This is a genomic window from Salinisphaera shabanensis E1L3A (genome assembly GCF_000215955.2).
Classification (GTDB): Bacteria; Pseudomonadota; Gammaproteobacteria; order Nevskiales; family Salinisphaeraceae; genus Salinisphaera; species Salinisphaera shabanensis.
The window spans coordinates 1-104,632 of record NZ_AFNV02000016.1 but is presented as its reverse complement, the minus strand read 5'-3'; the positions used below and the strand labels follow the sequence as shown (position 1 = coordinate 104,632).

Genomic DNA, 104,632 nt, shown 5'->3' with positions numbered 1-104,632 from the left:
CTGGTGGGTTTACACACCTAGCGGCTGGTCATTGCCGGTGGCGTAACCAAGCAGCGCGCGGCGGGATCTTCAGCATCGCGATCGGCAGGAATTTCATCGAAATAACCGACCGGCCCGGCAGCGACATCCGGAATTCGCATACTTGGATCCGGCTGCGGGGCATCCAGTCCGGCCGGACTCTTCAGGGGCGGGAATGACTGCGCGCTCATATAAGGCTGCGTCTTCAGACAGGCCGGCGTGGTACTGCACGCAGCAAGCCCGAGCAGGCTCGAAGCGAAGACGGGAAGAATCAATTTTTTCACGGACACTCCACTGAATCGATCGCTGCACATGCGCCCGGAAGCGCATTCAGCTGGCCGCATCCTACCATTCGCCAAGCTCTTGAGCATGCCGACGCAAGCTTGGCGGGAAAATTAGCGCTGGACGTCTTCGTAGCTTTCCCAATAGCCGTCGATGGAGCGCATATCCGTCAGACCGTAAAGCGAGTAGCGACGAGCCAGTTGCGCCCCGCCATCGCGGGTGAGCGGTTGCCACCCGACCGACGCGTAGTTACGCGACGACTTATTGAAGAACAGATCGAGCGGCATGCTCAGATAAATGCCTTTGTCGAAGCCACCTTCGCCGTAATCGTCGCCTGCGTCCGTAAAGGTTGCGAACGCACCCAGACGAACGCCCGAATCGAAACGCCGCGAGAAATCGAGCGTCGTGCCGATGTCCTTGGCCAGATAACGTCCAACGCTGACCTTCGCCAGCACATCCTTGAACCCGGTATCGATATACGCGGTCGCGTTGCCAACCCAGGTTTCATAGTCGCGCAGACCGAACTGGGTATCGAAATCACGTTGACGAACCCAGTTCGCATCGACGCCGAAGGCAACGTTACTGTTGAACGGACGGTACATCACCTCACCACCCGCACCGGCATACATCTGCTCAAGGTAACCGGCATAGGCCATGCCGAACCAATTGTCAGACAACCGTGCAGTGCGCGTGTACTGAAGGTTGTAGATACCAAGCTCGGTTTCGTCGAGATAGCGCGCAACGAACGTCCGTACACGCGGCAGATCAGAGTCCGCGATGTAGTCGAAATTATCGAAGTTATCGAGCAGCGTGTAACCGAGGGTGCCGGAGAACCAGCCGTGATCGTCTGTCTTGAGTTGCGTGTCGAGCTTGGCCAGCACCTGGTAAAGATAGCCGTCCGGGCCACCGTAGTTCTGTCTCAAGCCCGGCGACAGGCGCCAGCTGAACACATCGCCGAAATCGTCGTATAGCGGTTGTTCGCTATCCCGGCGCGAGCGCTTGGCCGATGCAGCCACCGCGGCAACGCCGTAACGATAATCCTGCTCGCTAAATACACTACCGGGCTCAACGATGAACGTATCGGCAGGCAGCGGCTCGCGCGGCAAACTGTCCTCGCGCGCAACGAGGCCTCGCTCGACCCAGCGATAGCGGAACTGTTCGATATCGGCGTCCGCAAAATTATGAAGAATACGATTCGCACGCAACTCGGCTTCCGGCATAGACCGATACTTGGTTGGCGACCCTTCGACCACGAGCGAATTACCGTCCCGTGAAATGCGACGCGTTGCGATGCCTGCATTCGTCGATAACTGTTTCGCGGCGTCGTCCCAGCTCTCTCCCTGCTCGGTGCGCGCGGCAGCCGGCTCACCTACCGCTACCGGCGAAGGGTCGTTCTTCGTCTGCGTGAGCGTGGCCAAACCGACGCTCAACGTGGCGCCGAGCATTGCGGTATTACCCCGCTCCCACGCCGCGGAAAGCGTCAGGTTGTCATTGACCTGGAATCGAGCGCCGATATTGAGAGGCGAGTCCTGGTCTTGCGGGTTGTCTAGCGGTTCGCTTTCGTAGTCATTCCCTTCATATTCGACTTGCAACGTCAGGGGTTCGAACGGCGTGTGGTACTGAATACCGCCGAAGACGCTCGGCCGCCCGGAGAAAAGCTGCTTGAGATTGAAGTCGCCGCCCTGGCCTGTGTCCTCGTCGATGCGTTCCTTGTAGCGCTCGCCTAAAACGCCGAACGGGTTACTGAAATCGCCGCGTGAACCGAGATAGCCCCAGCCCACCCCGAGACTGAAATCGAAGTCGTACCAACGCTTGTTGGCGACCAGGTATTCGCTGCCGAAAAGCCCGGTACCGCCAAAGTCGCGGAACCCGACCGCGAGCTCGGGCACGTAGGCTCGCTCGTCGACCAACGACAGTTTCAGATCGACGCCTTTATCCAGATAGTCACGATCGCCCGCGATCGCCCGCCCATACAACCGATTTTCGATCTGGGTGTAGCGAAACCCGGCCTCCATCCATTCGAACGGCTGAAAGCTGAATGCGTAGTTCGTATAAGGCTCGACTTCACTGTACGTGAATGAAAAGGTGCCGAGCGGTGCCATCCGGGCTGTCGGCGTTTCCATCAGCCCAACGCCACCGTAATCTGCCTGGAATACTGGCGGAACCTCACCTTCCGACGTCTCGGCTTCCTGTGCGCACACATGGGCAGCCGGCAGCCAAATCAACAATGTTCCGCAGAGCGCACAGACGCGTCGCCGAAAGCGGTACACGCCTGTCAGTTCGGCGCTCATTGCGACGCTCCCATATCGGCAAATCTCATTTCTTTACAGTTCTCGCCCGCCGGTGCGTGCGCAAGTAGTTGCGCTGTCGTGTCACGGATCCACGCAAAGGCTTCGCCGCCCAGCGGCAGCGGCAGAACTACGCGGGCGCCCGGTAGCAACTCACTGTCGGAATAGTTGAAAGCGGCCTGACCCAAGCGCTGCACCTCGCCTGTGGGTGAAACGACGCTCACGATACTGATGCCATCCAAATCGATCACGTCGTTCTTTGTGAGCTGCGAGAGCGTCATGCCCGTATGCCAAGGCGTGCGTATCACGCCTTGGCCAGACCAGACTTCGACCCAGTTGGGCACGTCGCATGCGCCGATCGCCGCCACATGGCTGATCGGCGGGTTGCGGTGGGGATGTGTCATAAGCCAAGCCGGACTCCAATCACCCGGCTCCCGGGAAACACCGGATGCGGCCAGAGTTGATTTCCACTGATCCACGGCCTGTACAAAGGTCTCGTAACCACGACCGTCCAGACGCCAGCGCAAATCATCGAGCTCGCGAATCAAATCCTGGCGCTTTGCTTCGACGTTATCGGCGGTGCGGGTGGCACGAAGATACGTGTACGGCGTACTACTTTGCGCAAGGCCCGGAAATCCCAGCCACGCCTCAAGCACCGTACTGAAACCCGCCGATTGCGATGCATCACTGGCGGCCGAGTCATCGACACCGGCGGCACCCGCATGGGCAGCGGCGAGCAAACAGGCTGCAAATACGCTACTTACGAGCACCCCACGCGCCCGCCAATAGCGTCCAGCGTTCTTGACGCGGCTTTGCATGCCCTGCTTCTCCCCAAAAATTATGCGCTTTGCGCGCCTAATGTCTTCGCGTTACCACCAAGGTCGCGCAACGTCCCAGGTGACCCGCAACCCGCCCGGCCAAGCCGCAACGTCGCCGGCCCAAATACGGTAAGTTGCCGGATCGCGCCAGACCACCGATCGCGTCTGCCCCCCGCTCACCCAGTCAACCGTTTCCACACAGCGCGTCAATTCGATCGTGGTGAGCGGCAAGTCTCTGCTTTCCGGTTGCCCCGCACATGCAAAACTGGCCTGGCCCGCAGCCGCGTGCGTCACCCCTTTCGCATCGCGCCAACCACGCTCGACACGGTAATTTAGCGCCGACGCACCATCGCCCGGTGCCGCTTCCCAGGGCACAAGCGATTCGTCGCCGGCATCGCCCATTCGGCTATAGAGCAAATCCGCATAGAGCCCGCTCGTTGATTCGAGATAGCCCTTGCGAAAGACAATCGTTTCACGAGTGCTCGACTGCCAGAACGTCAGGTCATCCGTCAGTTCGGCCAGGATAAGCAGACCACCGGCGCGCCCGATCGACAAATCGACCGACGCATAAGGGATCGCTGCTGCTTGCTTTCCAACATCGCCACCGCCACCCGGAAGGAACGTTGCAAACGTGGAAACAAACGGGCTGTTACGGCGCGCGTCAGCGCATCCGATCATCAACGCGGAAACGAACAACAAGAGCAGACATAGAAAAGCCGCCCTCAGGCGGCCTTTCAAGAACAGCCTTTTTAGGCAATCCATTTCAACGCTTTAAGGCGTCGTGCCTGTGGTACCCGTCGGCACGGTGATGTTTTCGTCATCATCACTGCTGCTGTTCGAAGCAGCAACAACAACACCGACAACCGCAGCCGTACCAACGATGGCCAGAGTCGTGGCGCCAATCACGCCAGCGCCGCCAGCGCCGGCAGCACCGCCGGTTGCAACACCTGAACTGGCCGAACCACTACTCGTAGAGCCACTACCCGACTGAGCGAATGCCATCGGCGATGCCACAAACATCGCAATCGCAGTCGCTGCAAGAATATTTTTCATCATTATCACTCCCGTGAACGGCCGAATTAATAGCCTTGGACACAATCTATCTCTTCGCGTATGCAAACGCAAGCAAATAAACAGGCTATTCACCCACTAGTTCGTGCCCGCGGCGCCGGTAGTACCGGTAGTACCGGTGGTTACGTTCTCGTCATCGTCGTCTCCGCCGCCGCTGTTGGACAGTGCGAGCGCGCCGCCCACAACGGCCGCAGCGCCCACACCGGCAAGTACGGCCGAACTGGTCACTGCAGCACCGGTGCCGGCAGCGCCACCGCCGGAAACCGCGCCACTAGTGGAAGAGCCCGCGCCGCTAGTGCTGGAGCCTTCCGACGTGCCGGATGACTGAGCAAGCACCACGCCCGGGGTCGAAAAAGCGATCAATGCAATTGCGATCAAAAACTTACGCATAATAGCTCTTCAAGAACCTCTTGAGGTTCAAATGGTTTCGTACTGCCTCACCTTAAGGGAGGTCCAGCACTATGACAAATCGCGAAGAAAACACCGCGCGACTTACTGAATAAGCTCCAGCGCTTTTAACGCATCACGCACCGGCTCGTGAAAGTGATCCGCGAGCGGCGTCATCGGCAAACGAATCCCAGGCCCGATATAGCCCATCTGGTACAGCGCCCATTTGACCGCAATCGGATTGGGCTCAAGGAATAGAGCGCTGTGCAACGGGTATAGCTGTGCATCGAGCTTTTCGGCCTTCTCGCGATCGCCTGCAACCGCCGCCGCACACATTTCGTGCATGAGTCGAGGCGCCACATTGGCGGTGACCGAAATATCGCCCTTGCCACCGACCAGCATCGATTCCATGGCGGTACCGTCGTCGCCCGAGAAGATATCGATGCCGTCGCCGACTTCCTCGATCAGCGCATGAATTCGCTCGATCGAGCCCTTCGCTTCCTTGAGCGCGACGATATTGTCGATAGGCGCCAAGCGGGCGACCGTCTCGGGCAGCATATCGACGCCCGTACGACTGGGCACGTTATAAAGCACCTGCGGGATATCCACTGCCATCGCGATCGCGTGGAAATGGCGGTACAGGCCTTCCTGAGTCGGCTTGTTGTAGTAGGGACAGACGAGCAGGCAGGCATCGGCCCCCGCACGCTTGGCGTGGCGAGTCAGGCGGATCGCTTCATCGGTGGCATTGCCGCCGGTACCGGCAATGACGGGTACGCGCTTGTCGACCAGCTCGACCGTGCGTTCGATGACTTCATCATGTTCGGAAAAGCCGAGCGTGGCTGATTCGCCCGTGGTGCCGACCGCTACGATGCCATCGGTGCCCTCGGCGATATGCCAGTCGATGAGCTTCTCGAAGCTGTCCCAGTCGACACTGCCGTCGGCATGCATGGGTGTGACGATCGCCACCATGCTGCCACCCAGTTGTGCGTTTGCCTGAGCCACTGTTCTCTCCTACAGCGATTGGGCGCGCATTGTAACCACGTGAACAGATAACGTGTAGTGCTACCATAGCCGGCTTTTACGACCGCTCATCGGCTGTAGGACAACGTCAGGCTCATGCCGGAAATAAAGAAACATCTGTCGATCGTGGCGCTGGGCCGCAATCGCGACAAGCTCGCGCGCGACCTGGTGGGCGCTATCGCCCGACGTGGCTGCGAAATCAGCGAATGCCGCATCACCCCGCTGGGCGACCAGTTTTCTGCGTCGATGCTGCTGCGTGGCAACTGGAGCGCGATGGGCAAGATGGAAAGTGCGTTGCCCGGCCTGGCCGAGCATCTCGGCCTGGCGGTTCAGTTCCAGCATTCACGACCGGCAGAAGCACAGCCCGATTTTCGCCCCTATGCCGCCGAAGTGGTCGCCCCGCAACAGCCCGGCCTTCTGGGTGAGTTGCTCGATTTCTTTACCGACCAGGGCACGCAGGTCATCGAAATCAGCGCCCAGTCCTACGAGTCCGGCCTGACCGGTGCGTTCATGTGCACCCTGCATCTCGCGGTCAATGTGCCGACCGCGCATCACCCACAGACGCTGCGTGATGCATTCATGGATGTCTGCGATGATCTGCACGCCGACGGCCTGCTCGACCCGATCAAGACATAGCGATCGCGATCGCATCGGTTAAACGGAGTTCATTACGACCATGACCCCCCAGCCCCAGGAACATGCGCCGGCTTTCTCAGCACCGGCCACGGGCGACAAGAAACTCTCGCTATCGGACTTTGCCGGTCGCACCCTTGTCCTCTACTTCTATCCGCGCGACAACACGCCGGGTTGCACGCAGGAAGGCGAAGCCTTTCGCGATCTGTATGACGAGTTCAAGGCGGCCGGCGCCGACATCGTCGGCGTGTCGCGAGATTCGTTGCGCAAGCACGACAATTTCCGCGCCAAGTACGATTTCCCGTTCGATCTGATCAGCGACGCCGATGAAAAGCTGTGTAACGCTTTCGGCGTGCTCAAGGAAAAGAACATGTACGGGCGCACGCATATCGGCATCGAGCGCAGCACGTTCGTGATCGATGGTGACGGCGTCGTTCGGCATGTCTGGCGCGGCGTCAAAGTCGCCGATCATGCCGATGAAGTGCTGGCGGCCGTACGCGCGATCGACTGACCGTACGGCCATTCGCGCAACCTAACTTCAGGGGATCCCTATGTCCCGACGCGTGTTCGTTCTCGACACCAACGTGCTCATGCACGATCCGACCGCCCTATTCCGGTTTCAGGAACACGACATCTTCATTCCGATGGTCGTGCTCGAAGAACTGGACGCCGGCAAGAAAGGCGTATCCGAAGTCGCCCGCAACGTTCGTCAGGTCAGTCGCTTTCTCGACGAACTCATGGCGCACAAAACGCATGAACAAATCGATGCTGGTCTGGCATTGAATACGGGTATCGAATTCCACGATCACCGTAAGGATGACGCCCCACGGGCCAGCGGGCGACTGTATTTCGAGACACGACCGGCCGAAGGCGCCCTGCCGACGATGCTGCCGGGCAACAAGGCCGACAACTCGATCCTGCTGAGCGCCTTGTCGCTGCGTCACCTGTTCGGGGAGTCGGAAGTCGTGCTGGTGTCCAAGGACATCAACCTGCGCATCAAGGCATCGGTCATCGGCATCGAGGCCGAGGACTATATCAACGACAAGGTGCTCGAAGACCTCGATCTGCTCTATACCGGCCATGCCACCCTGCCCGACGATTTCTGGGATTCGCATGGTCAGACCATGGAATCATGGCAGGAGGCAGGCAACGCGTTCTATCGTCTGCGCGGCCCGCAGGTCGCCGACTGGCACCTCAACGAGCTGCTGCATTTCGACCACGATAACGATATCGAACTGATCACGCGCGAGTTCGACGGCGACAGTGCCATACTCGAACTCGCCCAGGATTATCGCGTGGGCAAACAGGCGGTCTGGGGCGTGCACGCGCGCAATCGCGAGCAGAACTTCGCCCTGAATCTGCTCATGGACCCGGATATCGATTTCGTCACCCTCCTGGGGGCTGCCGGCACCGGCAAGACTCTGCTCACCCTGGCCGCTGGTCTGGCCCAGACGCTCGATGAGTCGCGCTACCGCGAAATCATCATGACCCGCGTGACCGTACCGGTGGGCGACGACATCGGCTTTTTGCCCGGCACCGAAGAAGAGAAGATGACGCCCTGGATGGGCGCGCTCATGGACAACCTCGAAGTGCTTACCGGCACCGGCGGCGGCTCCGACTGGGAACGTGCCGCCACTAACGAACTGCTCGCCAAGCGCATCAAGATTCGCTCGGTGAATTTCATGCGCGGGCGTACATTTCTCGAGCGCTTCGTCATCCTCGACGAGGCCCAGAACCTCACGCCCAAGCAGATGAAGACCTTGATCACGCGTGCCGGGCCCGGCACCAAGTTCGTCTGCCTGGGGAATCTGGCCCAGATCGATACGCCCTATCTGACGGAAACGACGTCGGGTTTGACCAATGTCGTCGATCGTTTCCGCAACTGGCGCCATGCCGGCCACGTAACTCTTGCAAGAGGCGAACGCTCGCGTCTGGCGCATTACGCCTCTGATAAACTTTGATGCCGATGCTTTAGCGACGCCGTGGCTGCTCGGCCACGCCCGTCGCCCTCTTTTTTTCGGAGATCGCCCATGGCCGATACCGCTAGCGCGGACGCCGCGGAACAGGTGCTTGCCTCGCGCCCTGATAAGGCGCAGCTAATCGAAAAGCTTGTCGCCAAGCTGCCCGAGCATGTCATATTGCATGCCGAAGAGGATCTACGCCCCTTCGAGTGTGACGGCCTGTCTGCGTATCGCGTATTGCCGATGATCGTCGTCCTGCCGGAAACGATCGAACAGGTTCAAATCGCCATGCAGGTTTGCTACGCCAACGATGTGGCCGTGGTCGCGCGCGGCGCGGGTACTGGCCTGTCGGGCGGCGCATTGCCTATGGAGAACGGGGTGCTGCTTTCGCTGGCCAAGTTCAAGCAGATTCTGGATATCGATACCGCCAACCGGCGCGCGACGGTTCAGCCAGGCGTGCGCAATCTCGCGATTTCAGAAGCCGTGTCGCATCTCGGCCTGTATTACGCGCCCGATCCATCGTCGCAGATCGCCTGCTCGATCGGCGGCAATGTCGCGGAAAACTCGGGCGGCGTGCACTGCCTGAAGTACGGGCTGACCACCCACAACATCGTCGAGCTCGAAATCGTAACCGTCGAAGGCGAACGCATGACGATCGGCAGCGAGGCGCTGGATACGCCCGGCTACGATCTGCTGGCTTTGATGACCGGTTCCGAAGGACTACTTGGTGTGATCGTGCAGGTCGTGGTCAAGCTCTTGCCCAAGCCGGAACGTGCCCAGGTCGTGCTCGCCGCGTTCGACGATGTGCGCAAGGCCGGCGAGGCCGTAGCCGCGATTATTCAGGCTGGCATCATCCCGGCCGGGCTGGAGATGCTGGACAATCCGGCAATCGTGGCCACCGAAGAATTCGTACACGCCGACTACCCGACCGAGGCAGCCGCGATCCTGCTGTGTGAAGTCGACGGCACCCACGCCGAGGTAGATGAACATATCGCCGACGTGCGGGAAGTGGTCGAACGCGAAGGCGCGACCGAAGTCCGCGTTTCCCGCGACGACGCCGAACGCGCCATTTTCTGGGCCGGTCGCAAGGCGGCCTTCCCGGCCATGGGCCGTATTTCGCCGGACTACTACTGCATGGACGGCACGATCCCGCGCAAGGCGCTCGCCGATGTGCTTATCGGCATCGGCGAGCTGTCCGAGAAGTATGGCCAGCGTGTGGCCAACGTCTTTCACGCCGGCGACGGCAATCTGCACCCGCTGATTCTCTATGATGCGAACATCGAGGGCGAGCTGGAGCGCACCGAGGAATTCGGCGGCGCGATCTGCGAGTTGTGTCTCGAACACGGCGGCACGATCACCGGCGAGCACGGCGTGGGCGTGGAAAAGATCGATCAGATGTGCGTGCAGTTCCCGCCCGACGAGCTGACCCAGTTTCATGCCGTCAAGCAGGCCTTCGACAGCAAGGGCCTGCTCAACCCGGGCAAGGCGGTGCCCACCCTGCACCGCTGTGCCGAGTTTGGCGCCATGCATGTCCACAACGGCGAACTGCCCTTTCCCGAACTGGAGCGACTGTGAAGACGTCTGCCGATCAGAGCGAACATCTCAGGGAACGCGTCGCCGAGGCGTTCGCCAAAGCGACGCCCTTGCACATACGCGGCAGCGGCAGCAAGGATTTCCTCGGCGAAACCGTACACGCCGATACGCTCGATGTAACTGGCCACACCGGTGTCGTGAATTACGAACCGGGCGAACTGGTTATGACCGCGCGTGCCGGCACGCCGCTGGCCGAAATCGAAACCGTACTCGACGAAGCCCATCAGATGCTCGCTTTCGAGCCACCGCATTTCGGCGAGAACGCGACGCTGGGCGGCACCATCGCAAGCGGTCTGTCCGGGCCGGCGCGACCATTCACAGGCGCAGCCCGCGATTTCGTGCTGGGCTGTCGTATCGTCAACGGTCAGGGCCAAATTTTGCGCTTTGGCGGCGAGGTCATGAAAAACGTCGCCGGTTACGATCTGTCCCGACTGATGGCCGGCTCCTACGGCACGCTGGGCGTGTTGCTTGATGTCAGCCTGAAGGTATTGCCGGTACCACGTACCCAGGTCACCCAGGTATTCGAGCATACGGCCGCCCAGGCGCTAGAGCAGATCAGCGACTGGCAGCTCAAACCCTGGCCCATCACCGGCGCTTACTGGGAAGACGGCAAGACCTATCTGCGTCTGGCCGGCGCGACGTCGTCGGTCGAATCGGCCTGCGAAAAGCTTGGCGGCGACGCACTCGATGACGACAGGGCCTTCTGGCATGCGGTACGCGAACACCAGCGCCCGTTCTTTACCACGACCGACCGTCCTTTATGGCGTGTCTCACTGCCGCCTGCGGCGCCCATGCTGGATATCGACGGCGACTGCGTGATTGACTGGGGCGGCGCCCAGCGTTGGTTGCAATCGGATATGGACGCGGTGGCCCTACGGCGTATCGTGAAGGAAGCCGGTGGCCATGCGAGCGTCTATCGCGGCGACGCGCTGCCACGCTTTCATCCGATCGGTGAATCGATCATGGCGCTGCAGAAGCGCCTGAAAAAATCCATGGATCCGGCCGGCATTCTCAATCCCGGGCGTATCTACCCCGAACTCTAGAAGAAACGCTTACCATGCAGACGTCCATCATCCCGCAACTGCGCAATACGCCCGACGGCGAAGAAGCCGATCGTATTCTGCGCGCCTGTACCCACTGCGGCTTTTGTACGGCCACCTGCCCGACCTATCAGCTGCTAGGCGACGAGCGCGACAGCCCGCGTGGTCGTATCTATCTGATCAAGCAGGTTCTCGAAGGTGAAACGCCGACGCAGAAAACGCAGACGCATCTGGACCGCTGTCTGACGTGTCGCGCCTGTGAAACGACCTGCCCGTCCGGCGTGGAGTACGCCAAGCTCGCGGATATCGGTCGCGATCTGGTCGAGCAGCAGGTAGAGCGGCCCATGCACGAACGCGTGATTCGCTGGTTGTTGCGCCATATCGTGGCCTATCGCAACCGCTTCGCCTTCTTCTTCGCGCTCGGTCATATCTTCAAGCCGCTGCTGGTTGGTCCGCTGGCGCCGCTCAAGCAAAAGATGCCGCCACGGCGCAAGGCGCTGGCCTGGCCGAGTGCCGAAAACGCCCAGCGTACGATGATCGTGCTCGATGGCTGTGTGCAGCCGGTTGCCGCGCCCAATACCAACGCACATGCCGCGCGTATCTTCTCCGAACTGGGCGTGCGCCTGATCGCGCCCAAGGCCAGCGGCTGCTGTGGCGCGCTTTCGCAGCATCTGGCGCATCGAGAAGAAGCCGACGACTTCGCGCGCCGCAATATCGATGCCTGGTGGCCTTATATCGAAGACGGGGCCGAGGCCATCGTGCTGACAGCCAGCGGCTGCGGCGCATCCGTGGTCGAGTACGGGCACATGCTGCGCAACGACCCGGCCTATGCCGAGAAAGCCGCGCGCGTATCCGAACTGGCACGCGACCTGAGCGATGTACTGGCCGACGAAGACCTGAGCCAACTCGGCGACCTTGGCCATGGCCGTCAGGTCGCCTACCATCCGCCGTGCACGCTACAAAACGCACCGCAGCTGCATGACAACGTGGCCGAGATCCTTACGCAGGCCGGCTACCAGCTGACCCATGTACGCGATCCGCATCTATGCTGCGGCTCGGCCGGCACCTACTCGATCCTGCAACCGACCATGGCCAACCAGCTACGTGAAAACAAGCTTGCGTCGCTGCAGGCCGGCGACCCGGATGTGATCGTTACCGCCAATATCGGTTGCCAACTGCACCTGGAATCAGCAGCCGGCGTGCCGGTACGTCACTGGATCGAACTGCTCGAGCCTGCAGCCGCAGCGTAATCAGTCCGCCCAGGCAAGCATCGGCGCAACGCGCCGATGCTTGCCGTGCGCGACCCTTAGTCCGCGGCGCGACGTTCGTCCGCCGAATCCAGCTCGGGCAGTACCGCCGCCTTACGCGGCCATGCCTTGATTACGGCATGGACGACCGTAGCCAGGGGTATGGCAAAAAAGACGCCCCAGAAGCCCCATATCCCGCCAAAGAACAGCACGGCGGTGATGATCGCGACCGGATGCAGATCCACGGCTTCCGAGAACAATACGGGGACCAGCAGATTACCGTCGAGCATCTGCAGGATGCCGTAAGCGATCAGTACATAAAACGTCTGCGCTTCGACGCCCCACTGTGCATAGGCCACCAGCATGACCGGCACTGTCATTCCGAACGCGCCGATATACGGTACGAGAACCGAGAAACCGACCAGCGCCGAAAGTAGCATCGCGTACTTCAGCCCCAAGAGCGAAAAAACGATATAGGCGACGATCCATACGATCACGATCTCGACCGCCTTGCCGCGCACGTAGTTGCCGAGCTGTGCGTTCACATCGGCCCAGACATTACGCACCAGGCGTCCGTTACGCGGGCCGAATTTCGAAAACCAGGTCAGAATCTGTGCCTTGTCACGCAGCATGAAAAAGACCATCAGCGGCACGAGCAGCAGATAAACCGACAGATACAATAGGCTCATACCGACGACCAGTGACCGGCTGACAACCGTCTGGCGCAGCGAACCCACGTCGAACGTCATACTGTTGATCATCGCCGTGATCTGGTCGTCGGTAATCAGCGCCGGATAGCGGTGCGGCAGCGCGGCGATCCATTCCTGTGCACGGCTGATCAGGCTCGGCACCTCGGTCAGAACCTGGCCGGCCTGCCGGGTGAGCAGCGGCAATAGCGCAAAGCTCACCCACACAACGCCGATCAGCAACGCGGTCGATACGATCGCGGCACCCACCCACCGCGGCACGTGTACACGCTCAAGCCAGAGGACCGGCGAATCCAGCAGGTAAGCAACGACGACAGCCGCCAGCACCGGCGTAAGCAGCGCGCCGAACACCATGACCAGCACCAGCGCGCTGATGAGAATCAGCGCGAGCGCGACAACCTGCGGGTCCGAGAAATGGCGGCTGAACCATTCACGCACGACGTTCATCGCGGGCTCCTCCCGGCAGGCAACGCCATGCGTGACGTCAAGACAACTCGACCGGACAAACTCTTCGGCACATCGGCTCCCGTGCGCTGAGCGATAGCGGCTCGCAAACCAGCGCGTTGAATAACATATCCTTATCTGACTGCAGTTTAATTGAATGAACGAAACACGCTAATCTGCGGTCACAGCATAGCTATTCTCGCGCTTCAAACATGCAGCCCTCGTGATCTTTTCCCATCCTCGATCGCCGCGCTTTCTGGTCATGCTCATGGCCGCCTTGCTGACCGTCAGCATAGGGGCGAGCGCGCGCGATTATCAGCTGCCCAGCATTGGCCAGCCGGCGGACAACTACATGTCGCCGGCCGAAGAAGAAAAGATCGGGCGCCAGGTCGTCGCACAGTTGCTCGACCGGCATCTGATTCTCGAAGACGTCCAGCTGCGCGAATACCTCACCCGCGTCGGCACCCGGCTGGCCGCGCATACCGATACCGACGCGAGCGCATTTCGGTTTTACCCGATCGACAGTAGCCAGATCAACGCTTTTGCGCTGCCTGGCGGGTATATCGGTATCAATGCCGGCCTGCTCACCGAAACCGACAATGAAAGCGAGCTGGCGGGCGTCATGGGCCACGAAATGGCCCATGTCACCCAGCGCCATATCGCGCGCCAGATCGAAGCGACCTCCGGTATGGGCTGGGCCACGGCGGCAGCGATCCTCGTTGCGGCGATCGCCGGCGGCGGCGATCCGGACGCCCTCACGGCGGCCGTCACCGCCGGTGTCTCGAATCTCAGCCAGCAACAAACCAATTTTACCCGCGCCCACGAGTTCGAAGCCGACCGCATCGGCATTCGCACCATGGCCGAAGCCGACTACAATCCGGATTCCATGGCGAGCTTCTTCGAAAAGCTGCAGCGGCGCTCACGCCTGTATGGCAACCAATTACCGGAAATTCTCTTGTCGCACCCGGTGAGCAATACGCGTATGGCCGAGGCTGAGACCCGCGCCCGCGACTATGCCGATACCCGGGTCGAAGAAAGCGACGCCTACCCGCTCATGAAAGAGCGCGCGCGAGTTCTCATGAGCAAGCAGTATGGTGACCTGCTGCGCTACTACGAGCAGCGCCGCAAGGACGAGGGCGAACGGCCCGCACTCGATTACGGTTATGCCTTGACCCTGCTCCAGCTCGGGCGCACAAGCGATGCTATCGGCCTGCTCGAGCCACTGTTAGAGAAAGCGCCGCAAACCCAGGCTTATGTACTCGCAATGGCGAACGCGCGCGCACAAGCAGGCCAGAGCGAACAGGCCCGCGCCCTGCTTGAGCGTGCGCGTACCGCGTTCCCCAACAGTGTCGCGGTCAAGTTGGACTACGCCCAGCTGCTCGTGGACGGCAATCAACCGGAAGCCACACGGGCCTTTCTGATGCAGGATCGCGATCTGCTTGCACAGTCTTCACAAGCCCAGCAGATGCTTGCACGCGTTGCCGGAGACCAAGGCAACCTCGGCGAAGCCTATTACCGACAGGCCAAGTACTACGAACTGCGCGGCAACTACGGCCCGGCGATCAATCAGCTGCGCACCGCGCTACAGACCGCTGATCTCAATGCGTTCGACAAGGCGCGTTTGCGTGCCCTGCTCGATCAGATGGTCAAGGCCTGCCATACCGCATGGTCCGAGCGTGAATGTCGCGAACAGGTGACCGCCGACGCGCGTTATTGATGCGCTCTGAGCCACGCCGAAGCCCGTGGAGCCGGCCCGGTTGCGCCCCGATAAGCACGCCATGCGAGCCGCGTATCGCTCGCGGCTGTACCGCAGCGCCTTGACGGCAGCTTGCCGAGGCACAAGTACGCGCCCCAGGTCGACGCCGTCGCAGAGATTGCCTACTAAGCATTGCGCGCTGATCGTGTCGGCGCGGACTCCACCGGACGAACGTCCCGTACCGGCACGATCGTATTCCACTGCCGGCAACTCGGGCATTGCCAATGCAGATAACGGCCGGAAAAGCCGCACTGGCCACAGTGATAGGTCGACTGACGTTCGATGATCTGCCCCAGAGATTGACGCAGGCTGTCGAGCGGACCGGTTAGCGTACTGCGGGTCTGTGACCAGGTCAGATCGAGCAGATGATAAAAGCCGATCCAATTCGGCTCGGCCTGCAGATACTGGGAAATATGCGCGATCGCCTCATCGGTCTTGTGCTGCCGGTGCAGGAATCGCGCATAGGCGACATGCGGATGCGCGCCGTCGTAGAGCGGCATGACCTCGCACAAAAACTGTGCGTAGCCGGGCGTGTCGTCGAGCGCGTCGAAACAGCGGCGCATCGGCTCGATGATCTCGCTGATGAAATCCACATCCTGTCGCATGACATGGCGATAGACGCGTATCGCGCCGCGGAAGTCTTTTGCGTATTCGGCCATGAGCCCGCCAATCAGGCTCGCGCGTGCACAATCGCGAAAAGACTGGCGGGCCGATTTCAGATGATTGCGCGCTTCGTCGACGTGCCCCGAGCTACGGGCCTGTTCCGCCAATTCGCAGAAATACTGCGCGATAACCGGTCGCAACGACGTACCCCGTACAGTCTCCAGCCGGCGCGTCGTCGCAATCGCCTGATCCCAGTCGCGCTCTTGTTCGTAGATCGCGATCAGGCCCGACAGCGAGCGCTCGAGGAACAGGTTCTGGTCGGCCAGCTCGCGAAACAGGCCCTCGGCACGATCAAGCACGCCCGCCCGCAGATAGTCCTGTGCAAGCTCATAGCGCGCCTGATTGCGATGAATGGCTTTGAGATTCGGCCGAGCGACCAGGTTCTGGTGCATGCGCAACGCGCGATCCACCTCGCCCTGGCGCCGAAACAGATTGCCGAGCGCCAGATGCGTCTCAGCCGTATCGTTATCCACTTCGAGCACGCGCACGAACGTGGCGATCGCCTGGTCGGCGTCTTCGTTGACGAGTTGGCTGATGCCGCGTAGATAATCGGCATTGACCGGCGGTGCAGGTTCGTCGCTACGCTCGGCGCGCCCGCGCACGTACCAGCCGGATGCGGCCGCTAGCGGTAGCAGCGCCAGCAGGACCCACCAGATGCCGTCAAGCATCGTGAATGGGCATGCTCCGCAGGTTGGAGATTTCGGTCTGGGCGTCCTTGAGACGGCGGCGCGTGCTCGAAAGCTGACCACGCAAACGCGCGATCTTGGTTACGCATACCAGTGCCGCGATCGCCAGACCGAGAACAAATGCAACCACGAGGAGAACCACCAACGGTGCCTCGGTCGTCGTCCATAACAGGTCGATCGACACGAGATCGTAGTTGAAGAAACCGAACGCTACGCCCAGAACGAGCCCCACAACCACGATCAGATTACGAATCAGGCGTAGCATTTAATTCCCGTTACTTTTTGCGGGCACGCCCGCCTTTAGACACAGGCGGTTTCGGCCAGCTATGAATGGTTCGTGTTCACCCGTTCGCGCAGTTCCTTGCCCGGTTTGAAATGCGGCACATACTTGCGCGGGATATCCACGGATTCGCCGGTTTTCGGGTTACGACCACGTCGCGCTGGACGGTGGTGAACCGAAAAACTACCAAATCCCCGAATTTCCACTCGCCCGCCTTCAGCCAGTTCGGCAATTACGTCGTCGAGTAAAAGTTTGACAGCCAGTTCCACGTCACGGTGCGACATATGCGCCTGACGCTGGACCAGCCGTTCGATCAGCTCCGATTTAGTCATCCAGCGTCCTCTCCCTGGAAACGCCGCCCCCGATACATGCCGTTTGGCACGCCCCTTTATGAAAAGGTAGTTAAAACGCGGGGCGCGCGCAAGCGCCCCGCGTTATTTCCGACCGCGATATTTTTAGTTGTTGCGGTCGCTTGCGTCGATCTGCTCCTTGAGCAGCTCGCCGAGGCTCGTCGTACCCGTCGATGCATCGGTATCCGCGTAGTCGCGCATCGCTTGCTGCTCGTCCTTTTCGTCCTTGGCACGAATGGACAGGCTGATGGTGCGATTGCGACGATCGACGCCCACGAAGCGGGCTTCGACCGCGTCGCCTTCGGACAGCGCCGTACGCGCGTCTTCAACACGATCGCGCGAAATGTCCGATGCACGGATATAGCCGACGACATCGTTGCCGAGATCGACCGTCGCGCCGCGCGCATCGACGCTGTCGATCGTGCCGGAGACGACACTGCCCTTCGGGTTATCCGCAACGAAGGAACCGATCGGATCCTGTGCCAGCTGCTTGATACCCAGCGAAATGCGCTCACGATCGGCGTCTATCGACAGCACCACGGCTTCGACTTCGTCGCCCTTCGAGTATTCGCGTACCACTTCTTCGCCGGCGTCGTTCCAGGACAGGTCGGACAGATGCACGAGACCGTCGATGTTGCCCGGCAGACCCACGAAGATACCGAAATCGGTGATCGACTTGATCTGGCCGCGCACGGTGTCGTTGCGCTGGTGGTTGGCGGCAAAGTCTTCCCACGGGTTGGACTTGCACTGCTTCATGCCCAGCGAGATACGACGACGCTCTTCGTCGATCTCGAGCACCATGACCTCGACCTCGTCGCCGACATCGACGATCTGGCCCGGATTGACGTTCTTGTTGGTCCAATCCATTTCGGAGACGTGCACCAGACCTTCCACGCCTTCTTCGATCTCGACGAAGGCACCGTAGTCGGTGATGTTGGTGACGTTGCCGAACAGACGGGTGCTTTCCGGGTAACGACGCGCGATATCGACCCACGGATCGTCGCCCAGCTGCTTCAGGCCCAGCGAGACACGGGTGCGCTCACGATCGAACTTGAGCACCTTGACCTCGATCTCTTCACCCACGTTGACGACATCGGTCGGGTCCTTGATGCGCTTCCACGACATGTCGGTGATATGCAACAGGCCGTCGATGCCGCCCAGGTCCACGAACGCGCCGTAGTCGACCAGGTTCTTGACGATGCCCTTGAGCACGATGCCTTCCTGGAGCGTGTCGAGCAGCTGCTTGCGCTCTTCGCTGTACTCTTCCTTGAGCACATCGCGACGCGAGACCACCACGTTGTTACGCAGACGGTCGAGCTTGATGACACGGAATTCGAGCGGCTTGCCTTCGAGATAGGTGGTATCGCGAACCGGACGCACGTCGACCAGCGAACCCGGCAGGAACGCACGGATGTTGCCGACATCGACGGTGTAGCCGCCCTTGACCTTGCCACTGATATGGCCGACCACGGACTCGCTGTTTTCGTATGCGTCGGTAAGGAAGTCCCAGGTACGGATGCGCTGGGCTTTTTCCTTCGACAGGCGCGTGGCGCCGAAGCCGTCTTCCACGGCTTCCAGTGCGACTTCGACCTTGTCCCCTTCCGCAACGGAGATTTCGCCGTTATCGTCGTAGAACTCGTCGATCGGGATCACGCCTTCCGACTTGAGGCCGGCATCGACGATGATCACGTCGGATTTGATTTCCAGCACCTCGGCGTTAATGAGGGAACCGGGCTGCATGGTACGACCTTGCAGGCTTTGCTCGAATAGTTCGGCGAAACTTTCAGACATGAGGGGAAAAAATCCTACGGCGCTTGAGAAAAGCGAGCGCCATCCGTGGTTGATAAAACACTCCGATCAACGACCTTGCGCCGTGACCGGTCCAATTAACACAGCCGGATTCAGCTTAAATCCAGCCTTTTTCGCGTACAAGGCCGCGCACTTTCGCAAGCGACGCGGCCACGCTTTCGCCGGTTGTGTCGATGACGTGGGCATCGTCAGCCGGCTTCAGAGGCGCGACTTCGCGTGAAGCATCACGCGCATCCCGCTCCAATATCTCTCGATATATCCGGTCAAGATTAGCATCAACGTTCTGGCCCGACAACTGCGCGAAACGCCGTCTGGCGCGTTCTTCAGGCGATGCGGTGATATAGAGCTTCAGATCGGCTTCGGGGAATATCACCGTTCCCATATCGCGCCCGTCTGCGATCAGGCCGGGCGCCGTGGCGAAGTCCCGCTGGCGTTCGAGCAGCGCGGCGCGGATCGCCGGCTGTACGGCCCACTTGGATGCGGCATCCGATACTTCGTCCGTACGGATTACATCGGTCACGTCTTCACCCGCCAGTCGTACACGCTGACCGGCACCGCGGTCCGGCTCGAATACGATATCGAGCCCACGCGATGCATCCACGGCTACGGCACAATCCGCCGCTGTCTGCGCATCCAGACCGGCGCGAAGCGCGACCAGCCCGACCAACCGATAAAGCGCGCCGCTGTCGAGCAACCACCAGCCCAGCTCGCGCGCCAGCGCGGACGCGAGCGTGCCCTTGCCGGCACCGCCCGGCCCGTCGAGCGTCATCACCGGCGCGCCGTTCATTCCGATACCTCGCTGGCGCGGATCTGCAGTCCTGCTTCGGCGGCGAGCGCCACGAACCCGGGGAACGAGGTATCCACGAAGTCGCAGTCGTCGATCTCGATCGGCGCACTGGCGCGCAGCGCCGCCATGGCAAACGCCATCGCAATGCGGTGGTCGTCGTGACTTTCGATGCGCGCGCCGCCGAATGCCGGGCCCGTGGCATTGCCGACAATGGTCAAACCGTCGTCAGCCACGTTTACATCAACGCCGAGCCGGCTCAGGCCGTCGGCCATCACAGCAATACGATCGGATTCCTTAACCCGCAACTCCGCCGCGCCGGTTAGCCGCGTCGTGCCTTCGGCGCAGGCGGCGGCAATGAATATCGCCGGAAACTCGTCGATCGCGAGTTCGACTTCGTCACCGCCGATATCCACGCCCTTGAGCGATGCGCTGCGCACCTCGATATCCGCCACGGGTTCGCCCGCCTGGATACGCTCATCGTGCAGGCGGATATCCGCACCCATGCGCTTGAGAATATCCAGCACCCCGCGCCGCGTCGGGTTGATACCCACGCCCGGCAGCACGATGGCGCTGGATTCGGCGATCGTCGCACCGACGATGAAGAATGCCGCCGACGACAGATCGGCCGGTACAGCGACGTCCGCCGCCTGCAACGCCTGACCGCCGACAATCGACAACGTGCGCGCTTCGCGCTCGATAATCACGCCAAACGCCGAGAGCATGCGTTCCGTATGATCGCGACTAACGCCAGGCTCGGTCACGCGTGTGACGCCGTCGGCATACAGCCCGGCCAACAATACGCAGGACTTGATCTGGGCGCTGGCGACCGGTGGCGTGTAGTCGATGCCCTTGAGCGGTTGACCACCCTGAATAATGAGCGGCGCACGCCCGCCCTCCTGGCCTTCGATACGCGCGCCCATCCGGGTTAGCGGTTCGATGACCCGCGCCATCGGACGTCGCGAAAGACTGGCATCGCCGACTAGACGGCTGTCGAAGCGCTGCCCCGCCATCAATCCCGACATCAGCCGCATCGACGTACCGGAATTGCCCAGGTCCAGCGGCCCGTCTGGCGCGTGCAAACCGTCGCGGCCTACGCCGTCGACCTCCAAAGCCTCGCCGTCGCGGACAAAGGTGACGCCCATCGCCTCGAAGGCATGCAAGGTCGCAAGACAGTCCGCGCTTTCGAGGAAACCGGTGATTCGCGAACGCCCGCTCGCGATCGCCGACAGCATGATCGCGCGATGCGAAACCGACTTGTCACCGGGCACAGACACACGCCCACGCAGCGCAGCGCCCGGCTGGAGATGAAAACGACGCATATCAGGCCTTTCCTGCGGCGAAACCGTCGCGGGCCGTTTTGGCACGCGTAAAAGTCGTGGTGAGCGTGTCGCGATCACCATCCGCGATGGCAGCGCGCACGGCCTCCAGGTCACCGATGTAGCGATCGAGCACCGGCAGTATGGCGTCGTGGTTCGCAGTCACGATATCGCCCCACAGCGACGGGCTGCTCGACGCAATACGGGTGAAGTCGGCAAAGCCACCGGCCGCGTATTCGAAAATTTCGGTGCGCTCGGCCATACGGGCGAGCGTATCCACCAACGTATACGCGAGCAGATGCGGAAGATGGCTTGTCGCGGCCAGCACTTCGTCGTGATGCGCGCCGTCCATTTCGCTCACCTGCGCGCCCACCGCACGCCAGAGCGCTACCACACGCGACAATGCGTCGCGATCGGTCTCGGGCGTGGGCGTCAGAATCACGCGACGGCGCTCGAACAATTCTGCAAATCCGGCATCAAGGCCGCTGCGCTCGGTACCCGAAATCGGGTGCCCAGGGACAAAGCGTCCGATACGATCTCCGAAATGCGTCTGTGCTTCACGGATCACGCTCAGCTTGGTGCTTCCCGTGTCGGTCACCACGGCGTCCGCAGGCAGCGCGTCCGCCATACTCGCAAAGACGCTGGCCATCGATCCAATCGGCACGGCAACGACCACGAGCGTCGCTTTTGCGACAGCCTCTGCGATATCGGTGAACGGTTCGTCTACCAGGCGCAGTTCACGCGCCTGTCGCGCCTCATCATCGTCGGCCACCACCGCGTCGATGGTGCCGCGAAAACCTTTCGAGCGCAGCGCACGGACAATCGAGCCGCCGATCAAACCGAGCCCGACGACACAAACGCGCTCCGGCTCCGGACATGCTTCAGCCGCGGTCATTCACGTTCCAGCACAGCGTCCAGCGCGGCGAGAAAAACACGATTATCTTCCTCGCTACCGACAGTTACGCGTAAGTGTTCAGGCATCTCGTAGCTTTCCAAAGGCCGTACGATCACGCCCTCGTGCAGCATCGCCTGGTACAGCGGCGTAGAGGCGCGGCCGCAATCGAAGGTGATGAAATTCGCCTGCGACGGCAGACAGATCAGACCCCGCGCTTCGAGCTCGCCTGCAAGAGATGCACGCTGTACGGCGTTTGTTTGTGTCGAGTAGGTAACGAAGTCTTCATCCGTTAGCGCAGCTTCGGCACAGTAGAGCGCAACCGTATTGACGTTGAATGGCTGACGTATGCGGTTGATCCAGTCGGCGACTTCGGTCGACGTGAGCGCATAACCTACGCGCAGCCCGGCCATCCCATAAATTTTCGAAAAAGTTCTCGTAACTATCAGATTTGGGTACCGTTCCAGCCACTGTCGACTATCGGGACGTTCGCTATCTGCCTGGTATTCGAGATAGGCCTCATCAAGCACCACGACCACGCCCGGAGGGACCGCGTCCAAGAACGCCTCGATCGCCTGGGGCGCCAGCCAGGTACCCGTCGGATTATTGGGGCTGGCGATGAAAACCACGCCGGTATCTTCGTCGATATGATCGAGAAATGCGTCGAGATCGTGCCCGTACGGCATATCGGCGCCGGCCCCCAGCGCAGGCACCATACGTGTTTCGGCGTTCACGGCACGCGCCACGATCGGATATACCGCAAAGGCGTACTGGGAAAAGACCGCGTTCTTGCCAGGCCCAAGAAACACTCGCGCCGTGAGTTCGAGCACATCGTTCGAGCCATTGCCGAGCGTCACGCGCTCTGCCTCGATATCGTGGCGGGCCGCGATCTTCTGCTTGAGCGCATAGCCCCCGCCATCCGGGTAGCGATGCAGATCATGCGCGCCGTTTCCCACAAACTGGGCGAAGGCCTGTTTGACCGCCGGCGCAACGCCAAACGGGTTTTCGTTCGAAGCGAGCTTGATGATCGATGTCAGCCCCAATTCACGCTTGAGGTCGTCAATCGGCTTTCCAGGCACATAGGCATGTAAGCCATGGATGCCGGAATGCGCTTGCTCGTTAAGACTTTTAGCCATTTTTTCAATCGGTTAACGATTTAATTGAACCCACATCATCAAGTCGATGAGGTATCGACCGCGCGGGGATATGCGCCCAGAACCTTGAGCATCGCCGCCTGGGATTCGATGGCGTCGAGCACCTGTCGGACCCGCGGCTCATCGATATGGCCTTCCAGATCGATGAAGAAATTATAGTCCCACGCCTGGCGCCGTGATGGCCGCGATTCGATACGGGTGAGATCCACGCCCGCTTCGGCGCCCGGTGTAAGCAGACGATGAAGCATGCCGGGTTGATTGCGAATGGCCACCAGGATCGACGTCATATCGTCGCCTGTTGCTGGCACTTTCTGTTTGCCGAGCACGAGAAAACGCGTCGTATTGTTGGGCTCGTCCTCGATATTCGAGGCGAGCATCGGCAGTTCGTAGAACTCGGACGCGGCGCGCCCGGCGATCGCCGCCGCCTGGTTTTCGCCGGCCACGCGTCGTGCGGCCTCGCCATTACTGGACACGGCTTCACGTACCACGCCCGGCAACCGACGATCGAGCCATTTACGGCACTGCGCCAGCGACTGCGCATGCGCGACGACACGCTTGACCCCCGTCAGGTCGACCGACTTCGACAACAAATGATGGTGAACCGCCAGCGCCACCTCGCCACAAATCTGTAGCGAACTGCCCACCAGCTGATCCAGCGTATGACTGACCACGCCTTCGGTGGAGTTCTCCACCGGCACGACGCCGAAATCGGCGTTGCCGGCCTCGACTTCGCGAAAGATTTCATCGATCGCCGGCAGCGGCATCGCCCGTACCGAATGGCCAAAGTGCTTGTAGACCGCGGCCTGCGTATACGTGCCTTCAGGCCCCAGATACGCCACCTTCAACGGCGATTCCAACGCAAGACACGCCGACATCACTTCACGCATCAAACGCGTGATCGTGGCGTCGTCGAGCGGCCCCTCATTACGTTCGGCCACCCGACGCAATACGTCCGCCTCGCGCTCGGGTCGATAGAAGTCGGTTCGCTGGCGCGCGGTCTTGATACGCGCGACATCCAGCGCCACGCCCGCACGCTCGGCGATCAAGGCCTGAATCTGCGCATCGAGCGTATCGATACGCTCGCGCGCGCCCGCCAGTGCCTCGTCGTCGGACTTGTCTTGGCGCGAACTCATCGCTTAGCCCGCGTCGCTACCCACCGCGCCGAGATAACGCACACACAGTACGCCCTCGATCGCACCCAGTTCGGCGATCGCCTCATCGGCCACCGGCGAATCGACATCCACCAGGGTGTATGCCACTTCGCCCTTCGACTTGTTAAGCAGATCGGCAATATTGTGCTCGTGGCGCGCGAGCGTCGACGAAATCTGCCCGACCATATTCGGCACGTTGTGGTTAACCACCGCGAGCCTGTGTGCACTGGCCGTCGGCGGCATGATCGCTTCGGGGAAGTTCACCGAGTTACGAATATTGCCGACTTCCAGAAAGTCGCGCAGCTGGTCGGCGATCATCATCGCGCTGTTGTCTTCGGCTTCGTCGGTCGACGCGCCGAGATGCGGCAGCGTGATCACGCGATCGTGGGCGCGCAGTTTCTCGGACGGAAAATCGCAGACGTAGTAGCTCAGGCGACCGGCCTCGAGCGCAGCCAGCACATCGTCTTCCTCGACGATTTCGGCACGCGAGAAGTTGAGCAGCACCGCGCCCTTGCGCATGAGCTTGAGGCGTTTGGCATCGACCAAGCCACGGGTGTCGTCTACGAGCGGTACATGTAGCGACACGTAGTCGGAACGCGATAGCAGTTCGTCGATCGACAATGCCTGTGACACGTTGGCCGCCAGACGCCAGGCGTTATTGACCGTAATGCCCGGATCGAAGCCCTGTACGCTCATGCCCAGTGCCTGTGCCGCATTGGCGACATTCACGCCAATCGCGCCGAGACCGGCCACACCCAGGGTACGCCCAGGCAGCTCGACGCCTTTGAAGCGCTTCTTGCCGGCTTCGACTTCCTTCTTGAGGTCTTCGCCGGTCGAAGTCAGTTCTTCGACATAGCGCCAAGCGCTCATGAGGTTGCGCGAGGAAAGCAGCATGCCCGCGAGCACCAGCTCCTTAACCGCGTTGGCATTGGCGCCGGGTGCGTTAAACACCGGCACGCCGCGCTTGCTCATGTCGGCCACGGGAATATTGTTCACGCCCGCGCCAGCACGGCCGATCGCACGCACAGAGTCGGCAATCGCCATATCGTGCATGTTGTGCGAACGCAGGATAATGGCGTCCGGCTTGGACATCTCGGAGGCGATCTCGTACAGATCGCGCGGCAGGCGATCGAGGCCCTTGGCCGAAATATTGTTCAGCGTCTGGATCTTGAATGTCATGGAAAAACCTTTGTCCGCGAATTCTCGTAAAACGTCATTCGCAGGTTTCGCGGATTACACGGGTCCAGGACACTGCCCGAAATACGGGCTTCGGTCTTGACCGTCTGCGTAACCGGCGTCCTCTGCGATCGATTCCTGACCTAACCGTTGGCCTTCTCGAAGCCGCGCATGAAATCGATCAGCGCGTCGACGCCTTCTTCCGGCATCGCGTTGTAGATCGAGGCACGCATACCGCCAACCGAACGGTGCCCCTTGAGCGTGCATAGCCCGGCTTCATCAGCCTGGGCCAGGAACGTCTTGTTAAGTTCATCGTTGGCCAGCAGGAACGGCACATTCATGCGCGAGCGCGCCTGCGGCGCCACCGGGTTGCTATAGAAATCCGAACTGTCGATGAAGCCGTAGAGCTTGTCGGCCTTGCGCTGGTTGCGTTCGGCCATGCCTTCCAGACCGCCGTTGGCCAGAATCCATTCGAAGGTCAGACCGGCCATGTACCAGGCGAAACACGGCGGGGTGTTGAGCATGGAATCCGCATCGGCCTGCTTCTTGTAATCCAGCACCATCGGCACCCCGGACTGCGGGTTGCCCATGAGATCGTCACGCACGATCACCATGGTGACCCCGGCCGGGCCGGCGTTCTTCTGCGCGCCGGCATAGATCACGCCGTATTTGGACACGTCGATCGGCTTGGACAGAAACGCCGACGACCAGTCGCCGACCAGCGGCACGTTACCCGTATCGGGCACGTCCGGGTATTCAATGCCCTCGATCGTTTCGTTGGGCGTGTAGTGCACATAGGCCGCATCGTCGCGCAGCTGCCAGTCGGCACGCGCGGGCACGTCCGTAAAGGCACCGTCGACGGCCGAGTTGGCCGCGACCTGGGCATCACCGTACTTGCCGGCTTCCTTGACCGCTTTCTTACCCCAGCTGCCGTTGATGATGTAGTCGGCTTTCTGCGAGCTGCCCATGAGATTGAGCGGTACGCCGGCGAACTGACCGGCGGCCCCGCCCTGCAGGAACAGCACGCTATAGCCCTCGGGCACATTCAGCAGCTTGCGCAGATCCTGCGTGGCTTTTTCCGCGATGGAAACGAACGCGTCACCGCGATGGCTCATCTCCATGACGGACATGCCCGTACCCTGCCAATCGAGCAGATCGGCCTGGGCTTTTTCGAGCACTTCGACCGGCAGCGTAGCCGGACCTGCACTGAAGTTGTAAACGCGTGCCATAGAACAAATCTCCTTTAAAAATCGACGGTACCGCGCGAACGCTAGTTCGCGGCGGGATCCGAATCGTTGTCGTCATCGGCCGGCGCGTCATCTGCGCTGCTGTCATCGGCGTTCGAGTCGGCGGCGTCGCTGTCTTGCGCGACCGCGCCCTCGATATCGCTGGCGCCATCATCGTCCTCTTCCTCGTCAGTGATGATGCGATCGACGCCGACCAGGTGCTGATCGTCGGCCACGCGAATAATGCGTACGCCTTGCGTGTTACGTCCGAGCACCGAAATTTCGGCCACCGCGGTGCGAATCAGCGTACCCATATTGGATATCAGCATGATTTCATCGTCTTCGAGCACCTGAGTGGCACCCACGACCGCGCCACTCTTGTCCGACTGCTTGAGCGACAACACGCCCTGGCCGCCGCGGCCGCGCAACGGGTAATCGCCCACTGGCGTGCGTTTGCCGTAGCCCTGCTCGGTGACGGTGAGAATATCGCCGTCGCGGATCACGATGAGCGCGATCACGGCCGCATCGGCCTCGTCCTCGGGCAGCCGAATACCGCGTACGCCCGCAGCGTTGCGGCCCATCTCGCGGACATCCCGTTCGGCAAAACGAATCACCTTGCCGCCGGAAGAGAACAGCATCAGCTCGTCGTCGCCCCCGGTCAGGTCCACGCCCACTAGCGCGTCGTCGTCGCGCAGATCGATGGCAATGATGCCGTTCGAACGCGGGCGCGAGAACTGTTCAAGCGCGGTCTTTTTGACCGTGCCGTTACGCGTAGCGAAGAACACGTTCTGACTGGTGCTGAAGTCCTTGATCGGCAACACCTGGGAGATACGCTCGTCGGCCTCCAGCGGCAACAGATTGACGATGGGCTTGCCGCGTGCGCCGCGACCGGCGCTGGGCAGCTCGTAGACCTTGAGCCAGTACGCTTTGCCGGCCGACGAGAAGCACAGCAGCGTGTCGTGCGTATGTGCCACCCAGAGCTTATCGATGAAATCGGCGTCCTTGGTCTGGGTTGCCGACTTGCCGCGCCCACCGCGACGCTGAGCGCGATAGGCATCCAGCGGCTGAGACTTCACATAGCCTTCATGGGTAAGCGTCACAACCACGTCTTCCGGCGCAATCAGGTCGGCCGTGGTCAGATCCAGATGGCTGTCGAGAATCTCGGTCTTGCGTTCGTCGCCGTAGTCGCGCCGAATCGCCTCCAGCTCTTCGCGGATGACTTCGAACAGCCGCGCCATATTGGACAGGATCTCGATGTAATCGGCGATCTTGTCGAGTAGCTGTTCGAATTCCTCGATGATCTTGCTCTGCTCGAGGCCGGTGAGCCGATGCAGACGCAGGTCGAGAATCGCCTGGGCCTGGGTCTCGGTCAGGCGATAACTGCCGTTTTCCTGCAGTCCGTACGCCTTGGACAGATCGGCCGGGCGCGACGATTCCGCGCCCGCGCGGTCGAGCATGTCCACGACCTGACCCGGCGGCCACTCGCGATTGATCAGCGCTTCGCGCGCTTCGGCCGGCCCGCTGGAGGCCTTGATGAGCGCGATCACTTCATCGATGTTCGCCAGCGCGATGGTCAACCCTTCCAGCACATGGGCGCGCGCACGCGCCTTGGCCAGTTCGTACTGGGTGCGCCGGGTGACCACCTCGCGCCGATGCCGAATGAAGGCTTCGAGCAGCTGCTTGAGATTGAGCGTGCGCGGCTGGCCGTCGCCGAGCGCGACCATGTTGATGCCGAACACGGTCTGCATCTGCGAATGGCGATACAGATTGTTGAGCACGACCTCGGGCGTTTCGCCGCGGCGCAGCTCGACGACCATGCGCATACCGTCCTTGTCGGACTCATCGCGCAACTCGGTAATGCCCTCGATGCGCTTGTCCTTGACCAGCTCGGCAATCTTTTCCAGCAGCCGCGCCTTGTTGACCTGATACGGCAGCTCGGTGACCACGATCGACTGCTTGCCGCGCTCGTCGACGTCCTCGAAGTGCGCGCGGGCCCGCATATAGATACGCCCGCGGCCGGTTTCGTAGGCCTCGCGAATACCGTCGGCGCCGTTGATCATTGCAGCGGTGGGAAAATCCGGGCCCGGCACGTGTTCCATCAGACCCGCGATGCTGATCTGCGGGTCGTCCATGACCGCGAGCACCGCATTCACGACTTCCGTGAGGTTATGCGGCGGGATGTTGGTCGCCATACCGACCGCGATACCGGTACCGCCGTTGACCAGCAGGTTCGGCAGACGCGTGGGCAGAACCGCGGGCTCGGACTCGGATTCGTCGTAGTTCGGAATGAAATCGACCGTATCCTTTTCGATATCGGCCAGAATTTCGTGCGCGAGCCGGGCCATGCGCACTTCGGTATAACGCATCGCCGCCGGCGCGTCGCCGTCGATGGAGCCGAAGTTGCCCTGGCCATCGACCAGCACATAACGCATGGAGAAATCCTGCGCCATGCGTACGATCGTGTCGTAGACGGCCGAATCGCCATGCGGGTGGTATTTACCGATCACGTCGCCGACCACGCGGGCCGACTTCTTGTAGGGCTTGTTCCAGTCGTTGCCGAGCTCGCGCATGGCGTAGAGCACGCGCCGATGCACCGGCTTGAGCCCGTCGCGCACATCGGGCAGTGCACGCCCGACGATCACGCTCATGGCGTAGTCGAGATACGACTGGCGCATCTCGTCTTCTAGATTGATCGAAAGAATCTCTTTTGCGACGTCGGCCATAGACTTGTTTTCGTTCGAGCAGCCCGCAGTAGCAGGCCGCGTTCGGTGCGTATCCACGGGCTGGGAGTCGGCACTATCCGGCGGCGTTCGCCGGTCGTCCAACGCGGTTCAGCGCCGTCGCGTAAAGCCGGTCATGTTAGCACAGCACGTGTGCCAAAACCGCTTGATTGCGCTAGAGTGGCGGGCGTTCGCGCTCCCCACTGATCGCCCGTTTTCATGCGCCAGATCGATACCCTTATTCATGCCCGCTGGGTCGCCCCGATTAGCGGCGGTTCACGGCTGCTGGAAAACCATGCCGTGGCCATTCATCACGGCATGATCGAAGCGGTTCTGCCCAGCGAAGAAGCCTGCACGCGCTTTGATGCCAGTGAAGTCATCGATCGCGACACGCACCTGCTCATTCCCGGGCTGATCAATACCCACACCCATGCCGCGATGAACCTCATGCGCGGCATTGCCGACGATCTGCCGCTCATGCCGTGGCTGACGGAATATATCTGGCCGGTGGAAAGCGAATTCATGTCGCCCGAATTCGTGGCCGACGGCACCGATCTGGCCATGGCCGAAATGCTGCGTGGCGGCACGACCTGCTTCAACGATATGTATTTCTTCGCGGATGTGGTCGCCGAGCGCGTGGAAGCCGCCGGCATGCGTGCAACCGTGGGCATGATCGTGATCGACTTCCCCACCGTCTGGGCCGCCAACGCCGACGAGTATCTGGAAAAAGGCCTGGCACTGCGCGATGCCTGGCGCGGGCATGATCGGATTTCGACCGTGTTTGCACCGCATGCGCCCTATACCGTCTCCGATGCGCCACTGAAAAAGATTCGGACCTATGCCGACGAAATGGATCTGCGTGTGCACATGCACGTGCACGAGACCGCTTTCGAAGTCGCCGATGCCCAGGAAAAGCACGGCCAGCGCCCGCTCGCACGCCTCGACGACCTGGGTCTGCTGACACCGAACTTTCTCGCGGTCCACATGACCCGGCTCACCGACGACGAGATCACGCTGTGCGCACGTAACGGCGTACACGTGCTGCATTCGCCCGAATCCAATCTCAAGCTGGCCAGCGGACTGTGTCCGGTACAGCGGCTCATCGATGCCGGTATCAATGTCGCGCTCGGCACCGACGGCGCGGCCTCGAACAACGATCTCGACATGATCGGCGAGATGCGTACCGCCGCCTTCATCGGCAAGGTCGCCGCCGACGACGCGGGCGCGGTCAGCGCCGATACGGTGCTGCGCATGGCCACCCTGGGCGGCGCCGAAGCGCTCGGCATTGCCGATACCACTGGCTCGATCGAGCCCGGCAAGATGGCCGACCTGTGCGCCATCGATCTCGACGCGCTCGAAACCCAGCCCGTCTTCGATCCGATTGCCGCGCTCGTCTACAACGTGATCCGCGAACAGGTTAGCGATACCTGGGTCGCCGGCCAGCGCCTGCTCGCCGACCGCCAGCTCACCACAATCGACGAAGCGGATATCAAGGCTCGTGCTATCGCCTGGCAACACAAGCTCGCTGCCCATTCAAAGGACGCCTCATGACAAGCGATCAGAACGCCGAACTGGCGAAATTCGGCCGTCTCGCCGAACACTGGTGGGACGCCTCGGGCGAAATGCGCCCGCTGCACGATATCAACCCGCTGCGCACGGATTTCATCGACCGACGCGCGTCGCTGGCCGGCAAGCGCGTGCTCGACGTGGGCTGTGGCGCCGGTATTCTCTCGGAAGCGCTGGCCCGCCGCGGTGCCAAGGTGACCGGACTGGATCTGGCGCCCGAACTCATCGAAGCCGCCAAGGCGCATGCCGAACAAAGTGAGCTGGATATCGACTATCGCTGTGTCTCCAGCCGCGACCTGATGCGCGAATTGCCCGGCGCCTTCGACATCGTCGTCTGCTACGAAATGCTCGAACATGTCGATACGCCGGCCTATGTGGTCGACGACTGCGCCATGCTCACCGCCCCCGGCGGCGATCTATTCTTCTCCACCATCAACCGCAGCGCCAAGGCTTGGCTGCTGGCGATCGGCGGCGCCGAGTACGTGCTCGGGCTGCTGCCGCGTGGCACCCACGAATACAACAAGCTGATTCGTCCGTCGGAGCTGGGCGCCTGGTGTCGGCGCTCGCAGCTGGAAATCGCCGAGATTGCCGGTATGCACTACAACCCGCTCACCCGTCGCGCCTCGCTCACGCAGCGCCCGGATGTGAACTACTTCCTGCACGCACGCAAACCCGCCGCGAGCCACGCATGAAGTTACAGGCCTTCGATGCGGTGCTGTTCGATCTCGACGGCACCCTGCTCGATACCGCACCGGATCTGGCCGGCGCGATCAACGATATGCGCATCGCCCGCGGTCTAGAAGCGATGCCGCTACACGAGCTGGCACCGATGTGCTCGTTCGGCGGGCGCGGCATGCTCAGCAAGGGCCTCGACCTAAGGCCCGATGACGCCGACTATCGCGCCAGCTACGATCTGTTTATCGAAACCTACCGCCAGCGCATGACGCGCGACACGCAGCCGTTCGACGGCATGCGCGAATTCGTGCGCCGACTCGCTGACAGCGGCCTGGCCTGGGGTGTGGTCACCAACAAGATGGAAGCCCTCGCGCTGCCGCTGATGGATCATATGAACTTCGACCCGCCGCCGGGCTGCGTTATCGGCGGCGACAGCGCCGGCGTGGCCAAACCCGATCCGGCGCCCATGTATCTGGCCTGCGAACGCATCGGCATCGAACCGGCCCGCTGTGTCTATATCGGCGATTCGGATCGCGATATCGAAGCCGGCCGTGTTGCCGGCATGGCGACCATTGGCGTGGCCTACGGCTATATTCCGCCGGGCGACGATATCCACGGCTGGCAGGCTGACGTGGTAATCGATAGCGTAGCCGGCCTGCCGGCCGCCCTCGAACAACTCGATGCCCAGGCCGTCGCCGGCGCCCACCCGACCTGAAACCGAACGACCCACGCTCAATGACTGTACCTTCCGATTCCAAACCGCTGGCCGACCGCGTGATTCTCATTACCGGCGCGGGCGGCGGCCTGGGCGCCGTCGTGGCGCGCGCGGTGGCCGCGGCCGGCGCCGAGTGCGTACTGCTGGGCCGGCGCGAGCGCACGCTTACGCCCGTGTTCGATGCCATCGTTGCCGATGGCAGCCCGGAGCCCGCGCTGTTTCCGCTCGACGTCACCCGCGCCGGCGAAGACGACTACCAGCGTCTGGTCGACGGCATTGCTGCCGATTGCGGGCATCTCGACGGCCTGGTCCATCTGGCCGCTCGCTTCGACGGGCTCATGCCCCTGGCCACGCATCCCGTCGATGGCTGGCAGCGGATCATGCATATCAATCTGACGGCTGCCTTTACCCTCACCCAGATCTGCCTGCCCCTGCTGCAATCCGTGGAGGATGCCTCGGTGGTGTTCACGCTCGACGAGGCCGCCGCGACCCCCAAGGCGTTCTGGGGTGCCTACGGCGTGAGCAAGGCCGGACTTAGCTCGCTGGTGAAGATGTTTGCCATCGAGCACGAACAAACCGATCGGCTGCGCTTCAACGGTATCGACCCCGGTCCGCGCCAGACACCGCTACGCGCCAAGGCGTTCCCGACCGAAGACCTCGCGGCCCAGCCGCCGGAAACCATTGCCGACACTTACGTGCATCTGCTGTCGGCCGCCGCGCGCGGCACGACCGGCCAGATCGTCGGCGCGGACGGACAGCCGATCGCAGCATAATCGATGGGCGGTCGCCACCTGTCGTCACAATTCGTGCCGAGCATGCAACACGGACGTGATTCGCGGCGGCGATTCAGCCTTTATGGTCTGACCGGGCGAAAGCGACCGCTTCAGGCAGACCTACGGTCTTTGGCCTAAGCCAGTCCATGAAGCTGGATCAACGCTCAGGCGAATGCAGGCTTGGGGTTTCGCACTGCCGTGCGAGACAAGAGGTCCGACAAACTCGTGAGTGCGAAAAGGCTCATGGCTTGAACCGGCAATGCCTGCGGTTCCATGCGGGCTTACGGCCTGCGGCGTCCCCAACCTAAGCGGCTCATGTAGAGCATTTCGGCGGTGATCAGCGGGCTGCGACCCAGCCTCGCCCGTGATCGCAGCAATCATTGAGTACACAGCATGCACAGTCCGGCTCGCGCTTGTGGCAACGCTGTTTCGCATGGGCCACGATCAACGCATGCAACTCGTCGTAAAAGGGCGCGTCGTCCTCGGGGCCGACAGCTTCAATCGATCGGCGCATGCGCTCGTAGTTGCGCGTGCCGCGCGCCCAGCCATAGCGCTCCATGATGCGAAAGGCATACGCATCGGCGACGAACGCCGGGCGCTGGAACGCATAGAGCAGGATCACGTCTGCGGTTTCATGGCCAATGCCGTGCAGCGCCAGCAGCTCGCGGCGCAGGGTGTCGCTGTCGCGTGTCTGCAACCCCTCGAAGCCGCCTTGTTCGACGAACCACGCGCATAGCGCGCGCAGTCGTTTGGCCTTGATGTTATGCGGCCCCGCGCGGCGAATCAGCGCTGGCAGATCATCGTGGGCCAGTAGTGCTTCGGCCGTGAGCGGCCCCGCCTTGCGCAATCCGGCGATCGCGATTTCCACGTTCGTCCAGGCCGTATGCTGGGTGAGCACCGCGCCCACCAGAATCTCGAAGCGCGGGTTGTCAGCATCCTGAACCGGCCACCAACGCTGCGGCCCGTAGGCTTGACCCAGTCGATCATGAAATTCGCGCAGCCCGGACGCTGTGGGCTCGGTATCCGCCACCTACCGCTGCAGGTCGACGAGCGCGGCGAGTTCGCGCACTTCCTTGCGGTCCAGTTCACGCCAGCCACCGGCTTTCACGCCGCCCGGCAAAGCGACTGGGCCGAAGCCGATCCGCATGAGCCGCGACACGGTCACACCCTGCGAGGCCCACAGCCGGCGCACGACGCGATTGCGCCCCTGGCGCACCGTCACTTCGAACCAGCGGTTGGACTTGTGCGCATCATCGGCCACGCGAATCGAATCGAAACGGGCCACGCCGTCCTCGAGTTCGACACCTTCAAGCAGCCGCTGGATCATGGCTTCGTCGACTTCACCGCGTACGCGCACCGCATAGCTGCGCACGATCTCGTAGCTGGGATGCTCGAGTCGGCGCTTGAGCTCGCCGTCGGTGGTGACCAGCAGCAGACCCGAGGTATTTACGTCCAGCCGGCCGATCGCCAGCCAGCGCCCCGCCTTGATCTTGGGCAGGCTCTTGAAGATGGTCGGCCGGCCTTCCGGATCCTTGCGGGTCACGACCTGATCGACATGCTTTTTGTAAGCCAGCACGCGGGTACGCGTATTCAAGCGCTCGTCCAGATTCAGGCGCTTGCCATCCATGCGGATTTCGTCGCGCGCGTCGGCCTTGTCACCGAGCGTGGCCACCTTGTTGTTGATACGGATACGCCCCGCTTCGATGACCTGTTCGAGCTGACGGCGCGAGCCGTAGCCGGCGCTCGCGAGCAGCTTCTGTAGACGTTCGGGCATGGGAGTTCCTGTGGGGCGCCGGGCAACGAGCTCGCTAGTTTAACCGCCCGGTTCAAGCTCTGCGGTATTCAGCTGTGGGTGCAGACTTGCTAGCGTCATATCGCGTACTCGGCGCGTCGTTTCGACCTCAACTGCGGCGCGACAGGCAGATTAGGCTGCCTGACGCGTAAAAACTGCTGCTACTTTTCAGCGGCAAGCGACCCGAAATGTTCGCCTTTATCGCATTAACGGTCTATTTCTCGACGAAGGCGCGTTCGATGACGTAGTCGCCGGGCGCGCCGATATGCGGCGATACTTCGAAACCGCGCGCATCGAGCAGCGCGGCCGAGTCGGCGAGCATGCCCGGGCTGCCGCAGATCATCACACGGTCGTGCGCGGGGTCGAGCGCATCGAGGCCCAGATCGGCGCCGACCTGGCCGTTATCGAGCAGCGTGGTCACACGCCCCTGATGAACGAATGGCTCCCGACTGACGATCGGGTAATAAAGCATCTGCGCGCGAATCATCTCGCCGAGCATGTCGTCGTTCGGCAGCGTCTCGGAGAGCAGTTCGCGATAAGCAAGATCGTTTTCGTGCCGCACGCCGTGGAGCACGATCACGCGCTCGAAGCGTTCGTAGGTGGCCGGATCGCGCACGATCGACAGAAACGGCGCCAGTCCGGTACCGGTGGACATGAGATAGAGATTGCGGCCCGGATGCAGATCGCTGATCAGCAGCGTGCCGGTGGGCTTGCGGCTCACCAGCAGTTCGTCGCCCTCTTTGAGGTGCTGCAACTGCGAGGTGAGCGGCCCGTCGGGGACCTTGATGCTGAAGAACTCGAGATGCTCTTCATAGTTGGGCGACACAATGCTGTAGGCACGCAGCAGCGGCTTTTTTTCCTGCTGCAGGCCGATCATCACGAACTGGCCGTTCTCGAAACGCAGCGCACGATCGCGCGTGGTAGTAAAACTGAACAGCGAATCGTTCCAGTGATGCACGCTGAGTACGCGTTCAGAGTTCAATGCAGCCATGGTCTGGGTGTTTCCGTACTTGAATCAGGCCATCGTCGCGGTCGATCGCGATCCGGTGGCTTCGAACAAATGCTGTCGAGACAATGGGCGCATCGCAGCCGATTCCAACCCGACAGCGCCCGTCGGTACCGTCAGTCTGACGAACGCGGTGTCTCGTTGTTTTGACCTGCATCATCGCCGGCCGCGGTCGAGTCCGCCTCATCAACGGCTGCGGGCAGCGCATCGTCGTCGTTGCCCGCGCCGTCGCTTGCCGATTCGTCGTCATCGGATTTGTTCGATGTGTTCTCGTCGCCCTGCAAACGCGCGAGCGCGGCATCGAGCGCATCGAGATCCTGAATTTCCGGCAGGCTGGGCAGATCAGCCAGGCGTGCCACGCCGAAGTCATCCAGAAATTGCGGCGTGGTGCCGAACAACGCCGGCCGACCGGGCATATCGCGATAACCCACCACCTTGATCCAGCCGAATTCCTGCAATGTTTTGACGATATTCGACGACACCGACACACCGCGCACGGCTTCGATATCCGACCGTGCGATCGGTTGGCGGTAGCAGATCAGCGCCAGCGTTTCGAGCATGGCACGCGAGAGCTTCGGCGGGCGCTCTTCCCAGAGCCGCGATACCAGCGCCGAATAATCAGCGCCGACCTGAAAACGCCAGCCACTGGCGACTTCGACCAGATCCATCGCGCTGTCGATATAGCGCGCTTGCAGCGCATCCAGCCCCGTGCGCACATCAGCGCGTTCGAGCGCATGGGTGGTTTCCAGAAGTCGCACGATTTGATCCACTGACAGCGGCGCGTCGGCGGCCATGAGCAGCGCTTCGATACAGCGCAACACGGATTCGGCGAGCACCGGCTCGTTCGCCTGGGCTTCGGGCGCGTCGGCGTGATCGTCGATTTCGGGTGGCGTCGGTTCGTCGTGACTCACGGGGCGTCGTTCTTCGTCGGTGTGCATTCGGTCGGATGGACGGCCAGACGCAACGCGACCGGCGCATAGGGTTCGCTCTGCTCGATCGCAATCAGCGCTTCGCGAGCAAGCTCGAGGATCGCCAGAAACGAAACCACCACGCCGAGACGGCCTTCGCTGGTCTCCACCAACGCCACGAAGGCAAAGGACTGGCCACTGCCCAGGCGTTCGAGAATACGGCTCATGTGTTCGCGCACCGATAGCGGCTCGCGTTCGATCTTGTGTTCGGTGAACAGCTCGGCACGGGTCAGCACATCGTGCAGCGCGTGCAGCAGCGCGCCGAGATCGGTTTCCGGCTGCGGGCGCTCGATATGCAGGCGCTCCGGGCCGTGCTGAACGGGCGTGATATCGCGCCCGCTGCGCGGCAAGGCGTCCAGCTGCTCTGCTGCCTGCTTGAACTGTTCGTATTCCTGCAGGCGGCGTACCAGTTCGGCGCGCGGGTCTTCGCCCTCGTCTTCCTCTTCGGTCGGCTTGGGCAAAAGCATGCGCGATTTGATTTCGGCCAGCATGGCCGCCATGAGCAGGTATTCGCCGGCCAATTCGATCGCCATTTCCTGCATGACCTCGATATAGGTCATGTACTGGTGGGCTATCGTATGTACGGGGATGTCAAGGATATCCAGATTCTGCTTGCGAATCAGATACAGCAGCAGATCGAGCGGTCCTTCGAAGGTTTCGAGAAACACCCGCAGCGCATCCGGCGGGATATACAGATCCTCCGGTAGCGCCTGCATCGGCTCGCCGCCGACACGGATCGCGCCCAGCGACTCGTTTACCGCTGCTGATTCGCGCTCGTGTTCTTCGACGGTCGCGCTCATGGACGCATGCGTTGTTCGCCCGCGCTCATGCCGACGGCAGGAAACCGGTCAGCGCGAAGGCACGTTCCAGCGTGGGTTCGGCGCGTTGGCGCGCCGCGGCGGCACCGCGGGCGAGCAAGGCATCAAGGCCGGCCGTATCTTCACGGTATTCAGCGTAGCGTTGCTGCAGCGGTTCCAGAAACGCCACCACGGCATCGGCGAGATCGCCCTTGAGCGCGCCATAGCCTTGACCGGCATAGCGGTTTTCCAGATCGGCGATGGATTCATCGGTCACCGCCGAATAGATCGAGAGCAGATTCGACACGCCCGGTTTTTCGGCTTCATCAAATCGGATATCACCATCGGAATCGGTAACCGCGCGTTTGATCTTCTTGATCACGCGCTTGGGCTCGTCGAGCAGCTTGATGACGTTGGCCTCGACGTCGTCGGACTTGGACATTTTCGCCGTCGGGTCGCCCAGACTCATGATACGTGCGCCGACTTCCGGGATAATCGGTTCGGGCACGGTAAACAGATCTTCGCCGGTGCGGGCATTGAAGCGCTCGGCCAGATTGCGGGCCAGCTCCAGATGCTGCTTCTGGTCGTTGCCCACGGGCACGGCATCAGTTTGATAAAGCAGGATATCCGCCGCCATCAGCACGGGGTAATCGAACAGCCCGGCGTTGATGTTGTCGACGTTCTTGGCGGACTTGTCCTTGAACTGCGTCATGCGATTGAGCTCGCCCATCGACGTATGACAGTTCAAAAGCCAGGCCAACTGCGCGTGCGCGGGCACGTGCGACTGCACGAACATGGTCGCGCGCTCGGGATCGATACCCGCGGCCAGATACAGGCACAGAAACTCATGACAGCGCTCGCGCAGTGCGGTCGGATCCTGGCGCACGGTGATGGCATGCATATCGACCAGCGCAAACAGGCAGTCGTGGGTGTCCTGCATGGCCACCCAGTGCTTGAGCGCGCCGATATAGTTGCCGAGCGTCAGCTCACCGGATGGCTGGATACCGGACAGAACGATGGGTTTGGCGATCTCGGAACTCACACGCGGCCTCTTGGCAGTTCAGTCGACACTGACTTATCAAAGGCGCGAGTATACGCAAGCACGCGCTCGCTTTGGACCGCCGCCGGATCGGGTGGATGCTCAGGCGTCTACCGGATCCAGGCCGAGGGCTTCGGCGCTGCCCTTGCCGGGGCGCAGAATCTGCGGAACCGCAGTGGTCAGATCCACCACCGTGGTCGGCTCCACGCCTGTCGCGCCGCCGTCGACGATGATATCGAGCTGCTTGTCGAAGGCTTCACGTACGTCGAAGGCTTCCGACAACGGTATTTCGGCGTCGGGAAGCTGCGCGGTCACCGACATGATCGGCTCGTCCATCGCTTCAGCGATCGCGCGCGCGACCGGATGCGCCGGCACACGAATACCGATCGTCTTGCGCTTGGGATGGGCGAGCCAGTTCGGGACCACTTTGGAGGCTGGCAGCACGAAGGTGTAGGCACCGGGCGTCGCCGCCTTGAGCAGGCGAAAGCTCGTGTTTTCGACCTTGGCGTAGGTCGAGATCTCGGACAGATCGCGACACACGAGTGTGAAGAAATGATCGCGCCCGAAGCCGCGCATCTGGCGGATACGATCGATCGCATTCTTGTCGCCCATCGCACAGGCCAGACCATAGGAGGAGTCGGTGGGATAGGCGATCACCCGCCCCGCGCGCAGCGCATCGGCCACTTGGCCTATGCGACGTGGCTGGGGGGTTTCGGCGTGTACGTGAACGATGTCAGCCATGCGGGCATTATATCGGCTACGTCGATGGCGCGGCAGGTTTTTTTCTGGCCCATGGCCGATTGCCGCCGAGATGCGGCACACTGCACGCTATTGGCGTGGCGTGACAACGCATGCGTATTTCAAACCCAGGTCAGGACAACACTCATGGATTATTTCGCGATCGTGTCTTTCGATGTGGCTGACAGCAGTGACGGCCGTAAAAAAGCGGTAGACGAACACCGCGCCCGTCTCGAAGAACTCGACCAGGCGGGGCGCCTGCTCACCGCCGGCCCGATGCCGCGTGTCGATGCTTACGGCAAGGTCAGCGACGGTTTTCAGGGCAGCATCATCATTGCCGCGTTCGACAGCCTCGACGATGCGCGGGCATGGGCCAAGGTCGATCCATACAACGCCGAAGGCGTATATATGGAAAGCACGGTCTATCCCTACAAGAAGGTGTTCTAAGCCGCGCTCAACCCGCGCACAAGACAGGATATTCAAGAATGAGTGATCGTATCCCGCGGATTCGCGCGGCACTCGAACAAGGGCTGGACACGCAAGACATCGCCATTCGCGACGATAGCCATCTTCATGCCGGCCACGCCGGCGCAAAAAGCGGGCTGGGTCATTTTCATGTCACGATCCGGTCACCGCGTTTTACCGGCACTTCGCCGATCGAGCGTCACAAGCTCGTTTACGAAGCGCTGGGCACGCTGATGCACACCGATATTCATGCTGTATCGATTCGCGCGCTTGCCCCGGAGGAATAGCCGGCGCGACTGACGCTAGCGGGCAGGCACGCACCCATAAAACAAAAACGAACGCCAGAGCGTTTCAGGGGAACGAAAACATGAACCGTCGCCCGTACCGGCATACCTCGGTGGCATTTGCTGTTGCTCTGGCCCTCGGGCTACCCGCCTATGCTCAGAACATGGCCGACGCACCCGAAGGTGACGATGGCCTCGATACGCTCGAATCGCTGGCACCGATCGAAGTGCAGAGCCTGCGCCTGACCACCGAGGTGCTGACCTCGCCCGCCGCGGTCGATGTGACCGAGGCGCGCGATATTCAGCAGGGACGCGCCAAGGCGCAACTCGATGCCGCGCTCAACCGCACGCCGGGCGTCTATGCCAACAACGGCAGTAACTTCGCCCAGAACCTGCGCATCTCGATCCGCGGCTTCGGCGCTCGCTCGGCGTTTGGCGTACGCGGCGTCAAGGTACTGGTCGACGGTATTCCCGAAACGCTGGCCGACGGTCAGGCCCAGACCGATACGATCGATCTCGGCGCGGTCGAACGCCTGGAAGTTATTCGCGGGCCGTTTTCAGCGCTTTACGGTAATGCGACTGGCGGCGTGGTGGATATCACCACGACGACACCGGCGAGCGGGCCAGTGGATCGCGGCGAGCTGACCGTGGGCAGCCACGGTTATCGGCGTATCGAAGCCGCAACCGCGCACGAACGCGGCGACTGGGGCTATGCACTGACGGCTTCGCAACTCGATATCGAAGGCTATCGCGCCCATAGCGAGGTCAAGAAACAACAGCTTACCGGCAAGCTCGAACGCCGCGTGGGCACCACCGGCACGCTACGCCTGATTACCCGCGTACTCGATGCGCCGGATACGCTCGATCCGGGCGGCGTGACGCTGGAACAGGCACAATCCGACCGACGCTCGGCCCGCGATGCCAACCTGGCGTTTGATGCGCGCCAGTCCGCCGAGCAGCAAACCATCGGGCTGGTGTATGAAGACCAGCTCGCCCAGAACCAGAGTTATCAGGCCAACCTGTTCTATAGCCACCGCGATTTCATCCAGTTCCTGCCCTTCGAAGACGCCGGCGTGGTGGCTTATGAGCGCGACTTTTTCGGTGGTGGCGTGCAGACCACGCGTTTCGACACGTTATTCGGCCACGAAAACCAGATCGTGGCCGGTATCGATGCCCAGATTCAGCGGGATGCGCGTACCCGCTACGACAACATCGCCGGCGATAAAGGTGCACTCGGCCTGGACGAAGACCAGCAGGCCACCAGCATCGGCGTGTTCGCCCAGAACGTGTTCTCGATCAGTTCCGATCTGGAACTCACCACCGGCCTACGCTACGACTATCTCGATTTCGATATCGACGACGCGTTCGTGACCGCGACCGATCCGAACGACTCCGGCTCACGCACCTACCACGAGGTTTCGGCCAATGCCGGTTTGAGTTATGCCTGGGCCGAACGCCAGCGCGTCTATGCCAACGTCGCGAACGCGTTCGAATCCCCCACGTTCACCGAATTCGCCGATCCGGCCGGCAATGGCGGTTTCAACAGCGAACTCGACCCGCAGAAAGCCGTGCAATACGAAATCGGCGCCAAGGGCGAGATCGGCAACCGCACGCGCTACCAGATCAGCGCGTTCTGGATCGACGTACGCGACGAGCTCGTTGTCTTCAACGACGATGGCCGACGCGATTTCTATCAGAACTCCGGCAAATCGCGCCGCCAGGGTCTGGAAGCAAAACTGGAATACGCCGTGAACGACGAGCTATCGGCGATGGCCGCCTATACGCTCGCCGACTACGAATATCGTGAATTCGTCGACGACGGCGGCGTCGACTACGCGGGCAATGCCATCCCCGGCCTGCCCGAGGAACGCCTGTTCGCGGAAGTCGCATGGCGCGATTCCGATGTCGGTTATGCCACGCTCGACATGCGCTACGCCGGCTCGTTCTATGCCGACAACGCCAATACCGCCAAGATCGACAACGCCTGGATATTCAACGGCCGGGTGGGCAAGACCATCGATGCCGGCGACGATAACCTCACCGTCTATTTCGGCATCGACAACATGTTCGACGAGGTCTATTTCGACAATATCCGGATCAACGCATTTGGCGGGCGCTATTACGAGCCTGCACCGGATCGCACGTTCTATACCGGCCTGGCCTACGAGCTTTAATCGCGGTACAGGCCCGGGTTAACCGGGCAACGCCACACCGACACTCAGCAAACTGTCGAATACGACCAATCAGCTGTCGGTAAGAAACCGGTCGAGCGTCGCCGCATCCAGCTTGTCGAGTTTCACGATCTCGGCGCTGGGCTGTGCGGCCGCGCCTTCGGCCTTGCGACGCAGAATCACCAGCGGCTGGTAGGCATCGAACTCGGCAATGCGAAAAGCCACGCTCGGGTCACGGCCGACCTCGCCCGGGCTATGGATCCCGCAGCGCACGACCGACCATTCCGTATGCGATTGTTCGAAGTATTCCCAGCCGTCGGCCTCGGCCGCTTCTCGAAACGCCGGTTCGACCAGAGACTTCACCGTCTCGCGGGCCTGCTTCTCGATCGTGGCACGCCGTTCGGCCAGGCGCTCGTTCGCGCCGAGTTTGGACTGTACTTCATCGGTGGTGACTTCAAGCCAGCTAAGCGCCACGAGATTCTACCTGTGTGAACGAATAAACAAACGGCGGCTAAGCGTAAGCGCTGCCGTGGTCGCGTACAAGCGTGCGACGATGAGCGCTAGCCGGCCTTGGGCTGGCGTGCGCGCTGCGACGACGGCGTATCCGGTTTTTCATAACCACAGCTTGCGCGCGCCTGATCGGCAGCGTCCACCAGCAGATCGAGCATGGGCTGGCGCTGTTCGGCATCGACCCCTTCGGCCAGAGCCTGACGCGCGGCGGCCGCTGCGCGTTCGACTTCGGCCAGATCACGCGCACAGCGGCTGTCGCTGGGGGATACGAACAAGGTGCTGCAGCCGGAAAGTGCCACAGCGCCCACGGTGATAAGGGCAACACGTTTGAAAACAGGCAGCGGCATGGCGGGTTCCTTGTGCGGCGCGGCGGCCGATGGCCATCGTGGAATGATCGATACGAATATTAAGCCGGCACCGGCGCGCGGCAAACCACGGGTTTGCTCAATTCCCGGTGTCAGCGAGCAGCGCCAGAAACGCGACCTCGTCGAGCAAGGTAACGCCCAGTTTTTCGGCCTTGTCGCGCTTGCTGCCTGGGCTGTCGCCGGCCACCACATAATCCGTTTTCTTGGATACGCTCGAGGTGACGCGCCCACCGCGCGCTTCGATACGCGCTTTGGCTTCATCGCGCGTCAGGCTATCCATACTGCCGGTAAGCACGAACGTCTGACCGGCCAGCGGCTGCGGCGTATCGTCGGTGTCGACCGTTTCCCAGGTCACGCCCGCTTCAATGAGCGCATCGATCACGTCGAGATTGCGCTGCTCGCTGAAGAAGTCCGCAATGCAGTGCGCGACCCGCGCGCCCACACCGGGCACCGCCTGCAACCCTTCTGCGCTGAGCATACGATCGCGTGCCGCGCGATTGTCCGGATGCGCCTGATCGGCCTGGTCTAAGCGCACCAGATAGGCGCCGGCCTCGGCGCGCAGATTGTCGAGCGTGCCGAAATGGCGGGCCAGGTCGCGGGCCATCGTTTCGCCGACTTCGCGAATGCCCAGCGCAAAGATGAAACGCTCAAGCGTCGTCTGCTTGCTCGACTCGATCGAACTCAACAGGTTGGCGACCGATTTCTCGCCATAGCCCTCACGCGCCACCAGCGCATCGCGATGTTCGTGCAAGGCAAAGATATCGGCCGGCGATGCGAGCAGGCCTTCATCCACGAAGGCTTCAATCTGGCGATCGCCCAACCCCTCGATATCCAGCGCACGGCGCGACGAAAAATGCTTGAGTGCCTCGCGCCGCTGTGCGGCACAGACCAGGCCACCGGTACACCGGGCCACGGCCTCGCCTTCGATGCGCTCGACCGCCGAGCCACAGACCGGGCATTCCCCGGGCAGCTCGATCTCGCGGGCATTCTCACCGCGACGGGCGACTTCTTTTATCTCGGGAATGACATCGCCGGCCCGACGCACGACGACCATATCGCCGATACGTATATCCTTGCGCTCGACCTCGTCCATGTTGTGCAACGACGCGTTGGAAACGGTTACGCCGCCGACAAACACCGGCTCCAGTTTGGCGACCGGCGTAAGCGCGCCGGTGCGCCCGACCTGGAATTCCACCGCGTTCAGACGCGTGGTCGTCTCTTCGGCCGGAAACTTGCGTGCAATCGCCCAGCGCGGCGCGCGTGCGACGAACCCGAGTTCGTCACGCACGGCGGCATTGTCGACCTTGAATACACAGCCATCGATTTCGATATCCAGATTCGCGCGGCGTTCAGCCATGGCCTCGTAGTAAGCCTTGCAGCCTTCCAACCCCTGTACGCGATCGACATATTGGCTGATCTGAAAGCCCCAGGCCTGCAGCTGTTGCAACTGTTCGTACAGACTCGAGGCCAAGGTCATGCCATCGACACGGCCGATGCCGTAGCCCATAAAGGCGAGCGGCCGGCGCGCGGTGATCTTCGAATCGAGCTGACGAAGGCTGCCGGACGCGGCGTTGCGCGGGTTCACGAACGGTTTATGGCCTTCGCCCTCCAGGCGCGCATTGAGCGCCTCGAAACGCGAACGCGCGAGCACCACTTCGCCGCGGATTTCGATGAAATCCGGCACGTTTTGGCCCGCCAGACGCAACGGCAGATTACGAATCGTGCGTGCGTTGGGCGTAATGTCTTCGCCGGTCACTCCGTCGCCGCGGGTCGTGGCGCGCACCAGTACGCCGTTCTCATAGCGCAGGTTGAGCGCGGTGCCGTCGAACTTGGGCTCGGCGCAATACGCGAGTTCGCCGCCATCGACCGCCTCGCGCGCCCGGCGGTCGAATTCCGCGAGTTCGTTGTCGTCGAAACAGTTGCCCAGCGAGAGCATGGGCGTGGCGTGATCGACGGACTCGAACTTGTCCGAGGGGGGCGCGCCCACACGCTGCGTCGGCGAATCGGGCGTGATCAGTTCCGGGTGCTCAGCCTCGATCTCCTGCAGTTCACGAAACAGCCGGTCGTACTCAGCGTCCGATATGGTCGGCTCGTCGTGAACATAGTAGGCCCGGCTGTGCTCGCGCAGTTGTTCGGCAAGCTGCTCGGCACGTTGTGTTGTCGTGCTGTTCGCTGCCACTACCGGCGCTTGGCGATCTTGGCCCGTCGGTCGATATCGGCGACCTGGTCTAGCATGTATTGCGCGGTCTGAGCCTTGAGCAACGCACGCTTGTCGTCGAGCACTTCGCCGCCGAGCGCCTGAGCCAGGCCGTTGGCGGTTTCCATCATGTCGCGCAGCGCGACCGCGCCCTCGATCGGCCCGGGTACGACGGTAAACAGCACTAGACCGGGCGTATGCAGGTGATCCTGATCAACCGGGTCGAGCGTGCCCGGTTTGAGCATATTGGCCACCGCGAACACGGATTCCGGCACGCCGTGGGTTTCGGTCACCCGATGAAACTGATCGTTGAGGCCGAACTTGAGGTCCTGCGACTGCATCGCGGCATGGACGTCCGGCCCGTCGAACATCTGTCCCGCGGGCGCGGCGACGTGCAAAAGAAACACTTCCTGTTCGCCACCGGGCGGTGCGCTCTGAGCGCGCATGTTCTCGACTCGCTCGCTACCGCTGGACTGCGCCGCTGCGCTCTCGGCCTTGCGCTGTGCCGCAGCCTGTTCTTCCGGCAATGGCTTGGGCTCGGCGCCACGCTTTTTGTACGCAGTCCAGGACGCTTCAACGCCGTCTTCGCCGATGGTGTCGTAGTCGCCGTCGTCGAGCGGCGCGTCGGCCTTGCCCGCGGCGCGCCGGCTGGCCGGTGTGTTCTTCGACAGCGTGCGCACCCCGACGATATAAGAGTCGCCGCCGAGCGCTTCCCCGCGGTCGACCGCTTCATCGCTGTCGTCGCCGACTGTGGGCGCATCGTCCATACCCTGCCAGGGGTCATTGCCCGCCTGACGGCGCATGTACCAATAGGCACCGCCAACCACGGCGATCAGGAGAACGAGTAGAAGCCATTGCACGATAGACATAGGCGCTTGTATTGATGAGTTGCGTGGCGCCGGCTCAGCCGGCCATGTCGAGGGCCTGATCGATATCGACGCTGACCAGCCGGGAAACACCCGGCTCGGCCATGGTCACGCCGTGCAATTGCTCGGCGAGCGACATCGTCAGCTTATTGTGCGTAATCACGATGAACTGAACCTGTGCCGACATACGCCGCACGAGTTCGCAAAAACGCGACACGTTGGCATCGTCGAGCGGCGCATCGATCTCGTCCAGCATACAAAACGGTGCCGGGTTGAGTTCGAATAGGGCGAATAATAGCGCAACCGCGGTCAACGCTTTCTCCCCGCCCGACAACATCTGGATCGAGGCGTTGCGTTTGCCGGGTGGGCGCGCCATGACGCGAATGCCGGTCACCAGCCAATCGTCCTCGGTGAGTTCGAGTGCAGCCTCGCCGCCACCGAACAATTCCGGGAACATGCCGGCAAAGCGTTCATTGACCTGTTCGTAGGTTGCCTTGAAGCGCGCGCGGGTTTCACGATCGATGCGCGCGATCGCCGTCTCCAGCGTTTCCAGCGCTTCGCTCAGATCGGCATGCTGCTCGCCCAGGTAGCGCTCGCGCTCGGCCTCGGCGTCGTATTCCTCGATCGCGGCGAGATTGATCGCGCCCAGCCGCTGGATCTTGCGCTCGATCGTTTCAATCGCCGCAGTACGGGTTTCAATCGTCGCCCCGTCTTCGAGGTTCGCCACGAGCGCGGCCGGTGTTTCGCCCAGCTCTTCGATCTGTTCGGCGATGCCGGCACGCCGTACGCGGGTGGTTTCGACATCGATCTTGGCCTGTTGCAGACCTTCGCGCGCCGTCTCGACGCCCTGCTCGGCCTGCATCTGCCGCTGTGAAGCCTCGTCGAGGGCTTTTTCGCTGGCCTTGAGCGACTCGCGCGCGGCGCGCAGCTCGCGCTCGGCGCGATGTTGCGCTTCGAGCGCCTGTTCGTGCTCACTTTCATCCGGCGCCGGTGTGGCCTCTTTGTCGCTCGCTGCCGAGTCGTCGTCGAAACCGGCCAGACGGGTTTCGACATCCGAACGGGCATCGCGCGTATCCGCCAGACGCTGGGCGATCGACTCGGCGCGACTGCGGTTTTGTTCGCTGCGCGTTTCGATCTCGCGCAACGCACGCTCGGCCTGCGCATAGGCTTTACGCGCGGCATCCCGCGCGGCCCGGCTTTCGGCCAGCTGTGCCTGGGCCTCGCGCCGAGCCGCGCTGAACGCTTCGGCTTTGTCTTCAAGCGCGGTGACCTGGGCGCTCAGACGCTCGAATTCGCCTGCCGCTTCTGTGATCTGGTTTTCGAGATCGGCGAGTTCGTTATCGAGTTCCTTACGACGGCGCGCCAGCTGTTCTGCGCGGATTTCGCGCCCCTGTTGTTCGGCGCGGGCGGCTTCGAGTTCACGCCGTGCCTGGGCGATGCGCTGTTCGAGCGCGCGCCTTTGTTCACGGCGTTCGTCGCGCTGTTCGCGCTGGCCATCAAGCGTCTCCTGCAGGCTGTCCAGCTCGGCCTGTTCGGCGTCGATCTGGACGGCCAGAGTTTCGATACGCTGTTCGCGCTCGAGCACGCCTTGCTCGGCCGAACCCGCAGCCGGGGTGACAAGGCTGTGCGGACCGATACAACAGCCATCGAGCGTAACGAAACGCTGATCTTCGGTGAGTTCATGGCGGTACTCGAGCGCAGCCGCCAGATCGTCGACAACGAACACGCGCGCAGCCAAAGCCGCGATCACCGCCGGCGCTTCGATGCCTTCGGCCAGGCTCGGCGTATCGGCGGGCCCGCGCGCTGCGCCGACCGGATCCGCCGGCCCGGATTCAACCAGCGTGAGCGACTCACTCGGCCAATCGCCCGCCAGCGCCGGTAAACGCTCGACCACGAAACCGCGCAGCCAGGGACCCAGCACCGCCTCCGCCGCGGTTTGCCAGGGTCCACGCACTTTCACGCGCCGCGCGACACCGGCGGCTTCGGTTTGGGCATTATCGGCCAGCCACTGGGCCAGCGTGGCATCGTCTTCGCGCAGTACGGACTGCTGGAGCTGGCGCTCCGAAGCGAGGCGCGCACGCGTTTCACCCAGCTGGGTACGGCGTGCTTCTACATCGGCCTCGGCGTCGTTGATCGCGGCACGCAATGCGTCGTCGGATTCGGCCTGGTTTGCAGCCGTTTTTTCGTCTTCGGCGAGCTGACCGGCCCGGCTTTCAATATCGCGGGCGCCGGCCGCCAGATCACCGGTATCTTCATCATCGAGCTTGTCGCGTTCGCCGCGGCGCTTGTCGCGCCGGGCGCCGAGCTGCTGGACACGTTCTTCCGCATAGCGTGCGCGCCGACGTTCGGCGTCAAGCTGCTGAACCGGGTTCTGCTCAGCGCTGTTATGTGCGTCCCAAGCGGACTCCGCCTCGCGAGCGGCCTTTTCGGCGCCATCGAGCGCCTCGCGCGCCTGCGTCAGTGCGCGCTGCGCCTCGTCGTGTTCGGTTGCGATCGCTTCGGCCGCCGATACAGTGTCGTGCTCGGCGTGTTCGTCTTCAGCAATGCGTTTCGCCAAGGCGTCACGGCGTTCGACCAGTTCGTCGCGCTCGCGCTCGCGCAACTCGCGCATTTCCTTGGCATGCGCCAACGCCTGGGCGATACGCGATGCCTGCGCCTGGGCGTCGTAGAACGCGGCTTGTTGTGTCTGCACCGCGCCCATGGCCTTCTGCTGGCTTTCGGCTTCGGCTGCGCGCGCCTGCTGCGCGCTGCGCTGGGTGGAGATCGCTTCGCGCAATTCATGTTCGCTTGCGCGCAAACGCCCTTCGGCGACTTCCACCTTTTCGTTTTCAGCGGCCCAGCGCAAGGCGAGTAATTCGGCCCGCAGGCGCCGTTCTTCGGCCTTGAACTGTTTGTATTTTTCGGCGTTGGCAGCCTGACGCTTGAGTACGCCCAGACGTTGAGTGACTTCGCCGATCAGATCGTTGAGGCGGTCGAGATTCTCACGCGTGTGGCGCATCCGGTTTTCGGTCTCGCGCCGGCGTTCCTTGTACTTGGAAATACCGGCCGCTTCTTCGAGCACCTGACGCATGTCTTCGGGCTTGGCTTCGATCAGTCGATTGACCGCACCCTGCTCGATCACCGCGTAATTGCTGCGCCCGCCTAGACCGGTACCCAAAAACAGATCGATCACATCACGTCGGCGCGATTTCGTACCGTTGATGTAGTAGCGCGAGCCGCCATCACGTGAAAGTTCGCGCTTGACCGATATTTCGCTGAAAGCGCCGTACTGCCCGGTGAGCGTGGCATCGCTGTTGTCGAACTTGAGTTCGACCGACGCGCGGCCAACCGGCTTGCGTGCCTTGGAGCCGTTGAAAATGACGTCTTCCAGCGCCTCGCCACGCAGCTGGCGCGCGCTCGATTCGCCCGTGACCCAGCGTACCGCGTCGATTACGTTGGATTTACCACAGCCGTTGGGCCCGACCACACCGGTGAGGTTGGAGTTCAGCGCGAGCGTTGCTGGGTCGACGAACGACTTGAAACCGGCCAGCCGGATCGAGGTCAGACGCATGAGCGGCGCACCTGACTCGCGCGCTGGCCGCGTCGACGTACGATTTCGTCGCGTTGTGGAATACGGCGGCGCAAATCGGCCTCCGGCTGATGGGCGAACGCAAAGCCCGCTAGTGTAACCTAGCGGGCTAAATTGCGACTAAAAGCGTGTAGTTCACGGAGAGCCGATGTCGACCCAACCGAGCCGCGATCTCGAAACGTTTCCCAACCCGACGCCGGAGCGCGATTACACGATCCGTATGCGTATTCCGGAATTCACCTGCCTGTGCCCGAAGACCGGCCAGCCCGACTTTGCCACGCTGTATCTCGAATATGTGCCGGAGGCGAGCTGTGTCGAGCTGAAATCGCTCAAGCTGTATGTCTGGTCGTTCCGCGATGAAGGCGCCTTTCATGAAGCGGTCACGAATCGGATTCTCGCGGATCTGGTCGCGGCGACCCAGCCGCGCTTCATGCGCCTGCGCGCCGAATTCTGGATGCGCGGCGGTATCGATACCACCGTGATCGTCGATCATCGCGCCGATAACTGGCATCCCGGCACGCCGGTCCATCTGCCGTAAGTCGACGCCCATGCCCGGCCGTGCAGCGACCGGGCATGGGCCTTTTGCCTAGCGCATGAGAATCAGGCTGTTGCCCTGAACGCGCACACGCGTGCCGGGGCTGATGCTGTCGGCCGTATCGACATTCACGCTGCGCGAGCCGCCCGCGTCCATTGCCACGGCCACCTGATAAATCGTTTTGCGCTTGACGCGCTTTTCGACCTCGCGGCCCGCGAACACGCCGCCGACCGTGCCGGCGATCTGGGCAATTGTCTTGCCCGAACCGCTACCGATCTGGCTGCCGACCACGGCACCTGCCACACCGCCGGCAACACTGCCGATCAAGCTCGGATCACCGTTGGTGGTGACAGGCGTAATCGAACTGACGGTGCCGCAATCGCTGCAGACCGGCTGCTCGTTGGTTTTAGCCTCTTCACGGGCATCGGCGCGGGCTTGCTGGGTGGCCGTGTCCGACTTCTTCGCGGCTTGCATCTGCTGCTGCGCGGCTTCGCGTTGTTCGGACTTGGCTTCGGCGACCTGCTTTTCGGCCGCTGCCTTTTCTTCGCGCGCTTCGGCTTGTGCCTGCGCCTTCTGGGCAGCCTCAACCTTGGCCTGTGCGGCTTCGAGTTCGGCGTTGGCTTCCTGCAGTTGTGCCTGGGCCTGCTCGCCGTTGTCTTGGGAGCAAGCGCTCAAAGCCAACGCGACACAGCACAGTAGCGCGGCAAACCATTGCAAGCGCGGGTTGTTCATGGGCATTCCCCTGGGTTGTTCTACACTCACGATCGAAAGCGGCGCGGCACTTCGTTTGAATACGCCGGCCAGATCAATACGCCGAATTCTATTCAAACTACCCGAACGCACGATGAATCCGATCACCGAATTCAGCGCCGGCCCGGCCTACCTGCTACGGGGCTTTCGCATGCTGCGTGAGCCATCGCTACGCCGCTACGTGGTGATTCCGATCCTGATCAATATCGTTTTGATCACCGCACTCGTATCGCTGCTCGGCTGGCAGCTCGACAGCTGGCTCGATGCATGGCTGTCCGGCCTGCCGAACTGGCTGGCCTGGCTGGAAACGCTGCTCTGGTGGGTCGGTGTGCTATTGGCAAGTCTGGCGTTCTGTTACGTCTTTACTCTTTTGGCCAACCTCATCGCCAGCCCCTTCAACGGCCTGCTATCGGCGCAGGTCGAGCGCCTTGTGACTGGAGCCGCGCCGGAGTCGGGCATGAGCCTGGCGCGAGAAATGGCCGACGGACTGTTCGGGGAATTACGTCGATTGCGCTATTACTTCGCACGAGCACTCATGCTGGCCATCGTCAGCCTGGCGCTGTTCTTCATTCCGGGCGCCAATCTGGCCATCGCGCCGCTATGGTTCGTGTTCGGTGCGTTCATGCTCTCGTTCGAGTATCTCGATCAGCCGATGGCCAACCGCGGACTGCGCTTTGACGACAAGATACTGCGCATGCGTGAACGACGCTGGCGCCATCTGGGCTTTGGCAGCCTGGTGACATTCATGACGGCGCTGCCGCTGGCCAATCTCGTCGTCATGCCGGCAGCGGTGGTCGGTGCGACGCTGCTCTATCTCGAATGTCACCCGAGCGACACGGCGCCCGTCAAACCTCGGCCCTAATCCGCCGAAGCAGGCGCGGCTTCGTTGTTGATACGGCGCAACACGTCCAGATTGACGTAGTCGAAATCGAACCCTGGCGACTTGAGAATGGTCACCGGCAGATCCGGCTCGCCCAGCGAATCCAGCACCGCACTGGCGCTATCGAACACCTGATCGCGCGTATCGGCGTTGACGGTGACCAGCGCCGGCACCTGCGCCCCGTGCGCGGCCCGCACACCCGCATTCGAATCTTCGATAGCGATACATTCGCCCGGGTCGCAGCCAAGCCGTTCACAGGCCATGCGATACACGTCCGGCGCCGGCTTTTTGTTGTCCACCTCATCACCGCAGACGGTCAATTCGATATACGACAACAGTTCGTCTCCGAGCGCATAGGCCAGAAACGGCTCGAGGGTGGCCCGGGTCGCATTGGTGACGATCGCGATACGCAAGCCGGACTCGCCGGCTTCGCGAATCAGCCGGGCCACGCCTGCGCGAAGCGGCACCCGGCCCTTGCGCAGGCGATCACGGAAGTATCGGGACTTGCTCTGATGCAGCTCGGCAACCCAGCTATCGCGATCTTCACGCACGCGTTCGTCGTTGGGTCCGAGCTCGGGCTCGTAGCTGTCGAGATAGTGATTGATGCGCTCTCGCCCGCCCGAGATCAAAAGCAGCTTGCGGTAGAGCTTTTTGGTCCAGCGCCAATCCAGACCATATTCCTTGAACGCCCGGTTGTAGGCCGGCAGGTGGCCCTCGGGTTCCGTATCGGCCAGAGTGCCGTCGACATCAAAAAGCAGCGCGCCAAGCGTCATGGACAAAAAGCCGGAGACGGCGGGAGTTTGCGGGAGCCGCAAGTTTGCCAGAACCATGCCAGAATCGCACGCACGTTAAGAAAACCGTTGCACGAACGTACTTGACCATGCTAAACGTACGCGCTGTTATCTGACCCGAGGGCCGCATGGCTGCAACTCAAAAACAATCGAAACTCGAGGCGCCTCAGCAATTTACGCCTTACACCCCGAAAGAGGGTGAAGAGTATATGAATGAGGCGCAGCGCGATCACTTCCGCCATATCCTGATGAACTGGAAACGGGAGCTCATGGAAGAAGTCGATCGCACCATGCATCACATGAAGGACGAGGCGGCGAACTTCCCGGACCCGACCGATCGTGCGAGCCAGGAATCGGAGTTCAGCCTCGAACTGCGCACCCGTGATCGTGAGCGAAAACTTATTCGCAAGATCGATCAAGGCATAGCACGAGTTGACCGCGACGAATACGGGTTCTGCGATACCTGCGGTACGGAAATCGGTATTCGGCGCCTGGAAGCGCGTCCCACAGCGACGCTGTGCGTGGACTGCAAGAGCCTGGACGAAATTCGCGAGCGCCAGCTCGGTCGCTGAACGCGCACACTTCACCGGCCCAAAACGCCCGCCTCGCGCGGGCGTTTTTATTGCCGCCGACTCAACGCCCTACGTTTGCGCCGGCCGATCTGGCACAATCGTATTGCCGCGATGCAGCAAGCTGCGCGCCGCGCTATTTCTTTGTATGACGGGGCCACGGGATGAGTGAGAACACGCGCATCATCAAGAAGTATCCGAACCGGCGACTCTACGATACCGAGGTCAGCCGCTACATCACGCTGGAAAATATCCGCCAGCTGGTGATTCGGGGCGAGCATTTCACGGTGATCGACAAGCGCAGTGGCGACGACATCACGCGCAGCATTCTTCTGCAGGTCATCAGTGAACAGGAAGAAGGCGGCGACCCGATCTTTCGCACGGAGGTGTTGCGTAACATCATCCGTTTCTACGGCGACTCCATGCAGAGCACGGTGAGTTCCTATCTCGAACTGTCGTTGGAGTTCTTCAGCGAACAGCAGCAGCAGTTCAAGGATCGTATGCGCCGACTGCTGGATGTGAACAACCCGCTGACCGCCCTGCGAGAGTTGTCCCAGTATCAGGTTCCGATCTGGCGCACCGTACGGCGCGAATTCCTGGCCAACCTCAAGCGCAAAGAAAAAGATGATGCGAGCGCGCAAGTTATCGAATCCGATGCCGATAACAGTGATCAAGACAAGCAATCGGGCCAATAGAAACGCAACCCGATTTTTTGCAGAAAGGATACTTGACTAAAGTCGTAGGCCGGGTATACTGCAACGCAACATCAGCGGAAACGCTGATACCGAATCTCCTCCGAAAGGCCTAACGGCCTTTCTCGCACCTTGCCCCCTTACCCTAGGGGGCTTTTTTATGGGCGCTATATAAATTCAGGTTCGGCAGTTCCGCTGCAAGTCACTCTTCGCACTCAGCTTTAGTCCCGTTCGAAATTCAACGTGTCCATAATCAGCTGCTTGTTCGCAGCCGAGGGGATCCAGGCAGATCACACGGCTTCTTACGCTTGTTCCCCCTCAACTCGGTCCGCACGGCCTGACGTTAGGCGGCCTGGCACGCAGGTTCGCTGCTAACCGCCTGTTGCTGTCTCTCGAGTAATAGCTCAAGCCGGTACCGCGCCCAAAAAAAAGGCGCCCCGCAGGGCGCCCTTTCACAAGCGGCTGTCGTGGTCGACAGCGAATCAGCCCTCTTCGCTGGGCTCTTCCGACGCTTTCTCGGCCAGTTCCTTCATCGACAGGCGCACACGGCCCTGACGGTCGACTTCCAGAACCTTGACCTTGACGGTCTGGCCTTCGGAGAGCTCGTCGCTGACCTTCTCGACACGATGATCGGCAATCTGCGAAATATGCACGAGGCCGTCACGACCCGGCACCAGATTCACGAACGCACCAAAGTCGACGATACGTACGACCTTGCCTTCATAGACCTGGCCGGCTTCGATATCGCGGGTAATGTCTTCGATACGCTTGATCGCCATGTCGGCCGCCGATTTATCGACGGCGGCGACGTGGATCGTGCCGTCATCCTCGATATCGATCGAAGCACCGGTTTCCTCGGTGATCGAGCGGATCGTGGCACCGCCCTTGCCGATGACGTCGCGGATCTTGTCGGAATCGATCTTGATCGTGAAGATGCGCGGCGCCCACTCGGAGACTTCCTGGCGCGGCTTGTCGATCGCCTGGCCCATGACCTCGAGGATATGCAGCCGACCTTCCTTGGCCTGCTCCAGCGCGGCTTCCATGATCTCGCGGGTGATACCGGCGATCTTGATATCCATCTGCAAGGCAGTGATGCCGTCGTTGGAACCGGCCACCTTGAAGTCCATGTCGCCGAGATGATCTTCGTCACCGAGAATATCGGTCAGAACGGCGAATTTGTCGCCTTCCTTGATCAGGCCCATGGCGACACCGGCAACCGGTGCCTTGACCGGCACACCGGCGTCCATCAGCGCAAGGCTGGTGCCGCACACCGATGCCATGGACGAGGAGCCGTTGGATTCAGTGACTTCCGACACGACGCGCATGACGTAGGGGAATTCCTTTTCCAGATCCGGCAACACGCCCATGATCGCGCGCTTGGCCAGCTTGCCGTGGCCGATTTCACGACGCTTGGGGCTGCCCATGAAACCGGTTTCGCCCACGCTGTAGGGCGGGAAGTTGTAGTGCAGCATGAACGGATCGTCGTACTTGCCTTCGACGGCGTCGATCATCTGCGCATCGCGGCCGGTGCCGAGCGTGGTGACAACCAGCGCCTGCGTTTCGCCACGCGTGAACAGCGCCGAGCCGTGGGTACGCGGCAGCACCCCCGTCTTGATATCCAGCGCACGCACAGTGCGCGTGTCGCGCCCGTCGATACGCGGCTGACCTTCGAGAATGCGCGAACGCACGGTGGTCTTCTCGAGGGCACCCAGCGCGCCCTTCACGTCGTCGCGACTCCAGCCCTCTTCGCCTTCGGCGGCCGCCAACTCGGCCACCACGGCTTCCTTGATCTCGCCCAGGCGCGCGCCGCGCTCCTGCTTGTCGGCGATCTGATAGGCCTCAACGACGTCGTTCTTGGCCACGCGCTCGACGGCTTCGGCCAGGGACTCGTCCTTGGCCGGTGCCTGCCAGTCCCATTTCGGCTTGCCGACTTCGGCGACCATGGCTTCGATCGCCTGGATGGCGGCCTGGATCTGTTCATGGCCGAACAGGACCGCGCCGAGCATGATTTCCTCGGACAGCTCCTTGGCTTCCGATTCCACCATCAGTACCGCGTCCGACGTGCCGGCCACGACCAGGTTCAGATCGCTGGTCTTGAGCTGGGTCGCGCTAGGGTTGAGCACGTATTCGCCGTTGGCATAGCCCACGCGCGCGCCGCCGATCGGGCCGGCGAAGGGCAGTCCGGCAACACTCAGCGCGGCCGAGGCGCCGATCATGGCCGGAATATCGGCATCAATTTCGGGGTCGACCGACATCACGGTGGCCACGATCTGGACTTCGTTATAGAAGCCTTTCGGGAACAGCGGGCGGATCGGACGGTCGATCAGGCGACAGGTCAGCGTCTCCTTTTCGCCGGGACGACCTTCACGTTTGAAGAAGCCGCCCGGGATCTTGCCGCCGGCGTAGGTGCGTTCCTGATAGTTGACGGTCAGCGGGAAGAAGGCGGCGTTCGGCGCGGCTTCTTTCTTGCCGACTGCGGTGACGAGCACCACGGTGTCGCCCATGCTCACCTTGACGGCGCCATCGGCCTGACGTGCGATCTCACCCGTTTCGAGGGTGACCGCATGTTCGCCGAACTGGAAAGTCTGTTTACTGGTTACGGTGACGTTGCTCACTAGAATTATCCTGTGTCTTTCAAACAAAAAAGCGCCCTGCTCGGCTTTCACCGAGGGGCGCTTTCGTTGGCTGGGGCTGATGATCGCGCTTAGCGACGCAGACCCAGCTCGCTAATCAAGGCTTTGTAACGCGAAGCGTCGCGACGCTTGATGTAATCAAGCAGTTTGCGGCGCTGGTTAACCATCTTGAGCAGGCCCCGACGCGAATGATGATCGGCCTTATGGGCGTTGAAGTGATCGCCAAGCTGGCTGATACGGGTCGTCAGCAGCGCAACCTGCACTTCCGGGGAACCGGTATCGCCGGTACCACGGCTATACTTGTTGATGACTTCGGCTTTTTCTTCGGTCGACAGGGCCATAATTACTCCAAATCACAATACAAACACCGCAGCCCCGCCCAGCTGGAAAGCCCGGCCTTTTCCAAACAGCAAAACCGGGGCGAGCCGTTCGCTCTCATCCCCACTCAACGGTTTGGAAAAAGCCCGTGCAATCCATTCACCGGGCAGCAGCCGCCTGTGCCGCGAGGCACATATTCTAGCGGCTTGTCGCCGCACTGTACAACACAGTTTCGACGAATGAAGCACGGCTCACGCCGGCGTATCCGCAAGATGTCGTGCCATTACCGTTGCGGACGCGCAAACAGCCGCTTCGGGGCCAGCATCCCGCTCTCATCGATATACCCAAGGCCAAGCATTTGGCCGGCCTCGTCTTCGATACAGAGGGTTTCGGAATTCGCCGTATCGCTCGGACAATCGACTGCGCGGCCGTGGTTCATGGCGGCCGCACGCGTTTGATCAAGCACGACTTTCGGCCAGTCCGCAACCGCCACTGAAAGCGGCAGCAGCCATTCGTCCAACGCTCCGCTATCGGCCGCGCGGGCCTCGATATCGGCAAGCGGCGTCATACCCAGCTCGGCGCCCAGCCGGCCGATGGCCGTGCGATGGAGTGTGCCGACATGGGCGACGCTGCCCCAGGCCGCGGCGATGTCCTCGACCAGCGTTCGTATATAGGTTCCGCTCGATACGCGCGTTTCGAGCGTAAAGGTCTCGGCGTCACAAGCCATGAGCCGAATCTCGTACACGGTGATATCTCGGGGCTCGCGTTCGACGGTTTCACCGGCGCGCGCATGCTCGTAGAGGCGCTTGCCATCCTTCTTGAGCGCCGAATACATCGGCGGGATCTGCTGCTGAGGGCCGAGAAACCCGCTCAGTATCGCTTCCAGCGCGCCCCGGTCGGGCATGGGCACGTCGCTGCGTGCCACCACATCGCCCTCGCGGTCGCCCGTGGCGGTCTGCGTGCCATGTAGCGCCGTAACCCGATAGGTCTTGTCCGCCGCCAGCAGATAGGAGGAAACCTTGGTGGCCTCCCCCAGACAAACAGGCAGAAGCCCACTCGCCAACGGGTCGAGACTACCCGTATGCCCGGCTTTGCGGGCATCGAAGGCGCGTCGCACGCGTTGCAGCGCAGTATTCGATGAACACCCGACGGGCTTGTCGAGCAGTACGACCCCGTCGATATCCTGACCGCGCTTACGACGGCCCATGTGCCTCGCTATCGTCGGCCGCGTTATCGTCGTCGGCCAACGGATCACCGTGACGGCGATCTTCTGCAACGGCCGAATTGATCACCTCGCGCATACGCTGGGCATCGCGTTCGGTGGTGTCTTCGATAAAGCGCAGTTCGGGCATCACACGCAGACGCAGCCGTTTGCCGAGCGCACGCTTGAGAAAGCCGCGCGCGGCATTGAGCCCTTCGATGGCCTTGTTCGACTCTTCCGGCGGTGCCGTTACATCGAAACTGCCGACATAAACCTTGGCATAGGCCAGGTCAGCCGACACTTCCACCGAGGTAATCGCCACCAGCCGAACCCGTGGATCCTTGACCTCAGTGGTGATCAGAATCCCGAGTTCGCGCTTGAGCTCCTCGGCGACCCGATGCTTACGAGAAAACTCGCGTGCCATATCCGCTGTATCCGTATCCGAGCCGGCTTAAGCCGGCTCGGCCGTCTGCACGGCGCGCTGGACTTCCGTACGCTCGTAGACTTCGATCTGGTCGCCCGGTTTGATGTCGTTGTAGTTCTTGACACCAATACCGCACTCGGTGCCGGCCGGCACGCGGTTGACGTCGTCCTTGTGACGACGCAGCGACTCCAGCTCGCCTTCATAGACCACGACGTTGTCACGCAGCACGCGAATCGGCTGGCCGCGCACGACGTTGCCGTCGGCCACCAGACAACCGGCAATCGCGCCGAGCTTGGACGACCGGAACACATCGCGCACTTCGGCCAAACCAATGATCTCTTCGCGTACTTCCGTACCCAGCAGGCCGCTGACCGCGTCGGTCACGTCCTGGATCGCTTCGTAGATGACGCTGTAATAACGCACGTCCACACCCGATTCCTGGATAACCTTGCGCGCTTTGGCGTCGGCACGGACGTTGAAGCCGATGATAATCGCCTTCGACGCCAGCGACAGCTCGACATCGGACTCGCTGATGCCGCCTACACCGCTGGAAATGATGCGGATCTTGACCTCTTCCGAGGGGATCTTGCCGAGCGACTCGACCAGCGCTTCCACACTGCCCTGCACGTCGCCCTTGATGAGCAGATTCAGATCCTTCGTTTCCGACGGGCCGTTTTCGCCGATCGCCGAGAACACCTCTTCCAGACGTGCGGCCTGCTGCTGGGCGAGCTTGTTCTCGCGTTCGCGTTCGTCGCGTTGACTGGCGATTTCCTTGGCGCGCTTCTCGTTGGCCACCACGAAGGCGTCATCGCCGGCTTCCGGCGTGCCGGACAAGCCGAGCACCTCGACCGGAATCGACGGGCCAGCCGATTTCACCTGCTCGCCCAGTTCGTTGAACATGGCGCGCACACGCCCGAAATGCGGGCCGGCCAGAATGGCGTCGCCGCGCTTGAGCGTACCGGCCTTGACCAGAATCGTCGCGACCGGTCCACGCCCCTTCTCGAGGCTGGATTCGATCACCGTACCGCGGGCCGGCACGTCGATCGGCGCCTTGAACTCGGCCACTTCGGCCTGGAGCAGAATGGCGTCCAGCAGATCGTCGATACCTTCACCGGTATGCGAGGACACCGGCAAGACCATGGTGTCGCCGCCCCAATCTTCCGGAATGATGTCTTCGGCCGACAAGCCGCTTTTCACCTTGTCGATATCCGCGGCCTGTACGTCCATCTTGGTGACCGCGACCACCATCGGCACGCCCGCGGCGCGCGCGTGCTGAATCGATTCCTTCGTTTGCGGCATCACACCGTCATCCGCAGCCACGATAAGAATCGCGATATCGGTGATTTCGGCGCCACGGGCACGCATGCGGGTAAACGCGGCATGGCCCGGGGTATCGATGAAGGTAATCGCGCCTTTGTCGTGCTTCACATGGTAGGCGCCGATATGCTGGGTGATACCACCCGCTTCACCGGCCTGTACCTTGGTGCGACGAATATAGTCGAGCAGCGATGTCTTGCCGTGGTCGACGTGGCCCATGATGGTCACCACCGGGGCACGCGACACGCCTTCGACTTCGTTTTCCTCGGCGCGCACTTCGTCGATCAGCGTTTCTTCCGCCGTTTCCGACTTGACCGGCTTGGGATTGTGGCCCATCTCCTCGACCAGAAGATGTGCCGTATCCTGATCGACGGTCTGGTTGATGGTGGCCATCACACCCAGCTTCATCATCCGCTTGAGCAGATCACCGCCTTTGACGGCCATGCGCTGAGCCAATTCGGCCACGGTGATGAGCTCCGGAATCTCGACGTCGCGTACGACAGGTGCAGTCGGACGCTCGAAACCGTGGTCGGTCGCGACATTGACCTTGCTACTGCTACGCGTAACGCGCTTCTTCTTGCTCTTGCGACGGCCTTCCTTGCCTTCGGCGACGTGGAGCTCCTTGCGCTTGCCGCGATTTTTCTCGCGATCCACATCTTCCTGCGTGCGGCCGTGGTTCTCGGCGGCACGACGCAGGTTTTCCTGAGCACGCGAACGCGCGTCGTCCACCTTGACCGTGCGCTTGGCACGCTCTTTATCGAGCGCTTCACGATCGGCTTTTTCTTTCGCCTCACGCTGCGCATTGATCTCGGCTTCGCGCTTGGCGCGTTCCTCGGCTTGCTGGCGCAGTACTTCTTCCTGCTCGCGCTGGGCTGCAGCCTCGGCCTCTGCACGCTTGGCTTCTTCGACACGCGCCTGTTCGGCCGCTTCCTGAGCGACGCGATCCTGCTCTGCCTTTTCAGCCTCGGCCCGCGCCTGCTGCTCGGGATCCGGCTGCGGCGGCTGGGCCGGCTGTTCGGGCTCGGCTTCAGGCTGCGCCTCCTCCTGCTGGCGGTTGGTGTAGGTGCGACGTTTGCGCACTTCGACGCTCACCGTCCGGCCGGACGTTGCGCCGCGGCCCGTATTCACTTTCAGCTCTGACGTGGAGCGGCGACGTGTTGACACACCGCTTTTACGGGTACCGAGCTTGCCGCCCGACCGAGATGCGCCGCCGCTATCACGAAGATGCCGCAGCAACTTGAGCTTGTCGTCGTCGCTGATGCCGTCGCTCTCCGTAGAAGCGGAGACACCGGCTTCGGCCAAGCGCGTGATCAGTCGCTCCACCGGAATACCGACTTCCGATGCCAGCTGTTTGACTGTCGTTTGCGCCATATTCTGCTTACTCCATGGAGCCCGCGCTGGTGCGTTGCCGCGCCGGGCGTCCGTTTGTTCAGGACAATTCTATTCGGCGTCGGCCTGCTCGTCAGCAAACCAGTGCGCCCGCGCAGCCATGATCAGCTTGCCGGCTTCTGCCTCATCCATTTCGACCATCTCGACGAGTTCATCTGCGCCCAGTTCGGCCAGATCGTCGCGCGAGAGGATACCGTTTTCTGCAAGCCGAGAGGCGAGTTCCTCATCGACCCCATCGACTTCGTACAGATCGTCTTCGGGTTCCGCACCGCCTTCGACGCTCGAAATCGCCTTCGAGAGCAGATAATCGCGGGCGCGATTACGAAGCTCTTCCACGATATCCTCGTCGAACTCTTCAATCTCGGCGAGTTCGTCGAGCGGGACGTAGGCGATTTCTTCGGTCGTGGTAAAGCCTTCCTGTACCAGGATGACGGCAACTTCATCGTCGACATCCAACTGGTCACGGAACATGGCCTGCAGCGCCTCGCCTTCGGCTTCACTCTTGGCGTCGGCATCTTCGACCGTCATCACGTTAAGCTTCCAGCCCGTGAGTTCAGAGGCCAGACGAATATTCTGGCCGCCGCGGCCGATCGCCTTGGCGAGCACGTCCTCGGCAACCGCCAGATCCATGCTGCTCGAATCTTCATCGAGCACGATCGACTCGACTTCGGCCGGCGCCATCGCATTAATCACGAACTGTGCCGGGTTTTCGTTCCACATGATGATATCGATACGCTCGCCCGCGAGTTCGTTCGACACGCTCTGCACGCGCGAACCGCGCATGCCGACACAGGCCCCTACCGGATCGATCCGGCGGTCCTTGGCGAGCACGGAAATCTTTGCGCGAAGGCCCGGGTCGCGCGCGGCGCCGCGCAATTCGATAAGCCCCTGGCCGACTTCCGGCACTTCCAGCTTGAACAACTCGAGCAGAAACTCAGGCTTGGTCCGCGAAACGAACAGCTGAGGGCCACGCTGCTCGGGGCGTACATCGTAGAGATAACCACGAACACGGTCGCCGGGGCGCGTGGGCTCACGCGGGATCATCTGATCTCGCGGAATGATGGCCTCGGCGTTGCCACCGAGATCGAGAATCACGGCGCCACGTTCCATGCGCTTAACCAGACCCGTGATCAATTCACCGACGCGGTGCTTGTACTGATCGACGATCTGGGCGCGCTCGGCTTCGCGCACTTTCTGCACGATAACCTGCTTGGCCGCCTGCGCCGCAATGCGGCCGAACTCTACCGACTCCATCGGCTCTTCAATGAAATCGCCAGACTGGATATCGGGGTTATTCTCGCGCGCTGCTTCGAGAGAGATCTCACGATCCGGCTCTTCGATGAAAACCGGTTCGCCGTCTTCGCCTTCAGCGCCGGGCTCGATCACCTGCCAGCGGCGAAAGGTTTCGTAGTGGCCGGTCTTGCGGTCGACCGCGACCCGCACAGCGATCTCGCCGCCATGCTTCTTGCGTGTCGCCGAGGCCAGTGCCGCTTCGATCGCTTCGAAAATGATCTCGCGATCGACGCCTTTCTCGTTAGAAACCGCCTCGGCGACCAATAGGACATTCTTGTTCATCGCTGCCACCCGAAATCGTTCGTGTTGCGTTTGACCGGCAAAACCGTCTCGACTAGGACTCTATTCTTCAAAAACGGGATCCAGCCGGGCTTTCGCCATGTCACCTGTCGCGAGGCTGTATGTCTGGTCGTCACAGCCCAAATCAACCATATCGCCATTCACGGCGAGTATCGTGCCGCGGAATTTCCGCTGGCCAGCCACCGGCGCGAACATGTTCACGCGGGCGCGTTCGCCAATAAACCGGCGAAAATGTTCGCCTGTAACCAGCGGCCGATCCAGTCCCGGGGACGACACTTCCAGCTGATACTGACCATTGCCCTCGTCTTCGACGTCGAGGGCCGCGCTTACTTCGTGGCTTACTGCCTCGCAGTCTTCAAGCGCGATACCGGCAGGTGAATCGATATACACCCGCAGCACACGGCTACGCCCTGCACCTACGGATTCGAGATGCCAGAGCTCGTAACCTAAATCGTTAATGATCGGTTCGAGCAGTTCGTGAAGACGTTGCGACATAAAGCGCCAATAAAAAAAGCCCCGCATCGGGGGCTTTTAATCCAACCAAGATGTGGTAGCGGGGGCAGGATTCGAACCTGCGACCTTCGGGTTATGAGCCCGACGAGCTGCCAGACTGCTCCACCCCGCACCCGATGGCGCGAAACTATAATGACTTGGCCTTAATAATGCAAGGGCCTGATTCGCCAATACAGCTTCTACAAAACCGGCCGTCGAACGAGTAACTGATTACACCGCCCGACTAGCGCTGGCGTTCGAATGCCCGGAGCACGTCACGACGAGTCAGCATTCCGGCGAGGCGTCCATTAAGCATCACCGGCAGCGTCTTCATCGACGAGTCCCGGAATATCCGAGCGGCCTGCACAATACTATCTTCTGCATCGACTGTCACGATTTTTTTCGACATCAGTCGGTCAATCGTGCCCGCGGTATCCGCGTAATAGCCCGCCTCGAGCGCGATCCCCATGACATCCTTCTCCGAAAGAAAGCCAACGATATTGCCCAGCCGATCCGTCACCGGCGCGCCCGACACGCCGTTCTCCAGCAACAAATGCACCGCACGCAAGACATCGGTGTCGGGGCGAAAAGTCACCATGACCTCGCGCATGTGGTCTTTGATAAGCAGCGATGGCGCCGACATCAGTGCGACTGCGCCTTGTCGGAGGTCGGGCAATTACCGCCTTTGCTACAAGCACAATCACCGCCGCCTACACCGCCGCAGCTGCCTTTGATCTCGCGCCCGGTGACTATGACGCCGACGGCCATGCCTGCGACCACCAAGGACATCACACCGAATGCGACGAGCGTGAGTATCAGTAACTGTGTCATTCCGATTCCTCGATATAGGGTTCGAACGCTGTTGAGTACGTTTCAGTATACGCGGGCGCGTTGCCGCTCACGAACAGCGCCGCGATATCGTGCGTATTTGCGTAGTCCAATCCTGCCTGAGGCCCCATAACCAGCAACGCCGTCGCCATGGCATCCGCCATCAACGCGTCCTTGGCGATCACGGTCACCGCGCGCAGATCATGTGCGACTGGCCGCCCGGTGCGTGGGTCAATGGTATGAGAGAAGCGGCGACCGTCGAGCTCGAAATAATCGCGGTAATCGCCCGACGTGGTCATCCCCGCATCTGCCAACCCCACAACGCGCTCGATCTCGCGGGTACCCGCCTTGGGTTTTTCTACACCGATTCGCCACGGGGAGCGGCCATGTTTGTTGCCCTTGGCATAAAGTTCACCGCCCAATTCGACCAGATACCGCTTCGCCCCGAGCGCATCGAGCCGGTCGGACAACAAGTCCACCGTATAGCCCTGAGCCAGACCTGCAAGGTCAAGAGTCACATCCGGCGAGCGCTTGCGCAGTGCCGGCGGCTGGTCTCGGACTTCGACCAGGCCGATACCCGTGTTTTCGCGCGCGGCGGCGAGCTCATCGGCGTTCGGCAGATGATCCGGCTCATTGGCACCGGCGCCAAACCCCCAGACCTTGAGAATCGGACCCAGCGTAACGTCGAACGCACCGCCGGTTTCTCGGCCGAGCGCTAGCGCGCGCGCAGTCAAATGCGCAAGTTCCGGCGATACCGGGACCCATTCACCGGACGACGCCGCATTGAAACGCGTGATCTGCGAGTCATCACGCCAGGTCGACATCTGCTCATCGACTTTGGCTATGAGCTCGTCCATCGCGGCTTTCAACCGTGCACGGTCAAGATCGCCCGGCGGATTCATCACCGTCACGCTGTAAGTGGTGCCCTGAGCTGGCCCGCTAACCCGTACCGGCTCGCGCTGCTCGCCGCTACAGCCGCTCACCGTCAGAACCAGCACGAGCACGACGACCAACCACCGCCGCGCACCGCGTCGAGACGCGATATGCCTTTCAGCGCTCACATGACGAAAAATAGCGTTCATATCTCTTCCTGAGCGTTAGCGGCCGCGTACTCGGCTGCGCTCAGCCATGCCGATTATGCGCGCTTAACAAAAAACCCCGCGCTGACGAAGCCAAACGCAGGGTCAAATAGGAGACGACTCGTGACGCGAGTACTAGCCTCCGAAATCGTCCAGCATAATATTCTCGGGTTCGACGCCCAGATCCTCGAGCATGCTGATGACCGACGCGTTCATTATCGGCGGGCCGCAAAGATAATATTCACAATCTTCCGGCGCGGGATGATCCTTTAGATAGCGATCGTAAAGCACGTTATGGATAAACCCGGTTTCGCCAGTCCATTCATCCTCTTCCTTGGCATCGGAGAGCGCCACAGTCCAGGTGAAGTTGTCGTTCTCTTCGGCGAGCGTATCGAAATCGTTTACATAGAACATTTCGCGCTTGGAGCGCGCGCCGTACCAGAACGACATCTTTCGGTCCGTCTTGATCCGGCCGAGCTGGTCGAAGATGTGTGAGCGCATGGGCGCCATACCGGCACCGCCGCCCACGAACACCATTTCCGCGTCGGTGTCCTTGGCGAAGAATTCGCCGAACGGCCCCGAGATGAGCACTTCGTCGCCCGGCTTGAGGCTGAAAATGTACGAGCTCATCTCGCCGGGTTTGACATCCGGATTACGCGGCGGTGGCGTCGCGATCCGGACGTTGAGCATGATGATGCCCTCTTCTTCCGGATAGTTCGCCATCGAATAGGCACGGGTGACCGTTTCGTCGACTTTCGAGACGTAGCGCCAGAGATTGTGCGTATCCCAATCTTCATGGAAACGCTCGTCGATGACGAAGTCCTTGTAGGCGACTTCATGCGGCGGACAGGTGATCTGTATATAGCCGCCGGCGCGGAAATTCACGTGCTCGCCTTCCGGCAGCTCCAGGACAAGCTCCTTGATGAAGGTTGCGACGTTGTCGTTGGAACGTACCTTGCACTTCCACTGCTTGACCCCGAAGACTTCCTCCGGGACCTTGATCTTCATGTCCTGCTTGACGGTGACCTGACAGGAAAGACGATCACCCTCGCGCGCTTCGCGCTTGTTGATATGGCTTTCTTCAGTGGGAAGAATCGCGCCACCGCCTTCGAGCACTTTCACACGACACTGCGCACAGGTGCCGCCACCGCCGCAGGCAGAAGAGACATATAGCTTCGAGTCGGCCAGCGCGCCCAGCAACTTGGTGCCGACCGCCGCCTTGATGGTTTTTTCGCCGTTGATTTCGATATTGACGTTGCCGCTCGCCACGAGGCGCGACTTGGCCAACAAAATCACCGCAACGAGAAATAAAACGACGCCGGTGAACACACCGACGCCGAGACTGATTTGCGCTACTTCACCCATGAGTTCTCACGTTCCCCGAAGTCGCGTGTTAGAGCTGGATACCGGAAAAGGCCATGAAGCCGAGCGACATCAGACCTACGGTGATGAACGTGATGCCCAGCCCCTGAAGACCGTCCGGCACGTCCGAATACTTGAGCTTCTCACGCACCCCGGCCAGCGCTGCGATTGCCAACGCCCAACCAATACCGCTGCCCAGACCATAAGTCACGCTTTCGCCAAACCCATAGTCACGCTCGACCATGAACAGCGAGCCACCCATGATCGCGCAGTTAACCGTAATCAACGGCAGGAAAATACCCAGCGCTGCATAGAGCGCGGGCACGAACCGGTCGAGAAACATCTCCAGAATCTGCACGATCGCTGCGATCACGCCGATATAGCTGATCAGGCCGAGAAAACTCAGATCCGCATTCGGCAAACCGGCCCACGCAAGCGCGCCTTCCTTGAGCAAATGCTGATAAATCAGGTTGTTGACCGGCACGGTCAGGCCCTGCACGACAATCACCGCCACGCCGAGACCGATCGCGGTCGAGATCTTCTTCGACAGCGCCAGGAAGGTGCACATACCGAGAAAGAAGGCCAGCGCCAGATTCTCGATAAAGACCGATTTGATCAGAATACTGAGATAGTTTTCCACGTCGTACGCCTCGTCGGTCCGCCGCTAAACGACTTCGGTGCGGTGCACCTGGTGGATCTGATAATCCGCTTCCTCGTTCTGCTCCGGTTTCCAGCTGCGCAGACCCCAGATCAGAAAGCCGATAATGAAGAAGGCACTCGGCGGCAACAGCATGATACCCAGCGGCACATACCAACCGCCTGCGCTCGCCAGCGGCAGGATCTGATAACCCAGCAGGGAACCCGAGCCGAACAGCTCGCGAATCGTGGCGACGAGCAGAAGAATCAAACTGTAGCCGAGGCCATTACCGATGCCGTCCAGAAATGCCAGTCCCGGTGGTTCCTTCATGGCGAACGCTTCCGCTCGGCCCATGACGATGCAGTTGGTAATGATCAGACCCACGAAAACCGACATCGACTTGGCCAGGTCGTAGGCAAAAGCCTTGAGCAACTGATCCACCACGATCACCAGCGAGGCGATGATGGTCATCTGCACGATGATGCGGATACTCGACGGAATATGATTGCGAATCAGGCTGATCGAAAAATTCGAGCAGGCCGTGACCGCAGTAAGCGCGACAGACATGAGCAGCGCGGTCGCGACCTGGTTGGTTACGGCAAGCGCACTACAGATACCCAGGATTTGCAGCGCAATCGGGTTGTTGTTGACCAACGGCTCGGTCAACACCTTCATTGCCTGACTCTGTGCCATGTCTATCCCTCCGCCGACAGCTTGCCGCTGCGAATCTTGTCGAGGAACGGCTCGAAACCGTTTTCGCCCAACCAGTAGTGGATCGTATTCGATACGCCGCGGCTGGTCAGGGTTGCGCCGGACAGGCCGTCCACCTTGTACTCGGCATTCGGCGTGCCCTTGCCAACGCTGCCCTTGATCACACTCAGCTCGACGTCGCCATTTCCATCGTAGACTTTCTTGCCGTCCCACTTGGCGCGCCAGCGCGGGTTCTCGACCTCTGCGCCGAGCCCGGGCGTCTCGCCCTGCTCATAATACTTGATGCCTTCGACCGTGTTTGCATCCGGCTTGAGCGCAAGAAAGCCGTACATCGTCGACCACAAGCCGTAACCGTGAATCGGCAGCACGATCGTCTTGAGATTACCCTGCTCGTCATTCACCAGGTAAACCTCGGCGTATTTCGAGCGTTGCTTGATATCGGCAATGTCCTGCGAACGCGGGATCTTGATACTGGTATCCGGATCGGACGCCGCGCGCCGCTGGTCAAACTCCGCGGATTCCATATCCGTCGCATAGTCGCCGGTCGACAGATCGACGACACGCGCCTCGATGCGATCCTTGAAGACCTGATTTACGTCGACGTCCGGGCCGCTGGGCAGGCCCGCGACTTCAAGAATATTACTACGACGATCTGCCTTGGCGTTGACTGTCTGCATGGGCTTGAGGAACGTCGCTGCGGAGGCGACCAGCACCGAACACACCAGACACACCGCGAGGGCGACTACGACGACATAACCGACGCCATCACGCGAAAAACCGACGATACCAACCATGAGTTACTCCGCCGCCACCGTGTCCGCCGACTTGGCATTTCGACTGCCGTTGGCACCTGCCAGACGTTTCTGACGGCGGCGCACGTTCGCCTGAACCACGAAATAGTCGATCAGCGGCGCAAAGATATTGCCAAACAGGATCGCAAGCATGATGCCTTCGGGAAAGGCGGGATTGACCACGCGCACGAGACCGGTCATCACGCCGATCAGACCACCATAGATCAGACGACCCGTGTTGGTCATCGATGCGCTGACCGGATCCGTGGCCATGAAAACGGCGCCGAAAGCAAAACCGCCGATCACCAGATGCCAATACCACGGCATGGCGAACATTGCATTGCTGTCACTACCGATGAGGTTGAACAGCAACGTGATGCCGACCAACCCGCCGACACAGCCGGCCATGATTCGCCAGGAAGCAACGCGCGTGTATAGCAGGAAGGCGGCACCCAGCAGGATCGCCAGGGTCGAGGTCGAGCCCAACGAACCTTGAATATCACCCGCAAATGCGTCCCACCAGGTGAGCTGGCTGGTGATCGCCGCCATGCCATCGCTTGCGCCCAGGCCCAATGGCGTCGCAGCCGACCACCCATCCACCGCCGTCCATACGCTATCGCCGGACATGTAGGCCGGGAAAGCGAAGAACAGGAAGGCGCGCCCGGTCAGTGCGGGATTGAGGAAATTCTTGCCCGTACCACCAAACACTTCCTTGCCGACAACGATGCCAAAGGTGATACCCAGGGCGGCCTGCCATAGCGGAATCGCCGGCGGCAGCGTCAACGTGTAGAGGATAGAGGTCGCGAAAAAACCTTCGTTGATTTCGTGGTTGCGAACGGCAGCGAACAGAGCTTCCCAAATGCCGCCCACCACGAAGGTAACGAAATAAACCGGCGCGAAATACCAGAAGCCGAAGACAAAGTTATCCCAGAAACTGTCCGGGTCATGGCTTACGCCAAACAGATGCAACGGCGCCTGGCGCCAGTTGTCGACGCTGTCGATACCCATTTGCGCCATGGCAAGATTCGCCTGGAAACCGGTGTTCCAGCACGCCATGAAAATACAGGGAAAAGTGGCAAGCCATACGTAGATCATGACCCGCTTGAGATCGATGCCGTCACGCACGTGCGGCGCAGTACGGGTCGTATCCGCCGGCGAATAGAGGAACGTATCCACCATTTCGTAAAGCGCATAGAAACGCTCGAGCCGGCCGCCCTTGGCGAACAACGGATGCAAGCGATCCAGCCTTTCTCTCAAACCGGCCATGGAATCAACCCTCGCGTTCGATGATATCGAGGCTCGCCCGCAGGTGCGGCCCGAAATCGTATTTGCCGACGTCGACAAAGGTCAGCAGTGCCAGATCCTCTTCATCCAGCTCCGTAGCGCCCAGGGCCTGTGCGCTGTCGGTATCGCGCACCAGCAATGCCCGCAACAATTGGGTGGGCAGGATATCGAGCGGCATCACTTCTTCGTAGTTACCGATCGGCACCATGGCGCGCGCACTGCCGTTTTGTGACGTATTGAACTTGTAACTCGACGGCTTGAGCAGACTCGACAGAAAGACGTTGATCTTGGAAAACCGATCCCGCCCGGGCATCAACCACCCCATGAAAGGCCGCTCGCGACTTTCGGGCAACAAACTGAGCTGGGTGTCATAGCGCCCCATGAAGGAGCCCCACTCCGACGCTCGCCGTCCCGACAGAACCGAACCTGAAATAGCGCGTACTTCGTCGCCTTCGAGCTCATCGTGCAACAACTCGTCCGTACTCGCACCCATACGCGTGCGCAGCAGACGCGGATTCGAAGCAGCCGGCCCGGCCAGCGCAACCACACGGTCGACGTTGATGCGACCGCTGGTAAACAGCGCGCCGATCGCCATTACATCCTGATACCCCAGGTGCCAGACACGCGTATTGACGCTTACGGGATCGAGAAAATGCACATGCGTACCAACCAGGCCCGCGGGGTGCTTGCCCTCGAACTCCGCGGTCACGAACTGGCTGCCGCCAGGCTGCGGGATATCCCGCCCCCGGTGCCTTGCAGATATAGACCGAACCGTCGGTCAGCCGCGACAGCACGCGCAGACCATTGACGAAGTCCGAGCGGCGCTGATTCACAATAACGGCGGGGTCGGCCGCCAACGGATTGGTATCGATCGCGGTAATGAAAATCGAGCGCGGCCGCGTACCGGGCGCCGGCACTTTGCTGAACGGGCGCGTTCGCAACGCCGTCCACAGACCCGACTCGATCAGTGTCGTTTCGACACGCCCGGGATCGAGCTCGCCGAGCTTTTCGGCGCTACAGGATTCAAAAGTGATTTCGTCATCCGGACCCGCATCGGGATCGAGCCGAATAACCACAGACTGGAGCACGCGCTTGGCGCCGCGGTTGATCGCAATGACCTCGCCTGCGCCTGGGGCCGTATAAATAACGCCCGGCGTTTTCTTGTCCTCGAAGAGCGGCTGGCCGAGCTTGACGCGGTCGCCTTCCACGACTGCCATCGTCGGCTTCATGCCGTGGTAGTCGGTACCGACAACCGCGACGCGGCTAACCGGCGACGCATCCTGAATGACCTGCCTGGGGGCTCCGCCGATAGGCAGTTCCAGACCTTTCTTGATCGTGACTCGCATGTCGCCGCTGGCGTGCCTCTCACGTCGCTGACAAATTGTATGGTGCCGACGGCCGGACTCGAACCGGCACAGCTCTCGCTACTGCCCCCTCAAGACAGCGTGTCTACCAATTCCACCACGTCGGCATGATCGTGGGCCCGTGCGCGCCCTACTCGGGCACCTGCGCACTGGGCTCGGCCGAATCGGCATTATCGCCTTCATCGGCCGGTACTTGCGGCGCCGCCGAGCCATCTTCGGCCGGCGCACCTTGATTCGTATTATCGGCGTCGGGCGCCGCGTTGTCCCCGGTGACCATTTCGTCGCCAGCGACCCCGTTGTTGTTGCCATCCGACAGCAGCGACGAACCCGGCGCCTGCTGTTGAACCTGATCGGTGACACTCCCGGTGGGCGTGCTTGCACCGTTGATCAGGTAGGCCAGCGTCAGACTGATGGCAAAGAATACCGTAGCCAGAGACGCGGTTGCACGGGTCATGAAGTTGGCGGAACCCTTGGCCCCGAAAACCGTACCCGAAGCGCCACTACCAAATGCAGCGCCTGCGTCTGCACCCTTGCCGTGCTGCACGAGGATCAGCCCGATAAGAGCCAATGCAACAACGACCTGGATGATGACCAGTATTGTATAAACCATGCCAGAGCCTGTGAACGAGCGCGAGCCTAACCGGCCGCGCGCGCAATGTCCAAGAATGAATCGGCCTTGAGCGAAGCGCCGCCAATCAGCGCGCCGTCGACGTCCGCCCCGGCAAATAATGCCGCGGCATTGTCCGGCTTTACGCTGCCGCCGTAAAGCAGCAGAACCGATTCGGAGATTGTAGCATCCCTATCGGCGATTTGTCCGCGCAAAAATGCGTGAACATCCTGAGCCTGCTCAGGCGAGGCCGAACGACCGGTGCCGATCGCCCAAATCGGCTCATATGCGATTACGACTTCGGCCAGCGTGCGCGCATCGCATTGCTCGAACAATGCGCCAATTTGCGCTGCCAGGACCGCTTCTGTCTGGTCGGCTTCGCGCTGCTCAAGCGTTTCACCTACGCATACGATCGGGGTGAGGCCGACTGCGACCGCCGCACTGGTTTTTGCCGCGACCACCGAATCCGTTTCGCCGTACATCGCGCGTCGTTCGGAATGACCGACGATCACGTAACGACAGCCAATATCGGCGAGCATCGCGCCGTTGACTTCGCCGGTGAACGCGCCTGCGTCGACTTCGGCCGCCACATTCTGCCCACCCACTGCGACCGGCGCATCCGCCAATCCCGCGACAAGCCGCTCGATATAAACAAAGGGCACGCACACAAGCATATCGGCTGTAATCGCCGATGCGTCGGCGGCAAGCGAGCGCGCGAACGCATCGACCTGGCCGGCATCACCATTCATTTTCCAGTTGCCTGCGATCAGCATCGTACGGCTCATCGAATATCCTTTTCGTCGTTCTGTTTATTGCCTTCAGGCAGCTGCAGCGGCCTGACGCACACTCTCGGCAAGCCGGTTGGCGCAGTCTTCGACTGCCGCCGCGTCCGTGCCTTCGACCATCACGCGCAGCAGCGGCTCGGTACCCGAGGGGCGCAATAATACGCGACCTTCCTCACCGAGCGCATTCTCGACATCGCGCACCGCCTCGATGACCTGCGCATCCTGCATGAGCGTATCGGCACTGCCGCGCGTTATGCGTACGTTGATCAACGTCTGCGGGCACTTGTCGACGGGCATCACCAAGGCCTGCAGGCTCGCGCCTGACGCGACCATCGCCGCCAGCACCTGTAGCGCAGACACGATACCGTCGCCCGTCGTCGCCCGATCCAGACACAGGATATGGCCCGACGATTCGCCGCCGATGTTGGCGCCCAGCGCCTGGAGGCGCTCGAAAACATAACGATCCCCGACCTTGGCACGCTCGAAGCCCACCCCGTCGCGTTTGAATGCAAGCGCAAGCCCGAGATTGCTCATCAGCGTGCCCACGACCGCGCCCTGCAGTTCGCCGGCTTCACGGCGCGCATTCGCGATCACGTAGAGCAGCTGATCGCCATCGACGATATTGCCTTCATTATCGACCATGATGCAGCGATCGCCGTCGCCATCCAGTGCAATCCCGACGTCCGCACTGTGGGCACGCACCGCTTCGGACAGACCTTTCGGATGGGTCGACCCGACATCGCGGTTGATGTTCAAACCATCCGGCGACGCACCGAGCACCGTGACCTGCGCGCCCAGCTCCCGGAACACGTCGGGGGCTACGTGATAAGTCGCCCCATGCGCGCAGTCGAGCACGATCTTCATACCCGACAAGCCGCCGTTTTCGAAGCGCGCAGTCGATTTACAGAACTCGATATAACGCCCGGGCGCGCTTTCTACACGCCGCGCGCGACCCAGACGATCCGAATCCACACAGACCAGCGGCTGTTCGAGTTCAGCCTCGATCTCGGCTTCGACATCGTCCGGCAATTTCTGGCCGTAATGCGAAAAGAACTTGAAGCCGTTGTCGGAAAACGGGTTGTGCGAGGCACTGATCACCACGCCCGCAGCGGCACGAAAGGTGCGCGCAAGATAGGCAATCGCCGGCGTCGGCAGCGGCCCGACCAGAAGCACATCCACTCCGGCGGCGGCAAACCCGGCTTCGAGCGCAGACTCGAACATATAACCGGACAAACGGGTGTCCTTGCCGATGAGCACCTGGGCGCGCTCGCCCGCACTTTCCGGCACCCCCCGCTCGCCGAGTCGGCGCACGAGAACGCGGCCTGCGGCCCAACCGAGCTTGAGCGCGAAATCCGGCGTCAGCGGCGCCTCACCGACTTCGCCCCGAATGCCGTCCGTTCCAAAATATCGCTGCGCCACGATCGCGTCTTCCTTGTTCAATTCGAATGCTAGTTATCGGCCAGCGCCGCGGCGAGCGTAAGCGCCTCGACGGTATGAGCCACATCGTGGCTGCGAATGATACCCGCCCCCTGAGTGGCCGCCCAGAATGCTGACGTCACACTGGCGTGAATACGACTGCTCATATCGTCGTGGCCATGCAGCTTTACGAACATGGATTTACGCGACACCCCGACGAGAACCGGGTAGCCGTCGCCAACAAAGGCGTGCAGGTTTCGCATCAGCGCAAGATTGTGCTCGAGCGTCTTGCCGAACCCGAACCCGGGATCGAGACAAATACGGCTGTCATCAATACCCGCATCACGGCAGGCGGCCACGCGCGCACCGAGAAATGACCGCACGTCAGCGACGACATCATCATAAACAGGCGCCTTCTGCATGGTGCGCGGCTGGCCCTGCATGTGCATGAGACACACGGCTGCCTGCGTATCGCATGCGGCCTCAAGCGCGCCCGGCGCACGTAGCGCCATGACGTCGTTGATCATGTCCGCTCCGGCCGCGCAGGCTTCGCGCATGACCCGAGGCTTGATCGTATCGATCGAGATGAAGACGTCGCTATGGGCGCGTAGCGCCTCGATGAGCGGCAACACGCGTGCCATCTCCTCGCGCTCATCGACCGGGTCGGCGCCCGGCCGCGTGGACTCGCCGCCGACATCAACGATGGCGGCACCCTGCTCTACCATGCCCAGCGCATGATCGAGTGCGCGTGCCGTTTCGACATACGCACCGCCGTCCGAGAAGGAATCCGGCGTGACGTTGAGAATGCCCATGACGACCGGGCGGGCAAGATCCAGCGTTCTGTTACGACTGTTTAACTGCACGAAGGATTCCGAGCGCAACCATGAAAAGCCTGAAAGATACTAGTCGTATTCTTCGTTCGAATTAAAAAAGCCGGCAGGTTCAGCCTGCCGGCTCTTTAAAATACGAATCGAGATCAGGATTCGCGATGATGCGCCGGGCTCGGCACACCCTTGTCATCCTTGTCCTGACTGTCGGACGGCGTACCGGAATCCGGTGCGCTGGCGGTCGGCGTATTGCCGCCACCGGAGCTCGGCGTATCCGAGTCGTCCCAGCTTTCCGGCGGGCCCGGCTCGCGGCCCTGCATGATCTCGTCGATCTGCTTGCGATCGATGGTTTCATACTTCATCAGCGCATCCGACATCAGATGCAGCTTGTCCATATGATCTTCGAGGATCTGCTTGGCCCGCTCGTAGCAGCCGTCGATGATGGAACGAATTTCCTTGTCGATGGCATGCGCCGTTTCATCGGAAATACCGCTGGACTGACTTGCGGCCTTGCCCAGGAACGGCTGATTGTCTTCCGTATCGTAGGCAATCGGGCCCAGGCGATCGGACAGACCCCACTTGGTGACCATGTTGCGGGCGATTTCGGTCACCCGCTCGATATCGTTCGAGGCACCGGTGGTCACGGCTTCCTTGCCGAAGATGATTTCCTCGGCCAGACGCCCGCCGTAGAGGGTGCAGATCTGGCTGATCAGACGCTGCTTGGAATAGCTGTAGCGATCTTCTTCCGGCAGGAACATGGTCACACCAAGCGCACGCCCACGCGGCACGATGGTCACCTTGTGAACGGGATCATGCTGCGGCACGGTCAGGCCGATGATGGCGTGCCCGGCCTCGTGATAGGCAGTCAGGCGCTTCTCGTCCTCGGTCATGACCATGGACTTGCGCTCGGCGCCCATCATGATCTTGTCCTTGGCACGCTCGAAGTCTTCCTGCACCACGAGCTTCTTGTTCGCACGCGCGGCGAACAACGCGGCCTCGTTCACCAGGTTGGCAAGGTCCGCACCGGAAAAGCCTGGGCAGCCGCGCGCGATGATCGATGCCTTCACGTTGTCGTGAATCGGCACGTTCTTCATGTGAACTTTCAGAATCTGCTCACGGCCGCGCACGTCCGGCAGCGGCACCACGACCTGACGGTCGAAACGACCGGGGCGCAGCAGCGCCGGATCAAGCACGTCAGGACGGTTGGTGGCGGCGATCACGATCACGCCCTCGCTACCCTCGAAGCCGTCCATTTCGACCAGCAGCTGGTTGAGCGTCTGTTCGCGCTCGTCGTGGCCGCCACCCAGGCCCGCGCCACGCTGGCGACCGACCGCGTCGATTTCGTCGATAAAGATAATGCAGGGCGACTGCTTCTTGGCCTGCTCGAACATGTCGCGCACACGCGAGGCGCCCACGCCCACGAACATCTCGACGAAGTCGGAGCCCGAGATCGAGAAGAACGGTACGCCCGCTTCGCCCGCAATGGCCTTGGCGAGCAAGGTCTTGCCGGTACCCGGCGAGCCGACCATGAGCACACCGCGCGGGATCTTGCCGCCGACGCGCTGGAACTTACCCGGCTCGGAGAGGAACTCGACGAGTTCCTGCACCTCGGACTTGGCCTCTTCCACACCGGCCACATCGGCGAAGGTGATCTTGACCTGGTCGGCCTGCATCATGCGCGCCTTCGACTTGCCGAAGGACATGGCACCACGGCCACCGCCGCCACCCTGCATCTGGCGCATGAAATAGATCCATACGCCGATCAGCAGCAGGAACGGGAACCAGGAGATAAGAATCTGCTTGAGGAACGAACCCTGATCCGGCGGCTCGCCGACGATCTCGACATCATACTCGCGCAGCGTTCCGATCATGGCCTTGTTGTCGGATTCCGGGCTGAAAGTCGCGAACTTCTGACCCGACTTGAGCTGGCCGCGAATCCGCTGATCCTCGATATTGACCTGCGATACGCTGCCGTTTTCGACCTGATCGAGGAACTGCGAGTACGGCACCTCGTTAGCGTTCGACGTCGACGGTGCGAAGCTCGAGAACACGCTCATCAACACGAGCGCGATCACGACCCACAACAGCAGATTCTTAGCTAGTTCGTTCAAGATCTACATCCTCGACCGCGATCTGGCGGTCGTATGATTGGCGTCCGGCCCCTATGCCGGACAGTATAAACAATCGGCCTGCCGGCCCGCTGCTTTATCCTTCGGTCTATGTACGCCAGCCCTGGCCCAGCAGATACATCTCTCGACTGGCGTCTCGCGAGGCCTTGGGCTTGCGCACCGCCACACGCCGAAAGCGTTTGCGCATATCGACCAGCATTTCATCGAACCCCTCGCCCTGAAACACTTTCATAAACAGGTCGCCGTCCGCATCCAGCACCGAGGCGCACAGATCCAGTGCGAGTTCGGCCAACTGCATCACGCCGGCCTGATCGGCCACCATGATCCCTGTCAAATTGGGGGCCATGTCCGAAAGTACAAGATCGACGCGATCGCTGCCCAGCGTTTCCATCAGCGTATCGACCCCGGCCTGCTCGGCAAAATCGACGTTGAGAAAATCCACCCCGTCTATCGGCTTCATATCCAGCCGATCCAGTGCGACCACTCGCGCCTGCGGCCGCTGACGACGACAGTACTGGCTCCAGCCACCCGGCGCCGCGCCCAGGTCGACAATACACTGCTTGGATTTGAGCAGCTGGTCGCGCTCGTCTACCTCAGCAAGCTTGTAAACCGCGCGTGTGCGGTAATTATCCTTCTGGGCTGCCCGGACGTAAGGATCGTTGCGATGCTTGTCCAGCCAGCGGCGTGTATCGCTGCGCTTGCTCATGGGTCGTATACTGTTGCGCTGTTTTCAGCCAGCTGTCGTGAAACCGCCAATGTCCCTAGACCTCGATGCCGCAACCCGCCGCGCGCTCAAGAAACAGGCCCATCATCTCAAGCCTGTCGTGCAAACCGGCGCGGCCGGATTGAGCGAGCCCGTGCTGGCAGAAATCGACCGTGCCCTGTTCGATCATGAACTCGTGAAGATCAAACTCGCCACCGACGACAAGCAGGATCGACGCAGCGAAGTCGAACAGATCTGCGAGCGCCTCGATTCGGCCTGTGTACAGCAGATCGGACGCACGGCGACACTGTATCGCCCCAATCCCGAAAAAGCGTAGAGCAATGTCGGTCGAATCGCGCGACAGGCAACCCAGCCGGTCAATCCGCTCGCCGCATTAGCGCGGCCGATCAGATATAACGTACCTCGACAATTTCGAGTGTGCGGCGCCCACCGGGCACATCGATATCAACGACATCACCTTCAGTCTTGCCGATCAGCGCACGTGCGATCGGCGAGGCGAACGACAGCAAGCCTTTTTTGATATCGGCTTCGTCTTCGCCAACGATCTGGTAGGTAAACTCTTCGCCGCTGTCTTCATCGGCCAGATCGAGGGTCGCGCCAAATACCACGCGGCCGTTCGCCTGCGCACCGACGCGGGCGACATCGATGATCTGCGCCGTCGCGAGCTTGGACTCGATATCGTTGATACGACCTTCGTTGAAGCCCTGCTCTTCCTTGGCGGCGTGATATTCGGCGTTCTCCTTGAGATCGCCGTGGGCGCGCGCTTCTTCGATTGCCGCGACGATACGCGGGCGCTCGGTCTTTTTGAGTCGCTTGAGCTCGTCTCGGAGCGCGTCGGCGCCGTTTTGCGTCAGCGGTGTCTTGTCCATCGCTCTACCTCAAAAACAAATCACCCGAAAACAAAACGGCCGCCATTTCGGCGACCGTTTCTCGTTTGCGGGTGCAAGAATCGGTTGTGTCTGGCCCGGTGCAAACCAGATACCGTCAGGCTAGCAGCGCTTTCGACTCAAGTCGAGACAGCGCGTTCGATGCCTTGTGCAGCGACTTCGCCCAGATGCGCGATCTGTTCGGGCGTAATCACATAAGGCGGCATGAAATAGATCACGTCGCCCAGAGGACGTAACAGCGCGCCCTGGCTGAGCGCATGCCGATAAACGCGAATGCCGCGGCGCTCGCGCCAGTCGAACGGTGTTTTAGTCGTTTTGTCTGCAACCATTTCGATCGCCAACACCATACCGGTCTGGCGCACCTCGGCCACATTCGGATGATCGGCCAGCGGCGCAACGGCATCGGCCATGTGCTGAGCCAAACCACGATTGACCGCGATCTGGTCGCGGCGCTCGAACTCGTCGAGCGTGGCTAGCGCGGCCGCACAGGCCAGCGGATTGCCGGTATAGGAATGCGAGTGCAGAAACGCGGTGAGATTGGCGTAGTCGTCGTAGAAGGCCGCATAGATATCGTCGGTTGTCATCGTGATCGACAGCGGCAGATAACCTGCTGTCAACCCTTTGGACAGGCACATGAAATCGGGCGAGATACCGTGCGCGCCGGCCTGCTCGCAGGCGAACAGCGTGCCGGTTCGGCCGAAGCCGACCGCGATCTCGTCGGCAATCAGATGGACCCCGTAGCGATCGCAGGCCTCGCGCAGCAGTTCGAGATAGACCGGGTGATACATGCGCATATGCCCGGCACACTGAAGCAGCGGTTCCACGATCACCGCGCAGGTCTCGTGGGCATGCTCGGCAAGCAGCGCTTCCATATCCGCAAACACCGCGCGGCTATGCGCTTCCCAGCTCATGCCCGGCTCGCGTTCGTAGCAATCCGGCGAGCGCGCGGTGAGCGGCTTGAGCAACAGCGGTTCGTAGGTCTTCTTGTAGAGATCGACATCACCGACGGCGAGCGCACCCAGCGTTTCACCGTGATAGCTGTTACTCAGGTTGATGAAGCGCGTCTTCTCACCGTGCCCTGTATTGCGCCAGTAGTGGAAACTCATCTTCAGCGCGACTTCCACCGCGGCCGAGCCGTTGTCGGCGTAGAACGCGCGCGTAAGGCCGGCCGGCGTCAAATCGACCAGACGCTCGGCCAGTTCCACCGCCGGCTCGTGGGAAAAGCCAGCCAGCATTACATGTTCGAGCGTATCCAGCTGGGTCTTGATGCGGTCGTTGATGGCCGGGTTGGCGTGGCCGAAGATATTGACCCACCAGGAACTCACCGCATCGATATAGCGGTTACCGTCGAAGTCTTCCAGCCAGACGCCCTCGCCGCGCTTGATCGGCACCGGCGGGATGGCTTCGGTGTCCTTCATCTGGGTACAGGGATGCCAGACGACGTTCAGATCGCGGGCGATCAACTCGGCATTGTTCATAGGGGCTCACGGTTGCAAATTCGGTATCAGAGTCAGACCAGGGTCAAAAGCGTGTACGGCGCCTCGTGGGGTTCACGTGTATCGCGCGGATGCTCGCTTTCCAGCTCGAGCGCACGATCCGGGTCATAAACCACAAACAGCCGCCCATCTCCGAGCAAGGCCACGCCTTCCGCCTTGTTGGCAAACTCGAACACGCCACCGCTTTCGTTACGTACCAGCGCGGGATCCCGCCGGGCAGAGAAGTCGTCCAGCGACAGCCACCAAAGGTAGGCGCCCACCTGTTCTGCGCCGGTCTCGTCCTCGACCTCGAAACGGGTCAAAAGATACAAGCCGTCATGGACGGGGTCGTGTTCGAGACTCGACAACCCCACCGCAAAGCGAACGTCCTCGACGCCGCTCGGATCGAAGTCGTCGACGACTTCAAATTCGCCGGTGAGCACCAAATCCTCGCCTTCCATTCGATAAGGCACAGCGACTACGCGACAAACATAGTCGAAGTTTTCATGGTCGTCGCCTACTTCGCGGATACCGAACAACAGCCGATCATTGCCGCCGTAACGCCCCGGTATGGTCGCCAACCCTTCGACCTTGTAATACGGCGCGCCGAGCGCAGCGGCCAGCTCGGCGCGCAGATCCACCGAACTTCGTACGCCCGACTCTTCACTTTCGGCCACCAGGCGTGGCGCATCGGGCGCATCCACCGGCCATACAAGCAATCGGTTGTAGTGATGAAGCTCGGAAGAAGCACCGTCGACACGATCGAAGCCGGTCGTTGCAATGATATGCGTGCCGCCGACCGTGAGCGCAAAATCCTCGTACTTCTCGGCGTTGCGGATCAGATCCGCGGTGTAGTAACGCAGGGTTTGCGGCTGTGGCCGGCCATCGACACAGTCGAGCGCGAACACTGGCGAGCGATGTTCGCCGGGCACGTTCTTGTCACTGGCCATGACCAGCCGGTGCCCGTCCCAGACGACCGCCGATACTTCGACCTTGACCGGCGCGTCACTACTGCCGGTCAGCCCGGCGTCGAAACATTCGAACAAGCCTTTTTCGAGAATACGAACCGCGATCATGGCAGCCGTGGCAGGTGAGTCGATCGCGGCACCCTAGCGGATCGCGAGATCGGCCACAACGCCGGCAAAAATGATGCCGCCGAGCACATTGTGCTGCATGAATACCCGGAAACAGGCATCGCGATCACGGTGTCGCGCCAGCCATTGATGATAGATGGCCATGAGAGCACCACCGACCAGCCCGAGGTAGTAGAGCCACCCCAGTTCGAACGCACGTCCGACCCCGATCAGCAACGCAAAAAACAGCAATTGGAACACGCCGATCACGGCACGGTCGTAGCGCCCCCAGAGAATGGCGGTGGATTTGACGCCGATCTTGAGATCGTCGTCGCGGTCGACCATGGCATAGAACGTGTCATAGACCAGCGCCCAGATCAGCGTGGCCGCAAACAGCAGCCAGCCGCCCAGCGGTACGCCGTGGGCCTGAGCAGCAAACGCCATGGGCACGGCCCAACCAAAGGCGGCGCCGAGAAACATCTGCGGCCAGTGGGTGTGACGCTTCGTAAACGGATAGAGCACCGCCAGTCCGGCCCCGACGAACGACATCGCGATGGTTAAGCCGTTGAGTGTCAGCACGAGCGCAAACGCGGTCAGGCACAGCGCCGCGAAAAGGACCAGCGCCTCACGTGAGCTCACCTCGCCTGTCGCCAGCGGCCGTGCTTTTGTACGTTTGACGTGGCCGTCGATCTTGCGATCTGCAAAATCGTTGATCACGCAGCCAGCCGAACGCATGAGAATCGCACCGAGTACGAACACGCTGAGCACCCACAGATCAGGCACACCGCCGGCGGCCAGCCACAGCGCCCACAGCATGGGCCAGACCACCAGAAAAATACCGATCGGCTTGTGCAAGCGTGTCAGTCGAAACAGCGCGTCGAAATGGCCGGCGTTCAGGCGTGCCGTACTCATCGTGAACTCCTAGCAAAGCTGCGGGCACGGGCGCCAGACGCGGCGCAAGTCGTGCGCGCGGGCGGCCGCCATCGCGCGTCATGTATTGATTGCATTCGCCAACTATCCCGAAACGCCCGTTTTAACGTTACCATGCGCCAAATTCAGACTGCAGCATGAATCGCGCGCCAAGGCCGCGATCATGACCGATTGGAGAGTCCATGTCGGCGCCTTCGCAATCCGGCGGCGCGACGATCACGGATCGTCGCCAGCTCATCGAGTATTTTGAAAACGCCTGCAAGCCGCCGAGCCGCTGGCGCCTGGGCACCGAGCACGAAAAATTCGTGTTCGACCGCGACACGCTCAAACCGCTGCCCTATGAAGGCGAGCGCGGTATTCGCAGCTTTCTGGAAAAGTTGCAGCGGTTCGGCTGGCAGCCGATGAACGAAAACGGCAATCTCGTCGCGCTCGAACTCGGCCGTTGCCATATCACGCTCGAACCCGGCGGCCAGTTGGAACTCGCTGGCGCACCGCTGGATACCGTGCATGAGACCTGCGACGAGATTTATGTGCATCTCAAGCAGGTCAAGGAAGTCGCGGCCGAGATGAATGTCGGACTTCTCGGACTGGGCTTTCAGCCCAAGTGGGCGCGCGAAGACTGCCCATGGATGCCGAAGCAGCGCTACGACATCATGAAGGCTTACATGCCCAAGGTCGGCACCCTGGGCCTCGACATGATGCTGCGTACATCCACCGTACAGGTGAATATCGACTACGGCTCCGAAGCCGATATGATCCAGAAATTCCGGGTCGGCCTGGCCCTGCAGCCGGTGGCCACGGCGTTGTTTGCCAACTCGCCGTTCACCGAGGGCAAACCCAACGGTTTCGTGTCGTATCGCAGCCAGATCTGGACCGATACCGACAATGATCGCTCCGGCATGCTCGACTGGGTATTCGACGACGACATGGGTTTCGAGCGCTATATCGAGTATGCGCTCGATGTGCCCATGTATTTCGTCTACCGCGACGGCCGCTATATCGATGCCTCGGGCCAGTCGTTCCGGGATTTCCTCGCCGGCAAGCTACCGGCGCTGCCCGGCGAGCTGCCGACGCTGTCCGACTGGGACGATCATCTGACCACCCTGTTCCCGGAAGTACGGCTCAAGCGCTTTATGGAAATGCGCGGCGCGGACGGCGGGCCATGGCGCCGACTGTGCGCATTGCCTGCCCTCTGGGCCGGGCTATGCTACGACAGCGAAGCACTCGACGCAGCCTGGCAGCTGTGTCGCGATTTCACTGCCGACGAACGCAATATGCTGCGCCGGGAAGCGCCGGTGCAGGGCCTGAAAACACCGTTTCGCGACGGCACCTTGCAGGATATCGCGAAGCAGGTGGTGGCTATCGCCCGAGGCGGGCTTGAGCGACGCGCACGCCTGGACAGCCAGGATCGCGATGAGCGCATGTATCTGGATCAGCTCGCCGAGATCGCAGAAACCGGCGTTACACCGGCCGAAACGCTACTCGACCTCTATACGGGCCGCTGGAATGAGTCGGTCGATCCGGTGTTCACCGAATTCGCCTATTGAGGCCTGTTGACGCGCAACTGCCGGCCCAGTGCAGGCCCGCGTTCATGTGCGTGTTGGCGCGCCGTATAAAAGGCGGATCTCCGAGATCGCAGGAATATCGCGGGCCACGGCATCGAACGCGGCCTGCTCGCGCTCGTGAAAGCGCACGCGTGAAAGCGGCAGTTGAATCTCGACTTCGATAATGTCGTCCAGATAGTGGAGCGTTACCCGCTGAATATCCTCTGCTGCAGGCAGTGTTGACCACGCATCTTCGAGTTCCGGCAGGATCTGTTCCCGTAGCGGCAACGCATGCGCCGCATCCGAATCCGCATGCCCGTCCGGCTCGATATGCACGCAGATGTCGGCGATTTCATCGACATGACGAACGAGCCGCGATGTAATTGCCTCGCTGATGCGATGCGCTTCGGTCAGACTCACATACGGATCGACAAAGACGCCGACATCAGCAAACGCATCGTGTCCGCCCATCGTGCGCGTACGCAGGCGACGCATATGCCGCACGCCGGGCACGGTGGCGATCTGTTCGCGCACGACCTGAATACGGTCGTCCTTGAGGCCTGTATCCACCAGTTCGCGAAAGCTCTGCCAGCCGTAGCGCACACCAATGAACGCAAGCATCAAGCCAATCAGAATCGCGCCGAGCGCATCCAGCGCCGGGTAGCCAAGCATCGCGCCACCGATAGCGACCAGGGCCGCGATCGACGATAACGCATCGCTGCGATGATGCCAGGCGTTCGCCTCGATGAGTTGTGATTTGGCTCGTCGCGCGACACGCAGCGTGTACCAGAACAACCCCTCCTTGAGAACCAGCGACAACAGCGCCACCGCCAGTGCGAGTAGGGTCGGCGGCCTAGTCGACTCTTCGGCCGCCAGATGGCTTATGCCGTCATAGGCCAGCGCGCCAGCGGTAATCAGCAGGAACAGCGAAACCAGCGACGTGGCCGCTGTTTCCATGCGCGCATGCCCATACGGGTGATCGCGATCGGCCTGCTGCATACCCATTTGAACGGCGCCGAGCACAACGGCGTCGCTGATTAGATCGGCGGCCGAATGTACGCCGTCGGCAATGAGCGACTGCGAATGCCCGATCACGCCGACCACGATTTTGATCAAGGCCAGCGGCAGGTTCACCAACGCGCCCACGATAGTCGCACGGCGCTTGGCGCTGAAATCCGAACGCGCTTGCCGATGCGCGGCGGCCGAATGCACATGGGGGCGGGTCATGGCGCAATTATAGTCGGGCACGGGTGTTCATGCTGTCGCGCGCGGATGCGTCGCGCGACAGCGAACAGCCGCGGGTTTTTAGTCCGAACGCCGATTGAGCGCGGGGTACTCGCCACGCCCGGGTACGTTCGCACTCTGAATCGCTTCGCGGCCGTAGAACTTCACGCCTTTCTGAATACGCGGGCGTCCGGCGGCGCTTCGATGGCGATTGGTATCGCGCAGACTATAGACACAACCGCAGTATTCCTGCTGATAGAAAGCCTCGCGCTTGGCGATCTCGATCATGCGCGCCGCACCGCCCTGCTTACGCCAGTTGAGTGTCCAGTAGGTGACATCGTCGTAGCGATTGGCCGCGCGCACGCCGGCTTCATTGATCTGCGCCATATTCTTCCAGCGCGAGATGCCCAGCGTGCTGGAAACCAGCCCGTAGCCGTTCTCAGCGGCATACAGCGCGGTGCGTTCGAAGCGCATGTCGAAACAGACTGTGCAGCGGCGACCGCGCTCGGGCTCGTTTTCCAACCCGCGAATTCGGTCGAACCAGTTATCGGTGTCGTAATCGCCGTCGATATGCGGAATACCGAGTTCCTCGCAATAGCGGATATCTTCCGCCTTGCGCATTTCGTATTCCTGTACCGGATGGATATTCGGGTTGTAGAAATACACCGTCACATCGATGCCGGAGGTCTTTACTGCAGCCAGCACTTCGCCGGCACACGGCGCACAGCACGAATGCATGAGCAGCTTGGCGTCGCTCTGCGGCGGCACGAGTTCGGGACGCTCGTAGTTGTCGAGACTATAACGATTCATGAGTGTTGGCGCGAGGATGCGATAATCGGCGCCATTGTCCGGTTTTGACCGGCGTTCGTCCATGCAAGAAAGGATAAGACCGAATGAAACAAGGCAGTATCGTCATGGCCATGATCTGGATGGCCGTTCTCTCTCTACTGCTGTTCTGGCTGCCTCTGCTTGGGCCGCTGATAGCCGGCTTTGTCGGCGGGCGCACGGCCGGCAGCGCCGGCGGCGGCCTGTTGGCTGCGGTGTTGCCGGCGGCTGTGTTGTGTTTCGTACTGGTGGGTTTTGGTACCGCACTGGCCGGACTGCCGCTGATCGGCATCATTGCGAGCGCCGGCCTGTTCATTCTTATCGTGGTACAGAGCCTGCCCTTGCTGCTCGGCGCATTTGTCGGCGGCCTCACCGTCTGAAGCTGAACCGCGCTGCGCCGCCAGCGACCACAAAAAAAGCCCCGGTCTTTCGACCGGGGCTTTTCCTACCCGTACTGGATACGCGCTAAGGACGCGTAATCAGTCTTCCGGCGGCACGTAAGCGCCGTCCGCGTCGTGGGTCTCACGACCCGTGACCGGCGGGTTGAAGGCACAGACCAGCTTCAGCTCGGTCTTGGCCTTGAGCGTATGCTTGTCGTGATTGTCGAGCGCATAGACAGTGCCCGGCTCGATTTTGTGCTCTTCGCCGGTGTCCCGGTTCACGAGCGTGCCTTCGCCCTTGTAGCAGAACACGGCTTCGAGGTGGTGCTTGTACCACATGTCGAATTCGAGGCCCGGCGGGAACGTCGTCTCGTGAAACGAGAAACCCATGCCGTCACTCTTGAGCAACCAGCGAACGCTGGTCCAGCCATCATCGCTGATGACTTCGCGGTCGGTACCACGCAGGTCTTCGGTACGGACGATTTTCATGCAATCTCCTTAATAGTGGGTCGAACGATTTGTACGCTCTTGCGCTGTATATGACAACGTTCGGCGTATTAACGTTCAGTGTTTATCAGGCCGCGCCCTGGGTCAGGCCGTGTTTTTCGAGCACGGTCTGCAGTGCAGTGGCAACGATGTCCAGCCCTTCGTCGATGTCGGCGTCGCTGGTGTTCACGGCCTGCATGAACTTGATCACGCTGTCGCGCGGTCCGGCTGTTTCCAACAACAGTTTGTGCTTGAAGCATTCGGCGGCGACTTCGTCGGCAAGGTCGGCGTTTTCACAGTCGACACCGATGAACATGCCACGACCGCGCACCTCGGCATTGAAGCCGGGATGACTGTCGACGATCTCGTTCAGGCGCTTGCGCATGTATTCGCCCTTGCGCAGGATTTCTTTCTCGAAGGCATCGTCGCGCCAGTAGTGGTTGAGCGCCGCGACGGCGGTTACGAAGGCGTGGTTGTTACCACGGAACGTACCGTTGTGTTCGCCCGGCTCCCAGATATCCAGATCCGGGCGGATCATCGTGATCGCCAGCGGCAGGCCGAAGCCCGACAGGGACTTGGACACGGTAATGATGTCCGGCTTGATGCCCGACGGCTCGAACGAGAAGAACGGGCCGGTACGACCCACCCCCGCCTGGATATCGTCCACGATCAGCAGCATGTCGTTCTCGCGACAGATACGCTCGATCTCGCGCAGCCATTCGTCACTGGCCACGTTGATGCCGCCCTCGCCCTGCACGGTCTCGAGGATCACCGCAGCCGGCTTTTCGAGACCGCTGGAGCCATCCTTGACCATGTATTCAAGATCAGCCGCGGTATCGCGGCCATCGCGGAAATAATCGCAGAACGGCACCGAGTGCGTGTCCGCCAGATTCACGCCGGCACCGCCACGCTTGGCCGAGTTACCCGTCACAGCCAGCGCACCCAGCGTCATGCCATGGTAGCCGTCGGTGAAGCACAGAATGCCGCTGCGACCTTTGACCTTGCGCGCAATCTTCAATGCGGCTTCCACCGCGTTGGTGCCCGTCGGCCCGGGGAACTGGATCTTATAGTCCATGCCGCGCGGCTTCATGATCACTTCATCGAACGTTTCGAGGAAATTGATCTTCTCGGCCGTGGCCATGTCCAGGCCATGACAGATGTTGTCGCCCTGGATGTATTCCATCAGCGCGGCTTTCATCACTTCGTCGTTGTGACCATAGTTGAGCGCGCCGGCGCCGCCGAAGAAGTCGAGATAGACCTCGCCTTCCTGGTTGGTCATGCGATTGCCCTTGGCGGTCGTGAAGACCGTCGGGAAGCCGCGTACATAGCCGCGCACTTCCGATTCGAGACGATTGATGGTTTCCATAAATACTCCTAAGCGTTTGCTCGGATAATTGATGACCTGCGGCCGTAAGGCAAGCGGCCAGGCGATCTTATTCGGTGTCGTGCGCGATAACGCTCGCGCGGTCGAACGGGCCGATGCGGAACAGAATTTCCGGTTCGTGCGGCTCGTCGTCGAAATCACCGAACATTTCGCTGGAAAACAGCTCGCTTTCGTCGATGTCGGCTTCAAGGCGTCGCGCCAAGCCGCGGAACAACGCGATCGAGGGGTCGTTGGTCGGCCCGATCGTCGTATCTAGATAGCGCACGTTTTCGCACGCATCGCGCTCGAGTATTTCGAAGAGCATGCGCGTGGCCAGACCGCGGCCTCGGCCGGCTTCGGCCACGCCGACTTGCCAGACAAACACGATCTCGGGCTGGGCCGGCAGGATATAGGCAGTGATGAACCCGACCAGTTCGCCGTCGAGCTCGGCAACCACGCTCGTGGCCGCATGATGCTCGCCGATGAGCATATAGGCATAGGCGGAGTTCACATCGAGCACGCCAAGGTCGTGCACGAGTCGGAGAATGCCGGCGCCGTCTTCCTTGCGGGGCGGCCGAAACCGGACGTCGTTTGCAGAATTTTGGTCGCTAATAGCTTTCGTTGAGGTTTTGGTTTGCGCACATTATACCGAGTTCGCAGACTTTTTTCGGGCCAAGTTCAGCGCCAGCGTCAGGTAACACGCCGGCCGGCAAGAGCGGCCGGCGCGTATCGCCCATCGTAGCGCGGGATTGCGCCCTAACCCGTATCCCCGAAATCAGAGCTAGGCAGAAATCGCTGCTTGTATGGATTGCAGTGAATACACCTGGGCCGTGCGCCCGTCGGTCAATGCCGTACAACTCGCCTGCGCGCCTGCGATGGTCGTGAAATAAGCGACCTTGTAGCGCAGCGCCGTGATCCGGATCGAGCGCGATTCTTCGATCGCGCGCTTACCCTCGGTCGTGTTCACCACGAGCTGGATCTCGCCGTTCTTGATCATGTCGACGATATGCGGGCGGCCTTCCTTGACCTTGTTGGCAACCGTGCATGCCACACCGGCCTCGGTGATAGCGCCCGCCGTGCCGCGGGTCGCCACGATCCGGAACCCGGCCTCGGACAATTCGCGTGCCAGTTTCACGGCATGCGGCTTGTCGCCGTCACGCACCGTAATCAGCGCCGTGCCGCTTTCGGGCAGGCCTACGCCGCCGGCCAGTTGCGATTTGGCGAACGCCTCGCCAAAGGTGTGACCCACACCCATGACTTCGCCGGTGGATTTCATCTCCGGGCCGAGCAAGGGATCGACGGTCGGGAACTTGGAGAACGGGAACACCGCTTCCTTGACCGCGAAATGGTCGATCTTGCGCTCCGCACCCACGTTCTGTTCGGCCAGGCTCTGGCCGGCCATACAACGCGCTGCGATCTTGGCCAACGGTACGCCGGTGGCCTTGGATACGAACGGCACCGTACGCGACGCTCGCGGATTGACCTCGAGCAGATAGACCTCACCGCCGCGGATCGCAAACTGAACGTTCATCAGACCAACCACCGACAAACCGCGTGCTAGTGCCGCCGTCTGCCGGCGCACTTCATCGAGCACCTCGGCGCCCAGGCTGTATGGCGGCAGCGAACAGGCCGAGTCGCCCGAGTGCACGCCGGCCTGCTCGATATGTTCCATGATGCCGCCGATGAACACATCAGTGCCGTCGCAGATGGCATCGACATCCAATTCGATCGCATCTTCAAGAAAGCGATCCAGCAGCACGGGCGAATCAGGCGAAACCTTGACCGCTGCCGTCATATAGCGCTGCAGGTCTTCCGGTTCGTACACGATTTCCATGGCCCGGCCGCCCAGCACGTAGGACGGACGCACCACCATGGGAAAGCCGACTTCTTCGGCAAGGCGCATGGCTTCGGCTTCCGAACGCGCAGAGCGGTTGGCCGGCTGTTTCAGGTCGAGTTTCTTGACCAGGTTGAGGAAACGGTCGCGATCCTCGGCCAGGTCGATCGAATCCGGCGTGGTGCCGATAATCGGCGCACCGGCGGCTTCCAGGCGACGTGCCAGCTTGAGCGGTGTCTGACCGCCGTACTGCACGATCACGCCCTTGGGTTTCTCCACATCGATAATGGACATGACGTCTTCGAACGTCAGCGGCTCGAAATAAAGACGATCCGAGGTGTCATAGTCGGTCGACACGGTTTCCGGGTTGCAATTGACCATGATGGTCTCGTACCCGTCTTCGCGCATGGCCAGCGCCGCATGCACGCAGCAATAGTCAAACTCGATGCCCTGGCCGATGCGGTTGGGCCCGCCGCCAAGCACCATGATCTTGTCGCGCCCGGACGGGCTGGCCTCGCACTCTTCGTCGTACGAGGAATACTGATAGGCCGTGGCGGTTGGGAACTCGGCCGCACAGGAATCCACGCGCTTGTAGACCGGCACGATACCGTTTTTGAGCCGCGCGCGGCGTACCGCGAACTCGTCGCAGCCCAGCAGCGTGGCCAGACGCAGATCCGAGAAACCCTTGCGTTTGTAGGCGCGCAGCGTGTCCGCATCGATATCGCCAAGCGTGGACTGCGACAACGCGCCCTCCATGGCGATGAGTTCCTCGATCTGGTCGAGAAACCATGGATCGATATGGGTCAGGCGATGCACTTCCTCGAGCGTGAACCCGGCCCGGAAGGCATCACCGATGTACCACATGCGTTCTGCACGCGGCGTCGACAATTCGGCGCGTAGCGTGTCCTTGGCCGCATCGCTGGTCAGGTCGTCGAGCTTGGGCTCGAAACCATCGGAGCCGATTTCCAGGCTGCGCATGGCTTTCTGTAGCGATTCCTGAAAGCTGCGCCCGATCGCCATCGCCTCGCCCACCGACTTCATCTGCGTGGTCAGGCGGCTGTCCGCGGCCGGAAACTTCTCGAACGTGAAGCGCGGCATCTTGGTGACGACATAATCGATCGACGGTTCGAACGATGCCGGCGTCGCGCCGCCGGTGATCTCGTTATCGAGTTCATCCAGCGTGTACCCCACGGCCAGCTTCGCGGCGACCTTGGCGATGGGGAAACCGGTCGCCTTGGAGGCCAGTGCCGACGAACGCGACACACGCGGGTTCATCTCGATGATGATCATCTTGCCGTCGGCCGGGTTTATGGCGAATTGCACGTTCGAGCCGCCGGTATCCACGCCGATCTTGCGCAGACAGGCGATCGATGCGTCGCGCATGACCTGATATTCACGGTCGGTTAGCGTTTGCGCGGGGGCGACAGTGATCGAATCGCCCGTATGCACGCCCATGGCGTCCACATTCTCGATCGCGCAGATGATGATGCAGTTGTCCGCGTGATCGCGCACCACCTCCATCTCGTATTCTTTCCAACCGAGTACGCTCTGTTCGAGCAGCACTTCGTTGGTCGGTGAGAGTTCCAGACCGCGCGACAACAAATCCTCGAATTCTTCGCGGTTATAGGCGATGCCGCCACCCGTGCCGCCCAGCGTGAAGGACGGCCGCATGATGATCGGGAAACCGATACGCGCCTGGACCTCGACGCCTTCATCCATCGTATGAACGACCGCCGATTCCGGCGTGGCCAGGCCGATCTCGGTCATGGCCACACGAAACGCGCTGCGATCCTCGGCCATGTCGATGGCCTCCTGGGTCGCACCGATCATTTCGATGCCGTGTTTTGCCAGCACGCCCTGGTTATACAGATCGAGCGCGCAATTGAGCGCGGTCTGCCCGCCCATGGTCGGCAACAGTGCATCCGGCTTTTCGGCCTCGATAATGCGCTCGACTGTCGGGCAGGTGATCGGCTCGATATAGACCGCATCCGCCGTTTCCGGATCGGTCATGATCGTGGCCGGATTCGAATTGACCAGAATGACGCGAAAGCCCTCGTCCTTGAGTGCCTTGCAGGCCTGCATGCCGGAGTAGTCGAACTCGCAGGCTTGGCCGATCACGATCGGGCCGGCGCCGATGACGAGGATGCTTTTCAGGTCTGTGCGCTTGGGCATGGCGATTGCTCTTTAGACTGGCATGCGCGATCGCTTCGAAGACTCGAACGCGCCTAAATCAATTACTTACAGGCGAAACATCAGGCATCGCCTCAAGTTCGGATCAAGCCTTGGCGGCATCCATCGCGCGGATAAAACGCTCGAAGATCGGCGCCACATCATGCGGCCCGGGACTCGCTTCCGGGTGACCCTGGAACGAAAACACCGGCTTGCCGACGATCTCGATGCCTTGCAGCGAACCGTCGAACAGCGATCGATGGGTCACGCGTGCGGTATCGGGCAGGCTCGCCTCATCGATCGCAAAGCCGTGATTCTGACTGCTGATCAGCACTTCGCCCGTGTCGATATCCTGAACCGGATGATTCGCGCCGTGATGACCGAACTTCATCTTCAGGCTCTTACCGCCGGCGGCCAGCCCCATGATCTGGTGCCCCAGGCAGATACCCAACGTGGGAAATCCGCGTTCTATCAGCTCGCGGCACGTCGCAATCGCGTAATCGCAGGGTTCCGGATCACCCGGGCCGTTGGCCAACAGGACGCCGTCCACGCCCATTTCCATTACGTCGGCGACCGGCGTGCGCGGCGGCACCACCGTGACCTTCGCGCCGCAGTCGACCAGACGCCGCAGGATATTGTATTTGACGCCGTAGTCGTAAACCGCCACGTGGTAAGCCGCAGGAGCGGCCTCATGGGCATCGTTGGGCCCGACCCAGCTGGGCTCGTCCCAAGCGTAGATCTCGGTCGTGCCGGCAGCCGCAGCCAGATCCGCGCCCTTCAAGCCGGGGAAGGCACGGGCTTTAGCGAGCGCCTCGTCGGCGTCGATCGCGTCGCCGGTAATGATGCAGCCATTCTGTGCGCCTTTTTCACGCAGAACGCGCGTCAGGCGGCGCGTGTCGATATCGCCGATGCCGACCACACCATTGTCCTCGAGATATTCGATCAGGCCACTCGAAGCGCGCCAGTTACTTTGCGCACGTGGCACTTCGCGAATAATCAAGCCGGCCGCTTGCACGCGGTCGGATTCGATATCTTCGGGGTTGGCACCGGTATTGCCGACATGCGGATAGGTCAGAGTGACCATCTGCTGCCGATACGAGGGATCGGTGAGGATTTCCTGATAGCCGGTCATGGCCGTGTTGAACACGACCTCGCCCACCGTCGTGCCGAGGGCACCGATTGCACGACCGTGAAACAGGCTACCGTCTTCGAGCGCGAGCACAGCTTTAGGGCGCAACAAGGCCTCCAGGATTCGTGGGTTCGGGACGCACCGGGCTTCGCTAAACGAATCCGGGCGCAGGCGGCGCCGGATTATAGCCGCTTGAATGGCGCGCGACCAGTTTCGTCAATCGTGATCGAGCCCGAGCACATCGTTCATGTCGTAACGACCGGCAGTCTGTGCGGCCACCCAGGCCGCTGCACGCATTGCGCCACCGGCAAAGGTCTGGCGCGACGATGCCTTGTGGGTGATCTCGACGCGCTCGCCTTCGCCCGCAAAAAGCACCGTGTGCTCGCCGACGATATCGCCACCGCGAATCGTCTGGAAGCCGATCGTCTTGCGCTCGCGCTCGCCCGTGTGTCCTTCGCGGGCATAGACCGCGCACTCGCCCAGATCCCGACCCGTGGCATCAGCCAGCACTTCGCCAATACGAAGCGCAGTACCCGACGGCGCATCGACCTTGTGCCGATGGTGCGCCTCGATGACTTCAATATCGAAGTCGTCGCCTAACGCTTTCGCTGCAGTTTCAAGCAGCTTCAGCGTCAAGTTCACGCCCGCGCTGAAGTTCGGCGCGAATACGACCGGTATCTTGGTGGCCGCATCGTTCAACTGATCGAGCTGCGTATCGTCGAAACCGGTCGTGCCGATCACCATCGCGGCGTTGCCCGCCACACAGTCAGCAAGCGCGGCCAGACACGGCTCCGGCCGCGTGAAGTCCACCAGCACATCGAACGTCGACGCATCGCGCTCGGCAGCGCTGGCGATCACCACGTCGAGATCTTCACCGAGGGCCAAACGCCCGGCATCCTGGCCGAGCGCCGGACTCTCCGGCGCCTCAAAGGCCGCGGCCAGGGTCAGCGCCTCGTTACGCTGACAGGCGATGACCAGCTCCCGCCCCATGCGCCCAGCGGCGCCATTGATTGCTACGCGTGTCGTCATGGCGTACCTATCCCTGTGCGATTGGCTCGTCTAGCCGAGATGCTCGTTGAAAAAGCGCTTGGCCTTGTCCAGCCAGGAACTGGTGGCGGGACTATGGCTACGGCCGCTGTTTTCGAGACTGTCACGAAACTCTTCCAACAGCTTCTTCTGCTTGGCATTGAGATTGACCGGCGTTTCCACCGACACCTTGCACAACAAATCGCCCGGTGCCGAGGTACGGACCGATTGCACACCCTTGCCGCGCAGACGGAAGGTCTTACCCGACTGGGTTTCTGCAGGAATACGCAGGCTGACTTTGCCATTGAGCGTGGGCACGTCGATATCGCCGCCGAGCGCGGCCGTGATCATATCGACCGGCACGTTGGCGCGCAGATTGTTGCCGTCGCGTTCGAAGAATTCGTGCGGCTTGACGTTGATCTGGACATACAGATCGCCCGACGGGCCGCCCATCTCGCCGGCTTCGCCTTCGCCGGACAGACGGATGCGATCGCCGTTGTCCACGCCCGGCGGCACCTTGACCGATAGCGTCTTCGAAGACTGCACACGGCCTTCGCCGCCGCATTTCTTGCACGGGTTGCGGATCTTCTTGCCGCTGCCGTGACAATCCGGACAACTTTGCTGGATCGACAGGAAGCCCTGTTGAATCCGGACCTGGCCGACACCCTGGCAGGTGGAACAGGTATCGACCGGCGAATCCTTCTCCGCGCCGCTGCCATCGCAGGCATCGCATTGATCGAGCGTGGGGATACGGATTTCGACCGTATCACCGCCGATTGCGGTTTCCAGATCGAGATCCAGGTCGTAGCGCAGGTCGGCGCCGCGCGAGGCACGCTGACGGCCACCGCCGCCCATGCCACCGCCAAAGATATCGGAGAAGATATCGCCGAAGATATCGCCGAAACCACCGGCGCCGCCGCCACCAAAGCCGCCGCCACCGGCCGCGCCACCCAGCCCGGCATGACCGAACTGATCATAGGCCTGACGCTTCTGGTCGTCCGAGAGCACCTCGTAGGCTTCAGAAGCTTCCTTGAAACGCGCTTCGGCGTCAGCGTCATCCGGATTGCGATCCGGATGGTTTTTCATCGCCAGCCGGCGATAGGCTTTCTTGATTTCGTCCTTGGACGCCCCTTTCGAAACGCCGAGGACTTCGTAGTAATCGCGGTTCGCCATGAATCGTTGACCTTTAGAACCAAAAACGCCGGGGCAACGACAGGCGCTGCCCCGGCTGAAGGACTACCCAATCATTCGATTAGGAATTGGTGCCCGACTTCTTGTCGTCGTCCTTGACTTCTTCGAAGTCTGCATCGACGACGTCGTCGTTCGAGCCGCCCTGATCCTGGGCCTGGCCTTCGCCAGCGGCGTCATCGCCCTGACCGTCGCTGTAGGCCTTTTCCATGACCGGCGCAGAGGCTTCGGAGAGCTTCTGCGTCTTGGCGTCGATCTCGTCCTTGTCGTCGCCTTCGAGCGCAGTGCGCAGTTCGGCGATCGCGTCGTCGATCGACTTCTTCTCGTCGTCGCTGACCTTGTCGCCCAGATCGCGCATGGCCTTCTCGATGCCGTGGATCAGGCCATCGGCCTGGTTACGCGCCGTGATCAGTTCGTTGAACTTGGCGTCTTCCTCGGCATGCGCTTCGGCATCGGCGACCATCTGGTCGATCTCTTCGTCCGACAGACCGGAAGAAGCCTTGATGACGATCGACTGTTCCTTGCCGGTCGCCTTGTCCTTGGCCGACACGTTCAGGATGCCGTTGGCATCGATATCGAAGGTGACTTCGATCTGCGGCGTGCCACGCGGTGCCGGCGGAATGTCCGACAGATCAAAACGGCCCAGCGACTTGTTGGCCGACGCCTGCTCGCGCTCACCCTGGAGCACATGCACGGTCACGGCCGGCTGGTTGTCTTCGGCGGTCGAGAACACTTCCGACTTGCGGGTCGGAATGGTGGTGTTCTTCTCGATGAGCTTGGTCATCTTGCCGCCGAGGGTTTCGATACCCAGCGACAGCGGCGTGACGTCGAGCAGCAGCACGTCCTTGGTGTCGCCCGACAGGACCGAGCCCTGAATCGCGGCACCGACAGCCACGGCTTCGTCCGGGTTCACGTCCTTGCGTGCTTCCTTGCCGAAGAAGCTCTTCACCGCTTCCTGCACGGCCGGCATGCGGGTCTGGCCGCCGACGAGAATCACGTCGTCGATGTCCGATGCCTTCATGCCCGCGTCCTTGAGCGCGGTGCGGCAGGGATCGATCGTACGAGCGACCAGATCGTCGACCAGGCTTTCCAGCTTGGCCCGGGTCATCTTCATGTTGAGATGCTTCGGACCCGACTGATCGGCGGTCACGTACGGCAGATTGATTTCGGTCTGCTGTGTGGAGGACAGCTCAATCTTGGCTTTCTCTGCGGCCTCTTTCAGGCGCTGCAGCGCGAGCTTGTCCTTGCGCAGATCCACGCCCTGTTCTTTTTCGAACTCGGCCGCGATGTGCTCGATGATGGCGTTGTCGAAGTCTTCACCACCCAGGAAGGTGTCGCCATTGGTGGCATGCACTTCGAACTGGTGTTCGCCATCGACTTCGGCCACTTCGATGATGGAGATATCGAAAGTGCCGCCGCCCAGGTCGTAGACCGCGATCTTCTTGTCGCCGCCCTTTTTGTCCATGCCATAGGCCAGCGCGGCCGCGGTCGGCTCGTTGATGATGCGTTTGACGTCGAGCCCGGCAATACGACCGGCGTCCTTGGTGGCCTGACGCTGGGCGTCGTTGAAGTAGGCCGGCACGGTGATCACGGCTTCGGTGACCTTTTCGCCGAGATAGTCTTCGGCGGTGGCCTTCATCTTCTGAAGGACCTTGGCCGAGACTTCCGGCGGCGCCATCTTCTGACCGCGCGCTTCGACCCACGCATCGCCGTTGTCGGCCTTGACGATCTTGTAGGGGACCGTCTCGATATCCTTCTGCGTGGTCGGATCATCGAAGGTACGGCCGATCAGGCGCTTGATCGCATAAAGCGTATCGTTGGGGTTGGTAACCGCCTGGCGCTTGGCCGGACGGCCAACCAGCGTCTGGTCATCGTCAGTGAACGCCACAACCGACGGCGTAGTGCGCTCGCCTTCCGCATTCTCGATCACTTTCGGCTGATCGCCTTCGAGCACGGCCACGCACGAGTTCGTGGTGCCGAGATCGATACCGATAATCTTACCCATGTTTAATTCCCTCTACTTCGCACTGCATTAGCAGCGTCTTTAAACTTGACTTGACAATCGATTTGGGGCGCGCTGCGAATGTTTTCAAGCGCTACACCCCGTCATGCGTCGTATTTCTAGTCGCCTACGAATTACCATCGGCGGGCTTGGCAACGACCACCATGGCCGCCCGCAGCACACGCCCATTGAGCGTGTAGCCCTTCTGCATCACCTCGGCGACGGTATTGGGCTCCAGTTCTTCGCTGGGCTGGGTCGAGACCGCTTCGTGGAACTCGGGGTTGAAGGCCTCACCTTTCGGGTCGATCGCTTCGATACCGACCTTTTCCATGCTTGACACCAGCATGCGCACGGTCATGTCCATGCCTTCCTTGAGCTTATCGTAGTCGCCGCTGTGTTCTTCGGCGGCTTTCAAGCCCAGTTCCAGGCTGTCGCGCACGCCCAGCAGCTCGGAGGCGAACTTCTCGATGGCGAACTTGCGCGCCGATTCCACATCGCGCTGCGCGCGCTTGCGCACGTTTTCCATTTCGGCATGCGCACGCACCGCCTGATCGCGATACTGCTCGGCTTCAGCACGCGCCTGATCGAGCTCGGCCTGCAGCTCATCGGTTTCCGCAATGCTGTCGGCCGTGGCTTCACCCGCGTCGACGTACTCTTCTGTGCCGGTCTGGATACCTTCGATATCCGGCTGAGGCGTGTTTTCAGCCGCGGAATCCGTTTCGCCGTGCGGTGTGTTGTGTTTTTCGTCCTGGCTCATCTGTTGCAAATCCCCGCTTGTTGGACGGTGCCGGCGAGAATGCCCTACGCCGGCGTGACTGCCCTCACCATTGGGCTGGCTGCAGCCATTTCAAGCGCGCGGCGCCCCCGGTTTTCGTTGAAATTGTCGACCAAGGCGTGAATGCTTACGCGATCGACTTCCCGGCAGGCCGCAGGCACGCGCATGGCGCAACAGTTCGAAACCGTCGGCATCCTGGCCAAGAAAAACGACGACGGCGTACGCCAGACCCTCAAGAATCTGATCGCCGATCTACAGGCGAGAAACAAACACGTACTCCTCGACGAAGGCCACGCCAGCGCGCACGACGGTGTAGACACCTGCCCCCGAGCGGAACTGGGCGAACGCTGCGACCTGGTCGTGGTCGTCGGCGGCGACGGTACGCTGCTGGACGCCGGGCGCTCGGTCGCGGCCTCGGCCACGCCGCTGCTCGGCGTCAATCTCGGCCGCCTGGGTTTCATGGTCGATGTGCTGCCCGCCGACATGAGCACCACGCTCGACGATATTTTTGCCGGCGATTACATCGCCGAGTCACGACTCATGCTCTGCGCACAGATCGAGCGCGCCGACGGGACAATGCAGCCCGAGCAATTCTCCGCGATTAATGAATGTGTAATCCGCAATCAGGCATTCGCCCGGGTTCTTGATTTCGATACGTATATGAACGGCGCCTTCATCAGTCATCATCGTGCCGACGGCATGGTGGTGGCCACGCCCACCGGCTCGACGGCCTATGCACTGTCCGGCGGCGGCCCGGTTTTGCATCCGGGACTCAACGCGCTGGCGCTGGTGCCGATCTGTCCGCATACGCTTTCGGACCGGCCGCTGATCGTCGACGCCGATCATGAAATCGAGATCCGCGTGGCCGATACGCTCGACGGCGCGGCGCTTTTCACCAGCGATGGCCAGGTCAGCCAGCCGCTGGGCGCGGGCGACTGCGTGCATATCCGCCGCGGCGCACACGATCTCAAGCTGATCCATCCGCCCAACTACGACTATTTCAATATCTTGCGCAACAAGTTGCAGTGGGGCCGCGGCCAGAAGCTGGCGCATTCCTGATGCTGGCTGAAATCACCATTCGCAATTTTGCGATCATCGATCGGCTGGACGTCGAGTTCGAATCCGGCATGACGGTGCTTTCCGGTGAAACCGGCGCAGGCAAGTCGATCCTGGTGGACGCGCTCAATCTCATCCTCGGCGATCGCGCGGATGCGCAAGCCGTACGCGAGGGTGCGGAGCGCGCCGAGGTGAGCGCGCGCTTCGTGCTCGATGATGCCCCGGCCGCGCGCGAGTGGCTGGCCGAACACGAACTCGACGACGACAACGAATGCCTGATCCGGCGCGTGGTCGCCAGTGAAGGCCGTAGCCGGTGCTGGATCAACGGCACGCCCATGCCGGCGCGCGAACTGCGCGAACTCGGCGAACGCCTGGTCGATATTCACGGCCAGCATGCACACCAGTCGCTGTTGAGGCGAAGTGCCCAGCGCGACCTGGTCGATGAATACGGCGAACACAGTGAGGCGCTTGCGGCGGTGGCTGCGGCTGCCGATACGCTGCGCGAAACGCGCGCCGCGATTGCTGCCATCGAACAGGTCGACGATGCAGGCGCCATGCGTATCGATCTGCTGCAGTACCAGGTCAGCGAACTCGAGGCGCTGGACCTCGGCGCGGACGAACTCGATGAACTCGAAGCCGAACATCGCCGGCTGGCCAGCGCAGAGCGCCTGATCGGCGACGGGCAGCGTGCGCTCACCCTGCTTTACGAAGCCGAAGAAGGCGCGGCGATGGATCAGCTCGGCAGCGCTGAGCGTCTCGTCGGCGATCTGGCCGAAACCGACAACGGTTTCGCGCCGATTCTCGAACTGGTCGCCAGTGCGCGCATACAGGCACAAGAAGCGGTCGACGCGCTGCGCCATCATGTGGATACGCTCGATATCGACCCGCAACGCTTTCGCGAAGTCGAACAACGACTGGCCAGCATTCAGGATCTGGCGCGCAAGCATCGCTGCGCGCCGTCCGAGTTGCCTGCGCTCGCCGCGCGGCTGGCCGATGAACTCGACGCGCTCGAAGGCGCCGGCGCACGCTTGGAAACGCTCAAGATGGACGAAGCCCGGCAAACCGAGGCCTACCACGAGGCGGCGGCCGCGCTCAGCGCCAAACGCAGTGCGGCGGCGAGCCAGCTCGGTAACGCCATTACCGAGATTATTCGTTCGCTGGGCATGCCCGAAGGCGAATTCAGCGTGCGAATCACCCCAGCTGCGCATACGCGCATTAACGCCAGCGGCACCGACGATATCGAATTTCTGATCGCGGCCAATCCCGGTCAGAGCGCACGTCCGCTCGAACGCGTGGCCTCGGGCGGCGAGCTGTCGCGTATCAGTCTGGCGATCGAGGTGGTCGCCGCTACGCGAACCCGCGTACCTACCCTGGTTTTCGATGAAGTCGATACCGGCATCGGCGGCGGCGTGGCCGAAATCGTGGGCCGGCAGCTGCGCGCGCTCGGCACCGCCGGGCAATCGCTTTGCGTGACGCATCTGCCCCAGGTGGCTGCGCAGGCCGCGCATCATCTGCATGTGGCCAAACAGGTGCGCAACGGCAACACCTCGACGCGTATCACCTATCTCGATGCGAAAACGCGCGTCGAAGAAGTGGCGCGCATGCTCGGGGGTGTCGAACTCACCGCCCAGACACGAGCGCATGCCGCCGACATGATCGAGCGTGCACGTGATTGAATCCGCGGGATACCTGCCCAGAGCACGGCTACGGCGTACCGCGTTTGGCAGCCGCAAAAGCGCTGCCGTATGATGCCCCTCGCTAACTACGGGTCCAAGTCTATGAGAACAGTCGCCGTGCTCGTCATGCTGCTCATGCTCAGCGCATGCAGCCTACCGGTCTTCTTCCGCGTGCCGGTGGTGCAAGGCAATGTGGTGACGGCCAAGAACGTCAACCAGCTCGAAATCGGCATGACCAAGCGTCAGGTCGAATACGTCATGGGCACGTCGCTCATCGACAGCAGCTTCGAAAACGATCGCTGGGACTATGTCTTCTATTACCGCGATCCGCGCGCGCATGTGCGCAAGAGCGAGCTGAACCTCTATTTCGTCAATAACAAGCTCGCGGAGATCGATGGCGACGAGGAATACACCGACCAGATCATGGACGACGAGCCGGTACCCTCGAGCGTCACCCCCGGCCCGGATAACGATCTACCTGGCACGGACGATATCGATCGCTCCGCCGATCGTCAGCTGAGCCGGCCGCTACCCGGAACTTGAACCGTCTGAATCCGCGGTCTCGCCGCGGCGTCGGGCATCGGCTCGCGCGCGACGCCGCTGGCGCGGGTCTGCCGTGAGCGGGCGATAAATTTCCAGACGATCGCCGCTCTTGAGCAAATAGTCCGGTTTGATCTTGCGACCGTAGACACCCAGCGGCGGCGTATCTTCGCCCACGCGTTCGCGATACGCTCGATCCAGACCACTGGCCTGTAGCGCAACCGCCGCGCTCGCCGGCGTATTCAGCCGAATATGTCGACGCAGGCATTCGTCCGGCAACGCCAGCACCACTTCAATGTCGATCGACTCACTCACGGGAACCACACCATTTCGATTACGCGCAACGCACCCAGCGCGTACGCCAGCACCAGCACCAGCACGATTCGGGTCGGATAGCGCAGCAGCGCGTGCCAGAGTGCAAACCCCGTCGCCCGGCTATATTCGCCCGCATGTTGCCATGCGTTGACCAGACGCTTGCGTGCCAATACGCGGCCCATGAGGATACACAGCAGCAATCCCGTCAGCGGCCCGATCAGCTGTGCGGTGGCCAGCATGAGCCAGCCGAACAGGTTGTAGCCGAACAGCGTTACGTTATGAAGCACCCCGAACGATAGCAACGCGGCCATGCCTAGAAGCGCGAGTCCGACCCCGGCATAAAGCGTCGAGCGCAGCCGCGTATAGCCGCTGCGCTGCTGTACCAGTTGCACCACCGGCTCGAACAATCCGATCGCAGTCGACAGGCTCACAAGCCCGACGAGCACGAACACGATCGGCGCCTGCCAGTTGCCGGCAAGCGCGACCGGCAGTGTTTCGAACAGGCTCTGAATGCCCACGTCGAGCTCCGCCTCACTGGCGCCCACGAACACGGCCAGCATGAACGCGCAGGCCATCGACACCGCCAGATCGATGCCGAGAATCAGCAACGATAAACGCACCACCGGCGTATCGCTGGGCAGATAACTACCAAAACACACGATGACCCCTGTACCCAGGCTCAAGGTAAAAAACGCCTGGTACAGGGCTTCGAACACGCCCCGCCACCCCAGCGCGCCGAAATCGGCTGCAAATACGGCATGAAACGCGGGACCCGCGCGGGCATCCATGAGGGCGGATACCACCAGCGTGGTAAGCGCCATGAGCATGCAGAAAGCCAGCGTGCGCATGACTGGCTCGACACCGCGGCGCAACCCGCGGGCGGCGGTCGCAATAATCAGCGCGAAGAACAGCAGCAACCAGCCGAAACCGCGCTCCGAGTCGCGCGCGAATGTCACGAACTGCGCGCTTGCTGCGGCGACCGAGCTGCCATCCAGCATGCCGGTTACGCCGCGCAGGCTGTACGCCAGGCTCCAGGCAGCCACGACGCTGTAAGCCGCTAACAGCATGGCCGCGCCCAGCACCGCCAGATAGCCGCTCCATATCCACACGCGCGAGTGCGGCGTGTTGCGCGTCCAGGCCGCGATCACGCCCGGCACATCCGCGCGCGTACCCCGAGCCATAAGCAGCTGGCCGGAAAAAAGCGGCAACCCCATGCTCAGCAGCGCTGCCACATAAACCAGCAGAAACGCCCCGGCGCCGTAGTCCGACAGCAGGTAAGGCAGACGCCATAGGTTACTCAAACTCACCACTGCCGCGATCGTGGCAATGACGAAACGTGGTGAGGACGACCACTCCGGGCGTTGTGCGAACGCAACCATCAGGCGCGCTTGCAGCCAGCGGCGCGCGTGTACGCGCACGTAGTAACAAGCGGCGCGGCGATGCAACTGCGTTCAATATCGAATCGGTCGTGCACGCACGAACCTCTGGCTGACACGCGCCCTGCGACTACGTGCCGTGAATGATCGGCCGGCAAATCGTCCCCCCGGTTACCTGCTTGCCCTGGGCAGCTATACTAAGGCCATGGCAAAGCAAAAAAACAGCAAACAGCCCAGCTCGACCATCGCGCTCAACAAGCGAGCGCGTCACGACTTCTTCCTTGAGGAGCGCCTGGAAGCCGGTCTTGTGCTGGAAGGCTGGGAGGTCAAGGCGCTTCGTGCCGGTAAAGGACGCATCACCGAAGCCTATGTCCTGATCAAGGACGGCGAAGCATTTCTGCTCGGCAGCCATATCCAGCCGCTCGAGTCGGCATCGACGCATGTCGTGGTGGATGCCACGCGCACGCGCAAGCTGCTTCTGCACGAGCGCGAGCTGGCCACGCTCATCGGCGCAACCGAGCAGAAAGGTTTTACCGTCGTGCCACTGGCGATGTACTGGAAACGCGGCAAAGCCAAGCTGGAGATCGCGCTGGCCAAGGGCAAGGCCAACTACGACAAGCGCCAGACCAAGAAAGAAGCCGACTGGAATCGCCGTAAGGCGCAGATTCTGCGTACCTGATACGCCGGCTTGAATTTCCGGGCACCGCCCGCACTTCGTTTCCTGTTACAATCCGATTGCCTTTTTGGGGGCGACATGGCTTCGACGCGGATGTCAAAACCCGAGGTGCATGCCGAGGTCGCAAATCAACCTCGTTAATCAATTTGCAACCTAAGCTAGTTGCGAACGACGACAACTACGCTCTAGCAGCTTAAAAGCCTGCTAGTGCCCGCCCGGTAAGTGTCTGTGCTTCCGGATCCGGGTATCGACTCTTACAGACTCGCGGCAAGGCCCCGCTTCGGGCCAACCCGTTAAGAGCAAACGAAGATACGCGCAGGTTGTCCCTTTTCGTCGGGTAACCTCGCGCCGACAATCAAAGACGAAATAAGCATGTAGACCCGAGGGTCGAGAATCCGCGGACGCGGGTTCGATTCCCGCCGCCTCCACCAAAAACGAGCCCCTGTCATACGACAGGGGCTTTTTTTATGGCTTTACGTCGCTCACGCCGCGCTGCGGTTTTGCCGCTGCCCCGACCGGTGGCACGCAACCCGTGATGGCGTAGCTTGCGCACCACACTAGGGCGTGTTGCCGTTTCGCGCTAAG

Annotated in this window: 97 protein-coding genes, 2 tRNA genes, 1 other RNA gene and 1 pseudogene; 26 read left to right on the top strand and 75 right to left on the bottom strand. The window is 61.4% G+C overall.

Features of this window, described 5'->3' with window-relative positions; translation table 11 throughout:
• Positions 1-17: 17 nt before the first annotated feature.
• From SSPSH_RS11465 to dapA, 7 genes are all read right to left on the bottom strand, one after another.
• Positions 18-302 carry a hypothetical protein gene (locus tag SSPSH_RS11465; protein ID WP_021031716.1) on the bottom strand — a complete coding sequence of 95 codons (285 nt, stop codon included), beginning with the start codon at positions 300-302 and terminating at the stop codon, positions 18-20.
• A gap of 111 nt (positions 303-413) precedes the next feature.
• Positions 414-2,591, bottom strand: a complete 2,178-nt coding sequence (locus SSPSH_RS11460; RefSeq protein WP_006913518.1) for a YjbH domain-containing protein — start codon at positions 2,589-2,591, stop codon at positions 414-416.
• Positions 2,588-3,406, bottom strand: a complete 819-nt coding sequence (locus tag SSPSH_RS17985; RefSeq protein WP_006913517.1) for a hypothetical protein — start codon at positions 3,404-3,406, stop codon at positions 2,588-2,590. The genes SSPSH_RS11460 and SSPSH_RS17985 overlap by 4 nt, the downstream gene beginning before the upstream one ends.
• Before the next feature lie 51 nt (positions 3,407-3,457).
• Complete coding sequence (locus SSPSH_RS11450) at positions 3,458-4,144, bottom strand: YjbF family lipoprotein (protein ID WP_021031715.1); 687 nt, start codon at positions 4,142-4,144, stop codon at positions 3,458-3,460.
• Positions 4,145-4,177: 33 nt separating this feature from the next.
• Positions 4,178-4,462, bottom strand: a complete 285-nt coding sequence (locus SSPSH_RS11445; protein WP_006913515.1) for a hypothetical protein — start codon at positions 4,460-4,462, stop codon at positions 4,178-4,180.
• 93 nt (positions 4,463-4,555) lie between these two features.
• Complete coding sequence (locus SSPSH_RS11440; RefSeq protein ID WP_006913514.1) at positions 4,556-4,867, bottom strand: hypothetical protein; 312 nt, start codon at positions 4,865-4,867, stop codon at positions 4,556-4,558.
• 102 nt (positions 4,868-4,969) lie between these two features.
• A complete protein-coding gene (gene dapA, locus SSPSH_RS11435; RefSeq protein WP_006913513.1) occupies positions 4,970-5,833 on the bottom strand; it encodes a 4-hydroxy-tetrahydrodipicolinate synthase in 864 nt (287 codons plus the stop codon).
• A 147-nt stretch (positions 5,834-5,980) separates the two neighbouring features.
• Here dapA and SSPSH_RS11430 point away from each other — a divergent pair, with 147 nt between their 5' ends.
• The 6 genes from SSPSH_RS11430 to glcF all read left to right on the top strand — a co-directional run bounded on the left by SSPSH_RS11430 (position 5,981) and on the right by glcF (position 12,361).
• Positions 5,981-6,520 carry a glycine cleavage system transcriptional repressor gene (locus tag SSPSH_RS11430; protein ID WP_006913512.1) on the top strand — a complete coding sequence of 180 codons (540 nt, stop codon included), beginning with the start codon at positions 5,981-5,983 and terminating at the stop codon, positions 6,518-6,520.
• A 40-nt stretch (positions 6,521-6,560) separates the two neighbouring features.
• Complete coding sequence (locus SSPSH_RS11425) at positions 6,561-7,028, top strand: peroxiredoxin (RefSeq protein ID WP_006913511.1); 468 nt, start codon at positions 6,561-6,563, stop codon at positions 7,026-7,028.
• A 40-nt stretch (positions 7,029-7,068) separates the two neighbouring features.
• Entirely contained in the window at positions 7,069-8,478 is a 1,410-nt protein-coding gene (locus SSPSH_RS11420; protein WP_006913510.1) for a PhoH family protein, read from the top strand.
• 69 nt (positions 8,479-8,547) lie between these two features.
• A complete protein-coding gene (locus SSPSH_RS11415; protein WP_006913509.1) occupies positions 8,548-10,053 on the top strand; it encodes an FAD-linked oxidase C-terminal domain-containing protein in 1,506 nt (501 codons plus the stop codon).
• The gene (gene glcE / locus SSPSH_RS11410; protein ID WP_006913508.1) at positions 10,050-11,114 is read left to right on the top strand and encodes a glycolate oxidase subunit GlcE; all 1,065 of its coding nucleotides are present in this window, start codon (positions 10,050-10,052) and stop codon (positions 11,112-11,114) included. The genes SSPSH_RS11415 and glcE overlap by 4 nt, the downstream gene beginning before the upstream one ends.
• 14 nt (positions 11,115-11,128) lie before the next feature.
• Positions 11,129-12,361: a glycolate oxidase subunit GlcF gene (gene glcF / locus SSPSH_RS11405; RefSeq protein WP_006913507.1), complete on the top strand. Its 1,233-nt coding sequence runs from the start codon at positions 11,129-11,131 to the stop codon at positions 12,359-12,361.
• Positions 12,362-12,417: 56 nt separating this feature from the next.
• Here glcF and SSPSH_RS11400 read toward each other — a convergent pair whose 3' ends face one another.
• Entirely contained in the window at positions 12,418-13,512 is a 1,095-nt protein-coding gene (locus tag SSPSH_RS11400) for an AI-2E family transporter (RefSeq protein ID WP_006913506.1), read from the bottom strand.
• 220 nt (positions 13,513-13,732) lie between these two features.
• On the opposite strand from SSPSH_RS11400, the gene SSPSH_RS11395 reads away from it, so the two are divergent.
• Complete coding sequence (locus tag SSPSH_RS11395; protein WP_152522799.1) at positions 13,733-15,226, top strand: M48 family metalloprotease; 1,494 nt, start codon at positions 13,733-13,735, stop codon at positions 15,224-15,226.
• Between the two features lie 164 nt (positions 15,227-15,390).
• On the opposite strand, the gene lapB is transcribed toward SSPSH_RS11395, so the two are convergent.
• The 12 genes from lapB to gyrA all read right to left on the bottom strand — a co-directional run bounded on the left by lapB (position 15,391) and on the right by gyrA (position 29,478).
• Positions 15,391-16,596, bottom strand: a complete 1,206-nt coding sequence (gene lapB, locus SSPSH_RS11390) for a lipopolysaccharide assembly protein LapB (RefSeq protein ID WP_006913504.1) — start codon at positions 16,594-16,596, stop codon at positions 15,391-15,393.
• The gene (locus tag SSPSH_RS11385; RefSeq protein WP_006913503.1) at positions 16,589-16,879 is read right to left on the bottom strand and encodes a lipopolysaccharide assembly protein LapA domain-containing protein; all 291 of its coding nucleotides are present in this window, start codon (positions 16,877-16,879) and stop codon (positions 16,589-16,591) included. Before SSPSH_RS11385 ends, lapB begins: the two co-directional genes overlap by 8 nt.
• Before the next feature lie 59 nt (positions 16,880-16,938).
• A complete protein-coding gene (locus SSPSH_RS11380) occupies positions 16,939-17,226 on the bottom strand; it encodes an integration host factor subunit beta (RefSeq protein WP_006913502.1) in 288 nt (95 codons plus the stop codon).
• Between the two features lie 123 nt (positions 17,227-17,349).
• Positions 17,350-19,035: a 30S ribosomal protein S1 gene (gene rpsA / locus SSPSH_RS11375; protein WP_006913501.1), complete on the bottom strand. Its 1,686-nt coding sequence runs from the start codon at positions 19,033-19,035 to the stop codon at positions 17,350-17,352.
• 115 nt (positions 19,036-19,150) lie between these two features.
• Positions 19,151-19,840 (bottom strand): (d)CMP kinase, encoded by a 690-nt coding sequence (gene cmk, locus SSPSH_RS11370; RefSeq protein WP_006913500.1) that lies wholly within the window; start codon positions 19,838-19,840, stop codon positions 19,151-19,153.
• Positions 19,837-21,159 carry a 3-phosphoshikimate 1-carboxyvinyltransferase gene (gene aroA / locus SSPSH_RS11365; protein WP_006913499.1) on the bottom strand — a complete coding sequence of 441 codons (1,323 nt, stop codon included), beginning with the start codon at positions 21,157-21,159 and terminating at the stop codon, positions 19,837-19,839. The genes cmk and aroA overlap by 4 nt, the downstream gene beginning before the upstream one ends.
• 1 nt (position 21,160) lies before the next feature.
• Entirely contained in the window at positions 21,161-22,051 is an 891-nt protein-coding gene (locus SSPSH_RS11360) for a prephenate dehydrogenase (RefSeq protein WP_006913498.1), read from the bottom strand.
• A complete protein-coding gene (gene hisC / locus SSPSH_RS11355; RefSeq protein ID WP_006913497.1) occupies positions 22,048-23,184 on the bottom strand; it encodes a histidinol-phosphate transaminase in 1,137 nt (378 codons plus the stop codon). Before hisC ends, SSPSH_RS11360 begins: the two co-directional genes overlap by 4 nt.
• 38 nt (positions 23,185-23,222) lie before the next feature.
• Positions 23,223-24,335: a prephenate dehydratase gene (gene pheA / locus SSPSH_RS11350; protein ID WP_006913496.1), complete on the bottom strand. Its 1,113-nt coding sequence runs from the start codon at positions 24,333-24,335 to the stop codon at positions 23,223-23,225.
• Positions 24,336-24,338: 3 nt separating this feature from the next.
• Positions 24,339-25,532: a phosphoglycerate dehydrogenase gene (locus SSPSH_RS11345; RefSeq protein WP_006913495.1), complete on the bottom strand. Its 1,194-nt coding sequence runs from the start codon at positions 25,530-25,532 to the stop codon at positions 24,339-24,341.
• Positions 25,533-25,672: 140 nt separating this feature from the next.
• Positions 25,673-26,758, bottom strand: a complete 1,086-nt coding sequence (serC, locus tag SSPSH_RS11340; RefSeq protein ID WP_006913494.1) for a 3-phosphoserine/phosphohydroxythreonine transaminase — start codon at positions 26,756-26,758, stop codon at positions 25,673-25,675.
• Between the two features lie 41 nt (positions 26,759-26,799).
• Entirely contained in the window at positions 26,800-29,478 is a 2,679-nt protein-coding gene (gene gyrA / locus SSPSH_RS11335; RefSeq protein WP_006913493.1) for a DNA gyrase subunit A, read from the bottom strand.
• A 216-nt stretch (positions 29,479-29,694) separates the two neighbouring features.
• Between gyrA and SSPSH_RS11330 the strand changes: the two genes are divergently transcribed.
• From SSPSH_RS11330 to SSPSH_RS11315, 4 genes are read left to right on the top strand one after another with little or no spacing between them, the layout of a single operon-like run.
• Positions 29,695-31,026 (top strand): TRZ/ATZ family hydrolase, encoded by a 1,332-nt coding sequence (locus SSPSH_RS11330; protein ID WP_006913492.1) that lies wholly within the window; start codon positions 29,695-29,697, stop codon positions 31,024-31,026.
• Positions 31,023-31,733 (top strand): bifunctional 2-polyprenyl-6-hydroxyphenol methylase/3-demethylubiquinol 3-O-methyltransferase UbiG, encoded by a 711-nt coding sequence (ubiG, locus tag SSPSH_RS11325; protein ID WP_006913491.1) that lies wholly within the window; start codon positions 31,023-31,025, stop codon positions 31,731-31,733. Before SSPSH_RS11330 ends, ubiG begins: the two co-directional genes overlap by 4 nt.
• Positions 31,730-32,431 carry an HAD family hydrolase gene (locus tag SSPSH_RS11320; protein ID WP_006913490.1) on the top strand — a complete coding sequence of 234 codons (702 nt, stop codon included), beginning with the start codon at positions 31,730-31,732 and terminating at the stop codon, positions 32,429-32,431. Before ubiG ends, SSPSH_RS11320 begins: the two co-directional genes overlap by 4 nt.
• A 20-nt stretch (positions 32,432-32,451) precedes the next feature.
• Positions 32,452-33,204 carry an SDR family NAD(P)-dependent oxidoreductase gene (locus tag SSPSH_RS11315; RefSeq protein WP_006913489.1) on the top strand — a complete coding sequence of 251 codons (753 nt, stop codon included), beginning with the start codon at positions 32,452-32,454 and terminating at the stop codon, positions 33,202-33,204.
• Positions 33,205-33,541: 337 nt separating this feature from the next.
• Here SSPSH_RS11315 and SSPSH_RS11310 read toward each other — a convergent pair whose 3' ends face one another.
• The 7 genes from SSPSH_RS11310 to SSPSH_RS11280 all read right to left on the bottom strand — a co-directional run bounded on the left by SSPSH_RS11310 (position 33,542) and on the right by SSPSH_RS11280 (position 39,547).
• Positions 33,542-34,234, bottom strand: a complete 693-nt coding sequence (locus SSPSH_RS11310) for an endonuclease III domain-containing protein (RefSeq protein WP_021031713.1) — start codon at positions 34,232-34,234, stop codon at positions 33,542-33,544.
• Positions 34,235-34,978 carry a pseudouridine synthase gene (locus SSPSH_RS11305; RefSeq protein WP_006913487.1) on the bottom strand — a complete coding sequence of 248 codons (744 nt, stop codon included), beginning with the start codon at positions 34,976-34,978 and terminating at the stop codon, positions 34,235-34,237.
• A 232-nt stretch (positions 34,979-35,210) separates the two neighbouring features.
• Complete coding sequence (locus SSPSH_RS11300) at positions 35,211-35,987, bottom strand: ferredoxin--NADP reductase (protein ID WP_006913486.1); 777 nt, start codon at positions 35,985-35,987, stop codon at positions 35,211-35,213.
• Between the two features lie 131 nt (positions 35,988-36,118).
• Complete coding sequence (gene scpB, locus SSPSH_RS18500) at positions 36,119-36,913, bottom strand: SMC-Scp complex subunit ScpB (RefSeq protein WP_006913485.1); 795 nt, start codon at positions 36,911-36,913, stop codon at positions 36,119-36,121.
• A complete protein-coding gene (locus SSPSH_RS11290; RefSeq protein ID WP_021031711.1) occupies positions 36,910-37,770 on the bottom strand; it encodes a segregation and condensation protein A in 861 nt (286 codons plus the stop codon). Before SSPSH_RS11290 ends, scpB begins: the two co-directional genes overlap by 4 nt.
• A gap of 25 nt (positions 37,771-37,795) precedes the next feature.
• The gene (gene trpS / locus SSPSH_RS11285) at positions 37,796-38,797 is read right to left on the bottom strand and encodes a tryptophan--tRNA ligase (protein ID WP_040608028.1); all 1,002 of its coding nucleotides are present in this window, start codon (positions 38,795-38,797) and stop codon (positions 37,796-37,798) included.
• Between the two features lie 111 nt (positions 38,798-38,908).
• A complete protein-coding gene (locus SSPSH_RS11280; RefSeq protein ID WP_006913482.1) occupies positions 38,909-39,547 on the bottom strand; it encodes an L-threonylcarbamoyladenylate synthase in 639 nt (212 codons plus the stop codon).
• Between the two features lie 144 nt (positions 39,548-39,691).
• Between SSPSH_RS11280 and SSPSH_RS11275 the strand changes: the two genes are divergently transcribed.
• From SSPSH_RS11275 to SSPSH_RS11265, 3 genes are all read left to right on the top strand, one after another.
• The gene (locus SSPSH_RS11275) at positions 39,692-39,991 is read left to right on the top strand and encodes a YciI family protein (protein WP_006913481.1); all 300 of its coding nucleotides are present in this window, start codon (positions 39,692-39,694) and stop codon (positions 39,989-39,991) included.
• Positions 39,992-40,029: 38 nt separating this feature from the next.
• On the top strand, positions 40,030-40,296 hold the full coding sequence (locus tag SSPSH_RS11270) for a BolA family protein (protein WP_006913480.1): 267 nt from the start codon (positions 40,030-40,032) through the stop codon (positions 40,294-40,296).
• Positions 40,297-40,376: 80 nt separating this feature from the next.
• On the top strand, positions 40,377-42,467 hold the full coding sequence (locus tag SSPSH_RS11265; protein WP_006913479.1) for a TonB-dependent receptor family protein: 2,091 nt from the start codon (positions 40,377-40,379) through the stop codon (positions 42,465-42,467).
• 69 nt (positions 42,468-42,536) lie between these two features.
• Here the strand turns inward: SSPSH_RS11265 and SSPSH_RS11260 are convergent, their stop codons facing one another.
• From SSPSH_RS11260 to smc, 5 genes are all read right to left on the bottom strand, one after another.
• Positions 42,537-42,938 carry a hypothetical protein gene (locus SSPSH_RS11260; protein ID WP_006913478.1) on the bottom strand — a complete coding sequence of 134 codons (402 nt, stop codon included), beginning with the start codon at positions 42,936-42,938 and terminating at the stop codon, positions 42,537-42,539.
• 86 nt (positions 42,939-43,024) lie between these two features.
• Positions 43,025-43,321: a hypothetical protein gene (locus tag SSPSH_RS11255; protein ID WP_021031710.1), complete on the bottom strand. Its 297-nt coding sequence runs from the start codon at positions 43,319-43,321 to the stop codon at positions 43,025-43,027.
• A gap of 97 nt (positions 43,322-43,418) precedes the next feature.
• The gene (gene ligA, locus SSPSH_RS11250) at positions 43,419-45,518 is read right to left on the bottom strand and encodes an NAD-dependent DNA ligase LigA (RefSeq protein ID WP_006913476.1); all 2,100 of its coding nucleotides are present in this window, start codon (positions 45,516-45,518) and stop codon (positions 43,419-43,421) included.
• On the bottom strand, positions 45,518-46,405 hold the full coding sequence (gene zipA / locus SSPSH_RS11245) for a cell division protein ZipA (RefSeq protein WP_006913475.1): 888 nt from the start codon (positions 46,403-46,405) through the stop codon (positions 45,518-45,520). Before zipA ends, ligA begins: the two co-directional genes overlap by 1 nt.
• A 34-nt stretch (positions 46,406-46,439) precedes the next feature.
• Positions 46,440-49,952: a chromosome segregation protein SMC gene (smc, locus tag SSPSH_RS11240; protein ID WP_006913474.1), complete on the bottom strand. Its 3,513-nt coding sequence runs from the start codon at positions 49,950-49,952 to the stop codon at positions 46,440-46,442.
• Positions 49,953-50,118: 166 nt separating this feature from the next.
• Between smc and queF the strand changes: the two genes are divergently transcribed.
• On the top strand, positions 50,119-50,508 hold the full coding sequence (queF, locus tag SSPSH_RS11235) for a preQ(1) synthase (protein ID WP_006913473.1): 390 nt from the start codon (positions 50,119-50,121) through the stop codon (positions 50,506-50,508).
• 48 nt (positions 50,509-50,556) lie between these two features.
• On the opposite strand, the gene SSPSH_RS19525 is transcribed toward queF, so the two are convergent.
• Positions 50,557-51,237: a glycine zipper 2TM domain-containing protein gene (locus SSPSH_RS19525; RefSeq protein ID WP_006913472.1), complete on the bottom strand. Its 681-nt coding sequence runs from the start codon at positions 51,235-51,237 to the stop codon at positions 50,557-50,559.
• Between the two features lie 112 nt (positions 51,238-51,349).
• Between SSPSH_RS19525 and cysZ the strand changes: the two genes are divergently transcribed.
• Complete coding sequence (cysZ, locus tag SSPSH_RS11225) at positions 51,350-52,117, top strand: sulfate transporter CysZ (RefSeq protein WP_006913471.1); 768 nt, start codon at positions 51,350-51,352, stop codon at positions 52,115-52,117.
• On the opposite strand, the gene SSPSH_RS11220 is transcribed toward cysZ, so the two are convergent.
• On the bottom strand, positions 52,114-52,908 hold the full coding sequence (locus SSPSH_RS11220; protein WP_006913470.1) for an HAD-IA family hydrolase: 795 nt from the start codon (positions 52,906-52,908) through the stop codon (positions 52,114-52,116). The genes cysZ and SSPSH_RS11220 overlap by 4 nt on opposite strands.
• A gap of 146 nt (positions 52,909-53,054) precedes the next feature.
• Here SSPSH_RS11220 and dksA point away from each other — a divergent pair, with 146 nt between their 5' ends.
• The gene (gene dksA / locus SSPSH_RS11215; protein ID WP_006913469.1) at positions 53,055-53,498 is read left to right on the top strand and encodes an RNA polymerase-binding protein DksA; all 444 of its coding nucleotides are present in this window, start codon (positions 53,055-53,057) and stop codon (positions 53,496-53,498) included.
• Positions 53,499-53,659: 161 nt separating this feature from the next.
• A complete protein-coding gene (gene phaR / locus SSPSH_RS11210; RefSeq protein WP_006913468.1) occupies positions 53,660-54,190 on the top strand; it encodes a polyhydroxyalkanoate synthesis repressor PhaR in 531 nt (176 codons plus the stop codon).
• A gap of 479 nt (positions 54,191-54,669) precedes the next feature.
• Here the strand turns inward: phaR and pnp are convergent, their stop codons facing one another.
• The 24 genes and pseudogenes from pnp to SSPSH_RS11090 form a co-directional block, all read right to left on the bottom strand.
• Entirely contained in the window at positions 54,670-56,802 is a 2,133-nt protein-coding gene (gene pnp / locus SSPSH_RS11205) for a polyribonucleotide nucleotidyltransferase (protein WP_006913467.1), read from the bottom strand.
• A gap of 89 nt (positions 56,803-56,891) precedes the next feature.
• Positions 56,892-57,161 carry a 30S ribosomal protein S15 gene (rpsO, locus tag SSPSH_RS11200; RefSeq protein ID WP_006913466.1) on the bottom strand — a complete coding sequence of 90 codons (270 nt, stop codon included), beginning with the start codon at positions 57,159-57,161 and terminating at the stop codon, positions 56,892-56,894.
• Between the two features lie 260 nt (positions 57,162-57,421).
• On the bottom strand, positions 57,422-58,345 hold the full coding sequence (gene truB / locus SSPSH_RS11195; RefSeq protein ID WP_006913465.1) for a tRNA pseudouridine(55) synthase TruB: 924 nt from the start codon (positions 58,343-58,345) through the stop codon (positions 57,422-57,424).
• Positions 58,332-58,763 carry a 30S ribosome-binding factor RbfA gene (gene rbfA / locus SSPSH_RS11190; RefSeq protein WP_006913464.1) on the bottom strand — a complete coding sequence of 144 codons (432 nt, stop codon included), beginning with the start codon at positions 58,761-58,763 and terminating at the stop codon, positions 58,332-58,334. Before rbfA ends, truB begins: the two co-directional genes overlap by 14 nt.
• Before the next feature lie 27 nt (positions 58,764-58,790).
• Complete coding sequence (infB, locus tag SSPSH_RS11185) at positions 58,791-61,451, bottom strand: translation initiation factor IF-2 (protein ID WP_006913463.1); 2,661 nt, start codon at positions 61,449-61,451, stop codon at positions 58,791-58,793.
• Between the two features lie 69 nt (positions 61,452-61,520).
• On the bottom strand, positions 61,521-63,044 hold the full coding sequence (gene nusA, locus SSPSH_RS11180; RefSeq protein WP_006913462.1) for a transcription termination factor NusA: 1,524 nt from the start codon (positions 63,042-63,044) through the stop codon (positions 61,521-61,523).
• Positions 63,045-63,104: 60 nt separating this feature from the next.
• Positions 63,105-63,557, bottom strand: coding sequence for a ribosome maturation factor RimP (gene rimP / locus SSPSH_RS11175; protein WP_040608023.1), 453 nt, complete (start codon positions 63,555-63,557; stop codon positions 63,105-63,107).
• 53 nt (positions 63,558-63,610) lie between these two features.
• Positions 63,611-63,687 (bottom strand) — tRNA-Met (locus SSPSH_RS11170).
• Positions 63,688-63,798: 111 nt separating this feature from the next.
• Positions 63,799-64,197: a CBS domain-containing protein gene (locus tag SSPSH_RS11165; protein ID WP_006913460.1), complete on the bottom strand. Its 399-nt coding sequence runs from the start codon at positions 64,195-64,197 to the stop codon at positions 63,799-63,801.
• Positions 64,197-64,385: a hypothetical protein gene (locus SSPSH_RS11160; protein ID WP_006913459.1), complete on the bottom strand. Its 189-nt coding sequence runs from the start codon at positions 64,383-64,385 to the stop codon at positions 64,197-64,199. Before SSPSH_RS11160 ends, SSPSH_RS11165 begins: the two co-directional genes overlap by 1 nt.
• Complete coding sequence (locus tag SSPSH_RS11155) at positions 64,382-65,464, bottom strand: FAD:protein FMN transferase (protein ID WP_006913458.1); 1,083 nt, start codon at positions 65,462-65,464, stop codon at positions 64,382-64,384. Before SSPSH_RS11155 ends, SSPSH_RS11160 begins: the two co-directional genes overlap by 4 nt.
• A gap of 132 nt (positions 65,465-65,596) precedes the next feature.
• Entirely contained in the window at positions 65,597-66,826 is a 1,230-nt protein-coding gene (gene nqrF, locus SSPSH_RS11150) for an NADH:ubiquinone reductase (Na(+)-transporting) subunit F (RefSeq protein ID WP_006913457.1), read from the bottom strand.
• Between the two features lie 28 nt (positions 66,827-66,854).
• Positions 66,855-67,463, bottom strand: coding sequence for an NADH:ubiquinone reductase (Na(+)-transporting) subunit E (nqrE, locus tag SSPSH_RS11145; protein ID WP_006913456.1), 609 nt, complete (start codon positions 67,461-67,463; stop codon positions 66,855-66,857).
• A gap of 24 nt (positions 67,464-67,487) precedes the next feature.
• On the bottom strand, positions 67,488-68,153 hold the full coding sequence (locus SSPSH_RS11140) for an NADH:ubiquinone reductase (Na(+)-transporting) subunit D (RefSeq protein WP_021031708.1): 666 nt from the start codon (positions 68,151-68,153) through the stop codon (positions 67,488-67,490).
• A gap of 2 nt (positions 68,154-68,155) precedes the next feature.
• Positions 68,156-68,965, bottom strand: coding sequence for a Na(+)-translocating NADH-quinone reductase subunit C (locus SSPSH_RS11135; RefSeq protein WP_006913454.1), 810 nt, complete (start codon positions 68,963-68,965; stop codon positions 68,156-68,158).
• A gap of 3 nt (positions 68,966-68,968) precedes the next feature.
• Positions 68,969-70,228 (bottom strand): NADH:ubiquinone reductase (Na(+)-transporting) subunit B, encoded by a 1,260-nt coding sequence (locus tag SSPSH_RS11130; RefSeq protein ID WP_006913453.1) that lies wholly within the window; start codon positions 70,226-70,228, stop codon positions 68,969-68,971.
• Positions 70,229-70,232: 4 nt separating this feature from the next.
• Positions 70,233-71,592: pseudogene (locus SSPSH_RS19915) on the bottom strand (Na(+)-translocating NADH-quinone reductase subunit A).
• A 40-nt stretch (positions 71,593-71,632) separates the two neighbouring features.
• Positions 71,633-71,717 (bottom strand) — tRNA-Leu (locus SSPSH_RS11120).
• A 23-nt stretch (positions 71,718-71,740) separates the two neighbouring features.
• Positions 71,741-72,220 carry a preprotein translocase subunit SecG gene (secG, locus tag SSPSH_RS18495; protein WP_006913450.1) on the bottom strand — a complete coding sequence of 160 codons (480 nt, stop codon included), beginning with the start codon at positions 72,218-72,220 and terminating at the stop codon, positions 71,741-71,743.
• A gap of 26 nt (positions 72,221-72,246) precedes the next feature.
• Positions 72,247-73,002, bottom strand: a complete 756-nt coding sequence (tpiA, locus tag SSPSH_RS11110) for a triose-phosphate isomerase (protein WP_006913449.1) — start codon at positions 73,000-73,002, stop codon at positions 72,247-72,249.
• 33 nt (positions 73,003-73,035) lie between these two features.
• Entirely contained in the window at positions 73,036-74,421 is a 1,386-nt protein-coding gene (gene glmM / locus SSPSH_RS11105) for a phosphoglucosamine mutase (protein WP_021031706.1), read from the bottom strand.
• A 29-nt stretch (positions 74,422-74,450) separates the two neighbouring features.
• The gene (folP, locus tag SSPSH_RS11100) at positions 74,451-75,230 is read right to left on the bottom strand and encodes a dihydropteroate synthase (protein WP_006913447.1); all 780 of its coding nucleotides are present in this window, start codon (positions 75,228-75,230) and stop codon (positions 74,451-74,453) included.
• Positions 75,231-75,394: 164 nt separating this feature from the next.
• Complete coding sequence (ftsH, locus tag SSPSH_RS11095) at positions 75,395-77,356, bottom strand: ATP-dependent zinc metalloprotease FtsH (protein ID WP_021031704.1); 1,962 nt, start codon at positions 77,354-77,356, stop codon at positions 75,395-75,397.
• A 106-nt stretch (positions 77,357-77,462) separates the two neighbouring features.
• On the bottom strand, positions 77,463-78,080 hold the full coding sequence (locus SSPSH_RS11090) for an RlmE family RNA methyltransferase (protein WP_006913445.1): 618 nt from the start codon (positions 78,078-78,080) through the stop codon (positions 77,463-77,465).
• A 49-nt stretch (positions 78,081-78,129) separates the two neighbouring features.
• Here SSPSH_RS11090 and yhbY point away from each other — a divergent pair, with 49 nt between their 5' ends.
• Entirely contained in the window at positions 78,130-78,414 is a 285-nt protein-coding gene (yhbY, locus tag SSPSH_RS11085; RefSeq protein ID WP_021031703.1) for a ribosome assembly RNA-binding protein YhbY, read from the top strand.
• 70 nt (positions 78,415-78,484) lie between these two features.
• Here the strand turns inward: yhbY and greA are convergent, their stop codons facing one another.
• The 4 genes from greA to ubiA form a co-directional block, all read right to left on the bottom strand.
• Complete coding sequence (gene greA / locus SSPSH_RS11080) at positions 78,485-78,967, bottom strand: transcription elongation factor GreA (protein WP_006913443.1); 483 nt, start codon at positions 78,965-78,967, stop codon at positions 78,485-78,487.
• 137 nt (positions 78,968-79,104) lie between these two features.
• Positions 79,105-80,463 (bottom strand): adenosylmethionine--8-amino-7-oxononanoate transaminase, encoded by a 1,359-nt coding sequence (locus tag SSPSH_RS11075; protein WP_006913442.1) that lies wholly within the window; start codon positions 80,461-80,463, stop codon positions 79,105-79,107.
• Positions 80,464-80,495: 32 nt separating this feature from the next.
• Positions 80,496-81,536 (bottom strand): hypothetical protein, encoded by a 1,041-nt coding sequence (locus SSPSH_RS11070; protein WP_006913441.1) that lies wholly within the window; start codon positions 81,534-81,536, stop codon positions 80,496-80,498.
• A gap of 33 nt (positions 81,537-81,569) precedes the next feature.
• Complete coding sequence (gene ubiA, locus SSPSH_RS11065; protein WP_006913440.1) at positions 81,570-82,445, bottom strand: 4-hydroxybenzoate octaprenyltransferase; 876 nt, start codon at positions 82,443-82,445, stop codon at positions 81,570-81,572.
• 200 nt (positions 82,446-82,645) lie between these two features.
• Here ubiA and SSPSH_RS11060 point away from each other — a divergent pair, with 200 nt between their 5' ends.
• Positions 82,646-84,010 (top strand): glutamate--cysteine ligase, encoded by a 1,365-nt coding sequence (locus tag SSPSH_RS11060; RefSeq protein WP_006913439.1) that lies wholly within the window; start codon positions 82,646-82,648, stop codon positions 84,008-84,010.
• Positions 84,011-84,052: 42 nt separating this feature from the next.
• Here SSPSH_RS11060 and SSPSH_RS11055 read toward each other — a convergent pair whose 3' ends face one another.
• Both SSPSH_RS11055 and SSPSH_RS11050 read right to left on the bottom strand, forming a co-directional pair.
• The gene (locus tag SSPSH_RS11055; RefSeq protein ID WP_006913438.1) at positions 84,053-85,234 is read right to left on the bottom strand and encodes a cation diffusion facilitator family transporter; all 1,182 of its coding nucleotides are present in this window, start codon (positions 85,232-85,234) and stop codon (positions 84,053-84,055) included.
• Positions 85,235-85,312: 78 nt separating this feature from the next.
• Positions 85,313-86,041 carry an epoxyqueuosine reductase QueH gene (locus SSPSH_RS11050; RefSeq protein WP_006913437.1) on the bottom strand — a complete coding sequence of 243 codons (729 nt, stop codon included), beginning with the start codon at positions 86,039-86,041 and terminating at the stop codon, positions 85,313-85,315.
• 83 nt (positions 86,042-86,124) lie between these two features.
• On the opposite strand from SSPSH_RS11050, the gene SSPSH_RS11045 reads away from it, so the two are divergent.
• A complete protein-coding gene (locus tag SSPSH_RS11045; protein ID WP_006913436.1) occupies positions 86,125-86,436 on the top strand; it encodes a hypothetical protein in 312 nt (103 codons plus the stop codon).
• A gap of 99 nt (positions 86,437-86,535) precedes the next feature.
• Here the strand turns inward: SSPSH_RS11045 and SSPSH_RS11040 are convergent, their stop codons facing one another.
• From SSPSH_RS11040 to grpE, 9 genes are all read right to left on the bottom strand, one after another.
• Positions 86,536-86,925 carry an ectoine synthase gene (locus SSPSH_RS11040; protein WP_006913435.1) on the bottom strand — a complete coding sequence of 130 codons (390 nt, stop codon included), beginning with the start codon at positions 86,923-86,925 and terminating at the stop codon, positions 86,536-86,538.
• An 85-nt stretch (positions 86,926-87,010) separates the two neighbouring features.
• On the bottom strand, positions 87,011-88,288 hold the full coding sequence (gene ectB / locus SSPSH_RS11035; protein ID WP_006913434.1) for a diaminobutyrate--2-oxoglutarate transaminase: 1,278 nt from the start codon (positions 88,286-88,288) through the stop codon (positions 87,011-87,013).
• 67 nt (positions 88,289-88,355) lie between these two features.
• The gene (ectA, locus tag SSPSH_RS11030) at positions 88,356-88,898 is read right to left on the bottom strand and encodes a diaminobutyrate acetyltransferase (RefSeq protein ID WP_040608011.1); all 543 of its coding nucleotides are present in this window, start codon (positions 88,896-88,898) and stop codon (positions 88,356-88,358) included.
• A 168-nt stretch (positions 88,899-89,066) separates the two neighbouring features.
• Complete coding sequence (gene carB, locus SSPSH_RS11025) at positions 89,067-92,291, bottom strand: carbamoyl-phosphate synthase large subunit (protein ID WP_006913432.1); 3,225 nt, start codon at positions 92,289-92,291, stop codon at positions 89,067-89,069.
• 103 nt (positions 92,292-92,394) lie between these two features.
• The gene (carA, locus tag SSPSH_RS11020) at positions 92,395-93,525 is read right to left on the bottom strand and encodes a glutamine-hydrolyzing carbamoyl-phosphate synthase small subunit (protein ID WP_021031700.1); all 1,131 of its coding nucleotides are present in this window, start codon (positions 93,523-93,525) and stop codon (positions 92,395-92,397) included.
• Positions 93,526-93,633: 108 nt separating this feature from the next.
• Entirely contained in the window at positions 93,634-94,446 is an 813-nt protein-coding gene (gene dapB, locus SSPSH_RS11015) for a 4-hydroxy-tetrahydrodipicolinate reductase (protein ID WP_021031699.1), read from the bottom strand.
• Between the two features lie 30 nt (positions 94,447-94,476).
• Entirely contained in the window at positions 94,477-95,616 is a 1,140-nt protein-coding gene (gene dnaJ / locus SSPSH_RS11010) for a molecular chaperone DnaJ (RefSeq protein WP_006913429.1), read from the bottom strand.
• Positions 95,617-95,695: 79 nt separating this feature from the next.
• Complete coding sequence (gene dnaK, locus SSPSH_RS11005; protein WP_006913428.1) at positions 95,696-97,636, bottom strand: molecular chaperone DnaK; 1,941 nt, start codon at positions 97,634-97,636, stop codon at positions 95,696-95,698.
• Positions 97,637-97,760: 124 nt separating this feature from the next.
• Positions 97,761-98,390, bottom strand: a complete 630-nt coding sequence (gene grpE, locus SSPSH_RS11000; RefSeq protein ID WP_006913427.1) for a nucleotide exchange factor GrpE — start codon at positions 98,388-98,390, stop codon at positions 97,761-97,763.
• 183 nt (positions 98,391-98,573) lie between these two features.
• Here grpE and SSPSH_RS10995 point away from each other — a divergent pair, with 183 nt between their 5' ends.
• The 3 genes from SSPSH_RS10995 (at position 98,574) to SSPSH_RS10985 (ending at position 101,683) form a co-directional block, all read left to right on the top strand.
• Positions 98,574-99,467 carry an NAD(+) kinase gene (locus tag SSPSH_RS10995; RefSeq protein ID WP_006913426.1) on the top strand — a complete coding sequence of 298 codons (894 nt, stop codon included), beginning with the start codon at positions 98,574-98,576 and terminating at the stop codon, positions 99,465-99,467.
• Positions 99,467-101,140 carry a DNA repair protein RecN gene (recN, locus tag SSPSH_RS10990; protein ID WP_021031698.1) on the top strand — a complete coding sequence of 558 codons (1,674 nt, stop codon included), beginning with the start codon at positions 99,467-99,469 and terminating at the stop codon, positions 101,138-101,140. Before SSPSH_RS10995 ends, recN begins: the two co-directional genes overlap by 1 nt.
• Positions 101,141-101,242: 102 nt before the next feature.
• Complete coding sequence (locus SSPSH_RS10985) at positions 101,243-101,683, top strand: outer membrane protein assembly factor BamE (protein ID WP_161627832.1); 441 nt, start codon at positions 101,243-101,245, stop codon at positions 101,681-101,683.
• On the opposite strand, the gene SSPSH_RS10980 is transcribed toward SSPSH_RS10985, so the two are convergent.
• Together SSPSH_RS10980 and SSPSH_RS10975 are read right to left on the bottom strand one after the other, a co-directional pair.
• Positions 101,669-101,995, bottom strand: a complete 327-nt coding sequence (locus SSPSH_RS10980) for an RnfH family protein (RefSeq protein WP_006913423.1) — start codon at positions 101,993-101,995, stop codon at positions 101,669-101,671. The two genes, SSPSH_RS10985 and SSPSH_RS10980, sit on opposite strands and share 15 nt — an antisense overlap.
• Positions 101,992-103,374 (bottom strand): sodium-dependent transporter, encoded by a 1,383-nt coding sequence (locus SSPSH_RS10975; RefSeq protein ID WP_021031696.1) that lies wholly within the window; start codon positions 103,372-103,374, stop codon positions 101,992-101,994. Before SSPSH_RS10975 ends, SSPSH_RS10980 begins: the two co-directional genes overlap by 4 nt.
• Before the next feature lie 202 nt (positions 103,375-103,576).
• Between SSPSH_RS10975 and smpB the strand changes: the two genes are divergently transcribed.
• On the top strand, positions 103,577-104,050 hold the full coding sequence (gene smpB, locus SSPSH_RS10970) for an SsrA-binding protein SmpB (protein ID WP_006913421.1): 474 nt from the start codon (positions 103,577-103,579) through the stop codon (positions 104,048-104,050).
• A gap of 66 nt (positions 104,051-104,116) precedes the next feature.
• Positions 104,117-104,478, top strand: a transfer-messenger RNA (tmRNA) gene (gene ssrA, locus SSPSH_RS18490).
• Positions 104,479-104,632: the final 154 nt, after the last annotated feature.

Bases quoted from the DNA above. Each gene is read 5' to 3' on its own strand.
- SSPSH_RS11460 (WP_006913518.1), bottom strand. From the start codon at position 2,591: ATGAGCGCCGAACTGACAGGCGTGTACCGCTTTCGGCGACGCGTCTGT.
- SSPSH_RS17985 (WP_006913517.1), bottom strand. From the start codon at position 3,406: ATGCAAAGCCGCGTCAAGAACGCTGGACGCTATTGGCGGGCGCGTGGG.
- SSPSH_RS11445 (WP_006913515.1), bottom strand. From the start codon at position 4,462: ATGATGAAAAATATTCTTGCAGCGACTGCGATTGCGATGTTTGTGGCA.
- SSPSH_RS11440 (WP_006913514.1), bottom strand. From the start codon at position 4,867: ATGCGTAAGTTTTTGATCGCAATTGCATTGATCGCTTTTTCGACCCCG.
- dapA (WP_006913513.1), bottom strand. From the start codon at position 5,833: ATGGTGGCGATCGTCACACCCATGCATGCCGACGGCAGTGTCGACTGG.
- SSPSH_RS11430 (WP_006913512.1), top strand. From the start codon at position 5,981: ATGCCGGAAATAAAGAAACATCTGTCGATCGTGGCGCTGGGCCGCAAT.
- SSPSH_RS11425 (WP_006913511.1), top strand. From the start codon at position 6,561: ATGACCCCCCAGCCCCAGGAACATGCGCCGGCTTTCTCAGCACCGGCC.
- SSPSH_RS11420 (WP_006913510.1), top strand. From the start codon at position 7,069: ATGTCCCGACGCGTGTTCGTTCTCGACACCAACGTGCTCATGCACGAT.
- SSPSH_RS11415 (WP_006913509.1), top strand. From the start codon at position 8,548: ATGGCCGATACCGCTAGCGCGGACGCCGCGGAACAGGTGCTTGCCTCG.
- glcF (WP_006913507.1), top strand. From the start codon at position 11,129: ATGCAGACGTCCATCATCCCGCAACTGCGCAATACGCCCGACGGCGAA.
- SSPSH_RS11400 (WP_006913506.1), bottom strand. From the start codon at position 13,512: ATGAACGTCGTGCGTGAATGGTTCAGCCGCCATTTCTCGGACCCGCAG.
- lapB (WP_006913504.1), bottom strand. From the start codon at position 16,596: ATGCTTGACGGCATCTGGTGGGTCCTGCTGGCGCTGCTACCGCTAGCG.
- SSPSH_RS11385 (WP_006913503.1), bottom strand. From the start codon at position 16,879: ATGCTACGCCTGATTCGTAATCTGATCGTGGTTGTGGGGCTCGTTCTG.
- SSPSH_RS11380 (WP_006913502.1), bottom strand. From the start codon at position 17,226: ATGACTAAATCGGAGCTGATCGAACGGCTGGTCCAGCGTCAGGCGCAT.
- rpsA (WP_006913501.1), bottom strand. From the start codon at position 19,035: ATGTCTGAAAGTTTCGCCGAACTATTCGAGCAAAGCCTGCAAGGTCGT.
- cmk (WP_006913500.1), bottom strand. From the start codon at position 19,840: ATGAACGGCGCGCCGGTGATGACGCTCGACGGGCCGGGCGGTGCCGGC.
- aroA (WP_006913499.1), bottom strand. From the start codon at position 21,159: ATGCGTCGTTTTCATCTCCAGCCGGGCGCTGCGCTGCGTGGGCGTGTG.
- SSPSH_RS11360 (WP_006913498.1), bottom strand. From the start codon at position 22,051: ATGACCGCGGCTGAAGCATGTCCGGAGCCGGAGCGCGTTTGTGTCGTC.
- hisC (WP_006913497.1), bottom strand. From the start codon at position 23,184: ATGGCTAAAAGTCTTAACGAGCAAGCGCATTCCGGCATCCATGGCTTA.
- pheA (WP_006913496.1), bottom strand. From the start codon at position 24,335: ATGAGTTCGCGCCAAGACAAGTCCGACGACGAGGCACTGGCGGGCGCG.
- SSPSH_RS11345 (WP_006913495.1), bottom strand. From the start codon at position 25,532: ATGACATTCAAGATCCAGACGCTGAACAATATTTCGGCCAAGGGCCTC.
- serC (WP_006913494.1), bottom strand. From the start codon at position 26,758: ATGGCACGCGTTTACAACTTCAGTGCAGGTCCGGCTACGCTGCCGGTC.
- gyrA (WP_006913493.1), bottom strand. From the start codon at position 29,478: ATGGCCGACGTCGCAAAAGAGATTCTTTCGATCAATCTAGAAGACGAG.
- SSPSH_RS11330 (WP_006913492.1), top strand. From the start codon at position 29,695: ATGCGCCAGATCGATACCCTTATTCATGCCCGCTGGGTCGCCCCGATT.
- ubiG (WP_006913491.1), top strand. From the start codon at position 31,023: ATGACAAGCGATCAGAACGCCGAACTGGCGAAATTCGGCCGTCTCGCC.
- SSPSH_RS11320 (WP_006913490.1), top strand. From the start codon at position 31,730: ATGAAGTTACAGGCCTTCGATGCGGTGCTGTTCGATCTCGACGGCACC.
- SSPSH_RS11315 (WP_006913489.1), top strand. From the start codon at position 32,452: ATGACTGTACCTTCCGATTCCAAACCGCTGGCCGACCGCGTGATTCTC.
- SSPSH_RS11305 (WP_006913487.1), bottom strand. From the start codon at position 34,978: ATGCCCGAACGTCTACAGAAGCTGCTCGCGAGCGCCGGCTACGGCTCG.
- SSPSH_RS11300 (WP_006913486.1), bottom strand. From the start codon at position 35,987: ATGGCTGCATTGAACTCTGAACGCGTACTCAGCGTGCATCACTGGAAC.
- SSPSH_RS11290 (WP_021031711.1), bottom strand. From the start codon at position 37,770: ATGAGCGCGACCGTCGAAGAACACGAGCGCGAATCAGCAGCGGTAAAC.
- SSPSH_RS11280 (WP_006913482.1), bottom strand. From the start codon at position 39,547: ATGGCTGACATCGTTCACGTACACGCCGAAACCCCCCAGCCACGTCGC.
- SSPSH_RS11275 (WP_006913481.1), top strand. From the start codon at position 39,692: ATGGATTATTTCGCGATCGTGTCTTTCGATGTGGCTGACAGCAGTGAC.
- SSPSH_RS11270 (WP_006913480.1), top strand. From the start codon at position 40,030: ATGAGTGATCGTATCCCGCGGATTCGCGCGGCACTCGAACAAGGGCTG.
- SSPSH_RS11265 (WP_006913479.1), top strand. From the start codon at position 40,377: ATGAACCGTCGCCCGTACCGGCATACCTCGGTGGCATTTGCTGTTGCT.
- SSPSH_RS11255 (WP_021031710.1), bottom strand. From the start codon at position 43,321: ATGCCGCTGCCTGTTTTCAAACGTGTTGCCCTTATCACCGTGGGCGCT.
- zipA (WP_006913475.1), bottom strand. From the start codon at position 46,405: ATGTCTATCGTGCAATGGCTTCTACTCGTTCTCCTGATCGCCGTGGTT.
- smc (WP_006913474.1), bottom strand. From the start codon at position 49,952: ATGCGTCTGACCTCGATCCGGCTGGCCGGTTTCAAGTCGTTCGTCGAC.
- queF (WP_006913473.1), top strand. From the start codon at position 50,119: ATGTCGACCCAACCGAGCCGCGATCTCGAAACGTTTCCCAACCCGACG.
- SSPSH_RS19525 (WP_006913472.1), bottom strand. From the start codon at position 51,237: ATGAACAACCCGCGCTTGCAATGGTTTGCCGCGCTACTGTGCTGTGTC.
- cysZ (WP_006913471.1), top strand. From the start codon at position 51,350: ATGAATCCGATCACCGAATTCAGCGCCGGCCCGGCCTACCTGCTACGG.
- SSPSH_RS11220 (WP_006913470.1), bottom strand. From the start codon at position 52,908: ATGACGCTTGGCGCGCTGCTTTTTGATGTCGACGGCACTCTGGCCGAT.
- dksA (WP_006913469.1), top strand. From the start codon at position 53,055: ATGGCTGCAACTCAAAAACAATCGAAACTCGAGGCGCCTCAGCAATTT.
- phaR (WP_006913468.1), top strand. From the start codon at position 53,660: ATGAGTGAGAACACGCGCATCATCAAGAAGTATCCGAACCGGCGACTC.
- rpsO (WP_006913466.1), bottom strand. From the start codon at position 57,161: ATGGCCCTGTCGACCGAAGAAAAAGCCGAAGTCATCAACAAGTATAGC.
- truB (WP_006913465.1), bottom strand. From the start codon at position 58,345: ATGGGCCGTCGTAAGCGCGGTCAGGATATCGACGGGGTCGTACTGCTC.
- rbfA (WP_006913464.1), bottom strand. From the start codon at position 58,763: ATGGCACGCGAGTTTTCTCGTAAGCATCGGGTCGCCGAGGAGCTCAAG.
- infB (WP_006913463.1), bottom strand. From the start codon at position 61,451: ATGGCGCAAACGACAGTCAAACAGCTGGCATCGGAAGTCGGTATTCCG.
- nusA (WP_006913462.1), bottom strand. From the start codon at position 63,044: ATGAACAAGAATGTCCTATTGGTCGCCGAGGCGGTTTCTAACGAGAAA.
- rimP (WP_040608023.1), bottom strand. From the start codon at position 63,557: ATGTCGCAACGTCTTCACGAACTGCTCGAACCGATCATTAACGATTTA.
- SSPSH_RS11165 (WP_006913460.1), bottom strand. From the start codon at position 64,197: ATGTCGGCGCCATCGCTGCTTATCAAAGACCACATGCGCGAGGTCATG.
- SSPSH_RS11160 (WP_006913459.1), bottom strand. From the start codon at position 64,385: ATGACACAGTTACTGATACTCACGCTCGTCGCATTCGGTGTGATGTCC.
- SSPSH_RS11155 (WP_006913458.1), bottom strand. From the start codon at position 65,464: ATGAACGCTATTTTTCGTCATGTGAGCGCTGAAAGGCATATCGCGTCT.
- nqrF (WP_006913457.1), bottom strand. From the start codon at position 66,826: ATGGGTGAAGTAGCGCAAATCAGTCTCGGCGTCGGTGTGTTCACCGGC.
- SSPSH_RS11140 (WP_021031708.1), bottom strand. From the start codon at position 68,153: ATGGCACAGAGTCAGGCAATGAAGGTGTTGACCGAGCCGTTGGTCAAC.
- SSPSH_RS11135 (WP_006913454.1), bottom strand. From the start codon at position 68,965: ATGGTTGGTATCGTCGGTTTTTCGCGTGATGGCGTCGGTTATGTCGTC.
- SSPSH_RS11130 (WP_006913453.1), bottom strand. From the start codon at position 70,228: ATGGCCGGTTTGAGAGAAAGGCTGGATCGCTTGCATCCGTTGTTCGCC.
- secG (WP_006913450.1), bottom strand. From the start codon at position 72,220: ATGGTTTATACAATACTGGTCATCATCCAGGTCGTTGTTGCATTGGCT.
- tpiA (WP_006913449.1), bottom strand. From the start codon at position 73,002: ATGAGCCGTACGATGCTGATCGCAGGCAACTGGAAAATGAATGGTGAT.
- folP (WP_006913447.1), bottom strand. From the start codon at position 75,230: ATGGGCATTCTCAACGTCACGCCGGATTCCTTCTCGGACGGCGGTGCG.
- SSPSH_RS11090 (WP_006913445.1), bottom strand. From the start codon at position 78,080: ATGAGCAAGCGCAGCGATACACGCCGCTGGCTGGACAAGCATCGCAAC.
- yhbY (WP_021031703.1), top strand. From the start codon at position 78,130: ATGTCCCTAGACCTCGATGCCGCAACCCGCCGCGCGCTCAAGAAACAG.
- greA (WP_006913443.1), bottom strand. From the start codon at position 78,967: ATGGACAAGACACCGCTGACGCAAAACGGCGCCGACGCGCTCCGAGAC.
- SSPSH_RS11075 (WP_006913442.1), bottom strand. From the start codon at position 80,463: ATGAACAATGCCGAGTTGATCGCCCGCGATCTGAACGTCGTCTGGCAT.
- SSPSH_RS11070 (WP_006913441.1), bottom strand. From the start codon at position 81,536: ATGATCGCGGTTCGTATTCTCGAAAAAGGCTTGTTCGAATGTTTCGAC.
- ubiA (WP_006913440.1), bottom strand. From the start codon at position 82,445: ATGAGTACGGCACGCCTGAACGCCGGCCATTTCGACGCGCTGTTTCGA.
- SSPSH_RS11060 (WP_006913439.1), top strand. From the start codon at position 82,646: ATGTCGGCGCCTTCGCAATCCGGCGGCGCGACGATCACGGATCGTCGC.
- SSPSH_RS11055 (WP_006913438.1), bottom strand. From the start codon at position 85,234: ATGACCCGCCCCCATGTGCATTCGGCCGCCGCGCATCGGCAAGCGCGT.
- SSPSH_RS11050 (WP_006913437.1), bottom strand. From the start codon at position 86,041: ATGAATCGTTATAGTCTCGACAACTACGAGCGTCCCGAACTCGTGCCG.
- SSPSH_RS11045 (WP_006913436.1), top strand. From the start codon at position 86,125: ATGAAACAAGGCAGTATCGTCATGGCCATGATCTGGATGGCCGTTCTC.
- SSPSH_RS11040 (WP_006913435.1), bottom strand. From the start codon at position 86,925: ATGAAAATCGTCCGTACCGAAGACCTGCGTGGTACCGACCGCGAAGTC.
- ectB (WP_006913434.1), bottom strand. From the start codon at position 88,288: ATGGAAACCATCAATCGTCTCGAATCGGAAGTGCGCGGCTATGTACGC.
- carB (WP_006913432.1), bottom strand. From the start codon at position 92,291: ATGCCCAAGCGCACAGACCTGAAAAGCATCCTCGTCATCGGCGCCGGC.
- dapB (WP_021031699.1), bottom strand. From the start codon at position 94,446: ATGACGACACGCGTAGCAATCAATGGCGCCGCTGGGCGCATGGGGCGG.
- dnaJ (WP_006913429.1), bottom strand. From the start codon at position 95,616: ATGGCGAACCGCGATTACTACGAAGTCCTCGGCGTTTCGAAAGGGGCG.
- dnaK (WP_006913428.1), bottom strand. From the start codon at position 97,636: ATGGGTAAGATTATCGGTATCGATCTCGGCACCACGAACTCGTGCGTG.
- grpE (WP_006913427.1), bottom strand. From the start codon at position 98,390: ATGAGCCAGGACGAAAAACACAACACACCGCACGGCGAAACGGATTCC.
- SSPSH_RS10995 (WP_006913426.1), top strand. From the start codon at position 98,574: ATGGCGCAACAGTTCGAAACCGTCGGCATCCTGGCCAAGAAAAACGAC.
- recN (WP_021031698.1), top strand. From the start codon at position 99,467: ATGCTGGCTGAAATCACCATTCGCAATTTTGCGATCATCGATCGGCTG.
- SSPSH_RS10985 (WP_161627832.1), top strand. From the start codon at position 101,243: ATGAGAACAGTCGCCGTGCTCGTCATGCTGCTCATGCTCAGCGCATGC.
- SSPSH_RS10975 (WP_021031696.1), bottom strand. From the start codon at position 103,374: ATGGTTGCGTTCGCACAACGCCCGGAGTGGTCGTCCTCACCACGTTTC.
- smpB (WP_006913421.1), top strand. From the start codon at position 103,577: ATGGCAAAGCAAAAAAACAGCAAACAGCCCAGCTCGACCATCGCGCTC.